The organism is Microvirga pudoricolor (assembly GCF_016892705.1).
GTDB lineage: Bacteria > Pseudomonadota > Alphaproteobacteria > Rhizobiales > Beijerinckiaceae > Microvirga > Microvirga pudoricolor.
This window is the reverse complement of the sequence record NZ_JAFEMB010000001.1, coordinates 224,983-338,503: the sequence shown is the minus strand read 5'-3', so window position 1 is coordinate 338,503 and position 113,521 is coordinate 224,983. Positions and strand designations below refer to the sequence as shown.

The following is a 113,521-nucleotide window of genomic DNA, read 5'->3' as shown; positions in this document are numbered from 1 at the left end:
ATTCGCGCAGGAGCGAGAGCGCGTCGAGGGCGTACAGGGTATCCGGGATGATGGGAGCGATCCGGATGTGCTGGCGGATGTCGAACTCGTCGCCCGACAGGAGGGCGGCCAGGATCTCCCGCGATTGGATCACGCCGAGCATGTTGTCGGAATCGCCCTCGCTCACCGGCAGGCGGGAATGGGGCGTCTCGATGAGAAGCTGGCGGATGGTCTGGAGATCGTCCTGGAGGTCGATCCAGTCCACGTCGGTGCGGGGCGTCATGAGGCCGCGCACCGGCCGGTCGCCGAGGCGCAGAACGCCCGAGATCATGCGGCGCTCCTCCTCCTCGATCACGCCCGCGCTTTCGGCCTCGCCGACGAGGAGCTTGATCTCTTCCTCCGTGACCGTGCTGTCACCCTCGCTCGATGTGCCGAGAAGCTTGAAGATGAGGCGCGTGGAGGCGTTCAGGAGCCAGACCACCGGGGAGAAGACCGTCGAGACCAGCCTCATGATGGGGGCGACCACGCAGGCGATCGCCTCCGGGTTCCGCAGGGCGAGCTGCTTGGGCACGAGCTCGCCGATCACGATGGAGAAATAGGTGATGAGGCCGATGACGATGGCGTAGCCCAGGGGCTCGGCCACGCCGGGCGGGACGCCGTTCCCCTCCAGAATCGCCGTGAGCTGCGCGCCCAGGGCCGCGCCCGAGAAGGCGCCGGCCAGGATGCCCACCAGGGTGATGCCGATCTGGACCGTGGACAGGAACTTGCCCGAATCCTCCATGAGGGTCAGGGCCGTGGAGGCGCCGGCGCGCCCCTGCTCGGCCATGGTCTTGAGCCGTGGACGCCGCGCGGACACGATAGCAAGTTCGGAAAGAGCGAAAACCCCGTTGAGGACGACGAGAACCAGAGCGATGATCAGTTCGAACAACGATATCAGGAGCTGTCGACCCGATCAGGCCGCGCGTCTCCCCTTCTGTGGATAGGACCCTTAAGATGGGGCCTGGACGGGCTCGCGTCAATCGATCCCTGCCGGCTGGGGGCTGCGGCGGCAGGTTTGTTGACAGGAACCTGATTCATCGCCAGAGCTAATCGCAGCCGCTGATCCCCGCGGAAGAGACCGGACCCCGAGTCCGGCGCCGAAGGCGCAACCGCCCCGGAAACGCTCAGGCCAAAGGACCGCGTGGGAGCTGGCACTCTGGAAAGCGACGCCGCCGCAAGGGGGCGTCCACCGACGGGCGTAACCGCGTTCCGGCCTTGAAAGGGCGGGATTTGCGGGAAATCTCTCAGGTCATGGGACAGAGGGGGCGCAACGAACGGGCTTGACCCAAGCCCGATGAACGCGCGTCCTATGAGGGAAAGACCATGGCCGAGCCCGCCCGTGCCGACGAGCCGCTGCTGCAAACCCCGCTCCATGCCGAGCACGTGGCCCAAGGCGCCCGCATGGTGCCCTTCGCGGGCTACGACATGCCGGTGCAGTACCCCACCGGCATCCTGACCGAGCATAACTGGACCCGCGACCATGCGGGGCTGTTCGACGTGTCCCACATGGGGCAGGCCTTCCTGGTCGCCGAGGACGGCAGCCACGAGACGGTGGCCCGGGCGCTCGAGGCCCTGATCCCGGCCGACGTCGTGAATCTCAAGCCTAACCAGCAGCGCTATTCCCAGCTCCTGGCCGACGATGGCGGCATCCTGGACGACCTGATGGTGACCCGCGTGGGCGCTCCGGGCCACGAGGGCTGGCTCTATCTGGTCGTGAACGCCTCGATGAAGGATCAGGACTACGCCCATATCGAGGCCCGCCTGCCGAAGAGCGTGAGCCTGCGGCGCAAGGACGATCTGGCGTTGATCGCCATCCAGGGTCCGTCCGCTGCCGCCGTCATGGCCGGGAAGGCCCCGGCGCTGGCCGATCTCCCGTTCATGATGTCCGCCGACATCACGGTCGACGGCATCCCGTGCCATGTCTCGCGCTCGGGCTATACGGGCGAGGACGGCTACGAGATTTCCGTCGAGGCCGGGGACGCCGCGAGGCTCTGGCAGGCGCTGTGTGCCCATCCCGAGGTCAAGCCCATCGGCCTCGGAGCCCGCGATTCCCTGCGCCTGGAAGCGGGCCTGTGCCTCTACGGCCATGACATCGACACCACGACCTCGCCGGTCGAGGCCGGGCTCATCTGGTCGATCCAGAAGCGGCGCCGGGAGGAGGGCGGGTTTCCGGGCGCGAGCCGCGTCCAGCGCGAGATCAGGGAGGGAGCCTCCCGGGTGCGCGTCGGCATCAAGCTGGAAGGCCGGGCCCCCGCCCGCGAGGGCGCGGTCATCACCACGCCTGACGGCCGCGAGGTCGGAATCGTGACCTCCGGCGGTTTCGGCCCCACCGTGAACGGCCCGGTCGCCATGGGATACGTGACGAAGGATGCCGCCGCGGTCGGCACGGACCTGCATCTGGTGGTGCGCGGCAAGCCGCTCGCCGCCAAGGTCGCGGCCATGCCCTTCGCGCCCCATCGTTACAAGCGTTGATCCATCGTCATCCCGGACGGCGAAGCCGATCCGGGATCGCTAACCGTCGAACGATCCCGGCTCGCGCTTCGCTTGGCCGGGATGACATTCAAGAGGGAACCACACCATGACCACCCGCTACACCAAGGACCACGAATACATTCGCCTCGACGGCGATACCGGCACCGTCGGCATCACGGACTACGCCCAGCAGCAGCTCGGCGACGTGGTGTTCGTGGAGCTGCCGAGCGTCGGCAAGAGCGTCTCCAAGGGCGACGAAGCCGCCGTGGTGGAAAGCGTCAAGGCCGCGAGCGAGATCTACGCGCCGGTCTCCGGCGAGGTGGTCGAGGTCAACGGCGATCTCGAGGCGACCCCCGGCACCGTGAACGAGGATCCGTCCGGGCGCGGCTGGTTCATGAAGCTCAAGGTGAAGGACCAGGGCGAGCTCGACGGCCTCATGACCGAGGAGCAGTACCAGGACTTCGTGAAGTCGCTTTAGAAGGATTGAGCGTCCTTCCAACTCTATCCTCATCCTGAGGAGGGCCGTCAGGTCCGTCTCGAAGGAGGGTCCAGAGAGCACTGGAGGCGCCTCATCCTTCGAGACGAATTGCTGCGCAATTCCCTCAGGATGAGGCTTCGTTCGAGACCAAAAGGCAAACCAATCGAATGGCGCACGAGCATAAGGCGACGGTGACGTGGACGCGGGATGGAGCCGAGTTCTCCAATAGCGTCTACGGACGGGGCCATGTCTGGTCCTTCGACGGCGGCATCACGGTGCCGGCCTCGGCGTCACCGTCCGTCGTGCCGCTGCCCTTGTCCCGGGAGGATGCTGTCGATCCGGAGGAGGCGTTCGTGGCGGCGGTGTCGAGCTGCCACATGCTGACCTTTCTCTCCCTCGCGGCCAAGAAACGCTTCATCGTCGACGCCTACGAGGATCGGGCGGTCGGCATCATGACGAAGAACGAAAAGGGCAAGCTTTTCGTCTCCAAGATCACCCTCGACCCGACGATCGCATTCTCCGGCGACAAACGCCCGACGCCGGAGCAGATCGCCGAACTCCATCACCTGTCCCACCAGGAATGCTTCATCGCGAATTCCGTGCTCACGGAAATCGTGGTGGCGGGCATTCCGTCGCACTGATCCGCAAGGTTAAGCACATGCGTTACCTGCCCCTCTCCGAGACCGATCGCGGCGAAATGCTCGCCCGCATCGGCGTCAAGCACGTGGACGAACTGTTCGCCGACGTGCCGAAAAGCCTGCTCCTCGACGGTCCCGTCGATCTTCCCCGCCGCAAGGGCGAGCTGGAGGTCGAGCGCATCCTGTCGCGGATGTCGTCCAAGAACGTATCGGCCTCGTCGGTGCCGTTCTTCGTGGGCGCGGGCGCCTACAAGCACCACGTGCCCGCCACCGTCGATCACCTGATCCAGCGCTCCGAGTTCCTGACGAGCTACACGCCGTATCAGCCGGAGATCGCGCAAGGCACGCTGCAATATCTCTTCGAGTTCCAGACGCAGGTCGCGGCGCTCACCGGTATGGATGTGGCCAACGCCTCCATGTATGACGGTTCCACCGGCACCGGCGAGGCCGTGCTGATGGCGCATCGGGTCACCAAGCGTCGCAAGGCGGTGCTCTCGGGCGGCCTGCATCCGCATTACGTGGACGTGGTCAAGACCCTGTCCGACATGGCGAGCGACGACGTCACCGTTCTGCCGCCGGACGTTATGGCGGACGAGGACATCCTCGCGCAGATCGACGACAGCGTGTCCTGCGTCGTCGTGCAGAGCCCGGACGTGTTCGGCAACGTGCGCGACCTCAAGGCCATCGCCGACAAGGCGCACCAGCACGGCGCGCTGCTCATCGCGGTGTTCACGGAAGTCGTGTCGCTCGGCCTCCTCGAGTCGCCGGGCGCCATGGGGGCCGACATCGTGGTGGGCGAGGGCCAGTCCATCGGCAACGCGCTCAATTTCGGCGGACCCTATGTGGGCCTCTTCGCCACGCAGTCGAAATACGTGCGCCAGATGCCGGGCCGCCTCTGCGGCGAGACCGTGGACGCGGACGGCACCCGTGGCTTCGTGCTCACGCTGTCCACGCGCGAGCAGCATATCCGCCGCGACAAGGCCACATCGAACATCTGCACCAATTCGGGCCTGTGCTGCCTCGCCTTCACGATCCACATGACGCTGCTCGGCGAAGCCGGTCTCGCGCGTCTGGCGCGAATCAACCACGCCAATGCGGTGAAGCTCGCGGACGCCCTCGGTGCCGTGAAGGGCGTCGAAGTCCTCAACAAGACGTTCTTCAACGAGTTCACGATCAAGCTCTCGAAGAACGCCGCCGAGGTGGTCGAGCAACTCGCCGCCAAGGGCGTGCTCGCGGGCGTACCCGTCTCGCGCCTCCTGCCGGGAGCGAACCTCGACAACCTGCTGCTCGTGGCCTCCACCGAAGTGAATACCGACGATGACCGCGCGGCCCTTGCGGCTGCCCTGAAGGAGGTGCTGTGATGTTGAACCGCCAGGGACGCCCCACCGCCGCCGGCGAAGCCGGCACCAACGCCCACCCGACCTTCACGGGCAACAAGGCGCTGGCCCAGGTCGAACCGCTGATCTTCGAAGTCGGACGCTACGACGTGACCGGCGTCGACCTCGACGAGCCGGAGGATTTCAAGCCCCGCCTCGGCGGCCTTGAGCGCAAGGAGGCCATCGGGCTGCCGGGCCTCTCGGAGCCCGAGACCATGCGCCATTACGTGCGCCTGTCCCAGATGAATTACGGCATCGACACGGGCCTGTTCCCGCTCGGCTCCTGCACGATGAAGCACAATGCGCGTCTCAACGAGCGCGTGGCGCGGCTTCCCGGCTTCTCGGACGTGCATCCGCTCCAGCCGGTCTCCACCGTGCAGGGCGCGCTGGAGCTGATGAGCGAGCTCGGCCGCTACCTCGTGACGCTCACCAACATGACCACCGTGGCGCTCTCCCCGAAGGCGGGCGCGCATGGTGAGCTCTGCGGCATGATGGCCATCAAGGCCGCCATCGAAGCCAAGGGCGAGGGGGCAACCCGCAACGTGGTGCTGGTGCCCGATTCGGCCCACGGCACGAACCCGGCGACCGCCGCTCTCATCGGTTTCAAGGTGAGGCCGGTGCCTGCCCGCGAGGACGGCTGGGTGCATGTGGAAGACGTGAAGAAGCTGCTCGGACCCGACGTGGCCGCGATCATGCTCACGAACCCCAACACCTGCGGGTTGTTCGAGAACCAGGTGGCGGAGATCGCCAAGGCGATCCACGATGCGGGCGCTTACTTCTACTGCGACGGCGCGAACTTCAACGCCATCGTGGGCAAGGCGCGTCCGGGCGATCTCGGCGTCGATGCCATGCACATCAACCTGCACAAGACCTTCTCGACGCCCCATGGCGGCGGTGGTCCGGGCTCCGGCCCGGTGGTGCTCTCAGCGCGCCTCGCGCCCTTCGCGCCTGTGCCGTTCGTGACCGTCGACAAGGACGGTTTTCGGCTGGTGGAGCAGGAAGAGGACGCGGACGAGAAGCCTTTCGGCCGCATGACCGCCTTCCACGGCCAGATGGGCATGTATGTGCGGGCGCTCTCCTACATGCTCTCGCACGGTTCGGACGGCATGCGTCAGGCCTCCGAGGATGCGGTGCTCAACGCCAACTACATCCGGGCGGGTCTGTCCGACCTGATGACGCTGCCGTTCGGCGACAAGCCCTGCATGCACGAGGTCCTGTTCGACGATGCGTGGCTGAAGGATACCGGCGTGACCACCCTCGACGTGGCCAAGGCCATGATCGACGAGGGCTACCACCCGATGACCATGTACTTCCCCCTGGTGGTGCATGGCGCGATGCTGATCGAGCCGACGGAATCGGAATCGAAGACGTCCCTCGACCTCTTCATCGCAACGCTCCGCGATCTCGCCATGGCGGCGAAGAACGGCGACACGGCCCGCTTCACGGGCGCGCCCTATCACGCGCCGCGCCGTCGCCTCGACGAGACCCGCGCGGCCCGCAATCCGGTGCTGAAATGGACGCCGCCCGCACCGCTGGCTGAAGCTGCCGAGTAAGCGCACTCGATTTGCTAAAACCTGCAATGCCCGGCCTAGAGCGTCGGACCAAAAGTGGGTCCGACGCTCCAATCTTTAAGAGGCGCATCGTTCGAGCGGAAAACCGGGTCCACTTTTCCGCTCGATGCGCTGATGCCGGGCATTGTGCTTTCAGGACAGGATACAAGACCCATGGAGCTTCCCGCCGCCCTCCGGCAGGCTGTCGACCGGATGCTCGACGGCACGGCGCTCTCCGACCTCCAGCGCGCGGCGGATCTCCTGTCCCGCCGTTACCGGGCCGAGGTGCGGGACGGGCGGCTGCATCTCTCCGACGATCTCGCCGCCAAGGCCTATCTGGCGGCCCGGCTGCCGGCCACCTATACGGCGATCCGCAAGAGCCTGGAGGCGGTGGCCGAGGCGCAGCCGGATTTCGCGCCCGCGACTCTACTCGATCTCGGCTCCGGGCCCGGCTCAGCCCTGTGGGCGGCAGGTGAATGCTGGGCCAGCCTCGATGTCGCCGATCTCGTGGAGGCGAGCCCCGCCATCCGTCGGGTGGGCGAGGAACTGGCCCGCGAATCAGGCTTGAGCACCGTGCGCTGGCGGGCCGGGGACGTGCTGAAACCTCTTCCGGATCTTCAGGCTGCCGACCTCGTGACCCTGGCCTATGTGCTGGACGAATTGCCGCCCTCAGCCATCGCGTCCCTGACGGATCGGCTCTGGGCCCTGACGGCCGGAACGCTCGTGGTGATCGAGCCCGGCACCCCGGCCGGATGGAAGCGTATTCTCGCGGTGCGGGACCGATTGATCGCGGCGGGAGCCGGTATCGTTGCGCCTTGTCCCCACGCGAGAGCCTGCCCGCTGGTCGAGCCGGATTGGTGCCACTTCGCGGGCCGGGTCGCCCGTTCACGGATCCATCGACTCACCAAGGGCGCGGACGTACCCTGGGAGGACGAGAAATACATCTTCGTTGCCGCATCTCGGCTGCCCCCCGCGCCTTATGCCGCTCGTGTCGTGGCGCCGCCGCGAATCGCCAGCGGCCAGGTCCGGTTGAAGCTCTGCAGGGCCGATGGAACGGCAGGGGAAGACCTCGTCACCAAACGTCAGGGCGACGCATTCAAGCGCGCCCGGCGGGCGGATTGGGGTGATGCGCTCTAGATCGCTCCCGTGGGTCCCCTCCTGGAAAGCGAAGGCCCTCAGGGCCGCCTGAGACCTCGCGGGCCACCCGAAGACCGGGATCTTCGTGAGCGTGACTTCGGGTCGGGAGCGCTAGGTGTGCGGGCGCCTGTCGAGGAGGGAAAGAACGGTGTCCCGCAAATCGCTCATGCGACCAATGACGAGATCGGCGCCATGAGCCTTCAAGACCGTTTCATGATCGTCCGCGCAATGCCCGCCACCCGTGAAGCCGATCACGCGCATGCCCGCTGCCCGCGCCGCCTGGACACCGAACCGGGAATCCTCGATCACGAGGCAATCCGCGGGCGCGTAGCCCATGCGGCCGGCCGCGTGCAGGAAAAGGTCCGGCGCGGGTTTCCCATGGGTGACCTCGACAGAGCTGAACCGGCGGTCGAACAGGTCCGAGAGGCCCGTGATGCGTAACGAAATGGCAATGCGGTCCGGCGTCGACGAGGACGCGACGCACCGGTCGTAGGGCAAGGACAGAATCGCATCCCGCACGCCGGGGATGGGCTGCAACTCGGTCTCGAAACGCGCCATCAGCGTCGTGTGAAGCCGCTCGGGAAAATCGGCCGGGATCAGCCGGTTGTGTTCGGCTTCGATGCGAACGATCTGGTCCTTGATGCTGCTGCCGACGAACTGGCGGGCGATTTCCTGAGCCGTGTAGGGAAATCCGAGCTCGGTGAGCAACTCGGCATCGATCTGGCAGCTCAGGATCTCTGAATCCACCAAGACGCCATCGCAATCGAAGATGAGGAGCATCGGAGACCTTTCCACGAAAAAGGCCGCCCTTGCGAGGCGGCCCTGTCCGGTGTTGCAGGAGAAAGCCGCTTATTGCAGCTTGCTGCGGATGTCGTTGAGGCTCTGGCTCACCAGCGCGGCGCCGGACGGGCCCGCGAGCTGGTCGCGCAGGATCCGCTCTGAGGCCTTGATGGCAGCGTCCGCGGCGGCGGCACGAACCTCGGCGGCGGCCTGAGCCTCGGCCTGGGCGATCTTGGCCTCGGCCGAAGCGGTGCGGCGGGCCACGAAGTCCTTCATCTTGGCCTCGGTCTCGCGGGCAAGACGCTCGGCCTCGTCGCGGGCGACGGAGACGATCTCGGCGGCCTCGCGCTCGGCGGCGGCGCGCTTGGCCTCGAACTCCTTCAGGAGCTTCTCGGCGTCCTCACGCAGGCGGCGAGCCTCGGCAAGTTCGTCCGCGACGCGCTTCCCACGGCTGTCGAGGCCGCTCATGGCCTTACCGGGAACGCCGTAATAGAACAGGATGCCCCAGAAGATGACGAAGGCGACGCCGACCCAGAATTCCGCGCTGGCTAGCATAGGGGTTCTCCTTAGGCCTTGGCCTGATCGAGGGCGGCCTCGACGGCCTGCGGGGCGGGGGCCTTGCCGGTCAGGCGCTCGACGATTGCGGAGGCCGTCTCGACGGCGATGCCGCGAACGTTGCCCATGGCCTCGGTCTTCTTGGCCGAAATGGTCTGCTCGGACTGCGCCAGGCGTCCGGAGAGCTCGCTCTCGAGCGCCTTGCGCTTGGCATCCGACTCCGCGGAGAGCTTCGAGCGGGTCTCCTGAGCGAGAGCCTGGGCGCGGGCGCGGGCCTCGGTGAGGGACTTCTCGTAGGCCGCACCGGCCTCGTCGGCGCGGGTCTTGGCGGCGGTGGCCTGATCGAGATCGGACGAGATGCGTACGCGCCGGTCCTCGATGATGCCTCCCAGGCGCGGCAGCACGAGCCGCGAGAGCAGGATGTAGAGCAGCGCGAAGGTGATCGTCAGCCAGAGAAGCTGGCCGCCGAAGGTCTGCGTCTCGAAAGGCGGAAAGCCGACATCCGCGTGGGCGCCGCCATGCGCCTCGGTCGTGGCATTGGGTGTCTGAGCCTGGGCCATGAAGCGAATCCTGGAAAGGCGAAACTTGAAGTGGATGGTTCCGGACCGGATCGCATCCTCAAAACAACAGATGACGGCGGTGGTCCCGCCGTCACCTATGCCGAAGTGGAGCGCAGAGGCGCTCCACCCTCCCGATCAGCGTCGATCTGATTAGGTGAACAGCAGGACGAGAGCGACGACGAGACAGAAGATGCCGAGACCTTCTGCGAGCGCCGCGCCGATGAACGCGCGGGCGAACTGGCCGTCGGCAGCCGACGGGTTGCGCAGGGCGCCGGAGAGGAAGTTACCGAAAATGTTGCCGACGCCCATAGCGGCGAGGCCCATGCCGATGCAGGCGAGGCCCGCGCCGAGGAACTTGAAAGCTGTCGGATCCATCGTGATCTCCTTGGAATTGACTTTGATCGGGAGGGAAGGGGTTAACTCGGCGCCGACCTAGTGACCCGGGTGCAGCGCGTCGTTGAGGTAGATGCAGGTCAACACCGTGAAGACGTAGGCCTGCAGGAAGGCGACGAGGAACTCGAGCGCCATGAGAGCGACCGCCATGAGAAGCGGCAGCGGAGCCAGGATCGACAGAGCCCCGCCGGCGGCGAGGAGCGATACGACGAAGCCCGCGAAGACCTTCAGCGCGATGTGGCCCGCCAGCATGTTGGCGAACAGACGCAGGCTGAGCGAAATCGGCCGGGACAGGAACGAGATGATCTCGATCACGACGATGAAGGGCAGGAGCCAAGCCGGCACGCCCGACGGCACGAAGAGGCCGAGGAAGTGGGTGCCGTGCTTGACGAAGCCGTAGATCACCACGGTGCCGATCACCAGGAGCGCGAGCGCGAAGGTGACGATCACGTGGCTGGTGACGGTGAAGAAGCCCGGGATCATGCCCAGCATGTTGGCGGTGAGCACGAACATGAAGAGCGAGAAGACGAGGGGGAAGAACCGCATGCCGTCCTGGCCGGCGGCATCCCGCAGGGTGCCGGCCACGAAATCGTGCAGCATCTCGGCCACCGACTGGGCGCGGCCCGGAACGACGGCCCGGTGGCGGGTGGCCAGCAGGAGGCCTCCCACGATCACCGCGACGGTGCCGACCATGAAGAGCGACGAATTGGTGAAGTTGATGACAGGAATGATAGGCTTGATCTGGAATTGCTCAATCGGGCTTGCCATGATCCGCTCTTATAACTCGCTGTTGTCAGTCGCTGTCGTGTGGCCGGTCGGGTCGGGTTGAGACTCAACGCTTCTCATCGTGCCGGGCAGGTTTCACCATTCCGGCTGCTCGCATCAGATTGAGCATCCCGGCGCAGAAGCCGAGGATGATACAGACGATGAGTCCCCAGGGAGAACTTCCCAACAGGTAATCGACGAGCCAGCCTACGATCCCGCCCGCGACCACTCCTGAGACGAATTCGGCCGAAAGCCTGAGGGCTTGGCCGAGAGCCGTGGAGTCGGACTTCGGACGGGCGGCGCGAGGTTCAGTCTTGGCTCTCTGCGCGGTGGCTTGATCCAGCCGCGCATCGAGAGACCGCATTCTCGCCGTTAGGTCGGCATCGTCGGAACCGTTGGAATTTCTGCCGTTGTCCCCATTCCGCTCATTGGGGTTCGCCATGGCGTTCTCCTGCAAAGCGGTGTGGGAAAGGTCTGGAAACCCGGCCCCTAAAGCCGCGCGCAACATATGGGCGGGGCCTACCCCTGTCAAGGCAGGACTTGAAAGACTTAAGCTATTGGAATGATTATAAAAACAGCCTGCAGGCGCGAGGCTCGCGGTTTCGATCCACGGTTTTTGAGGCCGAACTATGGCTAAGCCCAAACCCTTATACCGTATCGAGAATGCGTTCCGCCGCCTCGAGATTCACGGAGACGAGAGTCGAGACGCCGCGCTCCGCCATCGTCACGCCGAATAATCGGTTCATTCGCGCCATTGTGATCGGGTTGTGGGTGATGACCACGAACCGCGTGTCGGTCTGGCGGGACATCTCCTCCAGGAGGCTGCAATAGCGCTCCACATTGGCGTCATCCAGGGGCGCATCGACCTCGTCCAGAACGCAGATGGGCGACGGGTTCGTGAGGAACACCGCGAAGATCAGCGCTGTGGCGGTCAGCGCCTGCTCGCCGCCGGACAGCAGCGTCATGCTCTGGGGCTTCTTGCCGGGCGGTCGGGCCAGGATTTCGAGCCCGGCTTCCAGAGGGTCGTCCGAATCAACCAGGGTCAGCTCCGCCGTGCCGCCACCGAACAAGGTGGTGAACAGGCTCTTGAAGTGGTTGTTCACCACGTCGAAGGCGGCGAGCAGCCGCTCCCGGCCCTCGCGGTTGAGACTGCCGATGGCCTGGCGCAGGCGCTTGATGGCCTCCACGAGGTCGTCGCGCTCGGTCGCGAGGCTCGTGTGCTTGCCCTCGAGCTCCGTCAGCTCCTCGTCGGCGCGCAGGTTCACGGCGCCAAGCCGCTCCCGGTCGCCTTTCAGGGAGGCGAGCTTCGATTCGATCTCGCCGTGAGGCGGCAACTCGATCCCGTCCTTCAGCCCGGCCAGCTCGATCAGCCCGGCGGGCGTCGTCTCGAGCGTGTCGGCGATGGCACGCGTCACCTCCGCCACCCGCTGGATTGCGGCTTCCTGGCGGGCCTGCGATCCGGCTCGGGCCTCGCGGGCGGCCGCCAGGCCCTCCAGGGCCGCGCGGGCGGCGCGGTCGGCCTCCACCAGGGCGGCCTCGCCCTCGGCCAGCCGGTCGGCGGCCTCCTTGCGCTTGGCCTCGGCGGCTTCCAGCTCCGACAGGAGCGAGCGGCGGCGCATCAGATAGGTGTCCGGCGCTTCGAGCAGGGCCTCGTGCTCGCCCTGGGCGCGCTCCAGGCGCTCGCCGAGATCGGCGGCGGCCCGGGCGGCGCGCTCGGTCCGCTCGGTCCAGAGACGGATCTCGGACGCGATGGAATCCTGCCGGCGGCGGCGCATCTCGGCTTCATGCACCAGGGCCTGGAGAGCGGCGCGCGCCTCCGAGGCCGAAGCCCGGCGCTCCGCCACGTGGGTGCGGGCCTCCAAGAGCTTGCTGTCGAGATCCGGCGCCGGGGCGAGATCGTCCAGGGCATTCTCCGCGTCCGTCACCCGGTCGCGAGCCTCGGTCTCGCTGGCGGTCAGGCGGGCAAGGCCTTCCTGCAGAGCGGAGCGCTTCTGGCCCAGCTCCGCTTCCTTGCGCTCGGCGGCGGCCAGACGGGCGCGGCCCGCATCCAGCGCCTGCCGGGCTTGGCGCGCGGCCTCGATGGTCTGGGTCTCGTGGCCCGAGGCCACGCGCACGGCGGCGACGACCTGCTCGGATTCGTGGCGCAGGCGCTCGACGATCTCGCGCGCTTCCGCCGCCTCGCGCTCCAGGTCGCCCAGGCGATTCTTCTCGGCCAGTCGCCGGGCGGCGGCCGAGGGCGCTTCGGCGGCCGTGGTGAAGCCGTCCCAGCGCCACAGGTCGCCCTCGCGGGAGACCAGGCGCTGACCGGGCTGAAGGAGGCCGCGCAGGCGCGCACCGTCCACCTTCGCCACCACGCCGATCTGGCGCAGGCCCCGCAGCAGGGCCGGAGGCGCCTGGGCCACGTCCGCCAGAGGCAGCACGCCTTCGGGCAGGGAGGGATCACCCGCGCCGGGGCCGGTATCGGCCCAATGGGCGGGAGCCGATTCGTTGGTGGAAGCGTCGAGGTCCTCGCCAAGAGCGGCGCCCAGGGCCGTCTCATAGCCCCGCTCGATCGTGATCTGGTCGAGGGCCGGTGGCCACAGGTCGCCGGTCGTGCTGGCGAAGAGCTTGGCGAGCGTCCGGGCTTCCGTCTCGAGACGCTGGGCCTTGCGCTCGGCTTCGTTGAGGGGCTGGCGCGACCGGTTCTCCGCCTCGCGGGCGGCGGCCAGGCGTTCGCGGGCTCCCGTGACGGCGTCTTCGGTCTCGGCCACGATGTCCTCGGCGAGCGCCACCTCCTCCCGCAGCTCATCGACCGGCGGGCCGTCCTCCGTCGTGGCGAACAGGGCCGCGATGTCGCGCTCCAGCCGCTCGCGCTCGGCCCCGAACCGGGCCGCACGCTCCATCTCGTCGCGCATGGCGCGCTCCAGCGCGGCGCGGCGGGCATTGAGGTCGGAGACCTGGGCCTGGAGGGCGGACAGTCCCGCTTCCGCCTCGTGAAGCTCGGCCTCCACGATTTCCAGCCGCTCCTGGCTCTCGGCCCGGATGTCGTCGGCGCCGTCCGTGGACTGGGCGAGTTCCGCAGCCTCTTCCTGAAGGCGCTCGATGGTCCCTTGGGCGTCCTGGCGCCCAGCGGCCTCGCGGGCCACGTCCCGGTTCAGGTCGGCGATGTGGCGCTCGAGCTCGGTCAGGCGCTCCTTGGAGCGGCGCTCCTCCGAATCGAGTTCGTTGCGGGCATGGGTGAGGCGCTGGAGGGCCGCCGCCGCCCGGGCCTCCTCCTCGCGTAAGGCCGGGATCGCGTGGGCCGCGATGGCCTGGGCCGTGGCCGTGCGGGTCTGCTCCTCGCTCATGTCCGCCACGGCCTTGAAGTCCTCGGCGGCCTGACGCTCGGCGGCGGCCGCCCCCTCGCGGGCCTCGGCGAAGCTGATGGCGAACATGAGGGCTTCGAGGCGGCGGATCTCGGCGGAGATGTTCTTGTAGCGTGAGGCCTGGCGGCCCTGGCGCTTCAGGCTCTCGACCTGGCTGCCGAGCTCGCGCAGCACGTCCTCGACGCGCACGAGATTGTCCTCGGCCGCCTTGAGGCGCAGCTCCGCCTCATGGCGGCGGGCATGGAGGCCCGCCACGCCCGCGGCATCTTCCAGGATGCGGCGGCGGGCCTGAGGCTTGGCCGAAATGATCTCGCTGATCTGGCCCTGGCGCACGAGGGCAGGGGAGCGGGCGCCCGTGGCGGCGTCGGCGAACAGGATCTGGACGTCGCGGGCGCGCACCTCCTTGCCGTTGATCCGGTAGGTGGAGCCCTCTTCGCGCTCGATCTTGCGGGAAACCTCCAGCATGCTGGAATCGTTGAAGGCCGCCGGCGCCGTCCGCTCCTCGTTGTCGATGGTGAGCATCACCTCGGCATGGTTGCGGGCCGGGCGGTTGCCGGATCCGGAGAAGATGACGTCGTCCATCCCCGTGGCGCGCATGTTCTTGAACGAGTTCTCGCCCATGACCCAGCGCAGGGCCTCGACGAGGTTCGACTTGCCGCAGCCGTTGGGCCCGACGACACCGGTCAGTCCCGGTTCGATCAGGAAGTCGGTCGGCTCGACGAAGGTCTTGAATCCGGCGATGCGGAGGCGCGTCAGCTTCATCGACGTGCCTCGGTATCATGAGATCGAAAGGCGAGACGCGCCTCACCCTTCCCTGAAACGGGAAACGGCTTAGGCCCCCAGCATGGGCTTGATGATCGTCTCAAGCTCATCGATCGACATGCTTCCGGCGTGACGCTGCCCATTGATGAAGAAGGTTGGCGTGGAGTCCACCTTGAACTGTTCCACGCCCCGGTTCTTCACCGCGCTTACCGCGTCATATAGTTTCTGATCCCGTAAGCAAGCGTCGAATTTTTCCTGTGAAAAACCGGCCTGGCGCATCATCTGGCGCAGGGCGTCCAGGGGCTTGTCCGTGAAGGCCCAGTTCTTCTGCTGGTCGAAGAGAAGGTCCGTGATGGGATAATATTTGCTCTCGCCGTCGCAGCGGGCCAGCATGAAGCCCGCGGTCGCCAGCGGGTCGAGGGGGAATTCGCGCAGGATGAAGCGCACCTTTCCGGTATCGATATAGCGCTTCTTCAGCTCCGGATAGGTCGTGTTGTGAAAGTTCGCGCAATGCGAGCAGGTCAGCGACGCGTATTCGATGATCGTCACCTTGGCGTCCGCGGGGCCCAGGGCGACGTCGGGCATGGGACCCTGGACGGCAAGGTCCTTGGGGTCCACGTTCTGGGCGAAGGCGGGCAGGCTGGTCATGACAAGGGCCGTGCCGGCCGCGGAACCGAGAAGCTGAAGCGCTTGGCGCCGTGTGATCATGAGGTGGGCTCCGTGAGAAACTGGTGCATGATGCGGTAGAACGGGACGGATATGGTGGCAAGCGTCCCGAACGTCACGCTTTCGTGGTTGGGCGGGCGGCCCTGGATCCGAGAACCGCTTGGCCCAGCCGCCCGATGGCGGCCTTCAGGCCGTCCTCCTCGATGGCCTGAGAGGCCAGTTCCACCTTGAGGCGGTCCGTGTCGCTCAAGACCGGCGCGGGGGGCTTGCGGGGCGCGGCGCGGCGCACAGCGCCCTGTTTCAGCACGAGCTTGCCGATACAGCGCCAACCGTAATGGGCGTTGACCCGCTCGATGACCTGGGGAGCCAGATGCTGCAGTTCGAGGGCGAAGGCTCCCTCCACCCGCACCACCAGGGTGGCGGGCTCGGCCCGCGTCTCGGGATCGGAATGGGGTGGGCGCTTTTTCCACTCGATCTTCAGGGGCTGCGTGAAGGCCGCAAGCCGCTCGCCCACGATATCCGGCCAGGCCACGATCACGTCCGAGGCCGCAAAGCCTTGCGCCGCAAGACTCGGGCCGAGGCAGACATCGATGAAGTCCGCGAGGGGTCTCGTTCGGGATCGGGGTGGACGCATTGGCGATGACCTATCGGAACTGTCCAAAAGCCGCGTTGGAATCTTCGCGCCAGGCGGATATCTCACGGGATATGTTAACGCCCGCTTCGAGCGTCTCCAAGCCGCCTCCTCAGCCCGACCCGCGGGACCTGCTCGTCTGGTACGACCGGCACCGGCGGGACCTGCCCTGGCGCGCGAGGCCCGGCGAAACCGCCGATCCCTACCGGGTCTGGCTGTCGGAGATCATGCTCCAGCAGACGACGGTGGCGGCCGTAAAGCCCTTCTACCAGCGCTTCCTGGAGCGCTTTCCCACGGTCGGGGCGCTGGCGGAGGCGCCCGCCGATTCGGTCATGCAGGCCTGGGCGGGGCTCGGCTATTATTCCCGCGCCCGCAACCTGCATGCCTGCGCCAAGACGGTGGTGGAGGCGCATGGCGGCGCCTTTCCGGGCACGGAGGCCGAACTCCTGAAGCTGCCGGGGATCGGCGCCTATACGGCGGCGGCCGTGGCCGCCATCGCCTTCAATGAGATCGCCGCCGCCGTGGACGGCAACGTGGAGCGGGTGGTCTCGCGGCTGTTCATGGTCGAAGAGCCGCTGCCCAAGGCCAAGCCCCTGATTCGCTCGCTCACGGACGCCCTCGTGCCGCCCGACCGGCCGGGGGACTTCGCCCAAGCCGTCATGGATCTCGGCGCCACCATCTGCACGCCCCGGCGTCCGGCCTGTGCCATCTGCCCCTGGATGCAGCCCTGCCGGGCTCGGGCCGAGGGCCTGCAGGAAACGTTCCCGAGGAAGCTCAAGAAGACGGAGGGGCAGCTCCGGCGCGGGGCCGCCTTCGTGGTCATGCGGGCCGACGACACCATCCTGCTGCGTACCCGCGAGCCCAAGGGCCTCCTCGGCGGCATGGCCGAGCCGCCCACCAGCGCCTGGGAGGCCGATTACGAGGCCTCCCGCGCGGTGCTCGACGCGCCGCTCGAAGCGCGCTGGCAGCGTCTGCCTGGCACGGTCCGCCATGTCTTCACGCATTTCCCCCTCGAGCTGACGGTGCTCCTCGCCAAGGTCTCGAAAAGCACCCCCGCCCCGGACGGGATGCGCTGGACACCACGCAAGGCGCTGGCCGAGGAGGCTTTGCCGGGGGTGATGAAGAAAGTGCTGGCCCACGCGCTGGGGGATCTGCCGGGGGCGGCCGCGAAGGCCCCGCCGAAACCTAGCAAATCCCGAAAGCCTGTGGATGGCGGCGCTTGATGCATTCGGGTCGGATTGCTCACCCATCGAGGAAATGAAACTCTGTATCGGGGGTTCAAATCCCCCCTGTTATGAATTGTCCTCCTCGGACGCGATGCCCTTGCCGGGCACGGTCAGTTCAAAGGGGGACAATTTTCCTGGTTGGTACCCAAGAGACCTTCCGCGTCCGCCGCAAGGCAGGTGCCGTTCGAGCCTTGCGAGCTTCGGGCTCCCGCTTGTTCGTCATGATGCGGAAGGTCTACACCGTAGAGAGGCGATTGCTTCATGCCACTTGAACTGATCGGTTGGGCCGATCTCGCCCTGCTCGTTTTCGCCGTTATGATTGGCTTTGGTCTTGCGTTGATCCTTTGGGGCATCCTGAAGCGGGCTGTCTTCGGTCGGAATGAAGCGAGCACGACCATCTATGACTGGGATCATGGGTTGCTTTATCTCAATGGCAGGTTCTCAAAAATCCTTCCTGCTGGACGGTACACCAATTTCAGTATCGGTCGCAGACGCGACATTTTCACAATCAGGAGGCGGAGCTATTTCCAGATGCCTCTCCCCCTCGATGTGACGAGTGCGGAAAAGCTTCCTTTCCGCGTCTCGGCAGTCATGATCTACGATGTGGCTGATCCGCAAAAGGCTTTCGAGGCGAGCGATCTTCAGAAAAGTTTTCAGCTTGCCCTTGCGGCAGCATTAACGCGACTGGCGTCGGAGAAAAGTTTGGATGCCTTCCTGACCGAACGCGGATCTCTTGATGGGTCTCTGATGGCCATGTTGTCCGAACCTATGGAAGGATGTTCCATCCAAAGCGCGACGATTGTCTCCGTCACCCTCCCACCCGAGATCCGCCGCATGTTCACGGAAGTCGAGCGCGCCAAGCTCGAAGGACAGGCGGCGCTTGAGCGGGCGCGTGGGGAGCATGCGGCATTGCGGTCCCTCGCCAATGCGGCCCGCATGCTGAAGGGCAATCCGGAGCTTGTGAACCTGCGTGTGCTCCAAGCCCTGTCGGGATCGAATGGAAAGCGTCAAGCGACGCTGGTTCTGGGACAGAACGCCCTGCTGCCGGTCGGCGAGCAGGCTGATACCGTTCAGGATTGAACGTGCTGATCAACCTGTTCGGATCCCCGTCAGCACGGCCCGCTCCCGCTTGAACAGCTCCGCGAGGGCGCCGACGACCCGCTTCACGGCAGGTCGCCGGCGGGCGCGCTCGTGCATGACGAGGAAGACGTCCTCCACGAGGTCGCCCTCGGGCTCGGTGATGCGCACGAGGTCCGGGTCGGAATCGCCGAGCCAGCACGGCAGGAAGGCCGCGCCGAGCCCGGAGCGGGCCGCGTGGTGGCGGATCGGCGTGTCCCCGATCCGGGCCACGATGGGCCGCCCCTCGGCGATCCGCTGCACATAGGCCGCCTGCCGGGAAAGGGCGGGATCTTCCGAGGGGCCGATGAAGGCCGTAGGCTCCGGGTCCCGGCTATAGACCGCGAAGGCGATCGCGCCCACCCGGCGGGCGACGAGGTGATCGGCCCCGACGAGCTGGTAGGTGCGAAGCGCGATGTCGGCTTCGCCGTTGGCAAGGTCGAGCTGGCGGCGGGTGGTCAGGTAGGCGATCTCGGAGGGATGCGCGGCCTGGGCCAGCCGTCCCGCATGGAGTGCCAGGAACAGGGCCACGGAGGTCGTGGTGGTGATCCGCACGGGTGCGTCGGGGTCGGGCCGGTGCACCGCCGCCGCCTGGGCGGCCGCCGCCGCGGCCGGCCCCATGGGGGAGGCGGCCCGGCGAACGGCCTTGCCGGCTTCCGTCAGCTCGAGGCTGTTGGGCCCGCGCCGGAATAGCTCGACCCCGAGGGCGGCCTCCAGGGCCTTGACCCGGCGGGCGACCGTCGGCTGGCTCTGGCCCAGGGCCTTGGCGGCGCCGTTCAAAGATCCATGAGCCACCACAGCCAGAAAGATCTGGAGATCGTCCCAGGACGGGGCGGACAATGCGGAGAGAGGGGGATGAGCCATGACCAGATGCTAACGGTCTTGAGAGGTTTCGACAGGGGGTTCAAGTCTCGGTTCGACATGGGAGGTCTTCGGATCCTGCTACGGGCCGGATCATCCCGCGCCGCGGGCCCGATGGCAGCCAGGCAGGTTTGAAACGCCCCTCTTCAGAACTGGGCGGGTGGGAGCCCGCCGGGGAAGAACGTCCCGGGGGTGTCTTCCCCCCTGGGCCCGCGTCGGCTAAAGAAGCGCTCTTTCCGACGGTTTCGACGACGATTTAGGTGATTCATGGCCGACACGACGGCGCCCGGCATTCTGACCGGCAAGCGCGGCTTGATTATGGGCGTGGCCAATAACCGCTCCATCGCGTGGGGGATCGCCCAGGCGGCCCGCAAGCACGGGGCCGAGCTGGCCTTCACGTATCAGGGCGACGCGCTCAAGAAGCGCGTGGAACCCCTGGCCAAGGAGCTCGACGCCGCCGTCGTGGGCCATTGCGACGTCACGGACGGGGCCACCATCGACGCGGTCTTCGCCGAGGTCGAGAAGCTCTGGGGCAAGCTCGACTTCGTGGTCCATTGCATCGCGTTCTCCGACAAGGACGAGCTGACGGGCCGCTACGTGGAGACCTCGGAGGGCAATTTCACCAAGTCTCTCATGATTTCCTGCTATTCCTTTACGGCGATCGCCCAGCGGGCCGAGAAGCTGATGACGGACGGCGGCTCGCTCCTCACGCTCACCTATTACGGCGCCGAGAAGTGGATGCCCCACTATAACGTCATGGGCGTCGCCAAGGCGGCGCTCGAGGCCTCGGTGCGCTATCTGGCGGCCGATTTGGGCCCGAGCAACATCCGCGTCAACGCCATCTCGGCGGGACCGATCAAGACGCTCGCGGCCTCCGGCATCGGCGATTTCCGCTACATTCTCAAGTGGAACGAGTACAATTCGCCGTTGCGCCGCACGGTGACGATCGAGGAGGTCGGAGAGACGGCCGCCTATCTGGTCTCCGACATGTCCAAGGGCATGACCGGTGAGATCCTGCACGTGGATGCGGGCTACCACGTGGTCGGCATGAAGAACCCCGAGGCTCCCGACCTGTCCCTCGACAAAGACTGATGGTTTCAGCCTCCCGCCCGAAAATCTATTTCATCCGCCACGGCGAGACGGATTGGAACCTCGAAGGCCGCCTTCAGGGCCAGAAGGACATTCCGCTCAACGATCTCGGCCGCGTCCAGGCCGAGGAGGCTGGGCGCCGCCTCCAGGCCCTCGTGCCCCAGCCCGAGGACCTGGACTACGTGGCGAGCCCCATGCTGCGCACCCGCGAGACCATGGAGATCCTGCGCGGCGCCATAGGCCTCTATCCCGATTATTACCGCCTGGACGAGCGTTTGGTGGAACTCACCTTCGGGGTCTGGGAAGGCTTGACCTGGAAGGAGGTCCGCAAGACCGAGCCGGTGCTCGCGGCAGCCCGCGAGCGGGACAAGTGGGGCTATGCGCCCCCGGGCGGCGGCGAGAGCTACGCCATGCTGGCCGATCGGGTCCGGCCCTTCCTGGCGGACCTCACCCGCGACACCGTCGTCGTGGCGCACGGGGGCGTGGCCCGGGCCTTCCTGTCGGTAGCCTGCGGGGTCTCGACCCGCCACGCGGCGGGCATCGACATCTGGCAGGGCAAGGTGCTGGTGATCGAGAACCGCAACCACCGCTGGGCGTAGGGCGGCCCGCCTCGGGATCCGGGTTCGGCTGGGGAGCGATCCGAGCGATCTCCACCTCGCCGAGACCTATTGAAAATGTCCGCGCAAGGGAGACATCAGATACGTAACAACGTATCTGAACGAGATCTTCCATGTATCGTATCGCGTTAGCGCTTGCCGCCCTGGCCATTCTCCCCGGTCCGGCCCTTGCCGAGACCGCCAGCAAGACCGTGAAGGCGGGGGGCCGGAGCATCATCGGCAGCTTCTTCAGCTATAGGGTCAATACCTGCCAGGCCGATGCCGTTCCTGCCGCCAAGGTGCGTCGGCAGGGCGCCAGTGGCAGGGTCGAGATCGTCCCGATCGAGCACACGCTCGGCAAGGATACGCCCTGCCCGGGCACGAAGGTGCGTGGGTTGCTCTACGCCTATACGCCGGCCAGAGGGTTCACGGGCGCGGACGAGGTTGCCATCGACGTGCCATGGGCCGGCAACGACAGCGGCATGCCGACCGTCCTCACCTATACCTACCGCATCACCGTCCAATAGGGCAGGCGTGACACCCCGGCGCTTTCGCTCTAAGACGCGCGTGCGTCTGGGTTAAGGTCATGTCTCACAACACGTTCGGCCATCTGTTCCGCGTCACCACCTTCGGCGAAAGCCATGGGCCGGCCCTCGGCTGCGTTATCGACGGCTGCCCGCCGATGATCCCGCTGGAGGCGGCCGATATCCAGGCAGAGCTCGACCGGCGCCGTCCGGGGCAGTCGCGCTTCACCACGCAGCGCCAGGAGCCCGACCAGGTGAAGATCCTGTCTGGCGTGTTCGTCGACGAGGCCACGGGCCGGCAGGTCACCACGGGAACGCCCATCGCGCTCCTGATCGAGAACGTCGACCAGCGCTCCAAGGACTACTCCGAGATCAAGAACTCCTACAGGCCGGGCCACGCGGACTTCACCTACGACGTGAAGTACGGAATCCGGGATTACCGGGGGGGAGGGCGCTCATCCGCCCGCGAGACGGCGGCGCGCGTCGCGGCGGGCGCGGTGGCCCGCAAGGTGCTCGGGAGCGGCGTCACGGTCCGGGGCGCCCTGGTCCAGATGGGGCCGCATGCGATCAACCGGTCGCAATGGGACTGGGACGAGGTCTCGCGCAACCCGTTCTTCTGCCCGGATTCCGAGGCGGCGGCCTTCTACGAGAGCTATCTCGACGGCTTGCGCAAGGAGGGCTCCTCCATCGGAGCCGTGCTCGAGATCGTGGCCGAAGGCGTGCCCGCAGGCCTGGGCGCGCCGATCTACGGCAAGCTCGATTCGGATCTTGCCTCGGCGCTGATGTCGATCAACGCCGTGAAGGGCGTCGAGATCGGCGACGGCTTCGCGGCGGCGGCGCTGCGCGGCGAGGAGAATGCGGACGAGATGCGCCCCGGCAATCAGGGCGCCCCCACCTTCCTGTCGAACCACGCGGGCGGCGTCCTCGGCGGCATCTCGACCGGCCAGCCGGTGGTGGCGCGGTTTGCCGTGAAGCCCACCTCATCCATCCTGACCCCGCGAGCGAGCGTGACCCGTCACGGCGAGGCCGCCGATGTGAGCACCAAGGGTCGCCACGACCCCTGTGTGGGCATTCGGGCGGTGCCCGTGGGCGAGGCCATGGTGGCTTGCGTTCTTGCGGACCATGTCTTGCGCCACCGGGGGCAGGTGGGCAGCGGGGCCAACTGGCCTTTCGAGCGCGGCTTCCAGCCCATTTAGAGGGGTGCTATAGCGGGCCGCACGGCGGCCCGCAGTCTTGCGAGACGGCGCCGGTCCAGCCGCCCAGATAGGACGATCATGTCGCACAGCATTACGGATGCCATCGAAGCCTTTGCCGCGGGCGAAATCGTCATCGTGACCGACGACGACGACCGCGAGAACGAGGGCGATCTCGTCGTCGCGGCCTCCCTCTGCACGCCGGAGAAAATGGCGTTCATCATCCGCAACACCTGCGGCATCGTCTGCGCGCCGCTGACGGTCGGCGAGGCCCGGCGCCTGCGCCTCGACCCCATGGTGCCGTCAAACGACGCGCCCCTGGGCACCGCCTTCACGGTGACCGTGGACGTGCGCCACGGCCTCACCACGGGCATCTCGGCGGAGCAGCGCACCAACACGGTGCGGGCGCTGGCCAACGGCAACATGGGTGCGACCGATTTCGTGCGCCCGGGCCACGTCTTCCCGCTCATCGCCAAGGAGGGCGGGGTGCTCATGCGCTCCGGCCATACCGAGGCGGCGGTGGACCTGTGCAAGCTCGCCGGGCTGCCCCCCGTGGGCGTGATTTGCGAACTCGCCAACGACGACGGCACCGTCATGAAGGGCGAGCAGATCACCGCCTTCGGCGAGAGGCACGAGCTCAAGCGAATCTCGGTGGCCGACCTCATCGCGTATCGCCAGGCCCGCGAGAAGCTCGTGGAGCGGATCGCCACCTTCCCGGTCTCGACCCAGTGGGGCGAGTTTACGGGCTACGCGTATTCGACCCCGTTCGACCCGGTCCAGCACCTGGCCCTGGTTCACGGCCGCATCGGGGACGGCGCCGACATCCCGGTGCGCCTCCACCGCGCCAATGCGCTGGCGGACGTATTCGAGGGCGGCCGGACGATCGCCGCGGTGATGCAGCGCTTCGCCCAGGAGGGCAAGGGCGTGCTGGTCTACCTGCGGGACGGGGCCGCCGGGGTGCCGACCACCAATTTCGTGGATGCCGAGCCGGATTCCGAGGCGGCCCGCATGAACCAATGGCGGGAGGTGGGGCTGGGCGCCCAGATCCTGCGGGATCTCGGCGTGGCCTCCATCCGCAATCTTGCCACATCTAGCCGCTCTTACGTGGGGTTGAGCGGCTTCGGCATCTCGCTGCTGGGACAGGAAACGATCGACGTTTGAAGTCCTCCGGGGCGGGCCTTCAACGTTCCGTAACCTTGATCGAGCTAAGCATTAGCACCGTGAACCCAATCAACCGTGATGCCGGTCGGGAGCCAGCCATGGAACCGCGCCCCGGCGTCGGGGATGCTCACATGCCCATGGCTCAAATGCCCATGACGGATGCGCTCGCGCCGCGCCGGTCCCGCCTGGTGGACCTGATGGAAGCCGTGCGCGGGCTGGCGGCGGGGCTCATCACGGCCGAGCCGGGGCGCGACGCCGCCCGGCTCGCCTTCCGGCTGTTCGGCGCCCGGGCCATGTCCGTGGTCACGCTGATCGTGGCCGCCTGGTTCGTGGACATCGAGGCCTTCGCGGAGTTCGGGGTCTATCAATCCTGCGCGACGCTGGTCTGGATCGCGATCTTCCTGCGCTACGACACTGCCATCGTGGCGGCGTCCACGGATCGCGAATCACAGGTGGCCCTGCGGCTGTGCGTCGCCGTGGGAGCGGTCATCTGGCTCGTCGCCACCGTTGCCGCCCTGGGGGTCGGGATCGGAGGCTTCATCCGCCTCAAGCTTATTCTGTTCTTCCCCGTGGCGCTTCTCATGAGGGCCATGCTGCGTCTCGCCTTCGCGCTCACCACCCGGGGCGGCGATTTCAAGGGCCTGGGCCGCGCCTCCCTGGTTCAGTCCATTGTGCAGCCGGCCGCCCTGGTGATTCTCATCGCCCTGCCGCTCCAGGACGACGCCCTGTGCTTCGTGCTGGCCGACGTGATCGGACATGCCAGCGGCGTGCTCTACCTGAGCTGGCGGCGGCGCCACCAGTTCGCCGGGCTGGCGAAGGGCTGGTCGTGGCTGGCGCTGGGGATCGTGGCCCGCAAATGGAAGGGCCTGCCCCTCTACAACCTCCCGGGCGCTTTCCTGTCCCTCGCCTTCGTGATGTCGCCGCTCCTGATCGCGCCTCTCTCGGCGGCTGCGGTCTATGCCGGGCACGTAGCCCTGGCCTACCGGATCTTCGACGTGCCGACGCAGATCATCACGGCCTCGTCCACGCCCATCTTCCTGCATCGGCTGAGGCCCATGGCCGGGCGCGTGGGGGCGATCTTCGGCCGCCACGTGATGGTCCTTCTGATCCTCTTCCTGGGCGCCGGCTACGCGGCCGTGGCCGGATCGATCATCGCCATCGATCCCTGGCTCGACCCCACCGAACTCGCGGACCTGCCGAAAGTCGTGCCGGTGATCGCCACCTTCCAGCTCTTCGTGGCCCTTGCCGCGCCGCTCAACGATTCATGCGCGCTCTACCCCCAGCAGCGCTGGCTGGTCCTGGTGAACGGCCTCGCGGCGCTCGGCAGCGTCGCGGCCGCCTTCGTGGCCCTGCAGGTCTCGGCCCATGCTGCGCTGGTCGTGCTCGCCACCGTGTCGGGGATGCGCGCCTTGGCCCTGGGAGAGCTGCTCCGCAAGCTCTCCCGAATCAACAGTCATTCCCTCGCTCAGGCGGCGTCGGCCCGGTAGGCCGACTGCCCCATGAGGGCGCCGACATGGGAGGCGACGGACCGTGCAAGTCCGTCGAGGTCGTAGCCGCCCTCGAGCACGGAGACGATCCGCCCGCCGCAGTGCCGGTCGGCGAGGTCCATGAGCATGGTCGTGGCCCAGTCGAAATCCGTCTCGGTGAGCTTCAGCCCCCCCAACGGGTCGCGCCAATGGGCGTCGAAACCGGCGGAAATCACGATCAGGTCCGGCTTGAACGCGTCGATGGCCGGCAGGACCGTACCCCGCATGGCGTCGCGGAACGACTCGCTGCCCTCACCGGAATGGAGGGGAGCGTTGACGATGGTGCCATGCTCGCCGCGCTCGCTCGCCGCCCCGGTTCCGGGATAGAGCGGCATCTCGTGCGTCGAGCTGTAGAGCACGCTCCCGTCCTTCCAGAAGATATCCTGCGTGCCGTTCCCGTGATGGACGTCCCAGTCCATGATCGCCACGCGCCGGGCGCCGTGGTGCTTCTGGGCGTGCCGGGCCGCGATGGCGGCGTTGTTGAAAAAGCAGAATCCCATGGCGCGCGTCCGCTCGGCGTGATGGCCGGGAGGCCGCATGGCCACGAACGCGTTGGCGGCGCGCCCCGACATGACCTCGTCCACCGCCAGGACAGCCCCGCCGACGCCCCGCAGGGCCGCTTCGTAGGTGCCCGGGGACATGACCGTGTCGTCGTCGATGCGAACGAGCCCCTCGCGGGGACAGGCGTCCCGGAGCGCCACCACGTGATCCTCGGGATGAGCCAGGGTGAGCGCCTCCATTTCGGCCATGGGGGCCCCCTCGCGCACGAGGGCGGCGAAGCGTTCCTGCTCCAGGGCGGCCTCCACGGCGCGAATGCGGTCAGGACGTTCGGGATGGCCGATAGGGGTGTGGTGGTCGAGGGCGGCGGTGTGACTGATGAGGAGGGTGGTCATCGCTGGCTACGTTGCGGAGGGGTGTGTCATCCTCGCAATCGCGTGAGCGTCTGTCCATGTTGTTGTGCTGCAACACTCTTTCGATGGAACTCGTGGCAAGGTGCCGATGATTCGGGTTAGATTTCCCAAAGGGAAGCTGATCCTCTCGTCAGTATGGCATGGCGGCGCCCGACAGGGCGTCGCAGCGGGGCAAGATCCAATGCGTTTCTCTAGGCCGCTTCTTTCCAGGTCGATCCTTCTCTCGGCCAGCGCCGCCCTTCTCGCCGGCTGCACCTTCCAGTCGGTTCCGGAGCCGGAGCTTTCCGCCCGGGACGCCGAATACATGGCTCAGATCCCGACCGCGCAGGAAGACATGCGCTATGGCCGCTATCTGATGAGCGACGTCACCGGTGAGGCGCCGGGCACCATCGTGGTCGATACGAGGGAGCGTTTCCTGTACTACGTTCTGCCGGGCGGCAAGATGATCCGCTACGGTGTCGCGGTCGGCGACGAGGCGTATGGCTGGACCGGTACGTCCCGCGTGGCCCGCAAGGCCGAGTGGCCGAACTGGAACCCGCCGGCCGAGATGGTGGCGCGCTGGCCGCACGTCCATCCCATGAAGGGCGGCCCGGCCAACCCGCTCGGCGCGCGAGCGCTCTACCTGTTCGAGGGCAACAAGGACACCCTCTATCGCATCCACGGCACCAATGAGCCGGAGAAGATCGGGCAGGCCGTGTCGTCGGGGTGCATCCGCATGCGCAACATCGACGTGGTGGACTTGTACAACCGCGTCGGCGTCGACGCGAAGGTGATCGTCCGCTGAGTTTCGAGGAGCGTCCGTCGCGACGCTCCCTCGCCGTTTCCCTTGCCGTTCACACTCGGAAGGGGCCGTCCCCGTAAGGGGCGGCTCTTTTATCGTCAGCCGAGCTGCGCTTCCTTGCGCAGGATGGCCGGAAGCTCGCTCGTCTTCTTGTGCTGGGGCTGCTTGCGGGATGCATGAACGGCGGCCGCGAGGGCGGGCAGCGCCACCGGCTTGAAGGCCGTGCCGGACTGGGCCTGCTGTCGAGATTCTTGGCGAAGCTCTTGGGCGTTCTTCTCTTGGGTCACTTCTACCTCCCATGGCGGATCAGCGATGGGATCGATCTCTGATCCTGAGTTGTGCGGTCCTCGTGGCAGCTTCTGGGCTGCCCCGTGACCATTTGCCGACAGACATTTTCATGCCGCCGATCCCATTAACCGGAGATTAACATCATTACATCGGGGCGTCATCCCGCCTGCGTCATGCCGCCGCCGGACAAGGGCAGGGCAGGGGCCAGACGTTAAGGCAGCCCCTCAACGCGGGGCCACGGCGCGGGGCCGCGTGGCCAGGATCGAGACGATGATCAGGGCGCCGATCATGCCCACATGCTCACCGGCCGTGTGGAACGCCGTGACGGCCCGCTCGCCCTCCAGGCGCCAGAAGGCGTGCACGATCGGGATCGTCAGGGCCGTGAAGACCCCGAGCGCGCCGGCGCCGAACCAGGTCCAGCGGTTGAGGATGACCAGGGCGGAACCGCCGAGCTGAACAAGGATGGTCAGGGCGTTGTAGAGCCAGGCCGGCTCAAGCCCGAAATGACTCATCTCCGCCATGCCGCCGGAGAAATCCAGCAGCTTGGACAGGCCGCTGCCCCAATACGGGAAGGTGAGCACGATCCGGGCCGCGATCTCAGTGGCCCGGCTCTTGAGAGTGGAAAGAACCCAATGCGGTGTCATGGAAACCCCCTTGCGGTCCGGCGAACGCGGATGCCGTAAGGGCAGGCATAAAGCAAAGCTTACGGCGGCCCGATGCGCCTCGCGGCACACCGGCCGCCGGGCGGTTCAGTCCGCCGGTTCGGTCGCCAGCGCTTCCTCGACGTGGCGAGCCCGCTCGCGCCAGATGAGAACAATGCGCTCGAGATCGGCGAGGTCGGCCGGATCCAGGGAGCCGAGCGTGTTGTTCACATAGGTCCGCTGGGCCATGATCCCCCGCTCGGCCAAGTCACGGCCTTTCGGGGTCAGGTAGAGAGCATTGGAGCGCCGGTCCCCCGGCGGGGATCGCCGCTCGACCAGGCCCGCCTCCACCATCCGGTCCAGAAGCCCCGAGACATTGCCCTTGGTCACATAGAGCCGCTCCGCCAGTTCCTGCTGGCTCAGGCCTTCCTGCTCCGTGAGGGTCGACAGGAGGTCGAATTGCGGGATCGACAGCCCGAAATCCCTCAGAAGGGCCGAGATGGCGCTCGTCGAGCGCCGCTGGAGGCGAATGAAGCGAAACCAGACCCGCAACGGGTCGGCATCGTGTGCGGAGGAGTGGTGTAGGCTGGGCATTCCGCTGGGGCTCCTGAAAGGTCCTGATGGTTTACAGCAGAACCGTGTCGCTGGCACGTCAGACCTTTGCGTGTGGATGGCGTGCAAGGCATGTCTAGTACAACCGTGACATTGTATCAAATCCCCATCGGAGCCGGATGCCCGCCCATTCGCTCCACCGGTGGTGGCGAATTTCCCTCGGCTCCGGCGGCCGATTTTGTCCGTTCGGGAGTGGCGCGGGCCCGAAGGGGTTTGTACAAACGCCGGATGCGTCGTCTGATCCTCGAAGAACCTGTCTCCCGCCCCGCCCAGTGGTCGCCCAAGGTCGCGTGGTTCGCCATCGTGGTGACCGTCATGGCGACCCTGCTCATCCGTTTCGGCAGGATCGATTACGAGGCGGGCTTCACGGCCTTGGGGATCGGGCTGGGGTTCGGGGTGCTGGCGATCGTTCTGTCGCTGCTGGGGTTCATTCGCATTTGGCAGGAGGGACGCCGGGGCCTGTCGAGCGCGGTCCGCGGCATCGTCCTGGCGGCGCTGCTCCTTGGTTATCCGGCCTGGTTCGCCGTGAAGGCCGCAACCCTGCCGCCGATCCGGGATGTTTCCACCGACACCGATAACGCGCCGCCGTTTTCGCGCTCCCGCACGGCCCTCGCGGCGCGCAACGGCTACCTGCCGCCCGAACCGCCGCCGGAGGCGCGGGAGGCTCAGCGCGAATCCTACGAGCAGATCGCGCCGCTGTCCTTGGACATGGGAGCGGACGAAGCCTTCGCGCTGGTCGGAAAGGCCGCCCGGAATCTCGGATGGACGATCATCGAGGAAGGCGCGCCCAACGCGCGCACCGGCACGGCGCATCTCGACGCGGTGGACCGCACCCGCGTGCTCCGGCTGCCCGAGGACGTGACCGTGCGCGTTCGTCCCCGCGCGGACGGCGCCCGCATCGACATCCGCTCGGCCTCGCGAATCGGCCAGCACGATCTCGGCTCCAATGCCCGACGCATCCGGGCCTTCCTGGACGAGGTGTCGAACCTCGCCATCGCGGCCAAGTGATTACGACAGGCCGTAGCGGCCCGTGAGCGACGGCTCCCCGTCCGTCGCCGCGAGGCCCCGAGAGACCAGATCCTCGAGATGGGCGAAGACGGAAAGGCCAGCCGCGCCTTGCAGGGCCGGGTTGAGTCCCTGATAGATCGCCGCGACGATCTCCGGGATCGTCCGGTCTCCGGCCGCCAAGCGGTTGAGGATGGAGGCCTCGCGTTGACGGCGGTGGTGGAGGAGCGCCCGCACGAAGCGCTGCGGCTCCCGCACCGGGCCGCCATGGCCGGGCCAGTAGACCGTCTCACCGCGATCGCGCAGTTTTTCGAGGGACGCGATGTAATCCTGCATGGAGCCGTCGGGAGGTGCCACCACGGAGGTGGACCATGCCATCACGTGATCGGCCGAAAAGAGGCAGGCCTCCTCCGGCAGCGCAAAGGCGAGATGGTTGGCGGTGTGACCTGGCGTCTCCACGGCGGTGAGGCTCCATCCCGGACCCGAGATGGCATCGCCTTCGCGCATCTCCAGGTCCGGCGCGTAATCCCGGTCGCCGCTCGATTCGAGTGCGTTCGATTCGCTCGGAAACAGGGGGCGCGCGCTCCGGTGCAGGCCGCAGCCGACGATGCGGGCGCCGGTCGCGTCCTTGAGCAGGCGCGCGGCGGGCGAGTGGTCCTTATGCGTATGCGACACGACGACATGGCTCACGGTCTCGCCGCGCACCGCATCCAGGATGGCGGCCACGTGCTCCGTCAGGGCCGGGCCCGGATCGATCACGGCCACCTGGCCCCGCCCGACGATATAGCTGCATGTCCCCGTGAAGGTGAACGGACTGGGGTTGTTCGCCACGATCCGGCGCACGAGGGGGCTCAGCGACTCGCACCGATCCGCATGGGTCGAGAATCCGGTCTCCAGAACGAGATCGTCCGACATGAAATCTGGGCCTCCGGCAAATCCACGACCGAAGCGCCCCGTCACGACTTGAGGCCTTCGAGCGTCCCACCTATAAGGCTTTATCAACCGCCGTCGAAGGCGGATTGCGCATTGGAGGTTTGCCCATGTCGTCCGGCGTTTCGTCGCCCTCTTCGCCGTCCACCCTCGTCGGGCTCCTCTGGCCCGCGCGGGACGAGGCTCGTTTCGCGGTCATCCGGGCCGCTTTGCTCGTGGCGGCAGGCGTCGCTCTGCTCATCGCGTCCGCCAAGATTCAGGTGCCGTTCTACCCCGTTCCCATGACGCTGCAGACCCTGGCGGTCCTGCTGATCGGCGCCGCCTACGGCTGGCGGCTGGGAGGATTGACGGTTGCGCTCTACATCGCCCAGGGCACCGCGGGATTGCCGGTGTTCGCCGGCCCCATGGCGGGCGCGGCCTATCTGGCCGGTCCCACGGGCGGCTTCATCATCGGCTTCTTCTTCGCGGCCGTCGTGACGGGCTACTTGGCCGAGCGTGGCTGGGATCGGTCCTGGCTCAGCGTGATCGCCATGATGGCCATCGGGCACGCGGTCAACTTCGCCTTCGGCCTCGGTTGGCTCGCCACCATTATGCCGCTTGCCAAGGCCTGGGCCGTCGGCGCCGCGCCCTTCATGCTCGCGACCCTGCTCAAGACCGCCCTGGCCGTTGCTGCCATGCAGGCCGCCTGGTCCCTGGCGCGCCGCTGAGGCATGAGGCGCAAGCCAATAAAAAAAAGCCGCCTTCGGGCGGCTTTTTTCATGTCGGGCCGAGAGCCGTCAGGCGACCGAATGCACCAGGCGCAACGATGAGCGCACGGGGCCATTCTGGAAGACCAGCTCGATCCAATCGTCCTCCGCGCCGTTCTCGATGACGCGGTAGCCGAGTTGCGTGGCCAGCGCCCGCACCTGACTCAAATTGCCCTTGGAGATCCACCGGCGGAACTCGGGCGTCTTGAAGTCCATGAGCACGGCCAGCATGCCGATCTCGACCCCCTGATCGAAATCCTCGCTCCGGCCTGGAAACCGCAATCTGAAACCGTCATCCAGGTGGATGTGACGCATCGAAATCCCCCGCCGCACGCGGCCTTTCTTAGCAACCCTGTTGCGACGACTCTATCAGCAAATCCGTGACGTTTCGAAAGGCGGCATTGGGGCGCATCCGAACTCGCCACCTTGTGAAGCCTGAAAGCTCTCAAAGGCTTAAGTCTTGATAAAGCTGAGCTTTGTCGCGGTGGAACCCGCCGCTCCGCTGCACATTAGGTCAACATGAGCAGCATCGAAGAAAAGGATAGTCGCCATGCGTCGCATTCTTGCAACTGTTGCGGCAGCCGTTTTGAGCACGGCCGCCGTTGCGCAGAGCCCCGCCACGACCGCTCCGACGACCGGCCCCGCTGATTCGAGCACCATGGGGACGACCAATCCGGCCGTGACCGTGAAGCCCAAGGCCAGCCCGGAGAGCACAGGTTCCGTGGAGCCGGGCGCGAACAGCTTCACCGAGGCTCAGGCCCGGTCTCGAATAGAGGCCCAGGGCTTCTCGGACATCAAGGACCTGCGCAAGGACGATCAGGGCATCTGGCGCGGCACGGCCATGCGCAACGGCCAGAGCACGAGCGTCGCCCTCGATTTCAAGGGAACCGTCGCGGCGCAGTAGCGCCATTCCGGTCCCATTCTAACCTTGAAGGAACAGCACATGGCTGAACGTACCATCACCGCCTATTTCGACACCTATGACGACGCCGCGAAAGCGGTGCGGCGTCTCGAAGCTACCGGGATCTCGCACAGCCGCATCAGTGTCGTGGCGAACAACACGGACAACGCCTACTCACAGCACGCTTACCGCACATTCGACGAGACGAGCGTCATGAATCCCGATCCAGTGCCGGGCGACCGGGCAAGTGACCGGATAAGTGACCGAACAATCGATCGGGATGGCGACGGCGCCGGAACCGGCGCTACGATCGGAACGCTGGCGGGCGGCGGCGCGGGATTGCTGGCCGGACTCGGAATGCTGGCCCTGCCGGGTCTCGGACCTATCGTTGCGGCCGGTTGGCTCGTCTCTACCCTTGTCGGCGCCGGTGCCGGCGCGGCCGTCGGCGGCTTGGCCGGTTCGCTCGTTCATGCGGGCGTCGATGAACGTGACGCTCATGCCTATGCGGAAGGTATTCGGCGCGGCGGCGCCCTCGTCACGGTTCGCACCGAAGAGGCGGAGGCCGACCGCGTCACCGCCATTCTCGACGCGGAAGGCCGCGTCGACATGGAAGACCGTCAAGCCAATTGGCGTTCCGACGGATGGGGCGGCCCGCCGATCGGCGCTGCCGGTTCCACCACCACCGGACTGACCACGGGATTGACGCCTACAAGCTTCAGCACCGGCGACGAGACGCGCACCAATGTCGAGATCGAGGATGAACGGTCCATCGATCGTGCGACTGGAACCGACCGCGATCGCATCTGAACCCGGCACATCGATATGAGAAAGGCCCCGGCATCACCGGGGCCTTTTTTGCATCCGCAGATGAGAAAGCGGTCTTTCTCAACGCTTCCCGCGCAAGTGATCGAGACTCCAGACGCCGCCCCCGGCCGCGACGAAATACAGGAAGACGAAGCAGTAGAGGATCGCGGCATCGCCCCCGTTCAGGATCGGATAAATGCTGCGCGGCGCGTGGGCGATCCAATAAGCGCAGGCCATGAGGCCCGACAGGACGAACGCCGTCGGGCGCGTGAAAAGGCCGACAAAGAGAAGCGCGCCGCCCACGATCTCCAGAACGCCGGCGATCCAGGGAAGCGACAGGGCGGCGGGACCGCCCGGATTCGGGCCGGCCGGAAAGCCCAGCAGCTTTTGCGTGCCGTGCTCGAAGAAGATGAGGGCAGCAACGATGCGCAGAACGCTCAACAATCTGGGTGCCCAGATCGTCTTCAATTGGACGGTATCCATTCAGGTCTCCTAGAGGAACGTGGAACGGCCCTTTCGCAGGACCTTGTTATTGGCGCGCCTCTCGTTACAGGGGCCCCACATGGCTTTCCAGCGGCAAGCGAATAGGGCGCGGTAACGAATTGCTTACCACGCCGGCAGCTCGTCCGGATCGCAGCGGCGGCCTTCGCGTTGGTCTCACGTCGAACGAGTGGAGAGTACCATGATGATCCTTGACCCCAGAACCGGCCAGACCGTGTCCCTTGAGAGCATTCTCAAGCCGCGCCGCTGAGGACCCTGTTCGACAGATACGGTCCGTGGAAGGCTAAGGCCGTGTCCAGGGCCGATCGGCAAGGGGGTTCAGGATCCGAGATTCCATGTGGGCAGCCTTGCCCGTAGCGACTCCGTGACGGAGGCCAGGTCGCCCGCATGGACCGGCGCGGAAAAGGCATAGCCTTGCCCGAAATCGCAGCCGATTTCCTTCAGCTTCGCGGCCACCGCTGCATCTTCGATTCCTTCCGCGGTCGTCTGGAGATCGAGGCTTGCGCAGAAGCGGATCACGGCGCGGACGAACCGCTCCGCGCGAGGCTTGAGCGAGACATCGGAGACGAAGCTGCGATCGAGCTTCACCTTGTCGAAGGGAATTTCCCGCAGGTGGTAGAAGCTGGAATAGCCCGAGCCGAAATCGTCGATGACGATCATGGCGCCGATGGAACGCAGAAGCTCGACGCTGCGCCGGACGCTGTCCGCATCGATGATGAACGCGCTCTCGGTGATCTCGAACTCGAGGCGCGAGGGCTCGATGCTGCAGGATTTCACGAGGTCCACCACATGCGCGATGCGCTCGCCGTTCTGCAGCAGGAGAGGCGAGAGATTGATCGACAGGCGATAGGGCTTTTCCCAAGTGGCCGCCTCTTCGCAGGCCTGCCGGACGATGCTCTGCGTCAGGTCGTAGATCAGGTCCATGTCCTCCGCGAAGGACACGAATCGATCCGCCGACAGGACGCCCAGCACCGGATGGTGCCAGCGCGCCAGCACCTCGAAGCCGTTGATCTCTTTGCGCGTCAGATCGACCACCGGCTGGTAGTAGGGCACGATCTGTCCGCCCGCGATGGCGTCGCTCAACTCGGCCCGCAGCTGCGCGTGTTCCTGGACCGCCAAGTCCTCGTGCGGATCGAAGAAACTGTGGGTGTTGAGGCCCAGCATCTTGGAGCGTCCCAGGGACACATGGGCGGCCCGCATGAGGTCGGCCGCTGCGCGCCCGTCGGCCGGAGCCGAGGCGATGCCGAGGAAGCTGCCGATCCGGAAGGGGCGGCCATCGATCTCGAAGGGCCGGGACAGATGGGAGACGATCCGGCCTGCGGATTGAGCGAGCTGGTTGCGGGTCAATCCGGGTTTCATGATGAAGGCGAATCCGTCGCCCTCCAGCCTCGCCCGAAACACCATGCTCTCGCTCAAGGTGGCAAGGCGCCGGGCCACCGCGTGGCGCGCCTCGTCCCCGACCGCGAAGCCATGAAGGTCGATCAGGTCCCTCAACCCCACGACCTCGAGCAGGATGACCGCCGCCCGCCCGTCCCTCGGCAGGGCCGTCAAGGTCTCGGCTAGGCGTGTTTCGAAGGCCGTCCGGTTGGGCAGGCCCGTGACGGCATCCTGTAGGGCGCTCAGTTCCGCAGCCGCCTCGGCCCGACGTCGGCGGCGGATTTCGTGGCGCAGGTGCAGGCCGTGCCGCGCCACGAACAGGGACAGCAGCACGATGATCGCCGTCAGAAGGGCCTCGAGATAGAGGTCGTTATTGGGGATGGACAGCGGCCAGGGTTGCGACAGAGCCCTGAAGGTCATCGCTCCACCGCTGACGAGCACGCCCGCGACCGCAAGCGCCAGCAGGTGGTGGGAGCGGACGAAAGATGAAGCCGCTTGGCGCCAGCGACTCGGCGTCGATTCACTCAAGGAGGCCATAGCCTGACAGGTCTTTATCTAAAAGGAACGGCGCTATCCGAACAATAGAACACTTCTGCCACGTTAGGGCCGGGCGTGTTCCGGATCAACGTTTCCTTTGAGCTAAGGCGTGACGAAAGAGAGGGGGCATCCGCCCCAGTGGGGTGCCGTGGGATCCTGGGGCGGTTGCCCGAAATTGCCGGGTCAAAGAATATCCACCCTCAGGGCGAACCACAGGACCGCGACCCCAATCGTCAGTCCGATCCAGTTCAGGACACGGGCCAACCGGTCGTTAGCGGGGCTTTTTTCTCCATTCGGGTCCATTCCGGTCCTCTCGATTTCCACCGATATAACGATGCAACATATCGAAAGGTTCGCGTGTGGGACCCGGGCAGAAGGCCGCATCATGGGAAATGGGCAGGGGGCGGCTCGGGAGGGCGAATTCCGCGCGGTTCGAGATCGCGGGTGCGAGAGGTCGGGCTACCTCTCTTCGCGTTCGTCCTGGTCTTCGTCGTCCTCGTCTTCGTCGTCGCTGTATTCGTCGTCGGCGTCCGAAGCGTCCAGGATCTCGTCCAAGGTATCGAGCATGTCCTCGACCTGTTCGAGCGTCACGCTCATGGTCACAGGGGATCGACCCTCGACTTCAATGGTGATGTCGGCTCCCTCATCGGTCGGCACTGCCAGAAAGCGTTCGAGTCGTCCTGCTTCAGCCATATGCTTCCTCCGAGGCCCTGGAGCCTGCAACGCGACACTGTCCAGAAGCCCGGCAGTGGTGCCGGGCTGGTCTTCGCTCGATGGGAGGGTAGGGGGAAGCCGAAAACGCGTCTATGGGGTATTTCGGGTTGCTCAATGCTTTCCGTCGACGTCGCGCGGCCCTGCCGGGCGAGTCAGGTCGTCGAGGGAGACCCAGCCGCTGGAAACCTTGATGTCTGGGACAAGATAGGCTTGGCGCCCATCGATCTTCTCGACGCGGCACGTATAAGCCCGTCGCTCGCCGGGCGGCCGGTAAACGACGGTGGACCCGACGCGGATCTGATCCGATGCAAAGCTATGGGCCTCCCGGCGGGCCGCCTCGGCGGCCACCTTGGCCCGATGGCGTTCGAGTGCCTCGATGGCGATTTTGGCCCGGTCACGATAGCGGTCCGAGACGACGCGGATCAGCGGGCCCGTCTCACGCCCTGGGTACCAGGTCGTGCCACCGACCTTGGCCAGCTCCTCGGCAACGATCTCGATCTCCTCTTCGCTCACACTCTTCTCCCAGTCTCGTTCTGTGCCACCGGAAACTGGGCGCAAGTTCAACTCGCGCTCCACCGCTTAGGACCATTCTAATAATGTTAAATGCTGGCTTTTGTTCACGTGCACGTGAGGCAGGACAAAAATCTCTGACTTATAGTGATTTTGGCACAGTTTAGACTTGTCGCTTTGGTTATTTTGTTTCGTTATACAAGTATTGTTAACCAATTCAAATGCGTAAATATGCGATTGAGATGTTATTATAAGAAACATCCTGCCCGGTGATTATCAATTGTAAATCTTCGAGCCGATGGGGGGTGGTGATTCTCGAGCGTCCAGGCACGTCGAGCCCGCGCTCGATCCGGCGCGCATGGGATCACGGACGCGGATAGACGGCGCTAGGAACGGACAGGTTCCTGGAGGATCATCTGGATGCCGGGCGCTCGACCTCGCCTAGCGAACGGATGCCGAAGGAGAATTGCAGGATATGGAGCCGCGGAGATGCCATTCCGCTGGGATGCCCGCCGGTCCCGTGGGGCGTTGATCCGCTCTCAAGTGGCGGCGGTCTCGTCAGAAGGGCTAAGTGCTTGATTTTGATGGTCGGAGTGGCAGGATTTGAACCTGCGACCCCTACGTCCCGAACGTAGTGCGCTACCAGACTGCGCTACACTCCGACACTTCAAAATCATCGGGAGGCCGCTTTATAGCGACGACCTCGCAGGGCTGCAAGGGGCAAAACAGCGCCCGGACCCATGAAAATATTGGCGGAGCCGGACGTCAGATCGAGGTTGCCAGTCTGGCCTGTCCCCAGTATGTAGGCGGCGCTTCCCGCGTGTATTGGGGCGTCGCCAAGCGGTAAGGCAGCGGTTTTTGGTACCGCCATTCCCAGGTTCGAATCCTGGCGCCCCAGCCATCCTCCCAGCTTCGCCGACGAACTCGGTTCGACCGAGCACTGTCGCGGCACTCCAATGGTTTCGGTCTTTTCTGTTCGTGACGATCACGCGCGACCATGCTTCGACTCGGGAACATGTCTCTGCATGGCTGCCAATGTTCAGCTCGAGCCCATCGGCCATAGAAGACCCGGTGCGCGGCGCGGATTTTAGAACTTATAGTTTGGAGCAGATGTAAGGCGGATTTTCCCATTCAGGGCACTATGTTAAGACATGTCCTAGAGTTAGTCTAAAAAGGAAACTGGTTTAAACCAGTTTTGACTCATTCTGATCTTTATAAAATCCCGTAAATTCATTTGACTCACCAATACATGGCTGAAATTACCTGCCGCATCGCGCTCGAGAGCGAAAGTTTTTCTGGAATTACTCAAATCTGCGGCGGCCTGCCATCGATAGCAGGCTCAGCCTGGATGGCAGCGGGGTCACGGGACATGGCAATTACGATCGATGCAAGCGGCGCAGCGAATGGCGTGGATTTCTCCAGCTACATCACGTCCTACTACGCAGGTTTAGCCAACACGGGGACATCGGCGTTCTACGGCGGCACGGCCGACTTTGCCTTCGGGATGACGACCTATCAGAACGGCACTCAGGTCGGTTTCCGATTTAGCGGAGACGCCCAGCAACGCCAGATCCTGCTGGAGGATACGACCGGCACGAGCGTGCTCGCTTACGACTTCATTCATCATGGACCGACCCAAGGACACGGTATCTCCGGGACGATCAACGAGCTGACTTTCGGATATTGGAACGGTTCGACCACGCCGACCAATGGGGCCGCCGGACCGAACGAGATGGCCAATGTCATCACGGATGTGAAGATCACGGGCCTCGGGATTTCATCAGCGCCGGGAGACGGCAATTCGACGTCGAACGACGTCTACATGATGTACAGCGCGCTCCGCCTCAACGGCACTGCGGGGGGATTGAGCCTCTCCAAGGACCAGATCATCTCGTCCATCTATTCGACCCTGTCGACATACTCGCAGAACTTCATCGGTTCCAGCGGCGCCGACAAGTTCCGAGGAACGGCCAACGACGATACCTTCGAAGGTGGCGCCGGAAATGACCAGATCTTCGCGAGCGCCGGGAACGACTCGATCGATGGCGGAGCCGACAGCGACCGCGTCATCTTTGCGAAGGCCCGTGCCGATTACGACGTCGTGAAGACCGGCTCCACCTACACGGTCACCGATCGGGCCGGAAGCGGCGTGACGACGATCGACAACGTGGAGTATCTGCGCTTCAGCGATGTCGAGATCGACCCGAACGGGATCGAGCGTGCGCTACCACCGGTCGATCTGGGTCTTTCGGCGACGACCGTTTTGGAGAACTCCGCCTTCGGGACGGTGGTCGGGACCGTCATGGTCAATCCGGCGATCGCGGATGCCCTGAATGTATCGCTCAAGAATAGCAGCGACGGACGGTTCGCCCTCGAAGGCAACAAGATCGTTCTCAAGAGCGCACTCGATTACGAGACTGGGCGGGCTTACAACATCACCCTTGCGGCGGTGGATGAGTTCGGCTTCGAGACCGAGAAGGTCGTCACCATCAATGTCGGCGACGTGAACGAGCAACCGACCGATGTCTTCCTATCGGGCAGCACGGTGCGCGAGGGCGCCGAGGCCGGTACCCGGATCGCTTATCTGTCGGGACTCGATCCCGAGAATACTGCGCTGACCTTCAGTCTCGCCAGCAACCCCGGCAACGCGTTCAAGATCGTCGGAGACCAGCTCCAGGTCGCAAAGCCGCTGAATTATGACAAGGTGCAGGCCGCCACCATTGTCGTCGAAGCCAAGGATGCGGGCGGGGCCACCTTGCAGAAATCCTTCAGGATCGACGTGATCGACGTGGCCAACCCGGTGTCGGGCACCGGCGGCAACGATGTCCTGAAGGGCGCCATCGGGACCGACATCATGCGCGGCGGCGCTGGCCATGACGGGCTCTACGGCATGGGCGGCAACGATAGGCTGCACGGCGGTGCCGGCAACGACGTCCTGAAGGGCGGCGCCGGAAACGACCTGCTCAAGGGCGATGCGGGCAACGACAAGCTCTATGGCGGCGCGGGCGCCGACCAACTCTTCGGCGGCTCGGGCAGCGATACGTTCGTGTTCAGGAGCATCGCGCAAAGCACCGTCGACCCAGCCGGCCGCGACACGATTCTCGACTTCTCGACCCGTCAGAAGGACAAGATCGACCTCAAGGACATCGACGCCAACACTCTGGTAGCAGGCAATCAGGCCTTCAAGTTCATCGGAAAGCAGGACTTCCACAAGAAGGCCGGCGAGTTGCGGTACGAGAAGGCAGGCGGATTCACATACGTGGAAGGCGATGTGAACGGTGACGGCGCTGCAGACTTCTCCATCGCGCTCAAAGGCGCACTGAACCTCTCGAAAGCCTACTTCATCCTTTGAGACAGCACGGCGCGGCGGCCTCGGTCGCCGCGCCCGACCCCTTGCAATACCGAGTTCGACCATCGTGATCCGTGTATTCCGTACCCTCCTGATGTCCTCCGTGCTCGTGTCGGCGGGGCTGGCCGCCGGTCATCCCGCTTGGGCGCAAGGTATCCCCGAAGGCGGCGCGCCCTCGGACGGCAATACCGACACTCTCGACACGATCACGGTGACGGCGACCAAATCGGGCGAAAACGTCTACGACGCCCTGTCGGGCTCCAGCGTGATCGGGCGCGATCAGGTGCAGACGCAGGTGCAGCCGGGCAGCGTGTCGGACGTCCTGCGGCTCGTGCCGGGCGTGACCACGCAGACGGATGCCAGCGATCCCGGTACCGGCGTCAATGTGCGGGGATTGCAGGATTACGGCCGCGTGAACGTTCTCGTGGACGGAGCCCGGCAGAACTTCCAGCGTGAGGGACACGGCGCCAACGGCACGTTCTACTTCGATCCGGAGATGATGAAGTCCGTGGATGTGACCCGAGGTCCGGTCTCGACCGTCTATGGGTCGGGCGCCATCGGCGGCGTCGTGAGCTTCACCACCATCGATGCTGGGGACGTGCTGAGGGACGGCACCCATTTCGGCGGGCGCGTGAAGGGCGTGTGGGAGACCAATGGCCCGGCGCCGCTCATACACGGGGAAGTCGCGGCACGGCCCAGCGACATGTTCGACATCGTGGGCGCCGCCACCTTGCGGCGGGCGGGAGACTTCACGGACGGTAACGGGAACACGGTCGCGTACACCGCTCAGGACCTGACATCCGGTCTCGTCAAGACCCGCATCCGCCCGGCGGACGACCACGAGATTACGCTCTCTGCCTTGCGCATCGGCAACGAATTCGACGGTGGCCTCTCCACCATCTATGGCACACGGGCCGTGGCCGACACGTTCACGGCCGGCTATCGCTACACGCCTCCGGATTCCAGCTTCTGGGACCTGAGCGCCAAGACATATTACACCACCACCGACGTCCGCCAGCGCGCCTTGACCGGCCGGGATGCCGGGGGCTTCAAGGACTTCTCCATCGGCACCTTCGGAGTCGATCTTTTCAACACGTCGCGTTTCGACACGGGCACCCTGTCACATCAGCTCACCTACGGGGGTGACTTCTTCCAGGACAACGTGGAGACGTTCGACTCCTACGGCACGAGCGCGCAGCTCACTCCCTCGGGCGAACGCTTCGTGGCCGGCGCGTTCATCCAGAACAAGGTCAACTATGCGAGCTGGCTCGAGGTCATCGGTGCGCTGCGTTACGATTCCTATGAGCTGACGGGCGACAACACCGAGACGAAGGGAACGCGCCTGTCGCCCAAGATCACGGTGGGCGTCACACCCTGGGAGCCCATCACCTTCTACGCCACCTATGCGGAGGGCTACCGGGCACCTGCATTGGTGGAAACTCTCATCGACGGCTTCCATCCTCCACCGATCAGCACGGGCCGCTTCTTCCCGAACCCCAACCTCAAGCCCGAGATCGCCCACAACGTCGAGGGCGGCGTGAACCTGCGCTTCAATGATCTGCTGCAGGACGGAGATCAGCTGCGCCTCAAGGTCGGAACCTACCGCAACCGGGTCGACGACTACATCGAGCAGGTTTTCACCCTCTTCCCGCTGCCCGGCGGATACCAGTACCAAAACATCGCTCAGGCGGTTCTGCGCGGCGTCGAGGTCGAGGGGACGTACGATGCAGGCACCTTCTTCGTCGGGCTGGCCGGCAGCACGGTCGACGGCAAGAACACCCGCACCCGGGAGGGCCTCAAGTCCGTCCCGCCGAACAGGATTTCGGGAACGATCGGCTTCCGGGCCCTGGACGGAAAACTCGAACTCGGCACGCGCATCACGGCGGTGGGCGAGAAGCGCGACGCTGAAGAATTCGGCTTCGAAGGTGACGCTTACGCGCTCGTCGACGTCTTCGCCAGTTACAAGGTCAACGATGACGTCACGGCCGGACTTGTCGTGCAGAACCTCTTCGACCGCCAGTACGTCCAGTACCTGAACATCTATCCGAACCCAGGCATGACCGCCAAGGCATCCCTCTCCATCCGCTACTGACGCTCAGAGAAAAAGGAAAGCATCATGGCCACCATCCAGTTGAACGCTGTCGGGAACACGAAGAACGGCGTGAACTTCGACAAGTTCCTGAACGGATTCTTTTCCGATTTCGCCTTTCAGGGCTGGCCCTACATGCTGGGATCCGGCGACACGAGCCAGTTCGTCATGCTGGACAACATCCAGGGCGCCAATACCCAGGCCATCGTGATGGATGGACGGGGATTCGCCTACAATTCGAGTTCCCACATCGTCAGCGGAACCCTTGAGAGCATCAAGCTCGGGACCCTCGGCTCCAGCTACAAGAGCGACGGCAGTTTCATGCAAGACGGCTCGGGCCGGATCGCGGGCCTGTCGTCCTCGATCGAGATCAAAGGCCTGTCCATCGCCAACGGACCGTCCGGGGGCGAGTTTCACAACATCACCGCGTCCTTCATGCGGAGCGCGGGCGGCGACGTGCGTCAGGCCAACGCCGAAATGCTGAAGCAGATTCTTGGCGGCGAAGCGAACAACGTCATCGGCTCGTCGGGGAACGACACATACACGGGAACGATGTTCAGCGATACCATTCGCGGAGGGGCCGGCAACGACGTCCTCAACGGCGGAGCCGGCAAGGACACGATCCGCGGCGATGCCGGAAACGACAAGATCTACGGAGGCATGGGCGCCGACAAGCTCTATGGCGGAGCGGGGCGCGATGTTTTCATCTTCAAGAATATCAAGGAGAGCACCAAGGGCGCCTCGGGCCGCGACATGATCTATGACTTTTCGCAGGCGCAGAACGACAAGATCAACCTCAAGGCGATTGACGCGAATGTGAGGAAGGGAGGCAACCAAGCCTTTACCTTCATCGGCGATGATGCCTTCCACAAACAGGCCGGCGAGCTGCGCTACCAGAAGAGCGGCTCGACGACTTACGTGTATGGTGACGTGAACGGCGACGGCAAAGCCGATTTCGCCATCGCCTTCAAGAAGGCCATTGCCTTCGACAAGGGTGACTTCGTCCTGTAGGGCTGCGGGCGACCTGTCCTGTATCCTGCCCGCGACCGTGCGGGACCAGCAAGGGCCGGCTCCAGAACTGGAGCCGGCTTTTCCTTTTGCAGCCGCGAAGGAGCGGGCCTTCGGGCCTTCGTCTTTTGGCGAAGATGGGCCGTGTTGACATCTACTCGCGGGTAAGAATACGATTTTTGAGTAGGTCCCGGCACCCGCCGTCGCCTGCCAAGAATGAGAACCGCGAGTGCCGCCAAGAGCATAGCCGGCCGATGGGACCGAAAGCGATGAGAGATCGCGCGCCCGCTGGAGGATATGCTGTTGGTGGAGACCCTCGAACCGGTCATCCTGTCCGTCGCCCATTCGGTTGCGACGATCAGGCTCAATCGCCCGTCGGTGCTCAACGCCATCGATGCCGCGACGGCGGTCGCGTTCCGCGAAGCCGTACGAGTCATCGGATCCCGGGACGACATTCGCGTCATCGTCCTGAGAGGTGAGGGGCGCGCCTTTTGCGCTGGCGGTGACGTAGCGCGTTTCGAGGGCGAGGATCGCGAAGCCGCCATCGATGCCATCATCGCGCCGCTTCACGAGGGCCTCAGGGCCCTGAGCGACCTCCCACAGCCTTCTCTCGCGGTCGTCCAAGGTGCGGCGGCTGGAGCCGGCTTCAGCCTCGCCATCGCGTGCGACCTCGCGATCGCGGCCGACAACGCGAAATTCACCCTGGCCTATGCTCGGATCGGCGCGAGCCCGGACGGTTCCGCCACCTATCATCTGCCGCGTCTCGTGGGCCTGAGAAAAGCCAAAGAACTGGCCCTGCTGGCCGAGACCGTCGATGCCGAGGAGGCCCAGAGGATCGGGCTCGTGAACAAGGTCGTGCCGCTGGCGGATCTCGAGGTCGAGGCCGAGCGCCTGGTCTCACGCCTCGCCGCCGGACCGTCGCTCGCGTACGGGCGTATCCGCGCCTTGCTGGAGACATCCCTGGACAACGATCTCGCAGCGCAGCTGGCTGCCGAGCAACATTCCTTCCGGGACCTGACCGGAACCAAGGACTTCCAGGAGGGGGTGAGGGCCTTCCTGGCCAAGCGGCCCGCCCATTTCCAGGGGAGCTAGATCATGGCGCAAGACTTTGCTCCGTCTCCCGGGTCGAGCATTCTGCAGGCGGAAGGCCTGTCGCTGTCTTTTGGAGGTGTCCGCGCGCTCTCCGGCGTTTCGTTCGAGGTGAAGGATGGCTCGATCACGGCGTTGATCGGGCCGAACGGCGCCGGCAAGACGTCCCTGTTCAACGCCATTTCCGGCTTTTATCGCCCCAGCGCGGGTCGCATCGTCTTCGACGGCCAGGACATCACCCGCGAGCGCCCGCCGGCCCGAGCCAAGCGCGGCCTCGCCCGCACCTTTCAGAACATCGCCCTGTTCCGCGGAATGACGGTGCTCGACAACATCAAGCTCGGGCGCCACGCGCACCTGCGCACCGGCGTCATCGATGCCCTGATCTACCGGGGCCGGGCCCGGCGCGAGGAAATGGAGCTCCGCCGCGAAGTCGAAGAACGCATCATCGACTTCCTGGAGATTCAGCATATCCGCCACGCCCCGGTGAGCGCGTTGCCCTACGGCCTGCAAAAGCGCGTGGAACTGGCCCGTGCTCTCGCCATGCGACCCCGAATCCTGATGCTCGACGAGCCGGTCGCTGGGATGAACCGCGAGGAGACGGAGGATATGGCCCGCTTCATCCTCGACGTGAAGGAAGAGTGGGGCATCACCATCCTCATGGTCGAGCACGACATGGGCATGGTCATGGATATCTCGGACCATGTGGTGGTGCTGAATTTCGGCCAGGTGATCGCGCGGGGCGAACCGGCGGATGTCCAGCGCGACCCTGCGGTCATCAGCGCCTATCTGGGCTCCGGCGACCTCGCCGAGCGGCTCGCCAAGGCGGAGGCGGCCTGATGGATTGGCTGTACCTCACGGAGATCGTCCTTGCGGGCCTTGGAGCCGGTGCCCTCTACGCCCTCACGGGGGTCGCCTTCGTGTTGATCTACAAAGCCACGAGGGTGGTCAATCTCGCCATCGGCGAAATCCTGATGCTCGGGGGATACGCGTTCTTCGGCCTGGTCGCGGGCTTCGGCCTGCCGGTTTGGGCCGCCATCCCCCTGACAGTCGCGTCGGGGGCGGTCCTGGGCTTGGTCGTGGAGCGGGCGCTGATCCGGCCCATGCTGGGCGAGAGTCCGATTTCGGTGTTCATGGTCACCATCGGCCTCGGCTCGATCCTGGCCGGAGCCGTGGAACTGTTCTGGGGTGCCGACCCCTTACGCCTTCCGGAATTCATCCCGAATGCGCCGATCTTCCTCGGCGAGGCCTATCTGGCTCCGAAAGTCGCCTATGGCGCCCTGGTGGCTGCGATCCTGATCGGGCTGGCGCTCGCGGCCCTCCGCTTTTCCCGCGGCGGGGTCGCCTTGCGCGCCACTGCGGGCGATCAGGGGGCGGCGTATTCGGTCGGGATCGATGTGGGCCGGGTCTTCTCCTTGTCCTGGATGGCCGCCTGTGCCACGGCGGCTGGGGCGGGTGTGATCGTCGGGTCCATCGGCGGTATCTCTCCCACCATGGGGGTCTTCGGCCTGTCCGTGCTCGTCGTGGTCATCGTCGGAGGTCTGGATTCCGTTGCAGGCGCGCTCATCGGGGGCCTCCTCATCGGCCTGATCGAGGCCTTGGCCGGCTCGTTCCTGGGCGGCGAGTACAAGCTCCTCGCCACCTTCGGCCTGTTGGTCCTGATCCTGATGATCCGGCCCTACGGCATCTTCGGCACCCACGAGATCGAGAGGCTTTAGATGCGCATCGGCACTCTCAAGCTCTCCTATGCGGCCGATGAGGCGCTCTTCGACACGCGGGTACAGTGGGCCTGGCTTGCTGTGCTGGCGGTCGCGATGGGTCTTTTTCCGTTCGTGGCGGGGCCATACTGGATCTATCTCGCCTGCCTCGTCGCGATCAACGTGGCAAGCGCAACAGGCCTCAACATCCTCACGGGCTACACGGGCCTCGTCAGCCTGGGTCAGGCGGCCTTCATGGGTGTCGGGGCCTATACGGTCGCGGTGCTCGAAATCCGGATTGGGACGCCCTTCGTGCTGAACCTGCTGATCGCGGGTGGCGTGACGGCGGCGGTGGGGGCGGTTTTCGGCATCCCGAGCCTGCGGGTCAAGGGTCTTTACCTGGCCATTGCCACCATCGCGGCCTCGATGATCCTGCATTTCGTTTTCGGTCATTGGTCACTGACCGGCGGAACGAGAGGTCTGTCGATGCCCCCGGCGAGCCTGTTCGGCATCGCCCTCGATCAGCCGGTGGAACTGTATTGGCTGATCGTGCCCGTGACGGTTCTCATGGTGGCTGGCGCCGCCAATCTGTTCCGCACGCGCGTCGGGCGCGCCTTCATCGCCATCCGCGACCGCGACATCTCGGCAGAAGTGCTTGGCATTCCGCTCCTGCGCACGAAACTCATGAGTTTTGCGCTGTCATCCTTCTATGCGGGCGTCGCGGGAGGTCTCTGGGCTTATTTCTTCCGGGTGGTGACGCCCGAGAGCTTTCCGCTCATCAACTCCATCTTTTATCTCGCGGCCATCATCGTCGGCGGCATGGGCACCATCCTGGGCGGGATCTTGGGCGCTGCCTTCATGACGCTGGTGCCTGAGGTTCTGAAACTCGCCGTCGGGTGGGTCACGCCCTGGGTGCCCGACGCGCTGAGCCTCCTCGCCCCGATCCGAACCATCGTGTTCGGTGCCCTGATCGTCGGATTCCTGATTTTCGAACCCCAGGGCCTCGCCGAAATCTGGCGACGAATCCGACGCTTCTTCCACCTTTGGCCCTTCAAAACATAAAGACGGAAATTCCAACGACGAGAGGGAGGAAATCACATGAAGCTGTCGGTATCGCGAAGAAGTCTCATCGGAGCGGCCGTTGCCGGGCTCGCGTTCGGCGCCATGGAGGCCAAGGCGCAGAGCGAGGATATCGTGCTCGGCGGCTCGATCCCGCTCACCGGCGTCTTCGCCTTCGCGGGCGTGGGCATCCATGCCGGCATTCAGGATTACCTGAAGATCGTCAACGACGCGGGCGGCATCAAAGGCCGCAAGGTCAAGTACGTGGCGGAGGATACGGCCTACAAGGTCGATGCGTCGGTGGCCGCGTTCAACAAGATCACGAGCCAGAACAAGGTGTCGCTCTATTACGGCGACTCGACCGGCTTTGCCAAGACGATCAATCCGGAGCTCGACCGCCTGGGGTCCATGATCATGGCCGGCGCATCCTTCGCGTCGGAATTGAACGATTCGAAGAAGTTTCCGCTGCAATTCATGGCGGGTCCGGACTACACCGAGATGTTCGGCATCCTGATGCGCTATATCGCCAAGGAGAAGCCGGGCGCCAGCATCGCGCTCGTCTATTCCGACACGGAGTTCGGCCGCGATCCCATCGTGCCGGGCGAAAAGCTGGCGACGGAACTCGGCCTGAAGGTGGTCGAGAAGATCGTGACGCCGCCCGGCAGCGTCGACGTATCGACGGAAGTCCTGAAACTGCGCCGGGCCCGTCCCGACTACACGATCTTCCACGGCTATGTGCTGGCGCCGATCCCGGAATTCATCCAGCAGGCCAAGCAGATGGGCATGCAGAGCCGGTTCATGGGCACTTTCTGGACCATGGATAACTCCACGGTCAATCAAATGGGCGAGGCTGCCGACGGCTTCATGGGCGTGATGCCCTACCGCTACTACTACGACAAGGAAGGCACATCGCCCATGCTGGACAAGATCCGGCAGATGCGTCCCGACTACCAGTCCACGGGCTACATGCAGGGCTTCGTGACCGCCATGCTGATGACGGAAGCCGTGAAGCGGACTCTCGATGGCGGCAAGGAACTGACCGGCGCCAACATGAAGGCCTCGCTCAACACCATCAAGGACTTCGACACGGGCGGCATCTTCGGCGTTCCGATCTCGATCCCCGGCAACTCGGTGCCGGTCGGCCGCATCTATCGCTTCGACGCGAAGCAGAAGCAGATGCTTCCGGCCTCCGACTGGATCCGCGTCGGAAAGTAACGGTCATGGACGCGGAGTTCCTCTTGGACGTGAACAACGTGGAGGTCGTCTACAACCGGACGATCCAGGTGCTCCGCGGCCTATCCCTACGTGTGCCGAAGGGCGAGATCGTCGCCCTCCTGGGCTCCAACGGTGCAGGCAAGTCCACCATGCTCAAGGCTGTCTCCAACCTCCTCGAACTCGAGGACGGGGCGGTGACGGCCGGGCAGATCCGGTTCGACGGGACCGACATCGCGACGCTGACCCCGCACGGACTCGTCCGGCGGGGTCTCTTCCATGTCATGGAAGGACGGCGGATCTTCGAGGATCTGACCGTGGAGGAGAACTTGACGGCGGCCACCTTCGCGCTCTCCGGGCGCGGCTTGCCTGTGACGCCGTTCGATCTCGTCTATTCGTATTTTCCGCGCCTGCATGAGCGCCGGAAGGGCTTGGCCGGCTACCTCTCCGGCGGGGAGCAGCAGATGCTGGCCATTGGCCGCGCGCTGATATCGAAGCCCCAGCTCATCCTCCTCGACGAGCCGTCGCTGGGATTGTCGCCGAAGCTCGTCGAGGAGATCTTCGGCATCATTGCGCGCATCAATCGGGAGCAGGGCGTCTCCATGCTGCTTGTCGAGCAGAATGCCGCCGTGGCTTTCTCGGTAGCGAGCTACGGCTACATCATGGAGATGGGCAAGATTGTGATCGACGGACCGGTGGAACGCCTCGTCAAGGATCAGGACGTGCAGGAATTTTATCTCGGTCTCGGCGGTGGCGGCGCCCATAAGAGCTACCGGGACGTCAAGCATTACAAGCGCCGCAAACGCTGGCTGTCATGAGAACGCCCATGCCGGAAGCCTTGAGCCGCGAAACCATGACTCTCCCGCAGCTGTTGCGGGACAACGCCGAGCGGATGCCCGACCGGATCGCGTTGCGTCAGAAGGATTTCGGGATCTGGCAGCCGATCACTTGGGCGGAGTATGAGGAGAAGGCGAGGCATTTCGGGCTCGGGCTCCTGGCGCTGGGCATGAGGCCGCGCGGGCATGTGGCGATCCTGTCCGAGAACAGGGCCGAGTGGGTCATCGCCCAGCTTGGAACCGGCCTCGTCGGCGGCGTTGCGATCGGGGTCTATGCCACGAGCCCAGCGAACGAGGTTGCCTATGTGCTGGCTCATTCGGACGCGGAAATCGTGGTCTGCGAAGACCAGGAGCAGACAGACAAAATCCTCGAATGCCTGGACGAGCTGCCGGCCATCAAGCGCATCGTCGTCATCGATCCGAAGGGGTTGCGGCACTACGCGAGCGACAGATTGTCGAGCTTTGCCGAGGTTGTGGAGCTTGGAACGTCTTACGAGAAGCATCACCCGGATTGGGTCGCTGGCTGCCTCGCCTCACAGACCCCCGAAGACCTTGGCCTCATGGTCTATACGTCGGGCTCCACGGGCAAGCCCAAAGGCGCCATGCTGAGCTATCGCAACATGACCGCCCAGTCCCTGGCGATCATCGAACGCCTTGGATTCACCGCGAGCACCACGAACCTGTCATACCTCCCACTCTGCCATGTGGCCGAGCAGATGCTGACCGTGATGACGCCCCTGAGGGTCGGGTCATGCGTCAGCTTCGGCGAATCGATCCGCACCGTGCAGGAAGACTTGCGCGAAGTCGCGCCATCGCTCTTCCTGGGCGTGCCCAGGATCTGGGAAAAGCTGCATTCCTCCATTCATATCAAGATGATCGAGGCGAAGGGAGTGCGCCGGGCCCTGTTCGAGAAGGCCATGGCCTTGTGCGAGCCCTTCGCCGAGAAAGCACCTCGGGACCGCTCGCTCGGGGAGCGGGTCACGTTCGCCCTATGCTACGCCCTCGTGTTCCGGTCGCTTCAGAACTTCATCGGGCTGCGCAAGTGCCAGGTGGCCCTGACGGGGGCGGCGCCGATTTCCCCGTCCATCGTGCGCTTCTTCCGCACCCTCGGCGTCCCCCTGGTCGAAGTCTACGGTCTGACCGAGACCTCCGGCATGGTGACGGGGCAGCGTCTCGACGCCCTGTTGCCTGGGGCTGTCGGTCCGGCGGCATATGGAGCCGAGGTGAAGCTCGGCGATCACGGAGAACTCCTCGTGCGGGGCGGCATGGTCTTCGAAGGATATTACAGTAATGAGGAAGCGACCCGCGCCTCGATCCGCGATGGCTGGCTCCATACAGGCGATGTGGCCGCGATAGAATCCGGTCAGGTGCGGATCGTCGATCGGCTGAAGGACATCATGATCACCGCCGGAGGCAAGAACCTCAGCCCCTCGGAGATCGAGAACACCGTCAAGGGCAGCGCCTTCATCAAGGAGTGCATCGTCATCGCGGAGGGCCGCCGGTTTCCGACCGCTCTCCTCCAGATCGACGCGGAGACTGCAGGCAAATGGGCCGAGGAGAACCGCGTCCCGTTCACGAATTTCAAGAGCCTTGCCGAACACGATCGCGTCCGCGAGTTGATCGCGGCGGAGATCGAGCGGGCCAACCGTCAGCTGGGTCCCGTGGCCCAGATCAAGAAATTCCATCTCCTGACCAAGGAACTGGATCATGACGACGATGAAGTGACCGCGACCATGAAAGTACGGCGCTCCAACATCTACAGGAAATACGCGGCGGAGATCGAGGCGCTCTACGGTGCCCCCGCTGTCGCGGCAGAATGAGGAAATTGAGAGGTTTGCCATGGCCCGTCATGTTGTGATCGCGTCCGCCGTCCGCACCGCCATCGGTACGTTCGGAGGGACGCTGTCCGGTCACTCTCCGACGCAGCTGGGAGCCTTGTGCGTGGCGGAAGCCTTGAGCCGGGCCAAGATCGAGGGGGCGGACGTCGATCATGTCGTCTTCGGCAATGTCGTCGTGACCGAGCCGAAAGACGCCTATCTGGGCCGCGTCGCGGCCATCGAAGGCGGGATCCCCATCGAAGTGCCGGCCATGACCGTGAACCGTCTCTGCGGCAGTGGGGTGCAGTCGATCGTATCCGCGGCGCAGTCAATCATGCTGGGGGATGCGGATGTGGCCGTCGCGGGTGGTTCAGAGGCCATGAGCCGCTCGCCGCATCTGCTCCATTCCGCCCGCTTCGGGCAAAGGATGGGCGATACGCTCGTGGTCGACCACTTGACGGGCATCCTGACGGACCCGTTCGGCAACGGCATCATGGGCATCACGGCCGAGAACGTGGCAGCCAAGTGGCAGGTTTCTCGCGACCAGCAAGACGCTTTTGCGGCCGAGAGCCAGCGCCGCGCCGCCAGAGCTCAGTCCGAGGGTCGCTTCAAGGACCAGATCCTGCCCGTGGAGGTCCGCAAGGGTCGGGAGACGATCGCCTTCGCCACGGACGAGCATCTGAAGCCGGAGACGACGCCGGAGAGCCTGTCGGGTCTGCGCCCCGTGTTCCGGAAGGACGGCACGGTGACCGCCGGAAACGCCTCCGGCATCAATGACGGCGCCGCAGCCGTCGTGCTGATGGAGGAAGGCATGGCCGAGCGCCAGGGCCGGGACGTGCTGGCCCGCATCGTCGGCTATGCGCATGCGGGCGTCGAGCCGGGCGAGATGGGAATAGGGCCTGTGCCCGCCGTGCGCAACCTCCTGAAGAGAACCGGGCTTAACATTGGCGATTTCGACGTCATCGAGTCGAACGAGGCCTTCGCGGCCCAGGCCTGCGCGGTCTCGAGCGAACTGGGCTTCGACCCCGAGAAGACGAACCCCAATGGCGGCGGCATCGCGCTAGGCCACCCGGTCGGTGCGACAGGTACGATCCTGACCGTCAAGGCCGCCTATGAGTTGGCCCGAACCGGAGGACGACTTGGCCTCATCACCATGTGCATCGGCGGTGGCCAGGGCATCGCGCTTGCCATCGAGCGAGTCTAACACCACACGGAACGGCCGATGGGCCGGTCCGCCCCGAAACCCAACCCGTCTGGACAGCCATGAAGGCCTCCCCCTGGAAGAAGACCGCCGACCGGCAGAAGGAGCGGGAACTCAAGCGCGATGCCGTGCTGCGAGCCGCCGCGCAGGCTTTCAACGAGAACGGGTTCCATAAGACGTCCCTGGACGATGTGGCCGAGCGGCTGAACGTGACCAAGCCGACAATCTATTATTACGTGAAGAACAAGGACCAGATCCTGTTCGAATGCGTGCGCATCGGGCTTGAGCGCCTGGAGGACGCCTCGGCGGAGATATCGGGCACAAGCGAGACGGGTCTCAGCCGCCTCGTGTCGCTCTGGCGGGTTTATGCACAGATCGTCACGGAGGATTTCGGGCGGTGCCTCATCCTCGTCGGAGAGGATCCGTTGCCGCAGGATACGCGGAGGGAGTTGCGTGCCCTCAAGGGGCGTATCGACAAGCGCTTCCGGTCCGTGATCGCGGAAGGGATCGCGGACGGCTCGATCCGGACCTGCGACCCCAAGATGGCCGCTTTCGCGGCAGCGGGCGCCCTGAGCTGGATCGCCCGCTGGTACGACCCGCGCGGCCCCCTGAAGCCAGAGGAGTTGGCGGATCAGATCATCGATCTGCTGATCCATGGAGTGGGGGGCGACATCCCGGCTCGCACCACGGTGCCGGGCGAGACAATTGCGGCGCTGCCGCCACGGAGGGCAGAGCGATGAACGATATCGAGCGGCGGTTGTACCTTAGCCCGGCCGAATATGTCGACAGCGACCATCCGCGCCTTCAGTCCCACGCGGTCGCGCTGACCGCCGGGATCGCCGACCCGGTGGAGCGTGCGCGCGTCCTCTACAAGGCTGTGCGCGACGGCATCCGGTACGATCCTTATGTCGATTACACCGTGAAAGACACGTTCAGGGCCAGCAGCGTTCTGGCGGCCGGGCACGGTTACTGTGTCGGAAAAGCAGCCCTCTATGCCGCTTTGTGCCGGGCGTCCGGGATCCCGGCCCGAGTGGGCCTGTCCGACGTACGCAACCATCTGGCCACACCGCAACTGCTCGAAGCGGTCGGCACGGATGTCTTCGGATTTCATGGATACGTGGACATCCATTTGGACGACCGGTGGATCAAGGTGACGCCGACCTTCAACGACACGCTCTGCGCGAAGCTCGGCGTCGCCGTGCTCGAATTCGACGGGGCATCGGACGCGCTCTTCCAGCCTTTCAATGGGGCAGGGCGGGAATTCATGGAGTACGTCGCTCATCACGGCACTTACTTCGACGTTCCGGCGAAGTTCCTGATCCGGGAGATGGCTCAACTCTACCCGAAGCTCTGCAAGCCCGGTGGATACCGGGACCGGCCCATGGAAGATGAAGCGGCCGCGCTCGCCCGGTGACGCCGTTCTAGTTTCGCAGGGCTTTACCTGTTGCAAGCATATGCTCGATGCGCGCGCGCGTGGCAGGTTTCTGCACCAGCGCGATGACAGCTTCACGCTCCAGAGCCATGATGTCCTCTTCCTTGAGGGGTTGGCCGGCAGGATGGTCACCCCCGGTGAGGATGAAGGCGAGCTTTTCGGCCACAAGCGCGTCCGTTGGCGTCATCCCGGCTTGATCCAGGCGCTCATCCAGATGCCTCGCGAGGGCCCGTCTCTCGGACGGTTCGAGCGGCTTGATCGTGGCGCGGTCCGGCGGGTTGTATCCGGCGTCCGCCAGCGCTGCGGCATGGCGGATGGCGAATCCCAGCACCTGATCGCGGCTCATGACGATCGGGTCGCTTTCGCGGAGCAGGCCCTTATCAAGGGCGTCCAGCGCCGAGGACGAGACGATCCCGGTCTGGATGGTGTCAAAGGCCGCGAGCGGTGAGGGTAGCGTGCCCCCTTGCGTACGGAGGAGCAGTTGAGCGCATCCGCCCCAGCCCGGCAGGATGCCGATCCTGGCTTCGGGCAATCCGGCGTTCAACTCCGCATGAGCCACCACGGCGTCGCAGTGGAGCATCAACTCGCAGCCGCCGCCGAGTGCAAGCCCCGACGCCGCCACCACCACGGGAAAGGGCGCATATTTCAGGTGCAGGAACAGGTCCTTGCCTTGTCTCAGGAGATTGTCGAGGGCAGGCCAGTCGTCTTCACGCATCCGGTCGACGAAGTAGGTCAGATCGGCTCCGGCCGAGAACGCCCGGGGATCGTCGTTGCCGATGACCAGAGCCCGGAAGCCGTTCCTTACGGTCTCGAGCGTCTGCGCCAGAGCTTCGAACACGTCCGGTGACAGGGCGTTCATCTTCGTGTGGATTTCGAAGCACGCGACGCCGTCGCCGACATCCCAGAGAGAGGCGGCCCGGTTGCCGAGGATCTTGGGACGCGCTGACGTAAGGGAAGAGAGCGAGATGCCGGGTTCTCCCCTCGGAATAGGTCCCGTTCCATCCGTTCGCGCGGAACGGCCATCGCGATAGAATCCGCCTTGCGCGACGGCTGCCGCGAGGAGAGGCGGTATGGTTTCGCCGTCGGCTGCCAGCCGCTTCGCTAGGTCCGAGACCCCATAGCGGTCGGCAAGCCTGAAGGGGCCTTCCTTCCAGGCGTAGCCCAGCTCGATGGCCGTATCGATGGACGCGACGTCCGCTGCGATGTCGGGACCGATCTCAGCCGCGTACGCAATGACCCGCGCGAGAGTTCTCCAGGCGTAGTCTCCCAGGGGATGATGGGAGGCCAGCAGGATTTTGGCATCGCGCCCCTTGCCCGGGATCACGTCGGCCGCGACCGATGCTTCGGAGCGGTACTGCCCCGATGCCAAGTCCAGCGCGTCACGGGACTTGTCCGGATTGACCCTGTAGAACCCTGCTTTGGCCTTGCGCCCGAGCCGCCCGGCCTCGATCAGGCCGCGGATGACCGGGTCGCCGGGAAGATCGTAGGCCTGTATAGCGTCCGAAGCGGGCAGGGCCCGCATCAGGCTGCCCCACACGTGCGGCACCAGGTCGATGCCGACGAGATCGAGAAGACCGAACGCGCCCGTTCGGGGGATGCCGAGGCCCGCCATGGCCGCGTCCGCCTCTTCGATCCTCAGCCCGGCCTTCCGTGCCTCGAGAGCCGCCACCGCCAGCCAGAAGCAGCCGATCCGGTTGGCGATGAAGCCCGGCGTATCCCGGCAATCCACCACCGTCTTGCCGAGGATCCATGTCGATGCCGCCTTAACCCGCTCCACAAGAGCGGCCGGGTTCTCGGGTGCGCTGACGATCTCGACGAGCCGCATCACGCGAGGCGGATTGAAGAAGTGGGTGATGAGAAAGTCAGCCGCGAAGGTTCCGGCGAGACCCCCGACCAGTTCTCCACGCGGAATCGTCGAGGTATTGGACGAAACGATGGATCCGGGTTTTCGGACGGCGTCGACCTTGAGGTAGAGCTCCCGCTTCACGTCGAGCCGCTCGATCACGGCCTCGACGATCCAGTCGGCTTCGCCAAGGCGTTCGAGATTGTCCTCGACATTGCCGGGCCGAACGAGACCCGCGGCGCCGGGATGCATGAACCCACCCGTCTTCAGCTGGCGCTCGATCCCTGCCCGGGCTGGCCCGTTTCGATCCTCGGAGCCCGCGACATCGAGAAGGTCGACGGGAACGCCCGCGTTGGCGAACTGCGCCGCGATGCCTGAACCCATGGAGCCTGCCCCGATGACCGCCGCGCGTTTGATTCCGGTTTGCGCCGCACAGGCTACCGAAGGATTGCGAAAGAGTGCCGTCATGCCGTCTCCACCCCGTTACGGTCGCGCGACAGCGGACCGGCTTGCACCGATCCCGTCGCACGACCGCGCTCCGGCCCAGGGCGCGGAGTACCGGATTATACCTACTGCCCGGTAGGTATGTGTCAACCGAGTCAGAGATCCGGTCGCCGTCGTCCTTCGGCTATGCTCGTCGTCTTACCCTTCCAGCATCGAGGAAGGGTCCGTGAAGTCGAGATCCTGTGCCGCAGCGACGGGTTCACACGTGATTCTGCCGTCGCAGACGTTGAGCCCTTGAAGCAGATGGGGGTCCCGCCTCAAAGCTTCGCGCCAACCGTGGTTCGCCAGCGCGAGAACAAAGGGAAGTGTCGCATTGTTGAGCGCGAATGTGGACGTTCGTGCGACTGCACCGGGCATGTTGGCGACACAATAGTGAACGACCCCGTCGACGACGTAGGTCGGATCCGAATGCGTGGTGGGGTGCGAGGTCTCGAAGCAGCCGCCCTGATCGATGGCGATGTCCACCACGACCGCGCCCTTCTTCATGGTGCGGATCATCTCGCGGGTCACGAGCTTCGGCGCTGCGGCACCGGGGATCAGAACGGCGCCGATCACGAGGTCCGCTTCCTTCACGAGTTCGGTGATGGCGGCGCGGGTCGAATAGACCGTGGAGATGGCATTGCCGAACTGCGCCGAGAGGCGTTTGAGCGCCTCCGGAGATCGATCCGCGACAGTGACACGAGCCCCCATTCCGACGGCGATGGTGGCCGCATGGGTGCCCGACACGCCGCCGCCGATGATGACCACGGAGGCGGCTGGAACGCCGGGCACGCCGCCCAGCAGGATCCCGCGCCCGCCCTGCGCCTTTTCGAGGGCATGGGCGCCGACCTGCGGTGCGAGACGCCCCGCCACCTCCGACATCGGGGTGAGCAGGGGCAGGGCGCCGGAGGAGGAGGTCACCGTCTCATAGGCGATGCACACGGCTCTGGAGGCGATCAGGTCCTGGGTCTGCTCCGGATCGGGCGCGAGATGGAGGTAGGTGAAGAGCACCTGGCCGGGCCGCAGCCGCTTGCGCTCCTGCGCCAGCGGCTCCTTGACCTTCACGACCATCTCGGCCTCGGCGAAGATCCGATCAGGCCCCTCGACCATTTCGGCGCCGGCCGCGACGTAGTCGTCGTCGGTAAGGCCTGCCCCGAGCCCGGCGCCCGATTGCACCAGGACCGTGTGGCCATGGTGGACCAGTTCGTGGACGGAGGAGGGGATGAGCCCGACGCGGGCTTCGTTGTCCTTGATTTCGGACGGGACGCCGATCAGCATATGCGTTTCCTCAGAGGTGCGGGGCCTTTGGCCCTCATTCAAAGAAAAGGGCGGCCCGGGAGCCGCCCTGTCATTGTCAGAGAGTTGCCGTGACTGTGTCCACGGCTTTCTTTGTAGCCGCCACGACGATGTCAGCCTCCTCCCGGGTGAGGCAGAGCGGCGGCGCGAAGCCGAGGATGTCGCCCTGCGGCATGGCGCGGCCGATGACGCCCTGTTCCAGGAGGGCTGCGGTGATGCGCGGGCCGACCTTTTCGGAGGCCTCGAAGAAGACCCTGTCGTCACGGTCCCGCACGAATTCGACCGCCGCCATCAGGCCCTCGCCGCGAACCTCGCCGACGAAGCGGTTGGCGCCGACCGCATCGGTCAGGGCTTTCTTGAAGTAGGCGCCGACCTCGCCCGCGTTCTTCACGAGATCGAGCTCGTCCACCACCTCAAGATTGGCGACGCCCGCCGCCGCGCAGAGCGGGTGGGACGAGTAGGTCCAGCCATGACCGATGGGGCCATAGGTGTCGGAGCCCTGCTCCAGGATGCGCCACAGCTTTTCCGACACGATGACGCCGGAGAGCGGCGCGTAGGCCGAGGTCAGGCCCTTGGCGATGGTGATGAGGTCCGGTTGCATGCCGTAATGGTCGGAGCCGAACATGGTGCCGAGGCGGCCGAAGCCCGTGATGACCTCGTCTGCGATGAGCAGGATGTCGTACTTTCGAAGCACCGCCTGGATCTTGTCCCAGTAGCCCGCGGGAGGCGGCACGATTCCGCCTGTGCCCAGCACCGGCTCGCCGATGAAGGCCGCAATGGTCTCCGGCCCTTCGGCCACGATCATTTCCTCAAGCTTGTCGGCGCAGAATTGCGAGAACTGCTCCTCGCTCATGGAGCGATCGGGCCGGCGGAAATAATAGGGCATCTCCGTGTGCAGGATCGGCGGGCGCGGCAGATCGAACAGGTTGTGGAACGCCGCGAGACCCGTGAGACTGCCGCTCATCAGGCCCGAGCCGTGATAGCCCCGCCAGCGGGAGATGATCTTCTTCTTCTCCGGGCGGCCGAGCACGTTGTTGATGTACCAAACCAGCTTGAGGTTGGTCTCGTTGGCGTCAGACCCCGACAGACCGAAGAACACCCGGCTCATGCCCTCCGGGGCACGGTCGATGATCATCTTGGCGAGGCGGATCGACGGCTCCGAGCCGTGGCCCACATAGGCATGGTAATAGGGCAGGGCGGCCGCCTGGGCCGCGATGGCGTCGGTGATCTTGGTGCGGCCGTAACCCACATTCACGCAATAGAGGCCCGCGAAAGCATCCAGGCTTCGCGTGCCGTTCCGGTCCACGATGTAGACGCCTACTCCCCCCGTGATGATGCGGTTGGGGGTCTCGCCGCGCGCATGCTGAGCCATGTGGGTCGAGGGGTGGAAGAAGTGGTCCCGGTCCCAGGCATTGAGTTCATTGTCGAGGGTCTGCTTTTCGTCGAGCATGGGAAACTCCGGGTCAGTTGATGTCGAGGCAAAGATATTTGAGGTCCGTGAAGGCCTCCAGGCCGTGGCGGGAGCCTTCCCGGCCGATTCCGGACTGCTTCACGCCACCGAACGGAATGGGCGCACCGGTGATCTTCACGCGGTTGACGGCCACCATGCCGTATTCGAGGGACCGGCCGAGGCGAAGGGCCCGCGCGCCGTTTTCTGTGACCACATAGGCCACGAGACCGTACTCCGTCGCGTTGGCCCGCGCCACCACCTCGTCCTCCGTGTCGAAGGGCGTGACGGCGGCGACAGGCGCAAAGGTCTCCTCCCTCATGACGAGGGCGTCGTCCGAAACGTCGGCCAGGAGAGTCGGCATCAGATACAGCGGGCCGGCGGAGATGGCGGGGCCGGTCACCCGGCGGGCGCCGCGGGCCAGGGCGTCTTCGATCTGGGACTGAGCCTTCGAGACGGCGTGGGCATGCATCAACGGCCCGATTTCCGTGTCCGCATCAAGGCCGGGTCCGACTTTCAGACCGGAGATGCGCTTGCCGTACGCTTCGCAAAACCTGTCGTAGATCGATCGATGGACATAGATGCGATTGGCCGCCAGGCAGTCCTGTCCGGACGTGGCGAACTTGGCCGCCATGGCAATCTCGACTGCCTTGTCCAGCTTCGCATCCTCGAACACGATCAGAGGGGCGTGACCGCCCAGTTCCATCACGAGGCGCTTTACGGTTCCGGCACACCGCGCCGCGATCTTGCGTCCGATCTCGGTCGAGCCCGTAAAGCTGACGACCCGGACCCGCTCGTCGTCGCAGAAACGGTTTGCGATGGGCTCCGCATCGCCGGTGACAATGTTGAAGACGCCCGCCGGGATCCCGGCCCGTTCGGCCAACTCGGCGAGGGCAAGGGCGGACAGGGGCGTGTAAGAAGAGGGATGCGCCACCACGGTGCAGCCGGCCGCGAGCGCCGCCGCAGCCTTGCGGGTCAGCATGGCAGAAGGGAAGTTCCAGGGGGTCAAGAGGGCCGCCACGCCAAGGGCCTCCCGGCGAACCAGCATCTCGGCGCCGGGCAGGTGGCTCGTGACGCTCTCCGCGTTCAGGCGCTTGGCCTCTTCGGCATACCACTCCACGAAGGAAGCCGCGTACGATATCTCGCCGAGCGCTTCGCTCAGGGGCTTGCCCTGCTCAAGGGTCATGACGAGGGCCAAGTCCGCCCGAGCCTCCAGGATGAGGTCGTGCCAGGCCCGAAGGCGCGTGGCGCGCTCATGCGGCAGCAGGGCTTTCCAGCCTGGGAGGGCGCGGGCAGCGGCTTCGACCGCCAGACCGGCCTCCCGGGCGCCGAGCCGCGACACGCGGGCGACGGTCAAGCCCGAGGCGGGATCGTGGATCTCGAAGCGGGCATCCGCCTCGGCGCCGGTCCAATGGCCGTCGATATAGGCCATCTCGCGCAACAGACGCGGATCCTTCAGACCCCTCAGCGCCGGATGGGTGTCGGCCTTGGCCGGGATGGACGTGGCTGCGTCGGTCATCGCGTTCATGCGGCGCTCCCTTGAAAACCAGTGGCGTCAGCCTATCCGCGGAAGTGGCGAGAGGCTTTCGGTTATCGGAGCGCGAGGCAGAGAAAGTCTCGGTATTCGGGCGGCCGAACCGAGACTCTCCGTGGTTCAGCCGTTCAGCACCGAACTGAGGAATTCACGCGTTCTCGGCTGCTCGGGATTGCTGAAGAACCGCTCCGGTTCGCCCTGCTCGACGATCCGCCCCTTGTCGAAGAAGCAGACACGGTCGGAGACCTCGCGCGCGAAGCGCATCTCGTGAGTGACGAGCAGCATCGTCAGGTCGTGCTCGTGGGCGAGCCCACGGATGACGCCCAGAACCTCACCGACGAGCTGCGGGTCGAGGGCCGAGGTCGGCTCGTCGAAGAGGAGGACACGGGGCCGCATGGCCAGCGCACGCGCGATAGCGACTCGCTGCTGTTGGCCACCCGAGAGCTGGCTCGGGTAATGGTCCTTCTTGTCGAGCAGGCCCACCATCCGCAGGAGTTCCACGGCACGGCCCTCCGCTTCATCTCGCTTCATCTTCAGCACCGCCACGGGAGCTTCCACGATGTTGCGCAGAACGCTCATATGAGGAAAAAGGTTGAAGCTCTGGAACACCATCCCGACATTGCTGCGGATCCGATGCAGGTGCTTCTCACTCGCCTTGAACTCGCCCCGCCCCTGCGGCTCATGATAGCTGAGACCGGCGAGTTCGAGATTCCCCTCCTGGAACGGCTCCAGCGTCATGAGGATGCGCAGGACAGTGGATTTGCCGGAGCCGGACGGACCGATAAGGGTTACCTTCTCGCCTTGGCGGACATCGAAATTGAAGTCGTCCAGAACCGTGAGGGCGCCGAAGCGCTTGGTGACATCTTGGAATCGGATGATGGGCGTCGTCATCGCAGGGGGATTCCGCTTTTGGGCAGAGCCCGCTCCACGAGGTGGATGAGGGCCGAGCAGATGAGGGTCATGGGCAGGAAAATCAGGCCGACCATGGAAAGCGGCACGAGATAATCGAAGGTGCGCTCGCCGATCATGTTGGCGAGGCCGAGCATGTCGAGCACCGTCACCACGGAGAGCACCGGGGTCTCCTTCAACATGGAAACGAGGTAGTTTCCGAGCGCTGGGACGATGCGCGGGATCATCTGCGGCACGACGATGTCCCTGTAGGTCTGAAGCCGGGTGAGGTTCAGGGCCGTCGCGGCCTCCCACTGGCCGCGCGGGACGGCGTTGATGCCGCCACGATAGACCTCGGACGTGTAGGCGGAATATTGGAGCCCAAGTGCCAGCGCGCCCGTCATGAAGGCTGGCAGGATGATGCCGAAATCGGGCAGGACGTAATAGAGGAAGAACAACTGCACCAATAGTGGGGTGTCGCGCACGAACTCCGTGAAGCAGGCTACCGTCCAGGAGATTGCCTTGAAGCGGCTCCGCCGCAGGAGAGCGAGGACGAGGCCGAGCACCAGCGCGATCGCATAACCCACCGCCGCCGCCTGCAGGGTCACGAGCAGGCCGATGCCCAGGATGGGCAGAATCGAGAGCGCGAAGGACAGGGTCGTGGTCGTGTCCCATTCATAGCCGTACATCATGAATGAGCGCTCCGGGGAAAGGCCGCGCCGCGCCGCAACTTCATCTCGATAAGGCGCATGATGACCATGAGGCAGAGCGCAATGATGAAATAGCCCAGGAGCGTCAGCGTATAGACCGTCGCGCTGTCGAGGGTGATGTTGCGCAACGACTGGGCCTGGAACGTCAGGTCGGCGATGGAGATCAGCGAAACCAGGGCCGTGTCCTTCAGGTTCTGGACCGCCAGGTTTCCAAAGGCGGGCATCATCTCGATGATCGCTTGCGGCATGGAGATGTGCCAGAGCGTATAGGACTTGCTGAAGTTCAAGGCACGCGCTGCCTCATGCTGCTGCGGCGGCACGGCCAGCAAAGCGCCACGCACCACCTCGGCCCCGAAGGCTCCCGTCAGGAGCGACAAAACCATGATGCCCGTCGTGATGGGATCGAACGAAACGCCCACAAGGGGCAGGGCATAATAGAACCAGAAGAGCTGGACCAGGAGCGGCGTGCCCCGGAACAGCACCACATACGTGAAGGCTATGCCGGAGATGACCGGGTTGGCGGATGTGCGGGCGATGCCGGCCACGAACGCGATGATCGCACCGAGCACGATCGAGGCCAGGGAGATCATCACGGTGATCTGCGCGCCTTTGAGCAGGGGCACGAGATATTGCGACCACGTCATCGTCGTCTCCTTCCCGACAGGGTTCCGCCCGGCCGGACATGCAAGGTCCGGGCCGGGCGGTGCGAGGGATGCGGCGGGTTACCTGCCGGCGCAGAGATCGGCGACGTTCTTGGCCATGGCGGCCTTGATGCTTTCCTCGCTCAGGCCGTAGGAGGTCAGGATCTTCTTGTACTCGTCCGTCTTGCGAAACTCGACCAAAGCAGCGTTGTAGGCGTCGCGGAGGGCCTGATCCTCGGGACGGAACGCGAAGCCGCCGTAATTGCGTACAGGTTTGCCGTTCACCACCGGGTCGGTGAAGGGCTTGACCTGCTCCACGTTCGCGCCGCCCTCGGCGAGCTTGGACACGGTGAGCTCGGTGGCCGCATAGGCGTCCGCGCGGTTCTGGACCGTGGCGAGCGCGTCGGCGTTGGCCTGGATGACGACGATCTGGTTGTCCTTCACGCCGACGGCGCGCAAGAAGTCGATGTTGTTCGCGCCCGACACCACGGCGACCTTGAGGGACGGGTCCTTGGCGATGTCCGCGTAGGTGGTGAGCTTCTTCGGGTTGCCCTTCTTCACCAGGAGGCCTTCGCCATAGCTGGAGTTCGGCTCCGTGAAGGAAACCTGCTTGCAGCGCTCGGGCGAGATGTTCTGCTCGGCGGCCGCCAGAGCGAAACGGCGGGCCTTGAGGCCGGGGATCAGGGTGCCGAAGGGCGTCACGGTCCAGTTGACCTCGTTGACGCCGAGCTTCTTGAACACCGCGATCGCCACGTCAGGCCCAATACCGGCGGCAGATCCGTCTTCCTTCATGTAGCCGTAGGGCACTTCGTTGGCGGTCGCGGCCTGCACGTAGCCGTTGCTCTTCACCTCGTCGAGGGTGAGGGCCTGAGCGGCTCCGATGCCTGCCACGAGAGCGAGGGCTGCGACGCTGGAAAGGATGGTTTTCTTCATCTGGTCTTCTCCTCTGGATGTTGGGGGATCCGCGTGCCGGTTGATCCGGCTTGCAGCGCGTGCGCTGGCGGTATTGGGGTGTGGTCAATCCTCCACCGTGGCGACCACCGCGAGGCAGTCGCCGGTTTTCACGAGGCCCGGGAAGTGCCGGGCGGCCAGCACGCCATCGAGGGCGGCGCGGTATTCCGCGGGAGCGAGCCCGGTCCGGCCCACCGGATGGACGCGGGCGATCACGTCGCCCTCCCGCACCGGATCGCCGAGGTCCACGACAGGCTCCACGAGACCGTCATCCTCCGCGAAGCGGAAGCACTCGGCGGACGGCATGTCGAGCCAGCGAGTCGGTCCCATCTCGGGCGCGCCGGAGACGATCCCGGCATGCTTGAGCACGTTCAGGGTGCCGCGCTTGGCGATTTGCGCCGTCCGGGCCGTGGCGGTGCCGCCTCCCGACAGTTCCGTGGTGACGAAGACCTTGCCCATCGCCTCGGCGGCCGTGTCGTACATGCCGACCGCGTCGATCTCGATCATCCGCATGGAATAGGGCGCCGCGAAGGCCGCGACCGCATCGAAACAGCGTCTTTCCTGGTCCTTGTCCGCCAGCTCATGGGCGGCCGCGTAAGGCAGAAAGTCGAGGGTGCGGCCACCGGAATGGAAATCAAGCACGATATCAGCCAGGGGCAGCAGAGTGCGCTGGAAGTAGTCCGCGATTTTCTCCGTCACCGTCCCGTCCGGGCGGCCCGGAAAGCTGCGGTTGAGGTTGCCCCGGTCGATGGGAGACGTACGGGTTCCGGCCTGAAACGCCGGATAGTTCATGGCCGGAACGATGATGACGCGACCTTGGACCCGGTCCACGGTCAGTGTTCGGGCGAGGTCGAAGAGGGCGATGGGGCCCTCGTACTCGTCCCCGTGGTTGGCGCCCGTGAGAAGGGCCGTCGGCCCATCCCCCCGCTTCACCACCGTGATCGGAATCATCACCGATCCCCAGGCCGAATCGTCCCGGCTGTAGGGCAGGCGCAGGAAGCCGTGCTGCACCCCATCGGCTTCGAAGTCGACGCTGGCCTTGATGGGAGAGAGGCGCTGGGCGGGGCTCCTCAGAGGCTTCACCCCGGCATTCATGGCTTCACGAACAGCTTGCGCGGCACGTCGGAGAGGCACTCGACGCCCTTGTCGGTGATGACGATGCTCTCGGTGATCTCCAGGCCCATGTTCTCAAGCCACAGACCGGTCATGAAGTGGAAGGTCATGCCGGGCTGGAGCACGGTTTTGTCGCCGGGGCGAAGGCTCATGGTGCGCTCGCCCCAATCCGGCGGATAGCTCAGTCCGATGGGATAGCCCGTGCGGTTGTCCTTGACGATCCCGTAGCGCTTCAGCACCGCGAAGAACGCGTTGGCGATATCCTCGCAAGCATTGCCGGGCTTTGCCGCCGCGAGCCCCTCCTCCATGCCTTCCAGCACGGCCTTCTCGGCATCGAGGAAGGCCTGGGTGGGTTTGCCCAGGAACACGGTACGCGACAGCGGGCAGTGGTATCGCTTGTAGCAGCCCGCGATCTCGAAGAACGTGCCCTCTCCGGCCCGCATGGGCTTGTCGTCCCAGGTCAGGTGCGGCGCGGAGGCTTCCTCGCCCGAGGGCAGGAGCGGCACGATGGCGGCATAGTCGCCGCCGTATTGGTCGACCCCCCGAAGCCCGGCATCGAAGATCTCGGCCACGAGGTCATTCTTGCGGATGCCGGGCTCCGCCTTGTCGAGGATGCGCTGGTGCATCTTCTCCACGATGCGGCCGGCGATTTTCATGTACTCGATTTCCTGGGCGCTTTTGACGGCGCGCTGCCAGTTCACGAGAGAGACGGAGTCCTTGAAGGCGGCGTTCGGCAGGTGACCCACGAGGGACGCGTAGGCGGCCGCCGAGAAGTAGTAGTTGTCCATCTCGACCGCGATGGTGCCCTTGTCCCAGCCGCGATCCGCGATGATGCCGGACAGGTAGTCCATCGGGTGGCGTTCCGTGGATTGCACGTAATGGTCCGGGTAGCCGATGATGTTGTCGTGGGACAGGTAGGCCGTGCGCTTGGCGCCGTTGGCGTCCTGGCCGCGCCCATACCAGATCGGCTCTCCCTCCGGCGGCACCAGCACGCATTGATGGACGTAGAACGACCAGCCGTCATAGCCCGTCAGCCAGTGCATGTTGGACGGGTCGGTGACGATCAGGAGGTCGATCCCGGCCTTTTCCATCGCCCCACGCGTCTTGGCGAGGCGCTCGGCATATTCCGCTCGGCTGAAATTGAGATTGGGGGCGCTCAAGGCGTTTCTCCGGTAGATTTTAGTGTGTCGATGGCCTTGCCGGCGCCCGCTTCCGTGGCGCGGCGGCAGGCCAGGGTGGCGATGGCGGTGTCCTGCACCCCTGTGCCCGTGAGGTCGCACAGGGTGATGGCCTCCGGGCTCGCGCGGCCTGGAGCCCGTCCGGCCACGATCTGCCCGAGTTCGGGGAAGGCCTTGTCCGGGGGCACGAGGCCGAGGCGGATGGCGTGATGCAACTCGCCGAGGCGGCGCGTCTGCGCCAGGCTGTCGGCCACGTAGGTCGCGCGGGGCAAGAGCGCCGGATCGATTTCGTTCTTGTGCTCGGAATCCGAGCCCATGGCCGTGATGTGCTGGCCAGGCCGGATCCACTGGGCCTCGAGGATCGGCCGCTCGGCCGGGGTCGTCGTCACGATGATGTCCGCGTCGCGGCAAGCCGTTTCGGGCGTGGAGGCCGCCTGGACCGGAATGCCGAGGGCCTGCGCCGCTTCCCGCGCGGCTGCTTCCGCCTTCGTGGGATCCCGGGCCCAGATCACCGCCCGCTTGATGGGACGCACGAGGGTCAGCGCCTGCAATTGCAGGCGTGCCTGGATCCCCGCCCCGAAGATGGCGGCGCTCTGCGAATCCTCCCGCGCCAGGTGCCTGGCGGCGACGGCTCCGGCGGCGGCTGTGCGGATATCCGTGAGATAGCCGTTGTCGAGGAGAAGCGCTTCGACAAGGCCGGTTCTCGTGCTGAGCAGCATCATGAGCCCGTTGACGCTCGGCAGGCCGATCTTCGGGTTGTCGAAGAAGCCGGGACTGACCTTGATGGCGAAGCCGTCGAGGCCCGGCACATAGGCGCTCTTCACGTCCACCTCGCCCCGGTTCTCGACAATGTCGAGGCGCAGGATCGGCGGCATCACCACGGGCTTGGTGGCAAGGGCCAGAAAGGCGTCCTCGATGCAGGCGACCGCGCTCTGGTCCAGCCTGACGATCCGGCGCAGATCCGGCTCGGTGAGAATGACCATCTGGGCCATCACCAGGCCCCCGCTGCGGTTGTGGCATCGCCGCCCACGAGAGCCCGGTGACGGACCGGATCGATGTTGGACCCGGACAACAGGACCACCACGGGACCGCTCAAGGGGACCTTGCGCGCCAGCAGCGCCGCGATGCCGACCGCGCCTGCCCCTTCCAGCACCTCGCCGTCCTGGGCATGGGCGTGACGGATTCCCGCCGCGATCTCGTCCTCGGTCAGCAGAACCGTGCCGTCCAGGAGATCGCGGCACCCGGCGAAGGTGTAGCGGTTGGCGAGGCCGATCCCGCCACCCAGGGAATCCGCGAAAGTTTCCAACTCTTCCACGGAGACGGGCCTGCCCGCCAGGAGGCTCGCCGCCATGGCGGCACCGCGCTCCATGGAGACGCCGATCACGCGGGCTTGGGTCAGCTTGCCCTTGATCGCCGCCGCGACCCCGGCCGCGAGGCCTCCGCCCGAAAGGGGGACGAGAACGAGTTCGGCCTGTGGGCAATCCTCCGCGATTTCCAGGCCCACCGTGCCCTGGCCCGCGATGACATCCGGGTGATCGAAGGGAGGGATCTCGGCCAGGCCTTCCTGGCGGACGAGGCGGTCCACCTCGTCCTGGGCGTCGTCCTGGGATCGACCGACGATGCGAATCTCCGCGCCGAGCGCTCGCACGGCCTCCACCTTGTTGGCAGGGACGAGTGCCGACATGCACACCACCGCTCGGACTCCCGCGGCTTTCGCGGCGTGGGCGAGGGCGCGGCCATGGTTGCCGGTGGAGGCGGTGACGAGGCCCCTGGCCCGCGCCTCGCTTCCCAGCGACAGAACGGCGTTCGTGGCGCCGCGCAGCTTGAAGCTACCGGTGGTCTGCCGGCTCTCGCGCTTGAGCAAGACAGGGACGCCGCAGGATCGGGACAAGCTTGGGGAAGGGTCGAGCGGCGTGCGCCGCACATGCCCGGCGATGCGTTCGGCCGCCGCCGCAATCCTGTCGAGGCCGACCCGGCTCATGCCGGACCGCTCCCGGCGGCCGCGCGGCGAGCCCACTGACTGGAACGGTGCAAACGGATCGACAGCATCGCCACCCTTGCCGACTGGAGTTTTCCAGGACAAAGCGATGGTGGGATGCACCAATTTTCATGTCAATCTTTATATTGTCATGAAACAATTCGCCGACGGGTCGACCGCTGGTCGTCAGGCGATCGAGCTTACATCATAGACCGGCGGCAGCTGCTCGAAGGTCCGCTTGACGATCCGCAGGGCCTCCGCAAGCGCCGCATGGGACAGGCGCCCGCCCAGGCAGATCCGGATGCCGCCGCCGCTCGTTCCCCCCGCCATGAACGGGTCCGACGGCGTCACGGCAATCTGATTCTGGGCAAGTGCCCGCACGAGGCCTTCCTCGGTCCAGCGCGGGGGCACCCGCAGCCAGGCGCAAAGGGACAGGGGATGGGTTTGGGCCACGTGCTCGCCCAAGATCTCGGACACGATGGCCTGGCGGGCGCGGGCTTCCCGGCGCTGCAACTCCACCAGCCTCCCGGCGGTGCCGTCCTCGACCCATTGGGTGGCGATTTCCGCCGAGAGGTTCGTGGCGCTCCAGGTGGTGACCCGCATGATGCTCGCAACGCGGATGCCGTATTGCGGCGGCACCACGAGGTAGCCGGTGCGCAGGCCTGTCATGACGGACTTCGTGAAGCTCGTGGCGAAGAAACCGAGATCGGGCAGCATGGCCGCGATGGAGGGGAGGGGCTCGTCGAGCAGCGGCTTGTACACCTCGTCCTCGACGACGAAGACGCCATAGCGGCGGGCTATTTCCGCCACGGCCCGGCGACGCTCGGCGCCCATGACGTGGCTCGTGGGATTGCCGAGGGTCGGCACGAGGACGAGAGCCGTGACGCCGCCCGCCGCGCAGGCTTCCTCCAGGGCGTCGACCCGGATGCCCTCCCGGTCCGTGGGCAGGCCGCGCAGGCTGAAGCCGAGCACGTTGGACAGCCCGATGATGCCGTGATCCGTCAGGCCCTCGGTCAGCACGATCTCGCCCGGCTGCACCACGGCGGCCACCGCCAGGAACAGCGCATGAGCCGTGCCGTTGGTGATGAGGATGCGGTCCTGCGTGGCTTCGATGCCGAGGCCTCGCAGCCAGGACTGCGCCGCGGCCCGGTGCCGGTCGAGGCCCGCGATCGGGCGGCAGGGGCGCATGAAGGCGCTGTTGTCGGCCTGGGACAGGCTGCCCATCACGGCCCGGGAGGCGTCCTCGTGCGCTTCCGTATAGACCGCGCGGACGATGGACAGGTCCATGGTCTCACCGGGGTTGCGGTCCAGCATGAAGCGGTCGGCCTTTTCGGTGATCCGGCTGCGCACGAAGGTGCCCCGTCCGACCTCCCCCCGCAGGTAGCCTCGGCGCTCGGCCTCCTTGTAGCTGATGCTCACGGTCTGGACCGACACGCCGAGCTGGCGCGCCAGGTCGCGGTGCGTCGGCATCCGGGCGCGGGCGGGCAGGATCTCGGCGTCGATATCCGCGATGATGCGCTCGGTCAGGATCTTGTGCTTCGTCGCACCCTGACGCTTCAGCAGAACAGGGTTCCAATCCGCGAGAATGATCGCGCCGTCGGTGTCGACGCTTGAGAAGAGAGGTGAGCCGGGTCCGGGCATGGGGTCGTCTCGGAGGATTGTCTCAGGCGATTGTCTTGGTTTAATCATGACATTCTACCGGTGCTCTGGATAGCCATGAAACTCGACAGGATCGACTTCAAGATACTCGCGGCGCTCCAGCAAGACGGCCGGATGACCAAGCTGCGGCTTGCGGAGGCCGTGAACCTCTCCCCGACGGCTTGCTGGGAGCGGTTGAGTCGCCTGGAAAGGGGCGGCGTCATCCTGGGCTATACGGCTCGCATCAACCTCGACGCCGTGGCTCGCCGGACTTCGGTGCTGGTCGAGATCATGCTCAAAAGCCATCAACAGGCGGACTTCCAGCGCTTCGAGGCTGCCGTCCTAGGGGAGCCGGGCATCGTAGCCTGCGATGCCACGGGCGGGGGCGTCGATTACATCCTCAAGGTGGTCGCGGACGATATCGATGCCTATCAGCGCCTGATCGACCGGCTGCTGACCCAGGATCTCGGGATCGACCGCTATTTCACCTACATCGTGACGAAGAGCGTCAAGTCCACGCAGGCCCCTCTCGCGAGGCTCCCCTAGACGACGTCCCGCAGGGCCGGCGCGAAAATGACGACCGGCTCCCGCCGGCCGGCCAGCGGCTCCCGGCCGATCTCCCGCCAGGCCGTCCGGCCGGACGATCCCTCCACGACCGCGCCGGAGGCCAGGATGGTTTCCCTGTAATGCTTGGTCGCCTGCTCGAGGCGGGAGGCGACGTTCACGGCGTCGCCCAGGACGGTGAACTCCATCCGCTCCTCGTCTCCGACGATTCCGCAGAAAACCTCGCCCACATGGATGCCGATCCCGATCCGCACGGTGTGGGGCAGTTCCTTGGTGGCGTTCCAGGCTTCGACGATGCCGACCAGATCCTGCGCGAAGGCGAGGGCGCGGTTGGCGTCGTCGCTGCCTTCCTCGGGCACGCCGAACAGGATGAGGGCGCCGTCGCCGATGAACTTGTCCACGAAGCCGTGGTGGCGCCGCACACTGCCGAGGATGCGCGCCCGGAAGGCGGTGAAGAACAGGGACAGGCGCTCGGGGTCCATGCCCTCGGCCATGGAGGTCGAATCCCGGATGTCCACGAAGACGATCACGGCGCGCTGGCGCCGTCCGCGCCGCAGCGCGGCGTCGCCCTCCGCGATGCGTGGGGCGATCTCGGCCGGAAGGAAGCGGGAGAGGCTTGCCCGCCCGACCGCGTCGCGCACCGCCGATGCGAGCATCCGGCGCGAACGCACGATGCCGAACGCCGTCGCGGACCCGGCCAGGACCAAAAGGGACAATCTCATGACGTTGACGGGCATCGTGAAAAGGCGGCTCCAGGCCGGGTCGTTGCCGGGTCCCTGCCCGGGACCCAGCATCAGCTCGTGGTTGAGGCCTACCGCGATCGCGACGAAACCCAGTGTTAGAAGGGCGATGGAGCAAAGCTGGACCTTCACGTCGTAGCGCAGCGCACCCACCGCAAGCAGCAGCGGAGCCGCCCAGGCGATCGGCGTCGATGGCAGGGCGTTCCCCGGCAGCCCGCGCTCCCCGACGGCCGCGTAGGCGATCCCCAGCACCAGCCCGACGTCGAGCGTCATGAACAGGTAGGCGTAGGCATGACGCCAGCGCTGCGGCGCCGCCAGGAGAATGCTCGCGGCGCCCAGGACGAGGAACCCGATCGAGGCGATCCATGCATTGCGCTCGAACAGGCCGGTCGGTGTCGGCGCGAAACCGTCCATGATGCCGTCGGCCACGATCACCGTCAGGAAGATGCACAGGCCGCTGATCACCCTCAGCCAGCCGATCAGCCGCTCCGCCGCAACCTCGTGGCGTCGCATGAGGGAGGCGACGAGGTCCGTCTCCAGAGGGCGGTGGGCGGCGAAGGATGTGATTTCCTGGAGCGGATCCTCCTCGCGCAGGTTGGGACGCATGCCCGCTCCGTCATACTAATGGCTCGACCGGCCCGGATCAGAGCATGGCGCGGGGGCCGCCGCAATGGGACCTCCGGGGGAGGGGTCAGGCCGTAGGGCGGTCGAACCGGCCCGTCTCGAAGAAGCGTTCCATGGCGTCTTCCGCGGGCCGGATGTCGATGGCCCGCGAGGCGAGCCAATCGTCGCTCAGGTGGGTGCTGCGATAGCGCTCCCCGGAATCGCACAAGAGCGTCACGACGGATCCGCTCTCCCCGCTCTCCGCCATCCGGCTCACGATCCCGGCCACGGCCCAGAGGTTCGTCCCGGTCGAGCCGCCGCAGGATCGCCCGATCCGGCGGGACAGAACCCGGGCCGCCGCGATGCTGCCCGCATCCGGCACCGCGTCCGCCCGGTCGATGAGCTCCGGCACGAAGGACGGCTCGCAGCGGGGGCGGCCGATCCCCTCGATGAGGGACGGGGCACAGTCCACGGTGCACACGCGGCGGTCCGCGAGGTGCCGGTGGAACACGGAGGCTTCCGGATCGGCCAGCCCCAGGCGCGTGGGCAGGCGGCGGTAGCGGATGTAGCGCCCCAGCGTGGCCGAGGTCCCGCCCGTGCCGGCGCCGACGACGATCCAGGCCGGAACGGGGTGCTCCTCATGGGCCATCTGGCTGAAGATCGATTCGGCGATGTTGTTGTTGCCGCGCCAGTCCGTCGCCCGTTCGGCATAGGTGAACTGGTCCATGTAGTGCCCGCCAAGGGTCTCCGCGAGCCGGGCGCTCTCGGCATACATCTCGGCGGGGCTGTCCACGAAATGGCTCTCTCCACCGTAGAAGGCGATCTGGGCGATCTTCTCGGCGGAGGTCGAGCGCGGCATCACGGCGATGAACCGCAAGCCCAGCATGCGGGCGAAATAGGCTTCCGACACGGCCGTGGACCCGCTCGACGCCTCGATCACCGTCGTGGTCGGCCCGATCCAGCCATTGCACAGGCCATACAGGAACAGCGACCGGGCCAACCGGTGCTTCAGGCTGCCCGACGGATGGGTCGACTCGTCCTTGAGATAAAGCGCGATGGCGGGAGCGCCGGGCAGGGGCACCCGCAGGAGATGCGTATCCGCCGACCGGTTGAAATCGGCCTCGATGGTCTGGATGGCGTGGTCGACCCAGAGGCGGTCGGTGGTTGGGGACATGAGATGGCCTTCCTGATGCGAGCATGCCTATGCCCCCGATGGCGCCTCCAGGCAAATGCAAGAGTTCGGGCCCAACTTTGCCGTTGCGGGATGACGTAGCGACACTATTGCACGTCAAGTCGGCATAAATGCCCCTTGATAACATTGCTTGTAACATTGTATTGGAAATAACGAATCGTTAGCTGTCACCCATCAAATGGACGGAGACAGACCGGTTCGTGCGTGGGTGGGTGATCAATACAGTTCTAACGCGAACGTTCGTCCCTGTAGGCCGAGAGCCGATTTCCTCGAAGCGCTCAAGTCCAAGTCTTTGCTTTCCCGAATTTTTTCGAGGGGCAAGAGCAATCACCAAGGCAAAATGTTTTAACCGAGGATAATATGGCACTCATCAAGGCTACGGACACAGGTTTCGACTTCGAAGGAACCGCGGCCGATACCGCCGACATCGCGTCTTTCGTCGACGCTCCGGCACGCGTTGTGGCGAGCCTGACGGCCAGCACGACGACCAACGGAATTCCGACGTCCCAGGGCTGGGCGATCAGCGCAACCTATGACTCGATCGAGGGTCTGCAGGGTTCCGCTTTCAGCGACCTTCTCATCGGCGACGAGAACGCCAACACCCTCGAAGGCGGCGCCGGCAACGATTACCTCAGCGGCCTCGGCGGCGCGGACGTGCTGCGCGGCGGCGCCGGCATCGACGCGGCATCCTACGCCTATGCGACCACGGGCGTCGTGGCCGTGCTGGGAAGCGCGCATTACGGGTTCAAGAACAGCGGTGAAGCCGAGGGCGACACCTATAGCGAGATCGAGGGCCTCCTGGGCTCGAAGTTCAACGACACCCTCGTGGGCAGCGACGGCGACAACGTCCTCGAGGGCGGGCTCGGCGACGACGTGCTGATCGGCGGCGCCGGCGCCGACAAGTTCCTGGGTGGAACGGTCGACGACGCCAACGCGGTCGGCATCGACACGGTGAGCTATGCGTCGGCTGGCGCCGCGATCCGCATGGACATGATCTACGTGGTCGCGGGCCTCGGCGAAGCCGCGGGCGACACCTTCTCGGGTATCGAGCGCCTCGTCGGTTCGAACTTCAACGACACGATGGGCGGCAGCGACGTGGCCAACACCATCGATGGCGGCAACGGCGACGACGTGCTGGCCGGCTATCTCGGCGGCGACCTCCTGCGGGGCGGCGCGGGCATCGACTTCGCGGATTACAACCGCGCCACGACCAGCGTCACGGTCAGCCTCGTCGCGGGCGCCACGCATTCCGGCAGCCATGCGGTGGGCGACGTTCTCGAGAGCATCGAGGGCCTGACGGGATCCCGCTACAACGACACCCTGACCGGCAATGACCTCGCCAACACGCTCGATGGCGGCACCGGCAACGATATCCTCACCGGCAACGGCGGCAACGACCTGTTCCTCGTCGACGCCAGCGGCGACGTGGTGGTCGAGCGCGTCGGCGGCGGATCCGATACGGTGAAGACCAGCGCCGACTACACCCTCGCGGCCGGCGTGGAGGTCGAATTCCTGACCTCCACCAAGACCACCGCAACGAGGCTCACCGGCAACGAGTTCAACCAGGTCATCACCGGCACGGCCGGCAACGACACCATCAGCGGCGGCACGGGCGCCGACACGCTGAACGGCGGCGCCGGCGACGACACCTACATCGTCAACGATGCCCGCGTGATGATCTCCGACACCGCCGGCAAGGACATCATCCAGACCAGCGTCACCCTGACGGCCGCTCAGACGATCGGCGTCGAACGGGTCGTGCTCCTCGGCAAGACGGCCATCAACACGGCGGGCGACAACCTCAACAACGTGATCATCGGCAATGCTGGCAAGAACAAGCTGGCGGGCGGTCTCGGCAACGACACCATCACGGGCCTGAAGGGCAACGACCGCTTCGTCTTCGACACCAAGCTGAACGCCAAGAAGAACGTCGACAAGATCACGGACTTCAAGAACGTCAAGGGGAACGACGACACCTTCTATCTCAAGAAGAGCGTGTTCAAGGCGCTGAACAAGAAGACCCTGAACGCCGAAGACTTCTACAAGATCGGCGACCCGACCAAGGGCCAGGAGAAGAGCGACAAGATCCTCTACGATCAACGCTCCGGCAAGGTTTATTACGATGCCGACGGCTTCGGTGGAAAGGGCGCGGTCCTGTTCGCCAAGGTCAAGGCGAAGACGGACCTGACGCACAACGACTTCTTCATCTTCTGACGAAGGCGGCTCCCGCCACGAGAAGGCCTCCTCCGGGAGGCCTTTTTCGTTGAGGTCCGGCCCGGCGAGGTCACGCCCAGGGCAGCCCTGGCATGTTCTGACCTTTGGTCGACGCCCCCGGCCGATGCGTGTATGGGTTGCGCCGTCTCCCTCCTGCCGGTGCCCCACAATGGCCGATCAGCCGCTTCGCCACCCGCCCGTCAAGGCTGTCCAGCCGGACAATCCCTTGAAGGGCATCGCGCTGCTGGTCGCCGCCTTCGCCTGCTTCTCGTGCTCGGACGCGGCTTCCAAGCTGATGACGGGCAGCATGCCGGCTATCGAGATCGCCTGGCTGCGCTACGTGGTCTTCCTGGCCCTGATGATGGGTGCGGTCGCCCTCAGCGGGGCAGGGGCCAAGGCCTTCCGGTCCAAGCGGCCCGCCCTGCAGTTCGTGCGCGCCTGCGGCGTCCTGGGCTCGACGATCCTGTTCATCATGGGCCTGCGCTACCTGCCGATGGCGGAGGCCACGGCCATCACCTTCATCGCCCCGGTCTACGTGACGGCCCTGTCGATCCTGCTCCTGGGGGAGTTCGTGGGGATCCGCCGCTGGGCGGCGGTTTTCATCGGCCTCCTGGGGGTGCTCATCGTGGTGCGTCCGGGCACGGGAGCTTTCGACGCCGCGGCCTTCTTTCCGCTCACATCCTCGCTCTGCTGGGCCGTTGCCCTCATCGTCACCCGCAAGATGAGCAGCGCGGACGGCCCCCTGGTGGCGCTCACCTATGCGGCGCTGGTGGGGTTCGCGTTCACGTCGGTGCTGGTCCCGTTCGAATGGACGACGCCCGGCTGGCGGGAGATCGGCCTCGGAATCGTCACGGGCGCCGCCTCGACGGCCGCGCAATGGCTGACCGTGCTGGCCTTCCAGCACGCCAGGGCGTCGGTGCTGGCCCCGTTCTCCTACAGCCAGTTGATCTGGTCGACGCTCCTGGGCTTCGCGGTTTTCGGCAACCTGCCCGATTCCTGGACCCTCGTGGGAGCCGTGATCATCATCGCGAGCGGCCTCTACACCGCTCACCGGGAGAGGGTGCGGGCGAGGCTGCCGTCCTGATCGTGTTCAGAGCCGCGCCTCGACGAGGTGCATGAGCTGCGCCCCTGCCTCGATGGAGGCCTGCCGGGCGGCCTGGAATTTGACCGGCGTCACCTCGCTCGCCGGGAGCGGCAGATCGGCCAGCGTCTTGCGGCCGAGAACGTGCAGGGCGAGCTCCCGCCCGAAGACCGTGCCGGGCGCGATCCCGCGCCCGTTATAGCCGCTGAAGCTGACGACGTTTGGCGCCAGGACGTGGAATTTCGGCAGGCTGTTGTCGGTCATGCCGATCTGTCCGTACCACTCCGCGTCGAACGCGACGGCGTCGATTTGGGGGAAGATCTTCCTGATGGAGCGCTTGGCCCAGGCCCGGTGGATGGGAAGGCCCGTGCCTCGCAGGGCTCCGACGCTCCCGAAGACCAGTCGGCCCGCCTGGTCGAAGCGGAAGGAGCTCAGCACGTTCTTGGTGTCCCAGGCGCCCTGGCGCTCCGGCAGGATCGAGGCGCGCAGGTTGTGGCTGAGCGGCTTCGTGGCGAAGTTGAAATAGGGCAGGAGCACGATCTCCGACCGGATTTCGGCCCAGGGCGTGCCCGTATAGGCGTTCGTGGCCACGACAATCCAGTCGGCCGTGACGGAGCCACCCTCCGTCGAGACCGTCCAGCGGGAACCCGACCGGGTCACGCCCTTGACCGGGCTTCCCGTGAAGACCTGTGCGCCCGCCTCGATGGCCGCCCTGCCCAAGCCGCGCACGTAGCCGAGAGGCTGGATCGTGCCCGCGCGCAGGTCGAGGAGCGCTCCCGCATAGGCGGTGCTGCCCACCTTCCGGGCGGTCTCGGCGGCGTCGAGCAGGTGCACGGGAGCACCGCGCTTGCGCCATTGGGCCGCCCGCTCCTCCAGCTCCTGGAGGCCCTTGGGGCCATGCGCCACGTGAAGCGTGCCGGCCCGCTCCACCTCGCAGGCGATCCCATGCCGGTCGATGAGGGAGAACACGAGGCTGGGGCCATTGCCGAGGAGGTCGAGGAGGCGGTTGCCGTATTCCTCGCCCAGCTCCTTGGGCAGGTCGTCCGGCATGACCCACATCCCGGCATTCACGAGGCCCACATTGCGGCCCGATCCGCCGAATCCGATCTCCACGGCTTCCACGACGGCGACCCGGGCGCCCTCGGAGGCCAGGTGAAGGGCGGCCGACAGGCCGGTGAACCCGGCGCCGACCACCACCACGTCGGCCTCGACAGAGCCCTTCAGGGGGCCCGTGGCGGGCGCGGGCGGGGCCGTCTTCTCCCAGAGACCGTGGGAGCGGGGATCGTTCTGCATCGTGGGTGCCGGGGTTGGTGTCGTTTCCGTACCGAAAACACGCCCGAGGTCGGGGATGATTTCAAATGACGATTATGCTTTTACTCATTCTGATCCGGAATGACCATGAAGATCCCCCGCCGCTTCCTGCCGACGACAGCCCTCTTGTCCGCCTTCGAGGCCGCCGCCCGAACCGGCAGCTTCACGGCCGCCGCCAACGAGCTCGACCTGTCGCAGAGCGCGGTCAGCCGTCAGATTCGGGCCCTGGAGGACCAGCTCGGGGTCGAGCTCTTCGTGCGCGAGCGCCAGACGGTCCGCCTGACCCATGCGGGCGAGTTCTACGCGCGTGAGATCGGCGATGCCCTGCGCAAGATCAGCACCGCCTCCCTCAACCTTCGGGCAAATCCCAACGGCGGCACGCTGAGCCTGGCCATCCTGCCCACTTTCGGCACCCGCTGGCTGGCGCCCCGGCTCAGCCGGTTCCTGGAGGCCCATCCGGGCATCACCATCAACCTCGCGACCCGCATCCAGTCCTTCGACTTCAAGCGGGAATCCTTCGACGCGGCCGTGCATTTCGGCAACGCGGACTGGCCCGGCGCGGAATCGGCCTTCCTGATGAAGGAGCGCGTCATCCCGGCCTGCAGCCCGGACCTGGCGCGGCAGTTCGGGTTCAAGACACCGGAGGACCTGCGCGCCGCGCCCCTGCTGCACCTGGCCTCCCGGCCCGATGCCTGGGAGCGCTGGTTCCGCGCCAACGGCACTTCGGACGAGGGCGTGCACGGGATGATGTTCGACCAGTTCGCCACGGCGGCCCAGGCCGCCATGGCAGGGCTCGGCGTGGCGCTGCTGCCGATCTTCCTCATGCAAAGCGAGTTGAGCCGGGGCGAACTCGTGCCCGCCCTCGACCGGCCGCTCGAGAGCGCCGAGCGCTACTATCTCATGTGGCCCCTGGAGCGGGCGCTGTATCCGCCCCTTGTGGCCTTCCGGGACTGGCTGGTCCGGGAAGCGGCCGGCGAGGCCACCTGATCACCCGGCGGGCTGCCCGCGGGTCTCCCGAGACGCCAGGGCCTTTTCGCGGATCTGCGACAGGGAGAGGGCGGGCGTGATGGCTTCCGGATCGAGCAGGCAATGCAGGATCGCGGGCTGGCCCGAGGCAATGGCCCGCTCGAGCGCCGGCGCGAAGTCCTCCGTGCGCTCCACGCGCTCCCCATGGCCTCCGAACGCTCTCGCATAGGCGACGAAATCGGGATTCTTCAGGAGCGTGGCCGAGACGCGCCCGGGATATTCCCGCTCCTGGTGCATCCGGATGGTGCCGTACATGCCGTTATCGAGCAGCACCACGAGGATCGGCAGGCCGTACTGGACCGCGGTCGCGAATTCCTGGCCGTTCATGAGAAAATCGCCGTCGCCCGCGAACACCACGACCGTGCTGCCCGGCTGGACCCGCTTGGCGCCCACGCCGGCCGGAAGCCCGTAGCCCATCGACCCCGAGGTCGGCGCGAGCTGCGTGCCGTAGGTCCGGAAGGGCCAGAACCGGTGAACCCAGGTGGCGAAGTTGCCGGCACCGTTGCAGAAGATCGTGTCCTTGGGCAGCTTGTCCCGCAGATAGGCCATGACCTCGCCCATCTGCAGTGCGCCGGGATGCCGGACCGTCGTCGGATCGCTCCAGGCGAGATAGGCCGCATGGGCCTCGCGGGTCGCCTCGCTCCAGGGCAGGCTGGCGGGCGGGTGCACGCTCTCGAGCGCCGCCGAGAAGGCGGTCGGCGAGGCGTTGATGGCCAGATGCGGGATGTAGACCCGGCCGAGCTCGCCCGCGTCGGGATGCACGTGCACCAGTTTTTGCGCCGGGGAGGGGACGTCGAAGAGCGTGTAGCCTTGGCTCGGAACCTCCGACAGGCGTCCACCCACGAGAAGAACGAGGTCGGCGTCCTTGATGCGGCCTAAGAGTTTCGGGTTGACCCCGAGCCCGAGATCGCCCGCGTAGGAGGAGTGATCGGCCGGGAACAGCATCTGGCGCCGGAAGCTGCAGGCGACGGGCAGGTCGAATCGCTCGGCGAAGCGCTTGAAGCGCTGCACGGCGGCCTCCGACCAGCGGCTGCCACCGAGGATCGCTATGGGGTTCCGGGCCCCGTGCAGGAGCTTCTGCAGCTCCGCCATCTGGCCCAGCGAAGGGTGCGTCTCGACCACCTGGCAGGCAGGAGCGTCGGCCACCTCCGCCATTTCCGTGAGCATGTCCTCCGGCAATGCGATGACCACCGGGCCGGGGCGGCCCGACGTGGCCACGTGGAAGGCGCGGGACACGATTTCTGGGATCCGGGCCGCGTCGTCGATCTCGGTCGCCCACTTGACCATGGCTCCGAAGGCGGCGCGGTAATCGAGTTCCTGAAAGGCCTCCCGCTCGCGCACGCCACGCTCGATCTGGCCGACGAACAGGATCATCGGGGTCGAGTCCTGCATGGCGATGTGCAGGCCCGGCGACGCGTTGGTGGCCCCGGGGCCACGGGTCACGAAGCAGATTCCGGGACGGCCCGTCAGCTTGCCGTGCGCTTCCGCCATCATGGCCGCGCCACCCTCCTGGCGGCAGACCGTGACCTGGATCGAGGCGTCGTGGAGGGCGTCCAGCACGGCCAGGTAGCTCTCGCCAGGCACGCAGAAGATGTGGTCGATGCCCTGCGCGACCAGCTGGTCCACCAGAATCTCACCGCCCGTCCGGGATCGCATGACCGTGCTCCTACACTTCCTCAAGCCTGCGCCCACATGGCCGGGGGCGTGGCCTGCCGCAAGCGAATTCTGCTCACAACCTCATTCCGGCCATGAATGGCGGCGGACGGCTAGACGGTCTCCCAGGCGTTCGAGCGGTCGGAGCGGAACAGGGCGTCGATGATGCGCATGTTGACCACGGCGTCGGCGATCGGGAATTCCAGGCGGCCGCCCTCCAGGATCGCCCGCGAGAAGGCCTCCCCCTGCAGCACGTACTGGTCCGTAGGCGGAAACTCTTCCACCTCGGCGCCACCGCCCAGATGATCCCGTCCGTCGTCGAACACGATCCGGGTGGCGTCGTGCCGCTTGGCGTTGAACGGCACCTGGATCTCAAGCCGTCCCTTGGTGCCGTTGATCTGGACCCGCTGGTTCGGGGCGAGCTGGGTGGAGCAGGTGAAGGCGAGCTGCCTTCCGTTAGGGAAGGCTGCCAGGGCGCTGGTGAGGCGGTCGGTCCCCATGGCGGGATCGCGCTCGAACAATCCGATCACGCGCTCCGGGTCGGTCCCGAAGATGAAACGCGCGGTGGCGATGGCGTAGCAGCCGATATCGTAAAGGCCGCCGCCGCCGATCTCGGGATTGTTGCGGATGTTGTTGGGATCGACGTTGTTGTAGGCGAAGATCGTCTGGATGGCCCTGACATCGCCGAGGCGTCCGCTTTGGACGATCTCGCGCGCCCGCCGCCATTGCGGATGATGGCGCACCATGAAGGCTTCGGCCACGAGACGCCCGCTTGCGGTCTGGGCCCGTTCGATGTCCCTGGCCTCCCCGGCGTTCAGGGCGATGGGTTTCTCGCACAGAACATGCTTTCCGGCCTCCAGGGCCGCGATCGTCAGCGGCGCGTGCAGGTGGTTGGGAAGAGGGTTGTAGATCGCGTCGATGTCGGGATCGGCCAGGAGGTCCTCGTAGGACCCGTAGGCCTTGGGGATCGAGAAGCTTTCGGCCGCTTGCCTCCCCCGGCCCACATCCCGGGACGCGATGGCGGCCACCTCCGAGAAGCGGCCCTTTTGGAGAGCGGGGATGACCTGCTCGCGGGCGATTTTGGCGGCGCTCAGGACGCCCCATCTCACTGTTCCGGCCACCCGCTTGCTCTCCCGATTCTCGGATCCGTCGGGTTCAGTGTCGCACCAAACCATGCAACCATGCCAGCGCCTTTGCGATTTTGCAGGCTTGACGAGGATCATTGGAGCACGCTTGTGCATTAGGCCCCGACGCGAAATCACAGGAGCCGGGAACGGATGAGCGCGCAAGACGAGCTGTTGGATTGCCTGATCGTCGGAGGAGGCCCCGCGGGCCTCACGGCCGCCATCTATCTGGCCCGGTTCGAGCGCAAGGCTCTCGTGGTCGATAGCGGCGCGCCGCGGGCGGCCTGGATCCCCACGAGCCACAACATCCCGTTCTTCGTCGAGGGCATCGGCGGCCCTGAAATCCTCGATCGGCAGCGCGCCCATGTTGGCAAGTACGACGTTCCGGTGGTCGACGGGACGGTGACGGAGCTGCGCAAGCAGCCGGATCGCTTCATCGCGTTCATCGACGACCGGGAGACCGGGCGGTCGCTGCAGATCGTGGCCCGCCGGGTCCTGCTCGCCACGGGAGCCGTGGACGTCGAGCCCGACCTGCCGGACGTGCCCAACGCGGTCCAGCGGGGGCTCGTGCGCTACTGCCCGATCTGCGACGGATTCGAGGCCCGAAACAAGAAGGTCGCGGTCATCGGCTACGGCGACCACGGGATGGGCGAGGCGATCTTCATCGCCCGAACCTATGGCTGCGACGTGACCCTCTTGACGCTGGGCCAGCCGATGGACCTGAACGACAGCCAGCGCCGGGAGCTCGAAGAGCACGGGATCAAGATCGTCGAACAGCCCATCGAGGCCCTCGACGTACAGGACGACCGCATCGCCGCCCTGCGGTCCGGGGGGCAAGAGTTCCAATTCGACGTCCTGTATTCGGCGCTGGGCCTCAAATACCGGTCGGACCTTGCCGTCGCCCTCGGCGCCGAGCAGGACAAGTCCGGCGCGCTGCTGGTGGACAGCCATTGTCAGACCACCGTCAAGGGTCTCTACGCTGCGGGCGACGTGGTCCGGGGACTCGATCAGATCGTGTTGGGCATGGGACACGCCGCCACCGCCGCCACGCACATTCACAACCGCTGCGAACTCCCGACGGAGGACGAACCGGACGGTGCATGACGGCTCGTGCTAGCGAGCCTTAGCTCAGCGCCTTGGCGAGAAGGGGGAGGCTGATGTCCATCCTGTAATCGACCGAGGAGTGATTGTCGGGAAACTCTTCATACGTGTGGGGAATGCCGGCTGCCGCCAGCTTGCGATGGAGCAGGCGCGAGCCGTAAACCATGTTGTACTGGTCGATATCGCCACAATCGATGTAGAGCGCCTTCAGGCCCCGCAACGCGTCCCGCTGCTCCTCGACATCGGCCATGCGGAGGGGATCCCAGCGCAGCCAGTTGGCCCAGCGCTCTTCCAGCAATTCGCAGGTGTCCGGATCGACGGGAAGACGGACGCCGTAGAACTGGCTCGGGTCCGGATCGAAGGTGGCCGCCTGAGCCAGAACCATCATGGTGTGCCAGTCCGCGTCCTTGGCCTTCGGGCCCTCCTCGAACTTGCGCACGAAGGCCTCGATCGAACCTCCGTGATTCTGGAGGTGGCGCAGGGCGTTGGCGAATTCACCCAGGTGATAGAGGTACTCGAAGCCCACATCGCCGGAATGGGACGCGGCGGCCGCCCACACCCGGCCGCCGTTGCGAAGCGCGTGAACCAAGGTGCCGTAGCCGCCCGAACTTTTGCCGAACACGCCCCGGCGCCCGTCGCCGCCACAGCCGAACGTGTTCTCGACAAAAGGCAGCATCTCGCCGATCAGGAACGTCTCCCAGGGCCCCGTGGCGGCGCTGTCGATGTACTGGTTGCCGCCCAGGCGGGTGAAGCAGTCCGGGAAGGCCACCACGACAGGCGGCATGGCGCCGGATCCGATCAGCCGGTCGAGGCGCTCGGGCACGTTCTCGCCGTAGTTCTTCCAATTGGTATGGGCCGGCCCGCCAGCCGTGTAGCCCACGAGATCCACGAGAAGCGGCAGCCCGCCTCCATCATGTCCCGCCGGGACGTAGACGTCGATCCGGCGCCGGGACGGGTCGCCGAGAAGATTGCCCCTCAGGCACTCGCTCTGAAGGTGGAGCCCGTGAACCGTCCCTTCGGGATGGGTGTGATCCTTGCGCAAGCGCGCCTCCTGCCTGGTGATCTGGCCTATCTGAGGCGGCGCCCCCTCAAGTCCAGGCGTGCCCCGAGGCCGGTTGATAAATCCCCCGGAGGGCTAGCGCCTCGCTCGGGCCTGAGTCTAGGGTGCCGGGCATCGAGGCGGGGGGAACGACGATGAGCGACGGATTTTTGCCGAGTTGGAGACTGAAGACCGAGGGCGTGATCATGCCCGACGAGAGGCTGCCCGTGGGCCAGACTCTCGTGGCGGGGCTCCAGCACGTGGTCGCGATGTTCGGCGCCACGGCGTTGGCGCCGATCCTGATGGGCTTCGACCCGAACGTCTCGATTTTCTTCTCCGGTATCGCAACCCTGATCTTCTTCTTCATGGTAGGCGGCCGGGTCCCAAGCTATCTGGGCTCGAGCTTCGCCTTCATCGGCCCGGTTCTGGTCGCCACCGGCGCGACGGTGGGGGCTCCGAACCCGAACATCCCCGTGGCGCTCGGCGGCATCATTGCGGCGGGCGTGCTCTATTTCCTCATCGGCCTCGTGGTGCAGATGGCGGGCCATCGCTGGGTCGAGCGGCTGATGCCTCCGGTAGTGACCGGCGCCATCGTGGCCGCCATCGGACTGGTGCTCGCCCCCATCGCCATCAACAGCGCCTCCGGCATCACGCCCGACAACGCCAACGGAACGGCCTTCGCGCGCTGGATCGCCCTGATCACCGTGCTGGCCGTGGGTGTCATCGCGGTTTATTCGGGCGGCGTCATGCGGAGATTGCCGATCCTGCTCGGCGGCGCCATCGGGTACTTGGCCTATTTCGTCGCCGCGAACCTCCTGGGCCTGGGACAGGCCATCGACTTCTCGAAGGTCGGCCAGGCGGCCTGGTTCGGGCTTCCGACATTCCAGTCGCCCGTGTTCACGGCCAGCGCCATCAGCCTCGTCGCACCGGTCGCGATCATCCTCGTGGCCGAAAACCTGGGGCACATCAAAGCCATCAGCGCCATGACGGGCCGCAACCTCGACCCCTATCTCGGCCGGGCCTTCATGGGCGACGGCGTCGCCACCGTGGTGTCCGGCGCCTTCGGGGGTACGGGCATGACGACCTATGCGGAGAACATGGGCGTCATGTCGGTGACGCGGATCTATTCGACGCTGATCTTCCTGGTCGCAGCGGCCATCGCCCTGCTGCTCGGCCTGTCTCCGAAATTCGGCGCCTTCATCGGCACGATCCCGGGTCCCGTGCTCGGCGGCCTGTCCGTCGTGGTCTTCGGTCTCATCGCCGCGACGGCGGGACGGATCTGGGTGGAGAACCGGGTCGACTTCTCGCGGCCCCGCAACCTGATCACGGTAGCGGTCGCCCTGATCCTCGGCGCCGGTAACTTCAAGCTGACGATCGGCGGGTTCACCCTGGACGGGATCGGGACCGCCACCTTCGGGGCCATCACCCTTTACCACCTCCTGCGGGACAACGCGTCGGATCGCGAGCCGGTCGGCAGCGCCGACGCCCTCTAGTTACCGCGCTTCCGGAACAGGCACCCCGAGCCCGCGTTTGGTCGTCGAACGCGGGCTTTTCGATGCGAGCCCGCCCGCTCCTCCAGAAGCAGGACAGGCCATGAGTTCCGGACAAACGATGCCCCCGCAGACCCAGGACCGCCAGCCCGGTCTCGAAACCGAGATGAACCCCAGGCCCGATTACGAGCCACGCTTCCCAGGCAGCGGGCGTCTGCAGGACCAGGTCGCTCTGATCACCGGGGGCGACAGCGGGATCGGGCGCGCCGTGGCGGTGCTCTTCGCTCGCGAGGGCGCCGATGTGGCGATTGTCTACTTGGATGAGCACAAGGATGCCGAGGACACCAAGGCTCTGATCGAAGCGGAGGGCCGGGCTTGCTTGACCATCGCCGGCGACGTGACCTCGCCGGATTTCTGCGGGTCGGCCGTGAAGCAGGTCGTCGATCGCTTCGGCAAGCTCGACGTCCTGGTCAACAACGCGGCCGAGCAGTTCCCCCAAAAGGAGATCGAGGCGATCACGCCCGAACAGCTCGATCGCACGTTCCGCACCAATATCTTCGGCTATTTTTACATGACACAGGCGGCCATGAAGCACCTCGGAGAAGGGGCGGCCATCGTCAACACCACTTCGGTCACCGCCTATCGGGGCAGTCCCGAACTGCTCGATTACAGTTCCACCAAGGGCGCCATCGTGGCTTTCACCCGGTCGCTCGCCAAGAAGCTGGCCGAAAAAGGCATTCGCGTGAATGGCGTTGCGCCCGGCCCGATCTGGACACCCCTCATCCCCGCCACCTTCGATGCCGAGAAGGTCTCGAAGTTTGGGGCCGATACGCCCATGAAGCGCCCTGGGCAGCCCAACGAGGTAGCCTCGTGCTTTCTTTTCCTCGCCTCGCGGGACGCCTCCTACATCACCGGCTCCGTGCTCCATCCGAACGGTGGCGACGCCACCGAGTCCTGACAACGAAAAAGCGCCCGAAAGGGCGCTTTCCATCCTCGCATCGGACCAGGATCGGGATCAGCGACGGCGCCTGATCCGAACCGGTACGGGCTGCTGGGGCGGCATCGCGAAAGCGGACACGAGGAGCAAGGCACAAACCGAAGCTCCGATGAGGAAAACGACTTCGGCCAGTTCGACCTGGGCCGACAGCCCAGTAATGGCAGCGAGAGCGGTAATAATCAAAAACGGAACACACGCACGGAGTGCTGTTTCACGGTTCATCATCTGTCTCCATCTGTGCAAGCCAACGTATGGAGAGCGGCCGAGTTCCAAGGGTCTCCAGCAGACCTTAAGGCGAATGCTTGGGGGCTGTCCTTCACGCAAGCATTACGGTGCAAATGAGTCTTGGCTGCGGAACCCTAATGCTTCGCTTGGAGTTGTTGAAGCGACGTCGGCTACGGCCGAGTTCTTAATCTTGCGAGGTAACATCATGCTCGGTTGGGCTGTCACTTTTCTCATCATCGCACTCGTCGCCGCCCTGTTCGGTTTCGGCGGCATTGCCGGCACGGCAGTGGAAATCGCGAAGTTGATCTTCTTCGTAGCCATCGTGCTGTTCGCCATCTCGGCCGTTATCGGTCTGCTGCGTGGGCGCAACCCACTCTAGACCGGTTGGGGCTGAAATGAGAAAGCGCCGCTCATCGAGCGGCGCTTTTTTTTATTAGGTATCCCGGCGAGCGGAGGGTTGAGGACGCGTATGGGCCAGTTGCTGCATCTCAGTTGGATTGCAGGGCGGCCCGCGTCATCCGGTCGGGTCCCAGATCCTCCACGTCGTCCACGTTCAGGAGGCCGGCCAATCGGGACCTCGCCCTGTTCACCCGGCTCTTGATCGTGCCGACCGCACAGCCGCAGATGTTCGCCGCCTCCTCGTAGGAGAAGCCCGAGGCGCCGACCAGGAGGAGGGCTTCCCGCTGGTCGGACGGCAGCCTGTTGAGAGCCGTACGGAAATCTTCGAAGTCGAGACGCGAGCCCTGCTCGGGCTGCACGTTCAGACGTCCCGCGTAGGAACCATCCGGATCCTCGACCTCGCGTCGCCGCTTGCGATACTCCGAATGGAAGAGATTCCGGAGGATCGTGAAGAGCCAGGCGTTGAGGTTCGTGCCGCGCTCGAACCGGTGCAGGTTCGAAAGGGCCCTCAGGAGCGTGTCCTGAACGAGGTCGTCCGCCCGGTCGACCTGACCGGAGAGGGATATGGCGAAGGCCCGGAGACTTGGAACAGCTGCCAGAAGAGCGTCCCGCAGGGCCGGCTCGGGCGCTGCGGTCATGAGGACTTCCCGGCGCTGGAGGCCTTTTTCTCGAGCTGATCCAGGAGATCCTTGAAACGGTCTGGAACCGGCTGCTGCATCAGGTCGTCGTACATGGCCCTGAGCTGATCGCCGATGCGGCCTTGGCTGAGCTTGTCGAGCTTTGGCTCCGAGGACAGCTTATCGTCGAGCGATGCTTCCGGGATGACCCTGGCAAGCTTGCTCCCTTTATCACCCGTCATTCTTTAACCCCTTGCCGCCCAGCATACGGCCCGTTTCGAGCCAAGCTTGGCAGTGCGCGCGCATGTTTTCGAAGCATAACGCGGCTCCTTGCTTCCGGTTCCCAAAAATGGAACTTTTCCTCTGCGGCCGAGTTTAGACGGTCGTAGGAATCTCTACGAGTCAAAGCACTATAAGGGGAAGCGAATGTCGACAGCTCAGCTTGTCGTCCAACACCTGCCGTATCTTCGTCGTTACGCCCGCGCGCTGACAGGCAGCCAGATGGCCGGTGACGCCTATGTGGCGGCAACTCTCGAAACACTTGTCAGCGAGCCGGAAACCATCGGGGCGGCCGGCAACGTGAAAGTCGAGCTCTTCGAGGTCTTTACGCGGATCTGGAATTCGCTTTCCGTGAACGGCAAGGGCGAGCAGATCCAGCGGGACCTGCCCGCAGAGGTTCGCATCGGCCAGATCACTCCCCTTCCGCGCCAAGCCTTCCTCCTTTCGAGCCTTGAGGGCTTCTCCGAGGAGGAAGTCGGCAAAATCCTCTCCGTGGACGTGAAGACCGTCCGCGATCTCGTCGACGAGGCCGGGCGCGAACTCGCGGCCGACATGGCCACCGACATCATGATCATCGAAGACGAACCCCTCATCGCGATGGATCTCGAGGCCCTCGTCGAAGGCCTAGGCCACAACGTCACCGGCGTGGCCCGTACCCGCACCGAGGCGGTGAAGCTCGCGGCCACCAAGCGACCCGGCCTCATCCTGGCGGACATCCAGCTGGCCGACGGCAGCTCCGGTCTCGATGCGGTGAACGATCTTCTCAAGGCCTTCGAGGTGCCGGTGATCTTCATCACGGCCTATCCGGAGCGCTTCTTGACGGGCGAGCGCCCGGAGCCGGCCTTCCTCATCGCCAAGCCTTTCCAGCCTGCCAACGTGTCGGCGGTCATCAGCCAAGCGCTGTTCTTCCAGCAAGCCGCCCGCCGTCGCGCCGTCGCCTGATCGAACAGATTGCAAGCAACCAAGCAAAACGCCCGGCCAATGGCCGGGCGTTTTGCTGTCTAGTTCGGATCGTGACAAGAAAAAAGACGGGCCGCTGAGGACCCGTCTTAAAAGTTGCCGGCCAGTGCACAAGGGGAATGCGGGGAGGACCAGGAGGCCGGTGCTATAAAAACAGCCCTAAAGACTTAAAGTTCCCCTCTAATGCTATCTTTATGGTTGGTTAAGGAAGAGGAACCATCGAAGTTCGGATGACGTTGTTCTGCCGAGGTTAGCCAGGCTGCAAGAAGCGGGAGGCCAAGATGCTCGGTATGCCAGGAACACTTTTAGGAATTGCCGGAACGGCGTTTCTGGCGGTCAGCTTCGCACAGAATGCCCTGAGCGATTCCGCGCCACCCAAGGCTTCGCTTCATGAGGCCAGCATGGCTCAGGAGGTCATGTCGGCCGCCAAGGCGGATCGGCTGTCCAAGCCGGTTCGTGCGGAGGATCGCTCGACTGTCACGACGGTTGAACTCGTGGGCATTGGCAAGGCCACCGTCATCCTGCGCGACGAGGCCGGGAAGATTGTCTATCGCGCCGATCCTCAGTCCAACACCACCTTCTTCGCCAAGGATGTGGACCTTCCGGTTGTGACGATCAAGGAAGAGGCCGCCAGCCCCGTGGCGCAGCGCCCGGTCAATATCAAAACGGAGCCCAAGGTCGAGCGCGAGAACGCGCTGGAAGAGCCGAAGCGAAAGAGCAATCCGGTAGGGTGCCTCGGAGCTCTTAGCCCCCTGGTAAAGTCCGAAGCGAGCAAGACACCGAGCCTCTGCCTCGCCAGCTTGGAAACCGGCCGCCTCTCCTGATCGGGAAGGCTGCCCCCTCCCCGTGGAAGCGCATCCGTGAAGCCAGATGTCCAGGCGACCCAGCGCCGCCTCCTTTTCGCTCGCTTCTGGCAGGTCGCCTCAGGCTTCTGGACCGGTGTGCGCAAGCGTGAGGCCTGGTTCCTCACCCTGACGCTTTTTGCGATCATCCTGGCGCAGCTCTACGTTCAGTATCGGCTCAACGTCTGGAATCGCGATCTCTTCAATGCTCTGGAGAAGAAGGATATCTCGCTGGTCGGATGGCTGGCCCTTTTTTTCGTCCCTCTGGCGGTCTCCGCGGTCGCCCTCACTGTCGCATCGGTATGGGGCAGGCTGACGACGCAACGGGCCTGGAGGGCTTGGCTGACCGACTACCAGATCGACCGGTGGCTTCGGAACGGTCGCTACTACCAGCTCAATTTCATCCAGGGCGAGCACCAGAACCCAGAGTTCAGAATCGCCGACGACACGCGGATCGCCACCGAGTCGCCCATCGATTTCGCCTTCGGGGTGACGACGGCCGTTCTCACCGCCATCACGTTCACGAGCGTTCTGTGGGCCGTCGGCGGGGCGATATCGTTCGAACTGAACGGCTCGACCATCTCGGTGCCGGGCTACCTCGTTTTCGTAGCGATCATCTACTCGGCCATCACCACGACCGCCATGGTCTTCATCGGCCGCCGTTTCGTCGAGGTGGCCGAGGGCAAGAACCAGTACGAGGCTGAGTTCCGCTACGCCGCAACCCGCTTGCGAGAGAACGGTGAAAGCATCGCGCTCCTGGGTGGAGAACCGGAAGAGCGCCATTCCCTTAGTGAGGCGCTCGGCCGGGTGATCATGCAATGGCGCGCCATGTGCGGGCAATACCTGCGCACCACCGTCGTGTCCTACGGCAATTTCGTCCTTGCTCCCGTCGTTCCCATCATTCTCTGCGCGCCCAAATATCTTGCCGGAACGATGTCGCTCGGTGAGGTCATGCAGGCTTCGACCGCTTTCGTGACGGTGCAGCAATCGTTCAACTGGCTCGTGGAGAACTATCCGAAGCTCGCGGATTGGACGGCATCGGCCAATCGCGTGGCGGGACTGATCGTCTCGCTCGACAGGCTCGAACTCGCCGAGAAGCCGGGAGCCGGGCACATCCGGCATACGGACGCCGAACAAGGCGCGGCCCTTCAGCTCCTGAACGTCTCGGTGAATCTCGACGATGGGACAGCGGTGGTGGGCGAGACGCGCGTCGTCATCGACAGCGGCGAGAAAGTCCTCGTGGTGGGCGAATCCGGCGCCGGCAAGAGCACGCTGATCCGCGCGATCGCCGGCCTTTGGCCTTGGGGGGAGGGCGAGATTTCCGTGCGCAAGGGGTCTCGCCTGTTCTTCATGCCACAGCGTCCTTACGTGCCCATCGGCACGCTCAAGCGTGCCGTGGCCTATCCCAATCCGGCGGACAGTCTAACGGACGAAGACGTGCAGGCCGCCCTCAAGGATGCCGGACTGCAGCACCTGATGGGCCGCATCCACGACACGGACGTTCCGTGGGAGCGGACGCTGTCGGGGGGCGAGCAACAGCGTCTGGCCTTCGCACAGCTCTTCATCCAGCGACCTGACATCATCGTGATGGACGAGGCGACTTCCGCGCTCGATACCGAAACCCAAGAGATGCTCCTCAACCGCATTTCGAAGCGTCTTCCCGATGCCGCGCTCGTGAGCGTCGGACATCGTCCGGAGCTGGAGGCCTTCCACAATCGCCGCCTAGTTCTGGCCCGTCGAAAAGACGGTGCCAGACTCGTGGCGGACGAGACGCTCTCGCCCCAAACATTCGCCCTGCGCCACGCCTTTTCGCTGCTCTTTCGACGCCGCTCGCAGAGATCGACCGACTCGCAGCCGCAGAGCTGACCCGCCCAGTCTTCAGATCTCGCCGGATCGGCGTCGAAGCACGGAAAAAGCGATATCGAGCTCCCGATAGTGATCACAGTACAGTGATGAGAACGCTTGCGCCTTGCGATGAACTTGCACCGCCAAGGTGAACATCTGTTCAGACGGCGTCACCGATGCGTTTTGTCGAGGTTTTTCAACCGCAAAACTTCGGAACCGAAGAGTTAACAGAGCGTTCTTCGCACGTGTCACATGCACGATAATGATTGAAAACGAACCTTCAGGAGAGAGAAAATGCTGAAGAAGCATATGCTGGCTTGCCTTCTCGTAACGGCTGTTGCTGTGCCTGCCTTCGCTCAGAACACTATGCCCTCGGGTTCGACCGACCGTCCCGCTGCAACGGGCTCCGGCTCCACCACATCCGGTTCGCCTGCCATGACGCCGGGCGCCAACTCGTCGACGATGGCACCCTCGGGTTCCGCCTCCTCGGCTATGCCGTCGGCCAGCGGCCAGTTCATGACCAAGGCCGAGGCCAATCAGGTCATGGCGTCCAAGCTCATCGGCACCCGCGTCATGGGCGCCAACAATGAGTCCATCGGCGATATCAACGATGTGATCATGGACCGCAGCGGCCAGGCCGTCGCAGCGGTTGTCGGCGTCGGCGGCTTCCTCGGCATCGGCGAAAAGGATGTCGCCGTCCCGTTCAGCGCGCTCGAGTTCCAGAGCGAAGCGCAGGTCAGCGCCATGAATAACGCCAATGCCAACGCGACTGCCCCCAACAGCCCGGCCACTACCGGCTCGACGACCGCTGGCTCGACCGGCACGATGGGCACCGCCGGCACCGGCACGATGGCGTCCAACAACGCTCAGGCCAACACGGGCTCGACCGCCCTCAACAATCCGGAACGTGTCATGCTGCGCATGACGAAGGAAGAGCTCCAGGCTGCGCCTAAGTTCGACCCCTCCGCCAATCGGTAATCTCATCGCCTCGTCTTGGGCGCTCGGCCATTCGGCCGGGCGCCCTTCTTTTGCCTATAAGAAGTAATATTATTTCAATATGGAATGGGTGGAGCTTGGCTGCGACATGCTGACCGGGCCGGAACCAGGCTCCAAGCGTCACGTTGAGCATCTATAGTCATAAAATTGCAGGGAGATCGCTATGTCAGCCACGGATGATCTGGGGACCCTGTTCTGTACTCAGGACCTACCGACGGAACTGTTGCGGCTCGTGACCACGAGCCATGCCAGTGACGATCCGCAGGTTGCGTCGATGTTGAGCGGACTTGTGACCGCCCGGCAGCGGGATGAGGTGATCTGCCCCTTAATGGTCCAGCGCCGTCTGGTCGTTCCTTCGCATTACGACTCGCTGGCACTTGCGGCCTCGCGCATTGGCTAAATATGGTGAGGGGGAGCCTCCGGGGGCTCATGGAGGCGGAGTGATGGGTGAAAGCCCAAGAAGTGTCTCAATCCTATTCGAACCACATGCGGTCTCTGTGATCGATCTGTTTCGCACCTTCGGATCGTCCGAAGGTCACGGCAGCGTCGCGGCCATGGATGGGCTCGAGGCAGAGCTGACGCGCCTGATCGGCCCTGAGGCGTCCCGAGCAACCGTCTCGGACAGCCTGCTGTTTGGGTTTGCCCTGCGTCGAAAGCGGGAGACGCCGTTGGACTTCCGCCCGCTCCATTCCCGGTGGGGCAGCGCGGATGAGTTCTGCCTCATGACCCTTATCAGCGCCGCGGATGGGGCCCATGACGATCTTGCCTTGGAGGCAGGCCGAGCTCTTGGGATCGCTGGCGAAGGGCCGCTCATGTCGCTGGCGCACGATATCTGCGCTTCCTTGAAGAGCCTGCCCTTCAAGACAGCCTTTTTGACCAAGGATACTTTCGAGGCGGTCATGGGATCTCGCGTGATCCTGTCCGAGGCCGAGCGTGCCGCCTTCGCCAGCGGATACAACCGCTTCCATTTCAGCCCCTGACAGCGTCGGACCTCATCCGGGTTTCGCTGCCTGAATCACCTTCTTGCCAAAAAGAAAGGGGCCGATAAATCGGCCCCTTTATGCGATGCCCATCAATCCTGTGGGCTTCTGCTGCTGCCTGAGGCTTGACCACCCTTGCGGCCAGCCTCGGAGGCCAGTTCACGGTCTTGCGAGAATGAACGCTTCTCGGCGGGAACGCTTTTGCCACCTTTGCTCGCGATTTCACGCTGACGGTCACCATCCATAGATGCGAAACCGCGTTTCGAGGTCGAACTGCCAGTCGCCATCTCTTTCCTCCTCGGCGATGAATGCTTTCGTTTTCAACAACCCATGCCCAATTCGATAGTTCCGCTTAAAGCAGACATGAAATTAACTATCCGAATACGCAGATAAGCTTGGCTATAGCCTCGAGTTTAGGTATCTATTCCAGAGTGAAATCGTTCTAAAATCCTGTGCCGCCGGGGCGAGCAAGGCTTTGGACGCAGTTGACGTCCGGCGCTCTCCCCAGTTGAGTGAGTTCGAACCAGCAGACACCGCGTCAGGAACGGATGACCTCATGAGCTACGACGACAGCAACATCTTCGCCCAGATCCTGCGGGGTGAGATGCCGGCTCACACGGTCTATGAGAACGATCATGTGCTGGCCTTCATGGACATCATGCCGCGAGGGGCCGGTCACACCCTGGTGATCCCCAAGATTCCGTCGCGCAATATTCTCGATGCGGACCCTGAGAGCCTCGGCGAACTCATGAAGGGGGTGCAAAGGGTCGCGCTTGCGGCCAAGAGCGCGTTTGGGGCGGATGGAGTGACGATCCAGCAGTTCAACGAGAGCGCGGGCGGGCAGGTCGTCTTCCATCTGCATGTCCACGTGATCCCACGCTTCGAAGGCGAGCCGCTCAAGCCCCACACGGGGCAGATGGAAAAACCGGACGTTCTGGCAGAGCACGCCGAGCGGTTGCGGGGCGCGCTGGCTTAGGTGCGGGGGGCAAAACGCGGGCCAAGGCCTGATTGCCGGGCCCTGGTCACAGGGCGTAATGCCCCTGTGAGCTCAATCCATGCCTGATTTCACTGCGCGGCCACCGCATCGGGCCCGCGGCGCGCCAGATAGGCGTCGATCCTCTCGGGCGCGTCCACCGGCACGTGAAGCCCGAGTTTAGAGCGGCGCCAGAGGATGTCCTCGGCGGTCCGGGCCCATTCCCACCGGACGAGATAATCGATCTCCGCAGCCGTAAGGCCGCCGCCGAAGTCTTCTCCGAGGTCGGCCAGGGAGGCGGCCTTGCCGAGCAACTCCTCGATCCTGGTGCCATAGGCGCGCGAAAGGCGGCGGGCAAGGGGCTCGGGCAGGAAGGGCCAGCGCTGCCTCACACCCGCGAAGAAACGATCGAAATCCGCGTCCGGCATATCCCCGCCGGGAAGCTTCGCGGTTTCGGTCCACGAGGGCTTCATGTTGGGGAAGTAAGGCTTGAGCTCATCGAGGGCATGCTCCGAGAGCTTGCGGAATGTGGTGATCTTGCCGCCGAAGATCGACAGCACGGGAGACTTGCCGCCAGGGGCGTCCAGGTCGAACACGTAGTCGCGCGTGACCGCCGAAGCGTTCACCGAGCCGTCGTCGAACAGAGGACGGACGCCGGAATAGGTCCACACCACGTCGGCAGGCGTCACCTGGCGCTTGAAGAAATGGTTCACCACGTCGCAGAGATATTGAACCTCCGCGTCGCTGATCGTCACCTTCTTGTCCGGCACGGCCTCCACGGGAATGTCCGTGGTTCCGATAAGGGTGAACTTCTCCTGATAGGGGATCGCGAACACGATGCGCTTGTCCGTGTTCTGCAGGATGAAGGCCTGGGGCGTGTCGAACAGTTTCGGCACCACGATGTGGCTGCCCTTGACCAGGCGAACGCCCTTCTGCGTGTTGAGGCCGAGCTTGGCGTTCAGCACGTCCGCCACGAAGGGCCCGGCGGCGTTGACCAGAACGCGGGCGTGGACCTCCCGTGTCTCTCCGCTGTCGGCATCCTGCAGGGTGGCCACCCATCCGTCTTCGTCGCGCCGCGCCGCAACCAGCTTGGTGCGCACCCTGATGTCCGCGCCACGCTCGGCCGCGTCCAGGGCGTTGAGCGCCACCATGCGGCTGTCCTCCACCCAGCAGTCCGAGTACACGAAAGCCGTGTCGAAGCCGGGCTTGAGGCCCTTACCCGCGGGATGCGTGGTCAGGTGGATCGTCTCCGTCCCGGGCAGCTTCTTGCGTGGGGCCAGATGGTCGTACAGGAATAACCCGAGGCGCACGAACCAGGCCGGCCGGATGCCCTTCTCGTGCGGGAGGATGAAGCGGAGGGGCCAGATGATGTGCGGCGCGGCCGCCAGCAGGCGCTCGCGCTCGAACAGAGCCTCCCGGACGAGGCGAAACTCGTAATATTCGAGATAGCGAAGGCCCCCGTGGATCAGCTTCGTACTGGCCGAGGATGTATAGCCCGCCAGATCGCCCTGCTCGCACAGGACCACGGAGAGCCCCCGGCCCACCGCGTCGCGCGCGATCCCCGCGCCGTTGATGCCGCCGCCGACGATCAGAAGATCGGTTGTGGTTGTCATGAAATAGATCTTCCCTAACGGCAGCCTGAAAACCGGCCGCCATCAATTCATTAGCCGCCTAAACCAACTCATGCGTGCCTTCAAGCGGGGCCGTTGCAGTTCCGTGGAGGTTCCGTTGGGGCCTCCGTGAGTTTCCCCCGATGCCTCCTCGAGGGAGCTCCCAGGGCCGATCCGGGCTTGACGAACGCGTCATGCTCCCTCATATGCCATCTAGCGTCAGCGCTCAATGAAGCGCTTGAGTGGGGCTGCGTGACGGATATCCGCGAGGCAGCGGAGGCCCGGCCCCCTTCTTCAATCGCTTTCCTCTGACACCCCATCACGCGGGTCGTCTCCCTAGAGCCCGGTAATGTCCAGCCCGTGAGCGGTCTTGCTCGTGGCTCCCCGCTTTGTGTTTGAAAGCCAAGAATGACCCTTTTCACCGATTTCGGATTGGCCGAGCCCCTCCTGAAGGCGCTCGCCGCCGAGGGCTATGAGAAGCCGACTCCGATCCAGGCCCAGACGATCCCGCTGGCTCTCGAGGGCCGCGACGTGTGCGGCATCGCCCAGACGGGCACCGGCAAGACGGCGGCCTTCGCGCTTCCGATCCTGAACCACCTGGCCAAGACGCCGAAGCCGCTGCCCCGCAAGGGCTGCCGGGTTCTGGTCCTGAGCCCCACCCGGGAACTCGCCGGCCAGATCGCCGACAGCTTCCGCACCTATGGCCGCAATCTGCGGGTCAAGACCGCCGTGGTGTTCGGCGGCGTCAATCTCCCCCGTCAGGAGCGCGAGATGGCAACGGGCGTCGATGTTCTGGTGGCGACCCCCGGTCGCTTGCTCGACCTCATCGACCGCCGCGCCCTGTCCCTGCGCGACGTGGAAATCCTCGTCCTCGACGAGGCCGATCAGATGCTGGACCTGGGCTTCATCCATGCCCTGAAGCGCATCGTGACCATGCTTCCCAAGGACCGCCAGAGCCTGTTCTTCTCGGCTACCATGCCGAAGACGATCTCCTCGCTGGCCGACGACTTCTTGCGCAATCCGGCCAAGGTGGCCGTGACCCCCGTCGCCACCACGGCCGAGCGCGTGGAGCAGGGCGTCATGTTCGTCTCCACGGGCCGGAAGCAGCCTCTGCTGGAAATCCTGCTGCGTGATCCCGCGATCGACCGCGTCCTGGTCTTCACGCGCACCAAGCACGGGGCCGACAAGGTCGTGCGCGGTCTCGAGAAGGCTGGCATCTCGGGCGCGGCCATCCACGGCAACAAGTCCCAACCGGCCCGCGAGCGGGCGCTGGCGGCCTTCCGGGACGGCTCCTGCCGGGTTCTGGTGGCCACCGACATCGCAGCCCGCGGCATCGACGTGGAGGGCGTGACGCACGTCATCAACTTCGACCTGCCGAATGTGCCGGAATCCTACGTTCACCGCATCGGACGCACGGCCCGCGCCGGAGCCGCCGGTCAGGCCATCTCGTTCTGCAATAAGGAAGAGAAAGCCTTTCTGTCCGACATCCAGAAGCTCACCCGCCAGACCGTGCCGGTTCTGCCGATGCCGGAAGGCTTCGCGGCCGGCGATCTCGATGCGGATGCGCCCATCCCGCAGCGCGGCGGCGGACGCCCTCAGCCGCACGCCCGCGGTCAGAAGCCCCAGGGCCATGGCGCGTCCCGCCAGAACGACGCGCAAGCCGAGCGCGGCCCCAAGCGCCGGCGGAGCCGAGGCGGCAAGCCGGGTGGCCAGGCGGCCGGTGGCCAGACCGCCAACACCCAACGTTCCGTACAAGGCAGGCCCGGCTCGGGCGGCGCCAAGCCGCAGGGATCGGCCCCGCGCCCAGTCGCATCGACCCAGCCCTTCCGCCGCCAGGAAGGCCGCAGCGACGGCGCCCAGGTGGCTTGGCTCGACAAGGGCCCTCGCCGCTGAGGTGAGACGCACGAATTGAAAAAGGCGCCCCAGGGCGCCTTTTTTCTTGGCTGGTTTCCTGGACGCTTTCCTGGCTGGTTCAGTGATACGGATCGGCCGCGTCTCTCAGGCCATCGCCCATGAAGTTGAAGGCGAGCACCACCACGATCACCGGGATGATGGGGAAGAGCAGCCAGGGATGGAGCTGCACGGCGGCGAGGTTCTGGGCCTCGTTGAGAAGCACGCCCCAGCTCGTGACGGGCGGGCGCAGGCCCAGCCCCAGGAAGGACAGAGCGGTCTCGCCCAGGATCATCGACGGGATCGACAGGGTCGCCGACGCGATCAGGTGGCTCATGAAGTTCGGTATGAGGTGGCGCGCGATGATCCGGCGCTTGGACGCGCCCATGAGTTCGGCGGCTTTCACGAAGTCCTCCTCCCGTAGGGAGAGCAGCTTGGACCGCACCGCGCGGGCAAGGCCCGGCCAGTCGAGCATGCCGAGGATGATGGTGATGCCGAAGAAGACGAGAATCGGGCTCCAGTTGGGCGGAAGGGCCGCCGACAGGGCCAACCAGAGGGGTAGTTCGGGCATGGAGCGGATGATCTCGATCATGCGCTGGACGATGTGATCGACCCACCCTCCGAGATAGCCCGCGAGACCGCCGAAAAAGAGCCCGAGCGCGAACGAGACCGCGATTCCCACGATGCCGATGGTCAGCGAGATGCGCGCCCCATAGATGATGCGGGACAGGACGTCCCGTCCGAGGCGGTCCGTTCCGAGCAGGAACATGGTGCCGTTCTCGGGCGGACAGACGAGGTGGAAATCCGTGGTCCAGATCCCCCAGAACTCGTAGGCGTCTCCCCGGCACAGGAAGCGGATCGGCTGCGGCGTCGAACGGTCGACGGTGTAGTCGCGCCGGAACGTTTCGAGGTTGAACTCGAACTTGTAGGGATAGACGAAGGGGCCGACGAAGCGACCCTCGTGCATCAGGTGAATGCCCTGCGGCGGCGCGTAGATGAAGTCGCCGTTGCGTTTGGTCTGGTTGTAGGGAGCCACCACTTCCACGAAAGGGACGAGGAGGTAGAAGGCGAGGAGCACGAAGGCGGAGGCCACGGCGACCCGGTGGCGCCGGAACTTCCACCACATGAGCTTCCAGGAAGAGGCTCGATAGAAGCTTTCGTTCTCCGTGCCCGACGGTTCGGTCAGGCCCGGATCGAAGGGAGCCGGGTTGACATAGTGCCTCTTGAGGGGAGCGACCTCGTTCATCGGGCGCCTCCGGCCCGGATGCGGGGATCGAGGAGGGCCAGGAGCAGGTCCGAAATCAGCATGCCGATGACCGTGAGAACGGCCACGAACATGAGGATGAAGCCCGCGAGGAACTGGTCCTGGCTCTTGAGCGCCGCGAGCAGGATCGGCCCGACCGTGGGCAAGCTCAGCACCAGCGACACCAGGACGGAGCCGGAGATCAGGTGCGGGAGCAGGTTGCCGATATCGGCCACGAAGGGATTCAGGGACATCCGGAAGGGATATTTCAGGAGCGCCCGCGTGGGCGCGAGGCCCTTGGCCTTCGCCGTCACGTAATATTGCTTGCCGAGCTCGTCGAGCAGATTGGCCCGCATGCGCCTGATCATGGCCGCCGTGCCGGCAAGGCCGATGACGACCGTGGGCACGATGAGATGGGAGAGAAGGGAACGAATCTTCTCCCAGGTCCAGGGCTCGCCGGAAAAACGTGCGTCGTAGAGGCCGCCGATGGACACGCCGAACCATCGGTTGGCGTAGTAGAGCATGATGAGGGCCAGAAGGAAGCTGGGCGTCGCCAGCCCGATATAGCCGATGAAAGTCGCCACGTAGTCGCCCACGGAATATTGCCGGGTCGCCGAGTAGATCGCGATGGGGATCGACACGAGGTGGATGAAGATCACCACCGCGAGGTTGACCACCAGCGTCAGCCAGAGCGCATCGCCCACCACGTCGACCACAGGCTTATCGTATTCGAATGACCAGCCCCAGTCGCCCTGCAGGAGGCCGGAAAACCCGTTGGGGCCGGGCATCACGCCGATCCAGACCAGGTACTGCTCCCAGGCCGGCCGATCGAGCCCGTATTGCTTGATCAGGAACTCGGCCTTGGCGACCGAATCCGCCTCACCCTGGGCCCGCAGCTCAGCGATCTGGTTGGACAGGAAGTCCCCAGGCGGCAACTTGATGATGAAGAACACCAAGGCCGATATGATGAGCAGCGTCACGATCATCGTGACGAGGCGACGCAACAGGAACAGAATCATCGACGGGCCTCTTTGCCGACAGCCTTGTTCCAGAACATCTCATCGGCCCGGTAGATGCCGATCATCGCCGTCGGCTCCCAGCTGTAGAGGGCCTTGTCGGGCAGGTTCAACAGCCCGTTGCGGGTCACGATGGGCTGGATCGCTCCCGAGATGGTGCCGATGATCCATTGGTTCTCGGCATGGTTCATCAGCATCTCCTTCCAGGCGGTCTGCTGCACGGCTTCGTCGTCCGTGTTCATCCAGGTGCCGTACAGGTCGAGCAGGCGCTTGGCCTCGGGCATGTCCACGGCCTCGCCGTTCTTGCCTTTGGTTTCGATGTACTGGCCCCATTTCGGCCAGGAGAGCGTGTCCTGGCGCATGGGCGCGAGTTCGGTCGGCGGCATGATGGCGGTCGGGAAGGCGTTGTCGAGGCCCTGTCCGGCCACCATGACGGTCAGGCCCGCATAGGCCCTGTTGCGCAGTACCGTCCGGTCCTGGGGCTTCACGAACAGCTTCACGCCGATCTCGCGCCAGAATTCCGTGATGAGCGTCAGACCGTCCACGATCAGGCTGCTCTCGCCGTCGGTCTCGCAGATGATCTCCAGTTCCCGTCCGTCCGGCAACAGGCGATAGCCCGCGCCATTACGCTGCGTCAGGCCGATCTCGTCGAGCAGCCGCGAGGCCGCGCCGGGATCGTAGGTGGCGTTGAGGGTGCGAAGCTCCGGCGAGAAGAGGGGGCTTTCCTGCACGACGGTGTTGTTGCCCTCCTTGCCGAGGCCGAACAGCAGGGCGTTGTTCAAGGTCTTGCGGTCGATCCCGAGAGAAAGGGCGCGCCTGAACCGGACATCGCGATTGAGCTTGCGCCAGACCGGATCGGACGCATTCAGGTTGGGGTAGAGGGCGAGCTCCGTGCCACGGGCATAGGGCCACAGGAGGGTCTTGTAGCCATGGACGCGCTCGCCTTCCTTCAGGATCGGGATATCGTACATGTTGAGGCCGCGGAACAGCAGGTCGACTTCGCCCGCGTTGGCTTTGGCGGCAAACAGGCTCCCGGCCGAGACGTCCATCACGACGCGGTCCACGTAAGGCAGCTGGTGTCCCGCCGTGTCGACCCGGTGGTAGAAGGGATTGCGCTCGAAAACGAAGCGGTTCGCGGGCGCCGCATTGGTCACGCGCCAGGGCTGGAGGGTCGGCAGGTCCGGGTTCGACTGCTCCTTCATGTCGTCCATGCGGTTGTGCATGGCGGCCCACGATTTCAGCTTCGCCTTCTTGGCGGCTTCGTCCAGCTTGTCCTTGTCGGCGTATTTGGCGTGGAATTTCTTGAGATAGGCGGATGGGCGATAGATGTTGGGATCCATCGCGCCCGCAAGCTGCGGCAGGAAACGCGGATTGGGCTTGTCCCAGCTGTAGCGGACGCGACGCTCGTCCAGCACCTCGAATTTCGGCGGCTTGCCGTCCACCAGCATGAACTCGGGCACCCCGGCCGGAGACAGGTCCTTGTTCCCGGCGATGTCCTCCCAATAGTAGCGGAAATCCTCCGCCGTGAAGGGCTGCCCGTTGGACCATTTATGGCCCTCGCGGATCGTGAAGGTGAAGATCCGGTCGCCTTCGTGCTCCACGTTCTCGAGGATGTCGGGCGTGAGGTTCAGGTCGCGGTCGTAGCCGATCAGCCGGGTATAGGCCCAGGTGGAGATGTAACGGATATCGCGGGGCCGTGGCACCAGGGTGATGACGTCGCCGCCATATTGGCCGATGCGTCCGCCCGTCCTGGCGGGATCGACCACGAGGGGCGTCTTCGGCACCCGATGGTCCACGGGGGGCAGCGCCTTCTGGGCGACCTTTTCGGCAAACAGGGGCTGCTCGCTGTAGCCCTGCGCCCAGGACGGTCCGGCGAGAACCGGAGCCGTCAGGAAGGCGAGGGCCGAGGCCGTCAGGATGAAGGGGGTGTACCGGTGGGGTCGAAATGCCGTCATCACGCAGCCTCCCGGCTGGATTGGTCGCTGAGGCGCACCTTGTGGCCCGGTTCGATTTCAGTCATCAGCCCATGCTCGCCGGGGGCGAGGCGATAGGGCTCGGGCCATTGAGCCGGATCCGAGAACCGGTCCGCGCGCAGCTTCGCGAAGTCGAGCGGGCGGTCGATGTCGGGATCCGGCACGGCGGCCAGAAGCGCCTGGGTGTAGGGATGGACCGGGTTGCGGAAAAGCGAGGCTTTCGGAGCTTCCTCGACGATGTAGCCCCGGCACATCACCGCGATGGTGTCGGCGATGTAGTCGACCACCGCGAGATTGTGGGACACGAACAGGTAGGTGAGGCCCAGCGCCGCCTGGAGGTCCTTGAGAAGGTTGAGAACCTGCGCCTGAACCGAGACGTCCAGGGCCGAGACCGGCTCGTCGCAGAGCAGGACGCGGGGCTGGAGCGCGAGCGCCCGCGCAATCCCGAGGCGTTGCCGCTGCCCCCCTGAGAAGGAGTGAGGGTAGCGCCGCAGGGCCTGCTTGCTCAGGCCCACCATGTCGAGCAATTCCTTGGCCCGCGCATAGCGTTCGTCGGAAGTGCCGATGTTGTGGATGCGCAGGGGCTCGGTCAGGATCTCGTAGACCGTCATGCGCGGGTTCAGGGACGAGAACGGATCCTGGAAGACGAACTGCACGTTCCGGCGATAGGCCGTGAGATCGTCGCCCTCGAGATGCTGCACGTCGCGCGGGCCGGAGCCGTCGTCGAAGAGCACCCGGCCGCCGTCGGGCTGGAGGGCGCGCATGATGATCTTGGACACGGTGGTCTTGCCGCAGCCGGATTCCCCCACGAGGCCGAGCGTCTTGCCCGGCATGACGTCCAGGTTGATGCCGTTGAGCGCCCGGATCGTGCGCGTCTTGCCCGAAAACCAGCCCGAGCGGAGCGTATAGGTCTTCGTCAGCTCCTCCGCCCGTAGAACCGGGCCGGCGGGCTGCGTCGGCGATGACGCAACGCCTTTGTCGAAAGCCGTCGTCCTGACCTCGCGGATCGGGGTCAGCCGTTCGTTCTCGGCCATGGCGAAGCGCGGCACCGCGCGCATGAGGGCCTGGAGGTAGGGATGCTCCGCGTGGCGGAAGATGTCCTCCCGCGAGCCGGTTTCCATGACCTTGCCGCGATACATGACGACCACCTCGTCGGCCACGTTGGCGACGACGCCGAGGTCGTGGGTGATCAGCAGGACCGACATGCCGGTCTCCGCCTGGATCTCCCTGATGAGGTCCAGGATCTGGGCCTGGGTGGTCACGTCGAGGGCGGTGGTCGGCTCGTCGGCGATGAGCAGGGCCGGGCGCGTGATCAGCGCCATCGCGATCATGGCGCGTTGGCGCAGGCCGCCTGAGAGTTCGAACGGATAGGTGCGCAGGGCGCGCTGCGGGTCCGGAAAGCCCACCCGCGCGAACACGTCCACGGCTTTCCGGCGCGCCTCCTCGGCGGAGACTTCCGCATGGGTCATGAGAGCTTCGGTTACCTGATCGCCGATGGTGTGAAGCGGCGACAGGGACGTCATCGGCTCCTGGAAGATCATGGCGATGCGCCCGCCCCGCAGGGCGCGCATGGCGGCCCCTTCCGGGTCGTAGTCGGCGATGTCGACAGGCCTCCCGTCACCGGCGGGATCGTTGAAGCAGATCGACCCGCCCGAGATCCGCGCCACTTTCGGCAGGATGTGCATGATCGCTTGGGCGGTCACGCTCTTGCCCGATCCGGACTCGCCCACCAGCGCCACCGTCTTGCCTGGCGGGATGTCGAAGGACAGCCCGTCGACGGCGCGAAAATCGCCGGTCTCGGTCCTGAAATCGACCCTCAGGTCGCGGATCGACAGGAGCGTCTCGCCCATTCGCGTCTCCGTTGGCACAGCATTCGGCTTGGCCGTCGTCACGACCATAACGCATCATCGTCCCTGGACGATCCGTTATCGGTGGAAAACAGCGCTTCGGCCTCTTTCATCCGGATAGTATTGCGCGACAAGCGCTCTAGCAATCGCTCGCAGAACGCCCAAACCGCCTCATCGTGCACCCTGTGATGCGTCAGGAACCCGATGGGCTCCCGAAGATCGGCAGTGCCTGACACCCGCGACCGCACGGCCAAGGCCAGGGAGCCGATCACGGCGTCCGGGTCGGCGAGGCTTCTGGACCCGTGCCAGTCGATGGGGTCCACATGGGCGTTGACCTGCCGCAGACCCGGCGCCGCCTCGGGCGCCTGCCGGTCCCGAAACGTCGAAACGCCCCGGTATCCGAGGGCCGGCAGGCGCTCCAGGATGTCCGGGGCGACCCGGTTCCAGGGTGGCACGAACACGGGCAGCAGGCGCGGGCCGAGCGCTAGCCGGGCGCGTTCGAGCCCTTCGCGTGCGTCCGCCGCGAGCGTGTCGAGCGGGCGATGAGAGCCGAACTCGGCCTTCTTTTCGCGTGGAGGCGCATGGTTGGCGTGGCGCAGCCCATGCACCAGGAGACTGACACCCTCGGCGCCCCGGAGGGTCGGCCGGAGGGACGGCTCGATGTCGGCCGGGATGACCGCGAGGGCGAGCCCGGCCTCGTACCGCCGGGCGAGGGCCAGCAGCCTGTCGAGTGTCGGGGTCTGGGCCGCCGCGTCGTCGTCCCGCCACCAGAAGGTCGGCCGGCGGCCCGCATCGGCCGCGCGGTCGAGGGCGTCCTGGAACGGGCCCCAGTCCCAGGCGAGATGCACCGCTGGCGTGGCGCGCACGAGGTCTTCGGCCAAGGCGACCGTCCGCGCGGCTCCGTCGAGCGCGATCGTGGCCTGGGGTTCCGGGCTCGTTTCCAGGGCCCGTGCAACGGCGGCCGCAAGGCGCTCCGGCGACAAGTCGCCTTCCGGCACGATCTCGGCCCCGGCCATAGCCTTCAGGCGCTCCGCGCGGAGGCGCTGCTCGGTCTCGTTACCGGCCTCGAAAGGCACGAGAACGGCGGATGGGCCCGTGCGCAGGAGGTCAACGACCGTGTTGTACCCGGCCTGGCTGACGGAGACCTGGGCCCCAGCGAGCAGGCTCCTGAAGTCGGGGCGTGCCCGTTCGACGGCCGCGTGCGGCGGGGCGGCGTCTCGGATGGCCCCGAACTCGGCCTCGCCGACGCCGCGCCCCACCAGGATCCGCCAGGGGTGCTCCGGCAGGAGCGCGGCTGCGGCCATGGCGGCGCGATAGAGGGGCAGGCTCGCGGCGCTCGATCCGCCCGAGACCAGAATGCCGTTACGGGCTTTTACCGGCCGGGCCGGCCCGCCCTCGTCCACATAGCCCGTGTAGCGAAGAAGGGGGCGGATATCCTCGTCCACGGGCCACGAGGCCTCCAGGGGAGCGAGCGCCGGGTCGCCATGAACGAAGACCGCGTCGTAGAAGCGCCTCAGGCGCCCATGGGCCTCGGCGATCCGGTCGGGGCGCGAGGGCGCCACGAGGATGTCGCGGACAGAGCACGCGACGACGGGACGCCGGAGCGCCGCATGGGCCCGCTCGAGCAGGGCCAGGAATTCATCGGCCAGAACCCGGCGGCCGAGCGGGAAAAGCTCCGTGACCAACAAATCCGGCCGATGAGCGTCGAAGGCCTCGACCAGCCGGGCGCGCCGTTCGGCCCGATAGGCCTCGTCGGCCGGTTGGCCGCTCTCGTCCAGCAGGGTGCGAAAATCCGTCCCGATGGTTTTGACCGGCGGAAGCTGCACGAAGGCGAAGCCGTCATGGGGAATCAAGCTCGAGGGCATGCCGCCGCTCACTAAGGCGACCTCATGACGGGCGGATGAAAAAGCCCGCGCCAGGGCGGCGGCTCGGGTCAGGTGGCCGGCGCCGAGCAGGTGGGTGACGGCAATGAGCACCTTCACGGCCCGGCTCCCCGCTCGGACTGGAGGAGGGGCAGGAGGTGCCGGCGCAGCTTCCTGGCCGCGGGATCGAGGCCCCGCTCCTCCGTCACGAAGCGGCGGGCGCGCTCGCCCATCCCCCGCAGCCTTGGCCTGTCGGCCAGGAGCGCCCTGAGCACATCGCCAAAGGCCCGGACGTCGCCCGGCGGCGTCAGGCGGCCGGTCGTTCCGTCCCTGACGACGGCCGCCACGCCCCCATAGGAGCCTGCCAGGACGGGGCAGCCGAAAAGCTGCGCCTCGAGGAGCACCATCCCGTAGGCCTCGTTCACGGCCGGCCAGACGAGGAGGTCGGCGGCGCCGTAGAATGTGCGTAGACCGGCCCGTCCGGCCTCGCCGTGAAAGCGCACGCGGGGCCCGAGGGGGGCGAAAGCCGCCTCCACGGCCCCGCGTGCATCGCCGTCTCCCACCACGTCGAGCGTCCAGGCCACATCCCGGAGGCCGTCGAGGGCGTCCGCCAAAATGCGGTAGGATTCGAGCTTGTCCCCGTCGCGCATCATGGCGACCGCCAGCAGCTTCGGCGCACGATCGGCCACCCGTTCCGAGGGCACGGCCCCCCATTCGTCGAGGTCGAGGAAAGGCGGCAGGTCCGCCAGGACCTGGGCCGGAGGGCGCAAGCGCTCCAGGGCCTGCCGGTCGGCGGCCGTCATGACGAAGAGGAGATCGGCCTGGTCCAGGGCGGCCTCCGCGCCGTCATGGCCCAGCGACCAGGGACCGCCCGCCCGCTTCTGCGCCCGGGACGCCTCGGCGACCGCATAGGGAAGGCCGAGCGCGCCGGCCACCTGGGGCCCGATCCAGTCCGGAGCCTTGTAATAGACATGATAGGTGAACCACAGACGGGGCCGTTCCGCCGCCGCAAGCGCGCGGTAATGGGCGATCAGCCGCCGCGCTTCGTCCTCTCCGGACCGGTGGAGCGCCTCTTGCCGTTCCGGATCGCCCGCCCTGTCGAGGGTTCGCAGCTCGCTTGCGAGGTGCGGAGCAAAACCGCCCCGCTCCAAGGCTCTCATCAGAAGGCGGGCCATGGTCCGGTCGCCGGAGGGCGAGGGATGGAGTGGGCTCTTGAGCGGAGCATAAAAGGCGATCGGGATCACGCCGGGGCGCTCTCGCGAGCCGGCACGTGCCCCGACCGGAAGCGCCGCTCCAGATCGTCGATGCCGCCCTGCATGGAGAAATCCCGCCGCAGGCGCTCATGGGCCGCCGTGCCCAGGGCCGCCCGCCGCTCCGGCTCCCGGGCGATCAGGTTGAGGGCGTTGGCAAGCGCCTCCCAGTTCCCCGGCGGCACGAGAATGCCGTCCCGTCCGTCCTGGATGAACTCCGGAATGCCTGCGAAGTCCGTGGCCACGATGGCGAGCCCCTGGCTCGCCGCCTCCATCAGGACGTTGGGCAGACCGTCCTGATCGCCGGAAGCGGCGGCCTTGGACGGCAGCACGAAAAGGTCCGCCTCCCGCAGGAGCGCGACGACGTCGGGCTGCGCCTTCGCGCCCAGGAACGCGACCCGGTCGGCGATGCCGTTGGATTCCGCGAGCTTTTTGAGATGGTTCGCCAACTCGCCCCCGCCCACATGGGCGAAGCGCCAGTGCAGGTCCGGCGGCAGGGCCGCCAAGGCTCGGAGCAGGTCGTCGTAGCCCTTCTTGGCCACGGCCCGCCCGACGCTGACGATGCGCACCGGATCGGTCGCGTCCGCCCCATCCCGCGTCGGACGTGTCTCGGGTGGCGCAGGAAAGCGCGACAGATCGAGGCCATGATACACGAGGGAGACCTGATCCGGCGTCCGGGCGAGGCTCTGAAGATGGCTCGCGCCCTGCCACGTGCAGGTGACCCCCCAGGCGGCCTCGGCGAGCTTTTCCCGCTTTTCCCACTCCGGCGTGGTCCAGATGTCCTTGGCATGGGCCGAGAACGTCCAGTTGCGGCCCGTGAGCAAGGCGGCGTAGCGGACGACGGAGGCGGGCGTGTGCAGGAAATGGACATGGAGATGGCCCACATCCTCCGGCAATTCCCGCGCCATCACGAAGGCCTGACCCAATCGTCTGCCGCGATTGGCTGTGCGGTCGCGCTTCAGGTCGCGCCAGAAGGTTCGCAGGAGGCGGCCGAAATTCCGTTGGCCCATGCTCCACAACAATCCGCGCAGGACCCGCAGAGGCTCCTCGTAGAGATATTCCGGCAGATAGGTCACGGGGGCCCGGATGGCTTTGTTCATGGGATGAACGGCTCGCTCCGTCGGATGGCGAAGCGACCAGATCTCCAGGTCGAGGCCCCGGCCTTCCAGGGCCAGGATCTCCTGGGCAATGAAGGTTTCGGAAAGGCGCGGGTAGCCCTTCACGACGACGGCGATGCGCCGGGCGGTGGGGGAGGGCATCATGATGGGATCATTCGGCCGCCTGATAGGAGGGCGCGAAGGGCGCGGCCTGTCCCAGGAGCTGCTTCAGGCGCTCGCGGATCCGGTCGAGCCCGTCGAGGAGACCCGGCACCGTCACCTCCGATGGGCGCGGCTGGGCGAGCAGACGGTGCAGGGCGGCGGCCATGCGCTCGGGCGTCCGGGGCTCGTCATGGTCGGTGAGCATGCAGGCGAGCCCGAGGCGCTCGGCTTCCACGGCGCGGATATACTGCTCCAGCCGGGGGCGGGTGCGGGGCACGATCAGGGCGCGTTTGTCCAGGGACAGGATCTCGCAGAACGTGTTGTAGCCGCCCATGGCCACGATCGCGTCGGCCTTCTGCATCAGGTACTCGATCTTGGTGTCGAACGAGATGGCATCGAGCCTGTCGTGCCGGGCGATGCGCTCCATGAAAGAGCGGCGCTTGTCCCGGTTGATGAACGGGCCGAACAGGATCACGGCCGGCATCTCGATCGTGGGATCGGCCTCATAGGCCGAGATCACCCAGTCGATCATGTCGTCGCCATCGCCGCCGCCGCCGGTGGTGACAAGGATGAACGGCCGTTTCGTGATCTTCGGGTAGCGCGTCAGCGAAGGCGTTTGCGGCACCTCCCGGCGCAGGTAGCCCGTATAGGTGATGCGGGCCTCCGCCTGAGCTGGCAGATCCAGGGCCGCGAGCGGCTGATAGACATCCTTCAGGCCGTAGACCCAGATCTCGTCATAGTAGCGCACCAGGGCGTCCGTGGCGTCCTTGCGCTCCCATTCGGGGACCAGGAGGGCGGGCTCGTCCATCACGTCGCGGATGCCCAGGACCAGACGGCAGCCCTGGCGCTTCAGGTAGTCCAGGGCGGGCAGGACCTCGCCCCGGAACCCGGAGGGCTCCTTGTCCACGATGAAGACGTTGGGCTGGAAGGATTTTACCGCCTGGAGAATCAGGTCCTGGCGCAACGAGACGGCGCCGTCCAGGGGCAGGTTCAGGTTCAGGCTGCGGTAATCCCCGTCCGGCAGCTTGGTGACGCCGGGGATCCGGATGTAATCCACCCCGTGGGCGAACTCGAAATTGCCGATGACGGGCGAGCCCGAGATGATGACCACGGAGGCTTGCGGCCATTCGGCCACGATCGCGTTCGCGATGGCGCGCGATCGGCGCAGGTGCCCGAGGCCGAAAGTGTCATGGCTGTAGATGAGGACGCGGACGCCCTCTCTGAAGCCTGTTGAAGAAACTGCCAAAACCTGGCCTCTCCCGGATCCGCGACCTGCATCCTCGGTATGCGGGCCGGCGTTTCAGCCGCCCCGTCACGCCCATCCGATCCCCGCATGGTACGGGAATCGGGCTTTTTTGTCCCTGCCGAGCCTCACAATTCCATGACAACGCGGTAGCCGTTTCGCCCGTTCGGCTCCAGGGTCTCATTGACGGCGGGGACGCCCCCTCTATGGTTTTCCCCACCTCATCAGCGATGGCCTTAGTCAAAACCGGAAAGAGGTATCGCGCAAGGGTTCGTCGGTGGTAACGTTGTTCTGATGGATAAGAGCCTCTTCCGGTATATCTGGACGCACTCGAAAAGGGATCAGTTGCTCGTCTGCGGCGTCGTTCTGGCGTCCCAGCCGTTCTACTTCATGTCCCTGGATCTGCCGCGCCAGATCGTGAACGAGGCCATCCAGGGCCAGGCATTCAAGGACGGGCAGATGACCGCGCCCTTCCTGCGGATGGTCTACCAGCTCCCGTCCTGGCTCGGGGGCGCGACCCTGAACATCTTCGAGGGCTTCCAGGTGGGCCGCATCGGGCTCCTGGTTGGTCTGTCCTGCCTTTTCCTGGTCTTCGTTCTCATCAACGGCGCGTTCAAGTACTGGATCAACGTCGCGAAGGGCGCCCTGGGAGAACGCATGCTGCGCCGCATGCGCTTCAGCCTGTTCTCCATGGTCCTGCGCTTCACGCCGGAGGCGCTGCGGACCGTCAAGTCCTCCGAGACCGCCACCATCATCAAGGACGAGGTGGAGCCCATCGGCGGCTTCATCGGCGATGCCTTCATCACGCCGGTCTTCCTGGGCTTCCAGGCCATCACGGCCCTCGTCTTCATCATGGTGCAGAACGTCTGGCTCGGCCTGATGGCCGTGGCCATGATCGCGGTCCAGTTCACGGTGATTCCCCGCCTGCGCCGGGAGCTCCTGAAGCTCGGGCGCCAGCGCCAGCTCGCCTCGCGCGAACTCGCGGGCCGCATCGCCGAAGTGCTCGACGGCATCGAGGTCGTGCATGTTCACAATGCGCAGCGCTGGGAGCAGGCCGAAATCGGCCACCGCCTGTTCGGGCTCTTCGACATCCGCCTGAAGATCTACAACAGGAAGTTCATGGTGAAATTCCTGAACAACCTGCTGGCCCAGATGACGCCGTTCCTGTTCTACGTGGTCGGCGGCTTCTTCGCCCTGCGCGGGACCCTGGACATCGGTCAGCTCGTGGCGGTCATCAATGCCTACCGGGAACTGCCGCCGCCCCTCAAGGAGCTGATCGACTGGGACCAGCAGCGCCTCGACGTGCAGGTGAAATACGACCAGGTCGTGCAGCACTTCGCCCCGGAGCGGCTGATCCCGCTCAACGAGATGGAGCGCGCGGTCGAGGACGCGCCGCTCACCGGCCCGCTCACGGCCGAGGGCATCAACGTGGCGGACCCCCATGGGGGCACGATCATCGACAACGCTTCCTTCTCGGCGACCCTGCCGGCCCGGATCGGCCTGATCTCCGACGGCACGGCCGCCGCAAGCTCGCTTGCCCGGATCATCGCCGGGCGACTGCCGTCCTTCACGGGCCAGATCCGCATCGGCGAGCGGGACCTCACCCGGCTGCCGGTCGGGATCATCGGGCGGCGCATGGCCTATGCGGGAACCGACCCCACGCTCTTTCCCGGCAGCATCCGGGACAACCTGGTCTATGGCCTGCGGGCGGCTCCGGCGGGGTCGGACGCCGACGCGGACCGGGAGGAGGAGCGCCGGATCTCCGAGGCCAAGCGCACCGGCAACCCGGTCGAGAGCATCGGAAACGACTGGATCGACTACCGCTCGGTGGGCGCCTCCGACGCCAGGGAGCTCGATGGCATCTTCATAGGGCTCCTCGACCGGATCGGTCTGAGCAACGACCTTTACCGGTTCGGCCTCGCCGGACGCCCGGACCTCGAGAGCGAGCCGGAACTGGCGGAGCGCCTGATCGAGGCACGCCGGCGCCTGTTCGAGGCCTTCCAGGCCGACGGCATGAAGGACCTCGTCGAGCATTTCGACGCGCGCCGCTACAACAACCAGGCCACCATCGCCGAGAACCTGCTCTTCGGGGTGCCCGTCGCGGATGATTTCGTGGGCCGCAACCTGTCCGAGAACAAGTATTTCCGCAGCGCCCTCGACCGGGCCGGCCTCGTCGAAGAGCTGACCGACATGGGGCTCCAGATCGCCGAGACCATGACGGAGATCTTCGAGGGGATTCCGCCGGGGCATCCCCTGTTCCAGCAATTCTCCTTCATCGGCGCCGACGAGCTCGACGATTTCGAGGCGATCCTGCGCCGGAACGCCTCCGGAGGCCGCACGCACGAGGATGGGATCCGCCTGCTGTCGCTGCCGCTCGCCTATATCGAGACCCGCCATCGCTTGGGGCTGCTCGACGACAACTTCAAGGTCCGCCTCGTGCGGGCCCGGGGCATCGTGCGCCAGACCCTGGAGGCGCTGAACGGCCCGACCGTGGAATTCTACGATCCCGATCGCATCTGCCCCCCGGCTCCCCTGCGGGACAACCTGCTCTTCGGCCGGATCAGCTACAACGTGGCGAACGCCCAGAATCGCGTAGCCGAGGCGGTGTCCAACGTGTTGCGGGACCTCGGACTGGTGGAGGACGTGCAGCGCATCGGCCTCGGCTACCAGGTCGGCACCGCCGGACGGCTCCTCGACACCCAGCAACGGGCGAGCATCAACCTCGTCCGCTGCCTCGTGAAGAAACCCGACATCCTCATCGTCGACGGCGCGTTGGCGCCCTTCGACGAGACACGCGTCCAGGCGCTGATCGGACTCCTCATCGAAATGGTTGAGGATCGCAGCTTATTCATGGTTCTTTCGAACGAAACGCAGGCCAAAGGCTTCGATATCCGGATGCGTTTCCGTAGGGGACAGGTTACGACAGAAGAAAGCGAACGCTCGTCGGACAAGGCCAAGGCGCCTGCGGACGATGCGGAGCTGGCAGGAGAAGTAGCATGACGCTTGAGTCCGAAGTCCAATCCTTGCGGCAGGTGCCGATGTTCCGCGACATCGATCCCGCCCGTCTGAAGCTGTTGGCCTTCACGAGCGAGCGCGTTCAATATTCCGGCGGCCAGCGCTTCTTCTCGCAAGGGGACGCGTCCGACGCCGCCTATCTGATCCTCGACGGGAGCGCCCATGTGCTCCTCGACACGCCCGGCGGTGAGATCAAGGTGGCGGAGCTCGGCGGCAATGCCCTCGTGGGCGAGATGGGCATCCTGTCGGAATCGCCCCGATCCGCCACCATCATGGCGGCCGAACAGACCACGGCGCTCAGGATCGACAAACGGGTCTTCCTGGAATTGCTGGCGCAGTTTCCGCAAATCGCCCTGGCGGTGATGCGGGAACTGGCCGACCGCCTGGAGCGCACCAACGCCCAACTCGTGGCGCAAGCCAAGTCCTGAAATGTGAACAAAGTCCTAAAAAGACTGCGAGGCTCCCCGGCGTGGGAGCCTTTTCTTATCGGTTTTCCCCAAAAAACGTCAATTTGACGCGATTTTTACGGTCAAGCTGTCCGATTCTGGCCACATCCTGCGGCCAACCATGGTCCCAGAACAAAACAAGGGATCGATCCGCCATCTGACGGGTCGAGCGGGACAATCGATGATGGCAACGGCGAAAGTGCCGCTTCACGCGGTACCGCGTCCCGTGCAGGGCGCACGTCACCTCAAGCGTTCAGCCAAGCGCCGAACCCTCAAGACCATACTCGCCCTGGGATTAATGATTGGTTTCCAGGGCATGACGGCAGGACCGGCCGCCGTGGCCACGACGCCCTCCCGTTTCGTCCACCGCGATCCCCTGGCCTCGGCCCGGGTGGATCTTTTCCAGCCCGCCCTGAGCCAGGATCCCACCCTGTTCGAGTCGATCCTGGACGGCGCTTTCGCGATGATCCGCCAGGTTCCCAAGGCCGAGCCTGCTCCCCTGAAGGGGACGCCGCTGACGCTGACGGACGCGGATTCCATGCTGGACATGGACGAGGTCGTGCCCTTCGGGGGGCGCAACGTTCCGCGCTGGCTGCTGCACACCATCCTCAACGCCGCCCACACGACAGGGGTCGACCCCTCCTACATGGTCACCTTGGCCGACGTGGAGTCGAGCCTGCTGCCGGCCGCCAAGGCTTCCACCTCGTCGGCGGAAGGCCTGTTCCAGTTCATCGACAGCACCTGGCTCGAGACGGTCTTCAACCATGCGGCCGATTACGGCTTCGGGGCGGCGTCCGCCGCCCTCAAGATGGTGGACGGCGAGGCGGTGCTCATCAACGAGAAGGACCGGGGCTGGGTCATGGGCCTGCGCCGCGATCCCTACTTCTCGGCCCTCATGGCGGGTGAGCTGATCAAGGATGTGGAGAAGGCCCTTCGCGAGGACGGCGAGCGCGAGTTGGCCGAGACGGAGCTCTACATCGCCCATTTCCTGGGCGCCAACAGTGCGGTGAAGTTCCTGCAGGCCCTGGACGCGGAGCCCAACACCGCGGCGTCGAAGCTCTTCCCGAAGGCCGCGAGGGCCAATCAGGGCCTGTTCACGGAGCGGCAGGGCAAGCGCCGCCGCGCGGTGTCGCTGGCCGAGTTCTACGACAAGATCGACAGCAAGATCGTCCGCCGCCTCGACCGCTACGACAGCATGGCGTTGCGGATCGCTCCTCCGTCCCAGTTCGCGGGACGCCGCATGGAAGCGACCGCGTCGGTGGAATAGGCCTGTGACCTCAGGATCCAGCGTGGCGTGAGGCCGTGTTCCGGCGCGACCTCTCCAACAGGACCGGCGCTAGAATGCCTTGAACGTGATGATGGTGTGCGTGTCGGCGATCTCGTCGATGCTTTGCACGTTCTCGGCGATGAAATGGCCGATATCCACCTCGTCATCCACGTGGAACTTCGCCAGGA

Annotated in this window: 105 protein-coding genes, 2 tRNA genes and 1 riboswitch (2 of these 108 running past the window's edge); of the genes, 52 read left to right on the top strand and 55 right to left on the bottom strand. The window is 65.5% G+C overall.

Annotation, left to right across the window (positions count from 1 at the left end):
* Positions 1-907 carry the 5' portion of a hemolysin family protein gene (locus ILT42_RS01560; RefSeq protein WP_204213550.1) on the bottom strand. 401 nt of this gene lie to the left of the window's left edge, so 907 of the gene's 1,308 nt are visible here — the first part of the coding sequence; its start codon is at positions 905-907; its stop codon lies beyond the left edge, outside the window.
* Between the two features lie 170 nt (positions 908-1,077).
* A riboswitch (glycine riboswitch) is annotated at positions 1,078-1,168 on the top strand.
* Positions 1,169-1,341: 173 nt separating this feature from the next.
* Here ILT42_RS01560 and gcvT point away from each other — a divergent pair.
* The 6 genes from gcvT (at position 1,342) to ILT42_RS01530 (ending at position 7,669) form a co-directional block, all read left to right on the top strand.
* Complete coding sequence (gcvT, locus tag ILT42_RS01555) at positions 1,342-2,490, top strand: glycine cleavage system aminomethyltransferase GcvT (protein ID WP_204213549.1); 1,149 nt, start codon at positions 1,342-1,344, stop codon at positions 2,488-2,490.
* A gap of 106 nt (positions 2,491-2,596) precedes the next feature.
* On the top strand, positions 2,597-2,968 hold the full coding sequence (gene gcvH, locus ILT42_RS01550; protein ID WP_204213548.1) for a glycine cleavage system protein GcvH: 372 nt from the start codon (positions 2,597-2,599) through the stop codon (positions 2,966-2,968).
* 167 nt (positions 2,969-3,135) lie between these two features.
* On the top strand, positions 3,136-3,609 hold the full coding sequence (locus tag ILT42_RS01545) for an OsmC family protein (RefSeq protein WP_204213547.1): 474 nt from the start codon (positions 3,136-3,138) through the stop codon (positions 3,607-3,609).
* 17 nt (positions 3,610-3,626) lie between these two features.
* A complete protein-coding gene (gene gcvPA, locus ILT42_RS01540; RefSeq protein WP_204213546.1) occupies positions 3,627-4,967 on the top strand; it encodes an aminomethyl-transferring glycine dehydrogenase subunit GcvPA in 1,341 nt (446 codons plus the stop codon).
* The gene (gcvPB, locus tag ILT42_RS01535) at positions 4,967-6,535 is read left to right on the top strand and encodes an aminomethyl-transferring glycine dehydrogenase subunit GcvPB (protein WP_204213545.1); all 1,569 of its coding nucleotides are present in this window, start codon (positions 4,967-4,969) and stop codon (positions 6,533-6,535) included. Before gcvPA ends, gcvPB begins: the two co-directional genes overlap by 1 nt.
* A gap of 171 nt (positions 6,536-6,706) precedes the next feature.
* Complete coding sequence (locus ILT42_RS01530; protein ID WP_204213544.1) at positions 6,707-7,669, top strand: small ribosomal subunit Rsm22 family protein; 963 nt, start codon at positions 6,707-6,709, stop codon at positions 7,667-7,669.
* A gap of 111 nt (positions 7,670-7,780) precedes the next feature.
* Here ILT42_RS01530 and ILT42_RS01525 read toward each other — a convergent pair whose 3' ends face one another.
* The 9 genes from ILT42_RS01525 to ILT42_RS01485 form a co-directional block, all read right to left on the bottom strand.
* The gene (locus tag ILT42_RS01525; RefSeq protein ID WP_204213543.1) at positions 7,781-8,449 is read right to left on the bottom strand and encodes an HAD family hydrolase; all 669 of its coding nucleotides are present in this window, start codon (positions 8,447-8,449) and stop codon (positions 7,781-7,783) included.
* 69 nt (positions 8,450-8,518) lie between these two features.
* On the bottom strand, positions 8,519-9,004 hold the full coding sequence (locus ILT42_RS01520; protein WP_204213542.1) for a F0F1 ATP synthase subunit B family protein: 486 nt from the start codon (positions 9,002-9,004) through the stop codon (positions 8,519-8,521).
* Between the two features lie 11 nt (positions 9,005-9,015).
* Positions 9,016-9,564: a F0F1 ATP synthase subunit B family protein gene (locus ILT42_RS01515; protein ID WP_204213541.1), complete on the bottom strand. Its 549-nt coding sequence runs from the start codon at positions 9,562-9,564 to the stop codon at positions 9,016-9,018.
* A 150-nt stretch (positions 9,565-9,714) separates the two neighbouring features.
* Positions 9,715-9,939 (bottom strand): F0F1 ATP synthase subunit C, encoded by a 225-nt coding sequence (locus tag ILT42_RS01510; RefSeq protein ID WP_204213540.1) that lies wholly within the window; start codon positions 9,937-9,939, stop codon positions 9,715-9,717.
* Between the two features lie 57 nt (positions 9,940-9,996).
* Entirely contained in the window at positions 9,997-10,725 is a 729-nt protein-coding gene (locus tag ILT42_RS01505; protein ID WP_229428317.1) for a F0F1 ATP synthase subunit A, read from the bottom strand.
* Between the two features lie 64 nt (positions 10,726-10,789).
* Positions 10,790-11,164 (bottom strand): AtpZ/AtpI family protein, encoded by a 375-nt coding sequence (locus ILT42_RS01500; RefSeq protein WP_204213539.1) that lies wholly within the window; start codon positions 11,162-11,164, stop codon positions 10,790-10,792.
* Between the two features lie 205 nt (positions 11,165-11,369).
* The gene (locus ILT42_RS01495; RefSeq protein ID WP_204213538.1) at positions 11,370-14,828 is read right to left on the bottom strand and encodes a chromosome segregation SMC family protein; all 3,459 of its coding nucleotides are present in this window, start codon (positions 14,826-14,828) and stop codon (positions 11,370-11,372) included.
* A 69-nt stretch (positions 14,829-14,897) separates the two neighbouring features.
* Positions 14,898-15,536, bottom strand: coding sequence for a DsbA family protein (locus tag ILT42_RS01490; RefSeq protein WP_229428316.1), 639 nt, complete (start codon positions 15,534-15,536; stop codon positions 14,898-14,900).
* Between the two features lie 73 nt (positions 15,537-15,609).
* Complete coding sequence (locus ILT42_RS01485; RefSeq protein WP_204213537.1) at positions 15,610-16,128, bottom strand: DUF721 domain-containing protein; 519 nt, start codon at positions 16,126-16,128, stop codon at positions 15,610-15,612.
* A gap of 71 nt (positions 16,129-16,199) precedes the next feature.
* Here ILT42_RS01485 and mutY point away from each other — a divergent pair, with 71 nt between their 5' ends.
* Positions 16,200-17,348: an A/G-specific adenine glycosylase gene (gene mutY / locus ILT42_RS01480; protein WP_204213536.1), complete on the top strand. Its 1,149-nt coding sequence runs from the start codon at positions 16,200-16,202 to the stop codon at positions 17,346-17,348.
* Positions 17,349-17,612: 264 nt separating this feature from the next.
* Positions 17,613-18,431 carry an SPFH domain-containing protein gene (locus ILT42_RS01475; RefSeq protein WP_204213535.1) on the top strand — a complete coding sequence of 273 codons (819 nt, stop codon included), beginning with the start codon at positions 17,613-17,615 and terminating at the stop codon, positions 18,429-18,431.
* Between the two features lie 9 nt (positions 18,432-18,440).
* Here the strand turns inward: ILT42_RS01475 and ILT42_RS01470 are convergent, their stop codons facing one another.
* Entirely contained in the window at positions 18,441-19,331 is an 891-nt protein-coding gene (locus ILT42_RS01470; RefSeq protein ID WP_204213534.1) for a LysR family transcriptional regulator, read from the bottom strand.
* A gap of 264 nt (positions 19,332-19,595) precedes the next feature.
* On the opposite strand from ILT42_RS01470, the gene fabI reads away from it, so the two are divergent.
* From fabI to ILT42_RS01440, 6 genes are all read left to right on the top strand, one after another.
* Positions 19,596-20,420, top strand: coding sequence for an enoyl-ACP reductase FabI (gene fabI, locus ILT42_RS01465; protein ID WP_204213533.1), 825 nt, complete (start codon positions 19,596-19,598; stop codon positions 20,418-20,420).
* A complete protein-coding gene (locus tag ILT42_RS01460) occupies positions 20,420-21,016 on the top strand; it encodes a histidine phosphatase family protein (protein WP_204213532.1) in 597 nt (198 codons plus the stop codon). Before fabI ends, ILT42_RS01460 begins: the two co-directional genes overlap by 1 nt.
* A 131-nt stretch (positions 21,017-21,147) precedes the next feature.
* The gene (locus tag ILT42_RS01455; RefSeq protein ID WP_204213531.1) at positions 21,148-21,540 is read left to right on the top strand and encodes a hypothetical protein; all 393 of its coding nucleotides are present in this window, start codon (positions 21,148-21,150) and stop codon (positions 21,538-21,540) included.
* A 59-nt stretch (positions 21,541-21,599) separates the two neighbouring features.
* Positions 21,600-22,733 (top strand): chorismate synthase, encoded by a 1,134-nt coding sequence (gene aroC, locus ILT42_RS01450; protein ID WP_204213530.1) that lies wholly within the window; start codon positions 21,600-21,602, stop codon positions 22,731-22,733.
* Positions 22,734-22,811: 78 nt separating this feature from the next.
* On the top strand, positions 22,812-23,891 hold the full coding sequence (gene ribB / locus ILT42_RS01445) for a 3,4-dihydroxy-2-butanone-4-phosphate synthase (protein ID WP_204213529.1): 1,080 nt from the start codon (positions 22,812-22,814) through the stop codon (positions 23,889-23,891).
* Positions 23,892-23,989: 98 nt separating this feature from the next.
* Positions 23,990-25,378, top strand: a complete 1,389-nt coding sequence (locus ILT42_RS01440; RefSeq protein ID WP_204213528.1) for a polysaccharide biosynthesis protein — start codon at positions 23,990-23,992, stop codon at positions 25,376-25,378.
* On the opposite strand, the gene ILT42_RS01435 is transcribed toward ILT42_RS01440, so the two are convergent.
* Positions 25,357-26,310, bottom strand: coding sequence for a histone deacetylase family protein (locus tag ILT42_RS01435; protein WP_204213527.1), 954 nt, complete (start codon positions 26,308-26,310; stop codon positions 25,357-25,359). The genes ILT42_RS01440 and ILT42_RS01435 overlap by 22 nt on opposite strands.
* A gap of 199 nt (positions 26,311-26,509) precedes the next feature.
* On the opposite strand from ILT42_RS01435, the gene ILT42_RS01430 reads away from it, so the two are divergent.
* Positions 26,510-27,112, top strand: coding sequence for a L,D-transpeptidase (locus ILT42_RS01430; protein WP_204213526.1), 603 nt, complete (start codon positions 26,510-26,512; stop codon positions 27,110-27,112).
* A gap of 95 nt (positions 27,113-27,207) precedes the next feature.
* Here ILT42_RS01430 and ILT42_RS01425 read toward each other — a convergent pair whose 3' ends face one another.
* The 3 genes from ILT42_RS01425 to ILT42_RS01415 form a co-directional block, all read right to left on the bottom strand.
* Entirely contained in the window at positions 27,208-27,396 is a 189-nt protein-coding gene (locus ILT42_RS01425) for a hypothetical protein (protein WP_204213525.1), read from the bottom strand.
* Between the two features lie 225 nt (positions 27,397-27,621).
* Entirely contained in the window at positions 27,622-28,041 is a 420-nt protein-coding gene (locus tag ILT42_RS01420; protein WP_204213524.1) for a DoxX family protein, read from the bottom strand.
* A gap of 105 nt (positions 28,042-28,146) precedes the next feature.
* The gene (locus ILT42_RS01415) at positions 28,147-28,632 is read right to left on the bottom strand and encodes a MarR family winged helix-turn-helix transcriptional regulator (protein WP_204213523.1); all 486 of its coding nucleotides are present in this window, start codon (positions 28,630-28,632) and stop codon (positions 28,147-28,149) included.
* 246 nt (positions 28,633-28,878) lie between these two features.
* Between ILT42_RS01415 and ILT42_RS01410 the strand changes: the two genes are divergently transcribed.
* Complete coding sequence (locus ILT42_RS01410; protein ID WP_204213522.1) at positions 28,879-29,658, top strand: DUF1499 domain-containing protein; 780 nt, start codon at positions 28,879-28,881, stop codon at positions 29,656-29,658.
* Here the strand turns inward: ILT42_RS01410 and ILT42_RS01405 are convergent, their stop codons facing one another.
* Positions 29,659-30,570 carry an MBL fold metallo-hydrolase gene (locus ILT42_RS01405; RefSeq protein ID WP_204213521.1) on the bottom strand — a complete coding sequence of 304 codons (912 nt, stop codon included), beginning with the start codon at positions 30,568-30,570 and terminating at the stop codon, positions 29,659-29,661. It lies immediately after the preceding gene.
* Positions 30,571-30,695: 125 nt separating this feature from the next.
* On the opposite strand from ILT42_RS01405, the gene ILT42_RS01400 reads away from it, so the two are divergent.
* A complete protein-coding gene (locus ILT42_RS01400) occupies positions 30,696-31,292 on the top strand; it encodes a biotin transporter BioY (protein WP_204213520.1) in 597 nt (198 codons plus the stop codon).
* A 69-nt stretch (positions 31,293-31,361) separates the two neighbouring features.
* Here ILT42_RS01400 and ILT42_RS01395 read toward each other — a convergent pair whose 3' ends face one another.
* Positions 31,362-31,646 carry a hypothetical protein gene (locus ILT42_RS01395; protein ID WP_204213519.1) on the bottom strand — a complete coding sequence of 95 codons (285 nt, stop codon included), beginning with the start codon at positions 31,644-31,646 and terminating at the stop codon, positions 31,362-31,364.
* Positions 31,647-31,881: 235 nt separating this feature from the next.
* Between ILT42_RS01395 and ILT42_RS01390 the strand changes: the two genes are divergently transcribed.
* Together ILT42_RS01390 and ILT42_RS01385 are read left to right on the top strand one after the other, a co-directional pair.
* Positions 31,882-32,235, top strand: a complete 354-nt coding sequence (locus tag ILT42_RS01390; protein ID WP_204213518.1) for a hypothetical protein — start codon at positions 31,882-31,884, stop codon at positions 32,233-32,235.
* A gap of 39 nt (positions 32,236-32,274) precedes the next feature.
* Positions 32,275-33,039: a hypothetical protein gene (locus ILT42_RS01385; RefSeq protein WP_204213517.1), complete on the top strand. Its 765-nt coding sequence runs from the start codon at positions 32,275-32,277 to the stop codon at positions 33,037-33,039.
* Positions 33,040-33,117: 78 nt separating this feature from the next.
* Here ILT42_RS01385 and ILT42_RS01380 read toward each other — a convergent pair whose 3' ends face one another.
* The 5 genes from ILT42_RS01380 to ILT42_RS01360 all read right to left on the bottom strand — a co-directional run bounded on the left by ILT42_RS01380 (position 33,118) and on the right by ILT42_RS01360 (position 37,337).
* Complete coding sequence (locus ILT42_RS01380) at positions 33,118-33,519, bottom strand: DoxX family protein (protein ID WP_204213516.1); 402 nt, start codon at positions 33,517-33,519, stop codon at positions 33,118-33,120.
* A 336-nt stretch (positions 33,520-33,855) separates the two neighbouring features.
* On the bottom strand, positions 33,856-35,442 hold the full coding sequence (locus tag ILT42_RS01375; RefSeq protein ID WP_204213515.1) for a putative bifunctional diguanylate cyclase/phosphodiesterase: 1,587 nt from the start codon (positions 35,440-35,442) through the stop codon (positions 33,856-33,858).
* A 468-nt stretch (positions 35,443-35,910) separates the two neighbouring features.
* Positions 35,911-36,144 carry a hypothetical protein gene (locus tag ILT42_RS01370; RefSeq protein WP_204213514.1) on the bottom strand — a complete coding sequence of 78 codons (234 nt, stop codon included), beginning with the start codon at positions 36,142-36,144 and terminating at the stop codon, positions 35,911-35,913.
* Between the two features lie 132 nt (positions 36,145-36,276).
* Positions 36,277-36,678, bottom strand: a complete 402-nt coding sequence (locus tag ILT42_RS01365) for a hypothetical protein (RefSeq protein WP_204213513.1) — start codon at positions 36,676-36,678, stop codon at positions 36,277-36,279.
* 582 nt (positions 36,679-37,260) lie between these two features.
* Positions 37,261-37,337 (bottom strand) — tRNA-Pro (locus ILT42_RS01360).
* Positions 37,338-37,501: 164 nt separating this feature from the next.
* Here ILT42_RS01360 and ILT42_RS01355 point away from each other — a divergent pair.
* The 14 genes from ILT42_RS01355 to ILT42_RS01290 all read left to right on the top strand — a co-directional run bounded on the left by ILT42_RS01355 (position 37,502) and on the right by ILT42_RS01290 (position 53,443).
* Positions 37,502-37,576 (top strand) — tRNA-Gln (locus ILT42_RS01355).
* Positions 37,577-38,044: 468 nt separating this feature from the next.
* Entirely contained in the window at positions 38,045-40,027 is a 1,983-nt protein-coding gene (locus ILT42_RS01350; protein ID WP_204213512.1) for a M10 family metallopeptidase C-terminal domain-containing protein, read from the top strand.
* Between the two features lie 64 nt (positions 40,028-40,091).
* Positions 40,092-42,116, top strand: coding sequence for a TonB-dependent hemoglobin/transferrin/lactoferrin family receptor (locus tag ILT42_RS01345; RefSeq protein WP_204213511.1), 2,025 nt, complete (start codon positions 40,092-40,094; stop codon positions 42,114-42,116).
* A gap of 24 nt (positions 42,117-42,140) precedes the next feature.
* Positions 42,141-43,124 carry a calcium-binding protein gene (locus ILT42_RS01340; RefSeq protein ID WP_204213510.1) on the top strand — a complete coding sequence of 328 codons (984 nt, stop codon included), beginning with the start codon at positions 42,141-42,143 and terminating at the stop codon, positions 43,122-43,124.
* A 303-nt stretch (positions 43,125-43,427) separates the two neighbouring features.
* Positions 43,428-44,213: an enoyl-CoA hydratase/isomerase family protein gene (locus ILT42_RS01335; RefSeq protein WP_324617706.1), complete on the top strand. Its 786-nt coding sequence runs from the start codon at positions 43,428-43,430 to the stop codon at positions 44,211-44,213.
* Between the two features lie 3 nt (positions 44,214-44,216).
* Complete coding sequence (locus tag ILT42_RS01330; protein WP_204213508.1) at positions 44,217-45,047, top strand: ABC transporter ATP-binding protein; 831 nt, start codon at positions 44,217-44,219, stop codon at positions 45,045-45,047.
* Positions 45,047-45,925 carry a branched-chain amino acid ABC transporter permease gene (locus ILT42_RS01325; protein WP_204213507.1) on the top strand — a complete coding sequence of 293 codons (879 nt, stop codon included), beginning with the start codon at positions 45,047-45,049 and terminating at the stop codon, positions 45,923-45,925. Before ILT42_RS01330 ends, ILT42_RS01325 begins: the two co-directional genes overlap by 1 nt.
* Positions 45,926-46,966, top strand: coding sequence for a branched-chain amino acid ABC transporter permease (locus tag ILT42_RS01320; protein ID WP_204213506.1), 1,041 nt, complete (start codon positions 45,926-45,928; stop codon positions 46,964-46,966).
* Positions 46,967-47,002: 36 nt separating this feature from the next.
* Positions 47,003-48,178: an ABC transporter substrate-binding protein gene (locus ILT42_RS01315; protein WP_204213505.1), complete on the top strand. Its 1,176-nt coding sequence runs from the start codon at positions 47,003-47,005 to the stop codon at positions 48,176-48,178.
* Positions 48,179-48,183: 5 nt separating this feature from the next.
* The gene (locus tag ILT42_RS01310; RefSeq protein WP_204213504.1) at positions 48,184-48,993 is read left to right on the top strand and encodes an ABC transporter ATP-binding protein; all 810 of its coding nucleotides are present in this window, start codon (positions 48,184-48,186) and stop codon (positions 48,991-48,993) included.
* 8 nt (positions 48,994-49,001) lie between these two features.
* Entirely contained in the window at positions 49,002-50,831 is a 1,830-nt protein-coding gene (locus ILT42_RS01305; protein WP_204213503.1) for an AMP-dependent synthetase/ligase, read from the top strand.
* A 19-nt stretch (positions 50,832-50,850) separates the two neighbouring features.
* Entirely contained in the window at positions 50,851-52,032 is a 1,182-nt protein-coding gene (locus ILT42_RS01300; protein ID WP_204213502.1) for an acetyl-CoA C-acyltransferase family protein, read from the top strand.
* A 59-nt stretch (positions 52,033-52,091) separates the two neighbouring features.
* On the top strand, positions 52,092-52,769 hold the full coding sequence (locus ILT42_RS01295; RefSeq protein ID WP_204213501.1) for a TetR/AcrR family transcriptional regulator: 678 nt from the start codon (positions 52,092-52,094) through the stop codon (positions 52,767-52,769).
* A complete protein-coding gene (locus ILT42_RS01290) occupies positions 52,766-53,443 on the top strand; it encodes a transglutaminase-like domain-containing protein (RefSeq protein WP_204213500.1) in 678 nt (225 codons plus the stop codon). The genes ILT42_RS01295 and ILT42_RS01290 overlap by 4 nt, the downstream gene beginning before the upstream one ends.
* Before the next feature lie 7 nt (positions 53,444-53,450).
* Here ILT42_RS01290 and ILT42_RS01285 read toward each other — a convergent pair whose 3' ends face one another.
* The 13 genes from ILT42_RS01285 to ehuR all read right to left on the bottom strand — a co-directional run bounded on the left by ILT42_RS01285 (position 53,451) and on the right by ehuR (position 69,164).
* Entirely contained in the window at positions 53,451-55,772 is a 2,322-nt protein-coding gene (locus ILT42_RS01285) for a 3-hydroxyacyl-CoA dehydrogenase/enoyl-CoA hydratase family protein (RefSeq protein ID WP_204213499.1), read from the bottom strand.
* 174 nt (positions 55,773-55,946) lie between these two features.
* A complete protein-coding gene (ald, locus tag ILT42_RS01280; protein WP_204213498.1) occupies positions 55,947-57,065 on the bottom strand; it encodes an alanine dehydrogenase in 1,119 nt (372 codons plus the stop codon).
* Positions 57,066-57,141: 76 nt separating this feature from the next.
* The gene (locus ILT42_RS01275) at positions 57,142-58,533 is read right to left on the bottom strand and encodes an aspartate aminotransferase family protein (RefSeq protein WP_204213497.1); all 1,392 of its coding nucleotides are present in this window, start codon (positions 58,531-58,533) and stop codon (positions 57,142-57,144) included.
* Positions 58,534-58,546: 13 nt separating this feature from the next.
* Entirely contained in the window at positions 58,547-60,058 is a 1,512-nt protein-coding gene (locus ILT42_RS01270) for an NAD-dependent succinate-semialdehyde dehydrogenase (protein ID WP_204213496.1), read from the bottom strand.
* Positions 60,059-60,184: 126 nt separating this feature from the next.
* Positions 60,185-60,955, bottom strand: coding sequence for an ectoine/hydroxyectoine ABC transporter ATP-binding protein EhuA (gene ehuA / locus ILT42_RS01265; protein ID WP_204213495.1), 771 nt, complete (start codon positions 60,953-60,955; stop codon positions 60,185-60,187).
* Entirely contained in the window at positions 60,952-61,644 is a 693-nt protein-coding gene (gene ehuD, locus ILT42_RS01260; RefSeq protein ID WP_204213494.1) for an ectoine/hydroxyectoine ABC transporter permease subunit EhuD, read from the bottom strand. The genes ehuA and ehuD overlap by 4 nt, the downstream gene beginning before the upstream one ends.
* The gene (gene ehuC / locus ILT42_RS01255) at positions 61,641-62,306 is read right to left on the bottom strand and encodes an ectoine/hydroxyectoine ABC transporter permease subunit EhuC (RefSeq protein ID WP_204213493.1); all 666 of its coding nucleotides are present in this window, start codon (positions 62,304-62,306) and stop codon (positions 61,641-61,643) included. The genes ehuD and ehuC overlap by 4 nt, the downstream gene beginning before the upstream one ends.
* A gap of 78 nt (positions 62,307-62,384) precedes the next feature.
* Entirely contained in the window at positions 62,385-63,236 is an 852-nt protein-coding gene (gene ehuB, locus ILT42_RS01250) for an ectoine/hydroxyectoine ABC transporter substrate-binding protein EhuB (RefSeq protein ID WP_204213492.1), read from the bottom strand.
* An 84-nt stretch (positions 63,237-63,320) separates the two neighbouring features.
* Entirely contained in the window at positions 63,321-64,328 is a 1,008-nt protein-coding gene (gene doeB, locus ILT42_RS01245) for a N(2)-acetyl-L-2,4-diaminobutanoate deacetylase DoeB (RefSeq protein WP_229428399.1), read from the bottom strand.
* A 17-nt stretch (positions 64,329-64,345) separates the two neighbouring features.
* On the bottom strand, positions 64,346-65,527 hold the full coding sequence (gene doeA / locus ILT42_RS01240) for an ectoine hydrolase DoeA (RefSeq protein WP_204213490.1): 1,182 nt from the start codon (positions 65,525-65,527) through the stop codon (positions 64,346-64,348).
* The gene (gene eutC, locus ILT42_RS01235) at positions 65,524-66,537 is read right to left on the bottom strand and encodes an ectoine utilization protein EutC (RefSeq protein ID WP_204213489.1); all 1,014 of its coding nucleotides are present in this window, start codon (positions 66,535-66,537) and stop codon (positions 65,524-65,526) included. Before eutC ends, doeA begins: the two co-directional genes overlap by 4 nt.
* Positions 66,537-67,526 (bottom strand): hydroxyectoine utilization dehydratase EutB, encoded by a 990-nt coding sequence (gene eutB / locus ILT42_RS01230; protein WP_229428398.1) that lies wholly within the window; start codon positions 67,524-67,526, stop codon positions 66,537-66,539. Before eutB ends, eutC begins: the two co-directional genes overlap by 1 nt.
* 183 nt (positions 67,527-67,709) lie before the next feature.
* Positions 67,710-69,164, bottom strand: a complete 1,455-nt coding sequence (ehuR, locus tag ILT42_RS01225; RefSeq protein WP_204213487.1) for a MocR-like ectoine utilization transcription factor EhuR — start codon at positions 69,162-69,164, stop codon at positions 67,710-67,712.
* A 75-nt stretch (positions 69,165-69,239) separates the two neighbouring features.
* Between ehuR and ILT42_RS01220 the strand changes: the two genes are divergently transcribed.
* Positions 69,240-69,707 (top strand): Lrp/AsnC family transcriptional regulator, encoded by a 468-nt coding sequence (locus tag ILT42_RS01220; protein WP_204213486.1) that lies wholly within the window; start codon positions 69,240-69,242, stop codon positions 69,705-69,707.
* Here ILT42_RS01220 and ILT42_RS01215 read toward each other — a convergent pair.
* Both ILT42_RS01215 and ILT42_RS01210 read right to left on the bottom strand, forming a co-directional pair.
* The gene (locus ILT42_RS01215; protein WP_204213485.1) at positions 69,704-71,071 is read right to left on the bottom strand and encodes an adenylate/guanylate cyclase domain-containing protein; all 1,368 of its coding nucleotides are present in this window, start codon (positions 71,069-71,071) and stop codon (positions 69,704-69,706) included. The genes ILT42_RS01220 and ILT42_RS01215 overlap by 4 nt on opposite strands.
* Positions 71,072-71,156: 85 nt before the next feature.
* Positions 71,157-72,242 (bottom strand): PLP-dependent cysteine synthase family protein, encoded by a 1,086-nt coding sequence (locus ILT42_RS01210; protein WP_204213484.1) that lies wholly within the window; start codon positions 72,240-72,242, stop codon positions 71,157-71,159.
* Positions 72,243-72,620: 378 nt separating this feature from the next.
* Between ILT42_RS01210 and ILT42_RS01205 the strand changes: the two genes are divergently transcribed.
* On the top strand, positions 72,621-74,474 hold the full coding sequence (locus ILT42_RS01205; protein ID WP_204213483.1) for a calcium-binding protein: 1,854 nt from the start codon (positions 72,621-72,623) through the stop codon (positions 74,472-74,474).
* Between the two features lie 169 nt (positions 74,475-74,643).
* On the top strand, positions 74,644-75,558 hold the full coding sequence (locus ILT42_RS01200; protein WP_204213482.1) for a DMT family transporter: 915 nt from the start codon (positions 74,644-74,646) through the stop codon (positions 75,556-75,558).
* Positions 75,559-75,564: 6 nt separating this feature from the next.
* Here ILT42_RS01200 and ILT42_RS01195 read toward each other — a convergent pair whose 3' ends face one another.
* The gene (locus ILT42_RS01195; RefSeq protein WP_204213481.1) at positions 75,565-76,848 is read right to left on the bottom strand and encodes an NAD(P)/FAD-dependent oxidoreductase; all 1,284 of its coding nucleotides are present in this window, start codon (positions 76,846-76,848) and stop codon (positions 75,565-75,567) included.
* Positions 76,849-76,947: 99 nt separating this feature from the next.
* On the opposite strand from ILT42_RS01195, the gene ILT42_RS01190 reads away from it, so the two are divergent.
* Positions 76,948-77,853 carry a LysR family transcriptional regulator gene (locus ILT42_RS01190; protein ID WP_229428315.1) on the top strand — a complete coding sequence of 302 codons (906 nt, stop codon included), beginning with the start codon at positions 76,948-76,950 and terminating at the stop codon, positions 77,851-77,853.
* Here ILT42_RS01190 and ILT42_RS01185 read toward each other — a convergent pair whose 3' ends face one another.
* Together ILT42_RS01185 and ILT42_RS01180 are read right to left on the bottom strand one after the other, a co-directional pair.
* Positions 77,854-79,548: a thiamine pyrophosphate-binding protein gene (locus ILT42_RS01185; protein ID WP_204213479.1), complete on the bottom strand. Its 1,695-nt coding sequence runs from the start codon at positions 79,546-79,548 to the stop codon at positions 77,854-77,856. It abuts the gene before it with no gap.
* Positions 79,549-79,658: 110 nt separating this feature from the next.
* Entirely contained in the window at positions 79,659-80,666 is a 1,008-nt protein-coding gene (locus ILT42_RS01180; RefSeq protein ID WP_204213478.1) for a Gfo/Idh/MocA family protein, read from the bottom strand.
* Positions 80,667-80,822: 156 nt separating this feature from the next.
* Between ILT42_RS01180 and ILT42_RS01175 the strand changes: the two genes are divergently transcribed.
* Positions 80,823-81,773: an NAD(P)/FAD-dependent oxidoreductase gene (locus ILT42_RS01175; RefSeq protein ID WP_204213477.1), complete on the top strand. Its 951-nt coding sequence runs from the start codon at positions 80,823-80,825 to the stop codon at positions 81,771-81,773.
* Positions 81,774-81,792: 19 nt separating this feature from the next.
* On the opposite strand, the gene ILT42_RS01170 is transcribed toward ILT42_RS01175, so the two are convergent.
* A complete protein-coding gene (locus ILT42_RS01170) occupies positions 81,793-82,812 on the bottom strand; it encodes an alpha/beta hydrolase (protein ID WP_204213476.1) in 1,020 nt (339 codons plus the stop codon).
* A 152-nt stretch (positions 82,813-82,964) separates the two neighbouring features.
* Between ILT42_RS01170 and ILT42_RS01165 the strand changes: the two genes are divergently transcribed.
* From ILT42_RS01165 to ILT42_RS01155, 3 genes are all read left to right on the top strand, one after another.
* Positions 82,965-84,302 carry a solute carrier family 23 protein gene (locus tag ILT42_RS01165; RefSeq protein ID WP_204213475.1) on the top strand — a complete coding sequence of 446 codons (1,338 nt, stop codon included), beginning with the start codon at positions 82,965-82,967 and terminating at the stop codon, positions 84,300-84,302.
* Between the two features lie 100 nt (positions 84,303-84,402).
* Positions 84,403-85,257, top strand: a complete 855-nt coding sequence (locus ILT42_RS01160; protein WP_204213474.1) for an SDR family oxidoreductase — start codon at positions 84,403-84,405, stop codon at positions 85,255-85,257.
* Positions 85,258-85,726: 469 nt separating this feature from the next.
* Positions 85,727-85,900, top strand: coding sequence for a DUF1328 domain-containing protein (locus ILT42_RS01155; protein ID WP_109596226.1), 174 nt, complete (start codon positions 85,727-85,729; stop codon positions 85,898-85,900).
* A gap of 109 nt (positions 85,901-86,009) precedes the next feature.
* Here the strand turns inward: ILT42_RS01155 and ILT42_RS01150 are convergent, their stop codons facing one another.
* Together ILT42_RS01150 and ILT42_RS01145 are read right to left on the bottom strand one after the other, a co-directional pair.
* Complete coding sequence (locus tag ILT42_RS01150) at positions 86,010-86,558, bottom strand: sigma-70 family RNA polymerase sigma factor (RefSeq protein WP_204213473.1); 549 nt, start codon at positions 86,556-86,558, stop codon at positions 86,010-86,012.
* Positions 86,555-86,779, bottom strand: coding sequence for a NepR family anti-sigma factor (locus tag ILT42_RS01145; protein WP_204213472.1), 225 nt, complete (start codon positions 86,777-86,779; stop codon positions 86,555-86,557). Before ILT42_RS01145 ends, ILT42_RS01150 begins: the two co-directional genes overlap by 4 nt.
* A gap of 184 nt (positions 86,780-86,963) precedes the next feature.
* Here ILT42_RS01145 and ILT42_RS01140 point away from each other — a divergent pair, with 184 nt between their 5' ends.
* From ILT42_RS01140 to ILT42_RS01130, 3 genes are all read left to right on the top strand, one after another.
* On the top strand, positions 86,964-87,758 hold the full coding sequence (locus ILT42_RS01140; RefSeq protein WP_204213471.1) for a response regulator: 795 nt from the start codon (positions 86,964-86,966) through the stop codon (positions 87,756-87,758).
* A 419-nt stretch (positions 87,759-88,177) separates the two neighbouring features.
* Positions 88,178-88,600: a hypothetical protein gene (locus tag ILT42_RS01135; protein WP_204213470.1), complete on the top strand. Its 423-nt coding sequence runs from the start codon at positions 88,178-88,180 to the stop codon at positions 88,598-88,600.
* 36 nt (positions 88,601-88,636) lie between these two features.
* On the top strand, positions 88,637-90,484 hold the full coding sequence (locus ILT42_RS01130) for an ABC transporter ATP-binding protein/permease (protein WP_204213469.1): 1,848 nt from the start codon (positions 88,637-88,639) through the stop codon (positions 90,482-90,484).
* Positions 90,485-90,496: 12 nt separating this feature from the next.
* Here the strand turns inward: ILT42_RS01130 and ILT42_RS01125 are convergent, their stop codons facing one another.
* On the bottom strand, positions 90,497-90,772 hold the full coding sequence (locus ILT42_RS01125; protein WP_204213468.1) for a hypothetical protein: 276 nt from the start codon (positions 90,770-90,772) through the stop codon (positions 90,497-90,499).
* Here ILT42_RS01125 and ILT42_RS01120 point away from each other — a divergent pair.
* From ILT42_RS01120 to ILT42_RS01110, 3 genes are all read left to right on the top strand, one after another.
* Positions 90,758-91,441 (top strand): PRC-barrel domain-containing protein, encoded by a 684-nt coding sequence (locus ILT42_RS01120; RefSeq protein ID WP_204213467.1) that lies wholly within the window; start codon positions 90,758-90,760, stop codon positions 91,439-91,441. The genes ILT42_RS01125 and ILT42_RS01120 overlap by 15 nt on opposite strands.
* A 181-nt stretch (positions 91,442-91,622) precedes the next feature.
* Complete coding sequence (locus tag ILT42_RS01115; protein ID WP_204213466.1) at positions 91,623-91,859, top strand: hypothetical protein; 237 nt, start codon at positions 91,623-91,625, stop codon at positions 91,857-91,859.
* A 97-nt stretch (positions 91,860-91,956) separates the two neighbouring features.
* A complete protein-coding gene (locus tag ILT42_RS01110; RefSeq protein WP_204213465.1) occupies positions 91,957-92,439 on the top strand; it encodes a hypothetical protein in 483 nt (160 codons plus the stop codon).
* A gap of 92 nt (positions 92,440-92,531) precedes the next feature.
* Here ILT42_RS01110 and ILT42_RS01105 read toward each other — a convergent pair whose 3' ends face one another.
* Positions 92,532-92,726: a con-10 family general stress protein gene (locus ILT42_RS01105; protein WP_204215097.1), complete on the bottom strand. Its 195-nt coding sequence runs from the start codon at positions 92,724-92,726 to the stop codon at positions 92,532-92,534.
* 269 nt (positions 92,727-92,995) lie between these two features.
* On the opposite strand from ILT42_RS01105, the gene ILT42_RS01100 reads away from it, so the two are divergent.
* A complete protein-coding gene (locus ILT42_RS01100; protein ID WP_204213464.1) occupies positions 92,996-93,415 on the top strand; it encodes an HIT family protein in 420 nt (139 codons plus the stop codon).
* A gap of 89 nt (positions 93,416-93,504) precedes the next feature.
* Here the strand turns inward: ILT42_RS01100 and ILT42_RS01095 are convergent, their stop codons facing one another.
* Positions 93,505-95,025 carry a glycerol-3-phosphate dehydrogenase gene (locus ILT42_RS01095; RefSeq protein WP_204213463.1) on the bottom strand — a complete coding sequence of 507 codons (1,521 nt, stop codon included), beginning with the start codon at positions 95,023-95,025 and terminating at the stop codon, positions 93,505-93,507.
* A 405-nt stretch (positions 95,026-95,430) separates the two neighbouring features.
* Here ILT42_RS01095 and ILT42_RS01090 point away from each other — a divergent pair, with 405 nt between their 5' ends.
* On the top strand, positions 95,431-96,915 hold the full coding sequence (locus ILT42_RS01090; protein ID WP_204213462.1) for a DEAD/DEAH box helicase: 1,485 nt from the start codon (positions 95,431-95,433) through the stop codon (positions 96,913-96,915).
* A gap of 79 nt (positions 96,916-96,994) precedes the next feature.
* On the opposite strand, the gene ILT42_RS01085 is transcribed toward ILT42_RS01090, so the two are convergent.
* The 8 genes from ILT42_RS01085 to ILT42_RS01050 form a co-directional block, all read right to left on the bottom strand.
* Positions 96,995-98,158 carry an ABC transporter permease gene (locus tag ILT42_RS01085; protein ID WP_204213461.1) on the bottom strand — a complete coding sequence of 388 codons (1,164 nt, stop codon included), beginning with the start codon at positions 98,156-98,158 and terminating at the stop codon, positions 96,995-96,997.
* Positions 98,155-99,174 (bottom strand): ABC transporter permease, encoded by a 1,020-nt coding sequence (locus tag ILT42_RS01080; RefSeq protein WP_204213460.1) that lies wholly within the window; start codon positions 99,172-99,174, stop codon positions 98,155-98,157. The genes ILT42_RS01085 and ILT42_RS01080 overlap by 4 nt, the downstream gene beginning before the upstream one ends.
* Positions 99,171-101,126 (bottom strand): ABC transporter substrate-binding protein, encoded by a 1,956-nt coding sequence (locus ILT42_RS01075; RefSeq protein ID WP_204213459.1) that lies wholly within the window; start codon positions 101,124-101,126, stop codon positions 99,171-99,173. The genes ILT42_RS01080 and ILT42_RS01075 overlap by 4 nt, the downstream gene beginning before the upstream one ends.
* Positions 101,126-102,994, bottom strand: coding sequence for an ABC transporter ATP-binding protein (locus tag ILT42_RS01070; RefSeq protein WP_204213458.1), 1,869 nt, complete (start codon positions 102,992-102,994; stop codon positions 101,126-101,128). Before ILT42_RS01070 ends, ILT42_RS01075 begins: the two co-directional genes overlap by 1 nt.
* 38 nt (positions 102,995-103,032) lie before the next feature.
* Positions 103,033-104,973 carry a glycosyltransferase gene (locus ILT42_RS01065; RefSeq protein WP_204213457.1) on the bottom strand — a complete coding sequence of 647 codons (1,941 nt, stop codon included), beginning with the start codon at positions 104,971-104,973 and terminating at the stop codon, positions 103,033-103,035.
* Entirely contained in the window at positions 104,970-106,028 is a 1,059-nt protein-coding gene (locus tag ILT42_RS01060) for a glycosyltransferase family 4 protein (protein ID WP_204213456.1), read from the bottom strand. The genes ILT42_RS01065 and ILT42_RS01060 overlap by 4 nt, the downstream gene beginning before the upstream one ends.
* A 65-nt stretch (positions 106,029-106,093) precedes the next feature.
* Positions 106,094-107,365, bottom strand: coding sequence for a glycosyltransferase (locus ILT42_RS01055; protein WP_204213455.1), 1,272 nt, complete (start codon positions 107,363-107,365; stop codon positions 106,094-106,096).
* Between the two features lie 7 nt (positions 107,366-107,372).
* A complete protein-coding gene (locus ILT42_RS01050; RefSeq protein ID WP_204213454.1) occupies positions 107,373-108,608 on the bottom strand; it encodes a glycosyltransferase family protein in 1,236 nt (411 codons plus the stop codon).
* A 291-nt stretch (positions 108,609-108,899) separates the two neighbouring features.
* On the opposite strand from ILT42_RS01050, the gene ILT42_RS01045 reads away from it, so the two are divergent.
* The 3 genes from ILT42_RS01045 to ILT42_RS01035 all read left to right on the top strand — a co-directional run bounded on the left by ILT42_RS01045 (position 108,900) and on the right by ILT42_RS01035 (position 113,333).
* Positions 108,900-111,605: an ABC transporter transmembrane domain-containing protein gene (locus ILT42_RS01045; RefSeq protein ID WP_204213453.1), complete on the top strand. Its 2,706-nt coding sequence runs from the start codon at positions 108,900-108,902 to the stop codon at positions 111,603-111,605.
* On the top strand, positions 111,602-112,048 hold the full coding sequence (locus ILT42_RS01040; RefSeq protein ID WP_204213452.1) for a Crp/Fnr family transcriptional regulator: 447 nt from the start codon (positions 111,602-111,604) through the stop codon (positions 112,046-112,048). Before ILT42_RS01045 ends, ILT42_RS01040 begins: the two co-directional genes overlap by 4 nt.
* 202 nt (positions 112,049-112,250) lie before the next feature.
* The gene (locus ILT42_RS01035; RefSeq protein ID WP_204213451.1) at positions 112,251-113,333 is read left to right on the top strand and encodes a transglycosylase SLT domain-containing protein; all 1,083 of its coding nucleotides are present in this window, start codon (positions 112,251-112,253) and stop codon (positions 113,331-113,333) included.
* A 69-nt stretch (positions 113,334-113,402) separates the two neighbouring features.
* Here ILT42_RS01035 and ILT42_RS01030 read toward each other — a convergent pair whose 3' ends face one another.
* Positions 113,403-113,521, bottom strand: the 3' portion of a protein-coding gene (locus tag ILT42_RS01030) for an Lrp/AsnC ligand binding domain-containing protein (protein WP_204213450.1). 118 nt of this gene lie beyond the right edge of the window; only the last 119 of its 237 coding nucleotides appear in the window; its start codon lies beyond the right edge, outside the window; it ends in the stop codon at positions 113,403-113,405.

Coding starts and splice junctions, on each gene's coding strand:
- gcvT (WP_204213549.1), top strand. CDS start 1,342: ATGGCCGAGCCCGCCCGTGCCGACGAGCCGCTGCTGCAAACCCCGCTC.
- gcvH (WP_204213548.1), top strand. CDS start 2,597: ATGACCACCCGCTACACCAAGGACCACGAATACATTCGCCTCGACGGC.
- ILT42_RS01545 (WP_204213547.1), top strand. CDS start 3,136: ATGGCGCACGAGCATAAGGCGACGGTGACGTGGACGCGGGATGGAGCC.
- gcvPA (WP_204213546.1), top strand. CDS start 3,627: ATGCGTTACCTGCCCCTCTCCGAGACCGATCGCGGCGAAATGCTCGCC.
- gcvPB (WP_204213545.1), top strand. CDS start 4,967: ATGTTGAACCGCCAGGGACGCCCCACCGCCGCCGGCGAAGCCGGCACC.
- ILT42_RS01530 (WP_204213544.1), top strand. CDS start 6,707: ATGGAGCTTCCCGCCGCCCTCCGGCAGGCTGTCGACCGGATGCTCGAC.
- ILT42_RS01525 (WP_204213543.1), bottom strand. CDS start 8,449: ATGCTCCTCATCTTCGATTGCGATGGCGTCTTGGTGGATTCAGAGATC.
- ILT42_RS01520 (WP_204213542.1), bottom strand. CDS start 9,004: ATGCTAGCCAGCGCGGAATTCTGGGTCGGCGTCGCCTTCGTCATCTTC.
- ILT42_RS01515 (WP_204213541.1), bottom strand. CDS start 9,564: ATGGCCCAGGCTCAGACACCCAATGCCACGACCGAGGCGCATGGCGGC.
- ILT42_RS01510 (WP_204213540.1), bottom strand. CDS start 9,939: ATGGATCCGACAGCTTTCAAGTTCCTCGGCGCGGGCCTCGCCTGCATC.
- ILT42_RS01505 (WP_229428317.1), bottom strand. CDS start 10,725: ATGGCAAGCCCGATTGAGCAATTCCAGATCAAGCCTATCATTCCTGTC.
- ILT42_RS01500 (WP_204213539.1), bottom strand. CDS start 11,164: ATGGCGAACCCCAATGAGCGGAATGGGGACAACGGCAGAAATTCCAAC.
- ILT42_RS01495 (WP_204213538.1), bottom strand. CDS start 14,828: ATGAAGCTGACGCGCCTCCGCATCGCCGGATTCAAGACCTTCGTCGAG.
- ILT42_RS01490 (WP_229428316.1), bottom strand. CDS start 15,536: ATGATCACACGGCGCCAAGCGCTTCAGCTTCTCGGTTCCGCGGCCGGC.
- ILT42_RS01485 (WP_204213537.1), bottom strand. CDS start 16,128: ATGCGTCCACCCCGATCCCGAACGAGACCCCTCGCGGACTTCATCGAT.
- mutY (WP_204213536.1), top strand. CDS start 16,200: ATGTTAACGCCCGCTTCGAGCGTCTCCAAGCCGCCTCCTCAGCCCGAC.
- ILT42_RS01475 (WP_204213535.1), top strand. CDS start 17,613: ATGCCACTTGAACTGATCGGTTGGGCCGATCTCGCCCTGCTCGTTTTC.
- ILT42_RS01470 (WP_204213534.1), bottom strand. CDS start 19,331: ATGGCTCATCCCCCTCTCTCCGCATTGTCCGCCCCGTCCTGGGACGAT.
- fabI (WP_204213533.1), top strand. CDS start 19,596: ATGGCCGACACGACGGCGCCCGGCATTCTGACCGGCAAGCGCGGCTTG.
- ILT42_RS01460 (WP_204213532.1), top strand. CDS start 20,420: ATGGTTTCAGCCTCCCGCCCGAAAATCTATTTCATCCGCCACGGCGAG.
- ILT42_RS01455 (WP_204213531.1), top strand. CDS start 21,148: ATGTATCGTATCGCGTTAGCGCTTGCCGCCCTGGCCATTCTCCCCGGT.
- aroC (WP_204213530.1), top strand. CDS start 21,600: ATGTCTCACAACACGTTCGGCCATCTGTTCCGCGTCACCACCTTCGGC.
- ribB (WP_204213529.1), top strand. CDS start 22,812: ATGTCGCACAGCATTACGGATGCCATCGAAGCCTTTGCCGCGGGCGAA.
- ILT42_RS01440 (WP_204213528.1), top strand. CDS start 23,990: ATGGAACCGCGCCCCGGCGTCGGGGATGCTCACATGCCCATGGCTCAA.
- ILT42_RS01435 (WP_204213527.1), bottom strand. CDS start 26,310: ATGACCACCCTCCTCATCAGTCACACCGCCGCCCTCGACCACCACACC.
- ILT42_RS01430 (WP_204213526.1), top strand. CDS start 26,510: ATGCGTTTCTCTAGGCCGCTTCTTTCCAGGTCGATCCTTCTCTCGGCC.
- ILT42_RS01420 (WP_204213524.1), bottom strand. CDS start 28,041: ATGACACCGCATTGGGTTCTTTCCACTCTCAAGAGCCGGGCCACTGAG.
- ILT42_RS01415 (WP_204213523.1), bottom strand. CDS start 28,632: ATGCCCAGCCTACACCACTCCTCCGCACACGATGCCGACCCGTTGCGG.
- ILT42_RS01410 (WP_204213522.1), top strand. CDS start 28,879: ATGCGTCGTCTGATCCTCGAAGAACCTGTCTCCCGCCCCGCCCAGTGG.
- ILT42_RS01405 (WP_204213521.1), bottom strand. CDS start 30,570: ATGTCGGACGATCTCGTTCTGGAGACCGGATTCTCGACCCATGCGGAT.
- ILT42_RS01400 (WP_204213520.1), top strand. CDS start 30,696: ATGTCGTCCGGCGTTTCGTCGCCCTCTTCGCCGTCCACCCTCGTCGGG.
- ILT42_RS01395 (WP_204213519.1), bottom strand. CDS start 31,646: ATGCGTCACATCCACCTGGATGACGGTTTCAGATTGCGGTTTCCAGGC.
- ILT42_RS01390 (WP_204213518.1), top strand. CDS start 31,882: ATGCGTCGCATTCTTGCAACTGTTGCGGCAGCCGTTTTGAGCACGGCC.
- ILT42_RS01385 (WP_204213517.1), top strand. CDS start 32,275: ATGGCTGAACGTACCATCACCGCCTATTTCGACACCTATGACGACGCC.
- ILT42_RS01380 (WP_204213516.1), bottom strand. CDS start 33,519: ATGGATACCGTCCAATTGAAGACGATCTGGGCACCCAGATTGTTGAGC.
- ILT42_RS01370 (WP_204213514.1), bottom strand. CDS start 36,144: ATGGCTGAAGCAGGACGACTCGAACGCTTTCTGGCAGTGCCGACCGAT.
- ILT42_RS01350 (WP_204213512.1), top strand. CDS start 38,045: ATGGCAATTACGATCGATGCAAGCGGCGCAGCGAATGGCGTGGATTTC.
- ILT42_RS01340 (WP_204213510.1), top strand. CDS start 42,141: ATGGCCACCATCCAGTTGAACGCTGTCGGGAACACGAAGAACGGCGTG.
- ILT42_RS01330 (WP_204213508.1), top strand. CDS start 44,217: ATGGCGCAAGACTTTGCTCCGTCTCCCGGGTCGAGCATTCTGCAGGCG.
- ILT42_RS01325 (WP_204213507.1), top strand. CDS start 45,047: ATGGATTGGCTGTACCTCACGGAGATCGTCCTTGCGGGCCTTGGAGCC.
- ILT42_RS01320 (WP_204213506.1), top strand. CDS start 45,926: ATGCGCATCGGCACTCTCAAGCTCTCCTATGCGGCCGATGAGGCGCTC.
- ILT42_RS01315 (WP_204213505.1), top strand. CDS start 47,003: ATGAAGCTGTCGGTATCGCGAAGAAGTCTCATCGGAGCGGCCGTTGCC.
- ILT42_RS01310 (WP_204213504.1), top strand. CDS start 48,184: ATGGACGCGGAGTTCCTCTTGGACGTGAACAACGTGGAGGTCGTCTAC.
- ILT42_RS01305 (WP_204213503.1), top strand. CDS start 49,002: ATGCCGGAAGCCTTGAGCCGCGAAACCATGACTCTCCCGCAGCTGTTG.
- ILT42_RS01300 (WP_204213502.1), top strand. CDS start 50,851: ATGGCCCGTCATGTTGTGATCGCGTCCGCCGTCCGCACCGCCATCGGT.
- ILT42_RS01295 (WP_204213501.1), top strand. CDS start 52,092: ATGAAGGCCTCCCCCTGGAAGAAGACCGCCGACCGGCAGAAGGAGCGG.
- ILT42_RS01290 (WP_204213500.1), top strand. CDS start 52,766: ATGAACGATATCGAGCGGCGGTTGTACCTTAGCCCGGCCGAATATGTC.
- ILT42_RS01285 (WP_204213499.1), bottom strand. CDS start 55,772: ATGACGGCACTCTTTCGCAATCCTTCGGTAGCCTGTGCGGCGCAAACC.
- ald (WP_204213498.1), bottom strand. CDS start 57,065: ATGCTGATCGGCGTCCCGTCCGAAATCAAGGACAACGAAGCCCGCGTC.
- ILT42_RS01275 (WP_204213497.1), bottom strand. CDS start 58,533: ATGCTCGACGAAAAGCAGACCCTCGACAATGAACTCAATGCCTGGGAC.
- ILT42_RS01270 (WP_204213496.1), bottom strand. CDS start 60,058: ATGAACGCGATGACCGACGCAGCCACGTCCATCCCGGCCAAGGCCGAC.
- ehuA (WP_204213495.1), bottom strand. CDS start 60,955: ATGACGACGCCCATCATCCGATTCCAAGATGTCACCAAGCGCTTCGGC.
- ehuD (WP_204213494.1), bottom strand. CDS start 61,644: ATGATGTACGGCTATGAATGGGACACGACCACGACCCTGTCCTTCGCG.
- ehuC (WP_204213493.1), bottom strand. CDS start 62,306: ATGACGTGGTCGCAATATCTCGTGCCCCTGCTCAAAGGCGCGCAGATC.
- ehuB (WP_204213492.1), bottom strand. CDS start 63,236: ATGAAGAAAACCATCCTTTCCAGCGTCGCAGCCCTCGCTCTCGTGGCA.
- eutC (WP_204213489.1), bottom strand. CDS start 66,537: ATGGCCCAGATGGTCATTCTCACCGAGCCGGATCTGCGCCGGATCGTC.
- eutB (WP_229428398.1), bottom strand. CDS start 67,526: ATGAGCCGGGTCGGCCTCGACAGGATTGCGGCGGCGGCCGAACGCATC.
- ehuR (WP_204213487.1), bottom strand. CDS start 69,164: ATGCCCGGACCCGGCTCACCTCTCTTCTCAAGCGTCGACACCGACGGC.
- ILT42_RS01220 (WP_204213486.1), top strand. CDS start 69,240: ATGAAACTCGACAGGATCGACTTCAAGATACTCGCGGCGCTCCAGCAA.
- ILT42_RS01215 (WP_204213485.1), bottom strand. CDS start 71,071: ATGCGTCCCAACCTGCGCGAGGAGGATCCGCTCCAGGAAATCACATCC.
- ILT42_RS01210 (WP_204213484.1), bottom strand. CDS start 72,242: ATGTCCCCAACCACCGACCGCCTCTGGGTCGACCACGCCATCCAGACC.
- ILT42_RS01205 (WP_204213483.1), top strand. CDS start 72,621: ATGGCACTCATCAAGGCTACGGACACAGGTTTCGACTTCGAAGGAACC.
- ILT42_RS01200 (WP_204213482.1), top strand. CDS start 74,644: ATGGCCGATCAGCCGCTTCGCCACCCGCCCGTCAAGGCTGTCCAGCCG.
- ILT42_RS01195 (WP_204213481.1), bottom strand. CDS start 76,848: ATGCAGAACGATCCCCGCTCCCACGGTCTCTGGGAGAAGACGGCCCCG.
- ILT42_RS01190 (WP_229428315.1), top strand. CDS start 76,948: ATGACCATGAAGATCCCCCGCCGCTTCCTGCCGACGACAGCCCTCTTG.
- ILT42_RS01185 (WP_204213479.1), bottom strand. CDS start 79,548: ATGCGATCCCGGACGGGCGGTGAGATTCTGGTGGACCAGCTGGTCGCG.
- ILT42_RS01175 (WP_204213477.1), top strand. CDS start 80,823: ATGAGCGCGCAAGACGAGCTGTTGGATTGCCTGATCGTCGGAGGAGGC.
- ILT42_RS01165 (WP_204213475.1), top strand. CDS start 82,965: ATGAGCGACGGATTTTTGCCGAGTTGGAGACTGAAGACCGAGGGCGTG.
- ILT42_RS01160 (WP_204213474.1), top strand. CDS start 84,403: ATGAGTTCCGGACAAACGATGCCCCCGCAGACCCAGGACCGCCAGCCC.
- ILT42_RS01155 (WP_109596226.1), top strand. CDS start 85,727: ATGCTCGGTTGGGCTGTCACTTTTCTCATCATCGCACTCGTCGCCGCC.
- ILT42_RS01150 (WP_204213473.1), bottom strand. CDS start 86,558: ATGACCGCAGCGCCCGAGCCGGCCCTGCGGGACGCTCTTCTGGCAGCT.
- ILT42_RS01145 (WP_204213472.1), bottom strand. CDS start 86,779: ATGACGGGTGATAAAGGGAGCAAGCTTGCCAGGGTCATCCCGGAAGCA.
- ILT42_RS01140 (WP_204213471.1), top strand. CDS start 86,964: ATGTCGACAGCTCAGCTTGTCGTCCAACACCTGCCGTATCTTCGTCGT.
- ILT42_RS01135 (WP_204213470.1), top strand. CDS start 88,178: ATGGCTCAGGAGGTCATGTCGGCCGCCAAGGCGGATCGGCTGTCCAAG.
- ILT42_RS01120 (WP_204213467.1), top strand. CDS start 90,758: ATGCTGAAGAAGCATATGCTGGCTTGCCTTCTCGTAACGGCTGTTGCT.
- ILT42_RS01125 (WP_204213468.1), bottom strand. CDS start 90,772: ATGCTTCTTCAGCATTTTCTCTCTCCTGAAGGTTCGTTTTCAATCATT.
- ILT42_RS01115 (WP_204213466.1), top strand. CDS start 91,623: ATGTCAGCCACGGATGATCTGGGGACCCTGTTCTGTACTCAGGACCTA.
- ILT42_RS01105 (WP_204215097.1), bottom strand. CDS start 92,726: ATGGCGACTGGCAGTTCGACCTCGAAACGCGGTTTCGCATCTATGGAT.
- ILT42_RS01100 (WP_204213464.1), top strand. CDS start 92,996: ATGAGCTACGACGACAGCAACATCTTCGCCCAGATCCTGCGGGGTGAG.
- ILT42_RS01095 (WP_204213463.1), bottom strand. CDS start 95,025: ATGACAACCACAACCGATCTTCTGATCGTCGGCGGCGGCATCAACGGC.
- ILT42_RS01090 (WP_204213462.1), top strand. CDS start 95,431: ATGACCCTTTTCACCGATTTCGGATTGGCCGAGCCCCTCCTGAAGGCG.
- ILT42_RS01085 (WP_204213461.1), bottom strand. CDS start 98,158: ATGAACGAGGTCGCTCCCCTCAAGAGGCACTATGTCAACCCGGCTCCC.
- ILT42_RS01080 (WP_204213460.1), bottom strand. CDS start 99,174: ATGATTCTGTTCCTGTTGCGTCGCCTCGTCACGATGATCGTGACGCTG.
- ILT42_RS01075 (WP_204213459.1), bottom strand. CDS start 101,126: ATGACGGCATTTCGACCCCACCGGTACACCCCCTTCATCCTGACGGCC.
- ILT42_RS01070 (WP_204213458.1), bottom strand. CDS start 102,994: ATGGGCGAGACGCTCCTGTCGATCCGCGACCTGAGGGTCGATTTCAGG.
- ILT42_RS01060 (WP_204213456.1), bottom strand. CDS start 106,028: ATGGCCCGCCTTCTGATGAGAGCCTTGGAGCGGGGCGGTTTTGCTCCG.
- ILT42_RS01055 (WP_204213455.1), bottom strand. CDS start 107,365: ATGATGCCCTCCCCCACCGCCCGGCGCATCGCCGTCGTCGTGAAGGGC.
- ILT42_RS01045 (WP_204213453.1), top strand. CDS start 108,900: ATGGATAAGAGCCTCTTCCGGTATATCTGGACGCACTCGAAAAGGGAT.
- ILT42_RS01040 (WP_204213452.1), top strand. CDS start 111,602: ATGACGCTTGAGTCCGAAGTCCAATCCTTGCGGCAGGTGCCGATGTTC.
- ILT42_RS01035 (WP_204213451.1), top strand. CDS start 112,251: ATGGCAACGGCGAAAGTGCCGCTTCACGCGGTACCGCGTCCCGTGCAG.